Annotated in this window: 108 protein-coding genes and 1 pseudogene (2 of these 109 running past the window's edge); 78 read left to right on the forward strand and 31 right to left on the reverse strand. The window is 63.7% G+C overall.

The window, feature by feature from the left end; genetic code table 11:
• The 4 genes from BX604_RS23310 to BX604_RS23325 form a co-directional block, all read right to left on the reverse strand.
• Nucleotides 1-67, reverse strand: partial view of an efflux RND transporter permease subunit gene (locus BX604_RS23310; RefSeq protein WP_098553226.1) — the 5' end (the start) only. 3,068 nt of this gene lie to the left of the window's left edge; only the first 67 of its 3,135 coding nucleotides appear in the window; it begins with the start codon at nt 65-67; the stop codon falls past the left edge of the window.
• Nucleotides 68-88: 21 nt separating this feature from the next.
• A complete protein-coding gene (locus BX604_RS23315) occupies nt 89-1,348 on the reverse strand; it encodes an efflux RND transporter periplasmic adaptor subunit (protein WP_098553993.1) in 1,260 nt (419 codons plus the stop codon).
• A gap of 320 nt (nt 1,349-1,668) precedes the next feature.
• Nucleotides 1,669-1,968 carry a hypothetical protein gene (locus tag BX604_RS23320; RefSeq protein ID WP_098553227.1) on the reverse strand — a complete coding sequence of 100 codons (300 nt, stop codon included), beginning with the start codon at nt 1,966-1,968 and terminating at the stop codon, nt 1,669-1,671.
• Between the two features lie 418 nt (nt 1,969-2,386).
• Nucleotides 2,387-2,575, reverse strand: a complete 189-nt coding sequence (locus BX604_RS23325; RefSeq protein WP_098553994.1) for a hypothetical protein — start codon at nt 2,573-2,575, stop codon at nt 2,387-2,389.
• Nucleotides 2,576-2,698: 123 nt separating this feature from the next.
• On the opposite strand from BX604_RS23325, the gene BX604_RS23330 reads away from it, so the two are divergent.
• The 9 genes from BX604_RS23330 (at nt 2,699) to BX604_RS23370 (ending at nt 12,589) form a co-directional block, all read left to right on the forward strand.
• Nucleotides 2,699-2,914 carry a DUF3820 family protein gene (locus BX604_RS23330; protein ID WP_098553995.1) on the forward strand — a complete coding sequence of 72 codons (216 nt, stop codon included), beginning with the start codon at nt 2,699-2,701 and terminating at the stop codon, nt 2,912-2,914.
• 125 nt (nt 2,915-3,039) lie between these two features.
• The gene (locus BX604_RS23335; protein ID WP_098553228.1) at nt 3,040-3,549 is read left to right on the forward strand and encodes a DUF1269 domain-containing protein; all 510 of its coding nucleotides are present in this window, start codon (nt 3,040-3,042) and stop codon (nt 3,547-3,549) included.
• Nucleotides 3,550-3,957: 408 nt separating this feature from the next.
• Nucleotides 3,958-4,920, forward strand: coding sequence for an ABC transporter substrate-binding protein (locus tag BX604_RS23340; protein ID WP_098553229.1), 963 nt, complete (start codon nt 3,958-3,960; stop codon nt 4,918-4,920).
• 79 nt (nt 4,921-4,999) lie between these two features.
• Nucleotides 5,000-6,514, forward strand: a complete 1,515-nt coding sequence (locus BX604_RS23345) for a sugar ABC transporter ATP-binding protein (protein WP_098553230.1) — start codon at nt 5,000-5,002, stop codon at nt 6,512-6,514.
• Nucleotides 6,511-7,551, forward strand: coding sequence for an ABC transporter permease (locus BX604_RS23350; RefSeq protein ID WP_098553231.1), 1,041 nt, complete (start codon nt 6,511-6,513; stop codon nt 7,549-7,551). The genes BX604_RS23345 and BX604_RS23350 overlap by 4 nt, the downstream gene beginning before the upstream one ends.
• Complete coding sequence (yjfF, locus tag BX604_RS23355; protein ID WP_098553232.1) at nt 7,548-8,636, forward strand: galactofuranose ABC transporter, permease protein YjfF; 1,089 nt, start codon at nt 7,548-7,550, stop codon at nt 8,634-8,636. Before BX604_RS23350 ends, yjfF begins: the two co-directional genes overlap by 4 nt.
• 131 nt (nt 8,637-8,767) lie before the next feature.
• Nucleotides 8,768-9,679 (forward strand): LysR substrate-binding domain-containing protein, encoded by a 912-nt coding sequence (locus BX604_RS23360; protein WP_098553996.1) that lies wholly within the window; start codon nt 8,768-8,770, stop codon nt 9,677-9,679.
• A 178-nt stretch (nt 9,680-9,857) separates the two neighbouring features.
• Nucleotides 9,858-11,132, forward strand: coding sequence for a dicarboxylate/amino acid:cation symporter (locus tag BX604_RS23365; protein ID WP_098553997.1), 1,275 nt, complete (start codon nt 9,858-9,860; stop codon nt 11,130-11,132).
• Nucleotides 11,129-12,589 carry an amino acid racemase gene (locus BX604_RS23370; RefSeq protein ID WP_179894860.1) on the forward strand — a complete coding sequence of 487 codons (1,461 nt, stop codon included), beginning with the start codon at nt 11,129-11,131 and terminating at the stop codon, nt 12,587-12,589. The genes BX604_RS23365 and BX604_RS23370 overlap by 4 nt, the downstream gene beginning before the upstream one ends.
• Nucleotides 12,590-12,673: 84 nt before the next feature.
• Here the strand turns inward: BX604_RS23370 and BX604_RS23375 are convergent, their stop codons facing one another.
• The 3 genes from BX604_RS23375 to BX604_RS23385 form a co-directional block, all read right to left on the reverse strand.
• Nucleotides 12,674-13,639 (reverse strand): D-alanyl-D-alanine carboxypeptidase family protein, encoded by a 966-nt coding sequence (locus tag BX604_RS23375; RefSeq protein ID WP_143748084.1) that lies wholly within the window; start codon nt 13,637-13,639, stop codon nt 12,674-12,676.
• 222 nt (nt 13,640-13,861) lie between these two features.
• Nucleotides 13,862-14,620: an SDR family NAD(P)-dependent oxidoreductase gene (locus BX604_RS23380; RefSeq protein ID WP_257146402.1), complete on the reverse strand. Its 759-nt coding sequence runs from the start codon at nt 14,618-14,620 to the stop codon at nt 13,862-13,864.
• Nucleotides 14,617-15,054, reverse strand: coding sequence for a DoxX family protein (locus BX604_RS23385; RefSeq protein ID WP_257146403.1), 438 nt, complete (start codon nt 15,052-15,054; stop codon nt 14,617-14,619). Before BX604_RS23385 ends, BX604_RS23380 begins: the two co-directional genes overlap by 4 nt.
• A gap of 66 nt (nt 15,055-15,120) precedes the next feature.
• On the opposite strand from BX604_RS23385, the gene BX604_RS23390 reads away from it, so the two are divergent.
• Nucleotides 15,121-15,504 carry a winged helix-turn-helix transcriptional regulator gene (locus tag BX604_RS23390; RefSeq protein ID WP_098553235.1) on the forward strand — a complete coding sequence of 128 codons (384 nt, stop codon included), beginning with the start codon at nt 15,121-15,123 and terminating at the stop codon, nt 15,502-15,504.
• 194 nt (nt 15,505-15,698) lie between these two features.
• A complete protein-coding gene (gene uvrA, locus BX604_RS23395) occupies nt 15,699-21,593 on the forward strand; it encodes an excinuclease ABC subunit UvrA (RefSeq protein WP_098553236.1) in 5,895 nt (1,964 codons plus the stop codon).
• A 76-nt stretch (nt 21,594-21,669) separates the two neighbouring features.
• Here the strand turns inward: uvrA and BX604_RS23400 are convergent, their stop codons facing one another.
• A complete protein-coding gene (locus tag BX604_RS23400) occupies nt 21,670-22,587 on the reverse strand; it encodes a LysR family transcriptional regulator (protein ID WP_098553237.1) in 918 nt (305 codons plus the stop codon).
• A gap of 174 nt (nt 22,588-22,761) precedes the next feature.
• Here BX604_RS23400 and gltP point away from each other — a divergent pair, with 174 nt between their 5' ends.
• The 6 genes from gltP (at nt 22,762) to BX604_RS23430 (ending at nt 29,659) form a co-directional block, all read left to right on the forward strand.
• On the forward strand, nt 22,762-24,090 hold the full coding sequence (gene gltP / locus BX604_RS23405) for a glutamate/aspartate:proton symporter GltP (protein ID WP_098553238.1): 1,329 nt from the start codon (nt 22,762-22,764) through the stop codon (nt 24,088-24,090).
• Between the two features lie 53 nt (nt 24,091-24,143).
• The gene (locus BX604_RS23410) at nt 24,144-25,421 is read left to right on the forward strand and encodes an aminotransferase class V-fold PLP-dependent enzyme (RefSeq protein ID WP_098554000.1); all 1,278 of its coding nucleotides are present in this window, start codon (nt 24,144-24,146) and stop codon (nt 25,419-25,421) included.
• Nucleotides 25,422-25,597: 176 nt separating this feature from the next.
• The gene (locus BX604_RS23415) at nt 25,598-26,347 is read left to right on the forward strand and encodes an electron transfer flavoprotein subunit beta/FixA family protein (RefSeq protein WP_098554001.1); all 750 of its coding nucleotides are present in this window, start codon (nt 25,598-25,600) and stop codon (nt 26,345-26,347) included.
• 16 nt (nt 26,348-26,363) lie between these two features.
• Entirely contained in the window at nt 26,364-27,296 is a 933-nt protein-coding gene (locus BX604_RS23420) for an electron transfer flavoprotein subunit alpha/FixB family protein (protein ID WP_098553239.1), read from the forward strand.
• Nucleotides 27,286-28,164, forward strand: coding sequence for an HpcH/HpaI aldolase/citrate lyase family protein (locus tag BX604_RS23425; RefSeq protein ID WP_098553240.1), 879 nt, complete (start codon nt 27,286-27,288; stop codon nt 28,162-28,164). The genes BX604_RS23420 and BX604_RS23425 overlap by 11 nt, the downstream gene beginning before the upstream one ends.
• Nucleotides 28,165-28,459: 295 nt before the next feature.
• Entirely contained in the window at nt 28,460-29,659 is a 1,200-nt protein-coding gene (locus BX604_RS23430) for a GGDEF domain-containing protein (protein ID WP_098553241.1), read from the forward strand.
• A 145-nt stretch (nt 29,660-29,804) separates the two neighbouring features.
• Here BX604_RS23430 and BX604_RS23435 read toward each other — a convergent pair whose 3' ends face one another.
• Nucleotides 29,805-30,224, reverse strand: coding sequence for a hypothetical protein (locus BX604_RS23435; RefSeq protein ID WP_098553242.1), 420 nt, complete (start codon nt 30,222-30,224; stop codon nt 29,805-29,807).
• Between the two features lie 325 nt (nt 30,225-30,549).
• Here BX604_RS23435 and BX604_RS23440 point away from each other — a divergent pair, with 325 nt between their 5' ends.
• Complete coding sequence (locus BX604_RS23440; protein WP_098553243.1) at nt 30,550-31,353, forward strand: hypothetical protein; 804 nt, start codon at nt 30,550-30,552, stop codon at nt 31,351-31,353.
• 232 nt (nt 31,354-31,585) lie between these two features.
• Here the strand turns inward: BX604_RS23440 and aroQ (BX604_RS23445) are convergent, their stop codons facing one another.
• The 3 genes from aroQ (BX604_RS23445) to BX604_RS23455 all read right to left on the reverse strand — a co-directional run bounded on the left by aroQ (BX604_RS23445) (nt 31,586) and on the right by BX604_RS23455 (nt 34,617).
• Nucleotides 31,586-32,038 carry a type II 3-dehydroquinate dehydratase gene (gene aroQ / locus BX604_RS23445; protein ID WP_098553244.1) on the reverse strand — a complete coding sequence of 151 codons (453 nt, stop codon included), beginning with the start codon at nt 32,036-32,038 and terminating at the stop codon, nt 31,586-31,588.
• A gap of 25 nt (nt 32,039-32,063) precedes the next feature.
• On the reverse strand, nt 32,064-33,407 hold the full coding sequence (locus BX604_RS23450) for an MFS transporter (RefSeq protein ID WP_098553245.1): 1,344 nt from the start codon (nt 33,405-33,407) through the stop codon (nt 32,064-32,066).
• A 145-nt stretch (nt 33,408-33,552) separates the two neighbouring features.
• Nucleotides 33,553-34,617 carry a Gfo/Idh/MocA family protein gene (locus BX604_RS23455; RefSeq protein ID WP_098554002.1) on the reverse strand — a complete coding sequence of 355 codons (1,065 nt, stop codon included), beginning with the start codon at nt 34,615-34,617 and terminating at the stop codon, nt 33,553-33,555.
• A 91-nt stretch (nt 34,618-34,708) separates the two neighbouring features.
• On the opposite strand from BX604_RS23455, the gene BX604_RS23460 reads away from it, so the two are divergent.
• From BX604_RS23460 to BX604_RS23550, 18 genes are all read left to right on the forward strand, one after another.
• Complete coding sequence (locus tag BX604_RS23460; protein ID WP_098553246.1) at nt 34,709-35,671, forward strand: LysR family transcriptional regulator; 963 nt, start codon at nt 34,709-34,711, stop codon at nt 35,669-35,671.
• A 198-nt stretch (nt 35,672-35,869) separates the two neighbouring features.
• Complete coding sequence (locus BX604_RS23465; protein ID WP_179894861.1) at nt 35,870-37,303, forward strand: DEAD/DEAH box helicase; 1,434 nt, start codon at nt 35,870-35,872, stop codon at nt 37,301-37,303.
• 43 nt (nt 37,304-37,346) lie between these two features.
• Complete coding sequence (locus BX604_RS23470; protein WP_098553247.1) at nt 37,347-38,252, forward strand: alpha/beta hydrolase; 906 nt, start codon at nt 37,347-37,349, stop codon at nt 38,250-38,252.
• Nucleotides 38,253-38,458: 206 nt separating this feature from the next.
• A complete protein-coding gene (locus BX604_RS23475) occupies nt 38,459-38,968 on the forward strand; it encodes a hypothetical protein (RefSeq protein WP_143748085.1) in 510 nt (169 codons plus the stop codon).
• 648 nt (nt 38,969-39,616) lie between these two features.
• The gene (locus tag BX604_RS23480; RefSeq protein WP_179894903.1) at nt 39,617-40,360 is read left to right on the forward strand and encodes an amino acid ABC transporter ATP-binding protein; all 744 of its coding nucleotides are present in this window, start codon (nt 39,617-39,619) and stop codon (nt 40,358-40,360) included.
• Nucleotides 40,357-40,998, forward strand: a complete 642-nt coding sequence (locus BX604_RS23485; RefSeq protein ID WP_098553250.1) for an amino acid ABC transporter permease — start codon at nt 40,357-40,359, stop codon at nt 40,996-40,998. Before BX604_RS23480 ends, BX604_RS23485 begins: the two co-directional genes overlap by 4 nt.
• Complete coding sequence (locus tag BX604_RS23490; RefSeq protein ID WP_098553251.1) at nt 40,995-41,657, forward strand: amino acid ABC transporter permease; 663 nt, start codon at nt 40,995-40,997, stop codon at nt 41,655-41,657. The genes BX604_RS23485 and BX604_RS23490 overlap by 4 nt, the downstream gene beginning before the upstream one ends.
• 56 nt (nt 41,658-41,713) lie before the next feature.
• Nucleotides 41,714-42,547, forward strand: a complete 834-nt coding sequence (locus BX604_RS23495; RefSeq protein ID WP_208450339.1) for a substrate-binding periplasmic protein — start codon at nt 41,714-41,716, stop codon at nt 42,545-42,547.
• 77 nt (nt 42,548-42,624) lie between these two features.
• On the forward strand, nt 42,625-43,659 hold the full coding sequence (locus tag BX604_RS23500) for a proline racemase family protein (protein WP_098553252.1): 1,035 nt from the start codon (nt 42,625-42,627) through the stop codon (nt 43,657-43,659).
• 131 nt (nt 43,660-43,790) lie between these two features.
• Nucleotides 43,791-44,579 (forward strand): NAD(P)-binding domain-containing protein, encoded by a 789-nt coding sequence (locus BX604_RS23505; RefSeq protein WP_179894862.1) that lies wholly within the window; start codon nt 43,791-43,793, stop codon nt 44,577-44,579.
• 76 nt (nt 44,580-44,655) lie between these two features.
• Entirely contained in the window at nt 44,656-45,684 is a 1,029-nt protein-coding gene (locus BX604_RS23510) for a GlxA family transcriptional regulator (protein ID WP_098554005.1), read from the forward strand.
• 340 nt (nt 45,685-46,024) lie between these two features.
• Entirely contained in the window at nt 46,025-47,125 is a 1,101-nt protein-coding gene (locus tag BX604_RS23515) for a type II asparaginase (protein ID WP_257146404.1), read from the forward strand.
• 271 nt (nt 47,126-47,396) lie between these two features.
• Nucleotides 47,397-48,809 (forward strand): MFS transporter, encoded by a 1,413-nt coding sequence (locus BX604_RS39715; protein WP_098553254.1) that lies wholly within the window; start codon nt 47,397-47,399, stop codon nt 48,807-48,809.
• A gap of 83 nt (nt 48,810-48,892) precedes the next feature.
• On the forward strand, nt 48,893-49,852 hold the full coding sequence (locus BX604_RS23525) for a LysR family transcriptional regulator (protein WP_257146450.1): 960 nt from the start codon (nt 48,893-48,895) through the stop codon (nt 49,850-49,852).
• Complete coding sequence (locus BX604_RS23530) at nt 49,845-51,257, forward strand: aspartate ammonia-lyase (protein ID WP_098553256.1); 1,413 nt, start codon at nt 49,845-49,847, stop codon at nt 51,255-51,257. The genes BX604_RS23525 and BX604_RS23530 overlap by 8 nt, the downstream gene beginning before the upstream one ends.
• 76 nt (nt 51,258-51,333) lie before the next feature.
• Entirely contained in the window at nt 51,334-51,849 is a 516-nt protein-coding gene (locus BX604_RS23535) for a prolyl-tRNA synthetase associated domain-containing protein (protein ID WP_143748086.1), read from the forward strand.
• Nucleotides 51,850-52,345: 496 nt separating this feature from the next.
• On the forward strand, nt 52,346-53,749 hold the full coding sequence (locus tag BX604_RS23545) for an L-lactate MFS transporter (RefSeq protein WP_098553258.1): 1,404 nt from the start codon (nt 52,346-52,348) through the stop codon (nt 53,747-53,749).
• A 17-nt stretch (nt 53,750-53,766) separates the two neighbouring features.
• Nucleotides 53,767-53,898: an MFS transporter small subunit gene (locus BX604_RS23550; RefSeq protein ID WP_098553259.1), complete on the forward strand. Its 132-nt coding sequence runs from the start codon at nt 53,767-53,769 to the stop codon at nt 53,896-53,898.
• Between the two features lie 124 nt (nt 53,899-54,022).
• On the opposite strand, the gene BX604_RS23555 is transcribed toward BX604_RS23550, so the two are convergent.
• Nucleotides 54,023-54,880 carry an alpha/beta hydrolase gene (locus tag BX604_RS23555; RefSeq protein WP_098553260.1) on the reverse strand — a complete coding sequence of 286 codons (858 nt, stop codon included), beginning with the start codon at nt 54,878-54,880 and terminating at the stop codon, nt 54,023-54,025.
• A 126-nt stretch (nt 54,881-55,006) separates the two neighbouring features.
• On the opposite strand from BX604_RS23555, the gene BX604_RS23560 reads away from it, so the two are divergent.
• The 7 genes from BX604_RS23560 (at nt 55,007) to BX604_RS23590 (ending at nt 61,526) form a co-directional block, all read left to right on the forward strand.
• Complete coding sequence (locus BX604_RS23560; protein ID WP_098553261.1) at nt 55,007-55,795, forward strand: AraC family transcriptional regulator; 789 nt, start codon at nt 55,007-55,009, stop codon at nt 55,793-55,795.
• 135 nt (nt 55,796-55,930) lie between these two features.
• On the forward strand, nt 55,931-56,395 hold the full coding sequence (locus BX604_RS23565) for a RidA family protein (protein WP_098554007.1): 465 nt from the start codon (nt 55,931-55,933) through the stop codon (nt 56,393-56,395).
• A gap of 109 nt (nt 56,396-56,504) precedes the next feature.
• Nucleotides 56,505-57,116 carry a pyridoxamine 5'-phosphate oxidase family protein gene (locus BX604_RS23570; protein WP_218926880.1) on the forward strand — a complete coding sequence of 204 codons (612 nt, stop codon included), beginning with the start codon at nt 56,505-56,507 and terminating at the stop codon, nt 57,114-57,116.
• Nucleotides 57,117-57,267: 151 nt separating this feature from the next.
• Complete coding sequence (locus BX604_RS23575) at nt 57,268-58,638, forward strand: MFS transporter (protein WP_098553263.1); 1,371 nt, start codon at nt 57,268-57,270, stop codon at nt 58,636-58,638.
• A 276-nt stretch (nt 58,639-58,914) separates the two neighbouring features.
• Complete coding sequence (locus BX604_RS23580; RefSeq protein WP_143748087.1) at nt 58,915-60,180, forward strand: styrene monooxygenase/indole monooxygenase family protein; 1,266 nt, start codon at nt 58,915-58,917, stop codon at nt 60,178-60,180.
• Nucleotides 60,170-60,712 carry a flavin reductase family protein gene (locus BX604_RS23585; protein WP_098553265.1) on the forward strand — a complete coding sequence of 181 codons (543 nt, stop codon included), beginning with the start codon at nt 60,170-60,172 and terminating at the stop codon, nt 60,710-60,712. The genes BX604_RS23580 and BX604_RS23585 overlap by 11 nt, the downstream gene beginning before the upstream one ends.
• Nucleotide 60,713: 1 nt before the next feature.
• Nucleotides 60,714-61,526, forward strand: a complete 813-nt coding sequence (locus BX604_RS23590) for an SDR family oxidoreductase (RefSeq protein WP_098553266.1) — start codon at nt 60,714-60,716, stop codon at nt 61,524-61,526.
• Nucleotides 61,527-61,584: 58 nt separating this feature from the next.
• Here BX604_RS23590 and BX604_RS23595 read toward each other — a convergent pair whose 3' ends face one another.
• The 4 genes from BX604_RS23595 to BX604_RS23610 form a co-directional block, all read right to left on the reverse strand.
• A complete protein-coding gene (locus BX604_RS23595; protein ID WP_098553267.1) occupies nt 61,585-61,869 on the reverse strand; it encodes a SemiSWEET transporter in 285 nt (94 codons plus the stop codon).
• Between the two features lie 31 nt (nt 61,870-61,900).
• The gene (locus tag BX604_RS23600; RefSeq protein WP_098553268.1) at nt 61,901-62,911 is read right to left on the reverse strand and encodes a 2Fe-2S iron-sulfur cluster-binding protein; all 1,011 of its coding nucleotides are present in this window, start codon (nt 62,909-62,911) and stop codon (nt 61,901-61,903) included.
• A gap of 13 nt (nt 62,912-62,924) precedes the next feature.
• The gene (locus BX604_RS23605; protein WP_096504748.1) at nt 62,925-63,254 is read right to left on the reverse strand and encodes a non-heme iron oxygenase ferredoxin subunit; all 330 of its coding nucleotides are present in this window, start codon (nt 63,252-63,254) and stop codon (nt 62,925-62,927) included.
• A 146-nt stretch (nt 63,255-63,400) separates the two neighbouring features.
• Entirely contained in the window at nt 63,401-64,870 is a 1,470-nt protein-coding gene (locus BX604_RS23610; protein WP_098553269.1) for a PAS domain S-box protein, read from the reverse strand.
• Between the two features lie 215 nt (nt 64,871-65,085).
• On the opposite strand from BX604_RS23610, the gene BX604_RS23615 reads away from it, so the two are divergent.
• From BX604_RS23615 to BX604_RS23640, 6 genes are all read left to right on the forward strand, one after another.
• On the forward strand, nt 65,086-66,426 hold the full coding sequence (locus BX604_RS23615) for an acetamidase/formamidase family protein (protein ID WP_098553270.1): 1,341 nt from the start codon (nt 65,086-65,088) through the stop codon (nt 66,424-66,426).
• Nucleotides 66,427-66,484: 58 nt separating this feature from the next.
• Nucleotides 66,485-67,684 (forward strand): aromatic ring-hydroxylating oxygenase subunit alpha, encoded by a 1,200-nt coding sequence (locus BX604_RS23620; protein WP_098553271.1) that lies wholly within the window; start codon nt 66,485-66,487, stop codon nt 67,682-67,684.
• 14 nt (nt 67,685-67,698) lie between these two features.
• Nucleotides 67,699-68,040 (forward strand): hypothetical protein, encoded by a 342-nt coding sequence (locus BX604_RS23625; RefSeq protein ID WP_098553272.1) that lies wholly within the window; start codon nt 67,699-67,701, stop codon nt 68,038-68,040.
• Between the two features lie 74 nt (nt 68,041-68,114).
• The gene (locus tag BX604_RS23630; RefSeq protein WP_179894863.1) at nt 68,115-68,606 is read left to right on the forward strand and encodes a nuclear transport factor 2 family protein; all 492 of its coding nucleotides are present in this window, start codon (nt 68,115-68,117) and stop codon (nt 68,604-68,606) included.
• Nucleotides 68,607-68,909: 303 nt separating this feature from the next.
• Complete coding sequence (locus BX604_RS23635) at nt 68,910-69,983, forward strand: porin (RefSeq protein ID WP_257146405.1); 1,074 nt, start codon at nt 68,910-68,912, stop codon at nt 69,981-69,983.
• Between the two features lie 17 nt (nt 69,984-70,000).
• Nucleotides 70,001-71,431: a purine-cytosine permease family protein gene (locus BX604_RS23640; protein WP_098553275.1), complete on the forward strand. Its 1,431-nt coding sequence runs from the start codon at nt 70,001-70,003 to the stop codon at nt 71,429-71,431.
• Between the two features lie 62 nt (nt 71,432-71,493).
• On the opposite strand, the gene BX604_RS23645 is transcribed toward BX604_RS23640, so the two are convergent.
• Entirely contained in the window at nt 71,494-72,144 is a 651-nt protein-coding gene (locus tag BX604_RS23645) for a response regulator transcription factor (RefSeq protein WP_098553276.1), read from the reverse strand.
• A 401-nt stretch (nt 72,145-72,545) separates the two neighbouring features.
• On the opposite strand from BX604_RS23645, the gene BX604_RS23650 reads away from it, so the two are divergent.
• The 8 genes from BX604_RS23650 to aroQ (BX604_RS23685) are packed head-to-tail and all read left to right on the forward strand — an operon-like array spanning nt 72,546 to nt 78,232.
• Nucleotides 72,546-73,496, forward strand: coding sequence for a ketopantoate reductase family protein (locus BX604_RS23650; protein ID WP_098553277.1), 951 nt, complete (start codon nt 72,546-72,548; stop codon nt 73,494-73,496).
• Nucleotides 73,493-73,885 (forward strand): VOC family protein, encoded by a 393-nt coding sequence (locus BX604_RS23655; protein ID WP_098553278.1) that lies wholly within the window; start codon nt 73,493-73,495, stop codon nt 73,883-73,885. Before BX604_RS23650 ends, BX604_RS23655 begins: the two co-directional genes overlap by 4 nt.
• Before the next feature lie 11 nt (nt 73,886-73,896).
• The gene (locus BX604_RS23660) at nt 73,897-74,355 is read left to right on the forward strand and encodes a MaoC family dehydratase (RefSeq protein WP_098554008.1); all 459 of its coding nucleotides are present in this window, start codon (nt 73,897-73,899) and stop codon (nt 74,353-74,355) included.
• On the forward strand, nt 74,355-75,578 hold the full coding sequence (locus BX604_RS23665; protein WP_098553279.1) for a CaiB/BaiF CoA transferase family protein: 1,224 nt from the start codon (nt 74,355-74,357) through the stop codon (nt 75,576-75,578). Before BX604_RS23660 ends, BX604_RS23665 begins: the two co-directional genes overlap by 1 nt.
• The gene (gene aroE, locus BX604_RS23670) at nt 75,575-76,408 is read left to right on the forward strand and encodes a shikimate dehydrogenase (RefSeq protein ID WP_098553280.1); all 834 of its coding nucleotides are present in this window, start codon (nt 75,575-75,577) and stop codon (nt 76,406-76,408) included. Before BX604_RS23665 ends, aroE begins: the two co-directional genes overlap by 4 nt.
• A 52-nt stretch (nt 76,409-76,460) precedes the next feature.
• A complete protein-coding gene (locus BX604_RS23675) occupies nt 76,461-76,721 on the forward strand; it encodes an MHS family MFS transporter (RefSeq protein ID WP_143748088.1) in 261 nt (86 codons plus the stop codon).
• Between the two features lies 1 nt (nt 76,722).
• Entirely contained in the window at nt 76,723-77,775 is a 1,053-nt protein-coding gene (locus BX604_RS23680; protein WP_098553282.1) for a Gfo/Idh/MocA family protein, read from the forward strand.
• A gap of 19 nt (nt 77,776-77,794) precedes the next feature.
• The gene (gene aroQ / locus BX604_RS23685) at nt 77,795-78,232 is read left to right on the forward strand and encodes a type II 3-dehydroquinate dehydratase (RefSeq protein WP_098554009.1); all 438 of its coding nucleotides are present in this window, start codon (nt 77,795-77,797) and stop codon (nt 78,230-78,232) included.
• A 168-nt stretch (nt 78,233-78,400) separates the two neighbouring features.
• On the opposite strand, the gene BX604_RS23690 is transcribed toward aroQ (BX604_RS23685), so the two are convergent.
• Together BX604_RS23690 and BX604_RS23695 are read right to left on the reverse strand one after the other, a co-directional pair.
• Nucleotides 78,401-79,234, reverse strand: coding sequence for a shikimate dehydrogenase family protein (locus tag BX604_RS23690; RefSeq protein WP_098553283.1), 834 nt, complete (start codon nt 79,232-79,234; stop codon nt 78,401-78,403).
• A 72-nt stretch (nt 79,235-79,306) separates the two neighbouring features.
• On the reverse strand, nt 79,307-80,707 hold the full coding sequence (locus BX604_RS23695) for an MFS transporter (protein WP_098554010.1): 1,401 nt from the start codon (nt 80,705-80,707) through the stop codon (nt 79,307-79,309).
• A 222-nt stretch (nt 80,708-80,929) separates the two neighbouring features.
• On the opposite strand from BX604_RS23695, the gene BX604_RS23700 reads away from it, so the two are divergent.
• From BX604_RS23700 to BX604_RS23750, 13 genes and pseudogenes are all read left to right on the forward strand, one after another.
• Nucleotides 80,930-81,835: a LysR family transcriptional regulator gene (locus BX604_RS23700; RefSeq protein ID WP_098553284.1), complete on the forward strand. Its 906-nt coding sequence runs from the start codon at nt 80,930-80,932 to the stop codon at nt 81,833-81,835.
• A 337-nt stretch (nt 81,836-82,172) separates the two neighbouring features.
• Nucleotides 82,173-84,053 carry a type VI secretion system baseplate subunit TssF gene (tssF, locus tag BX604_RS23705; RefSeq protein WP_098553285.1) on the forward strand — a complete coding sequence of 627 codons (1,881 nt, stop codon included), beginning with the start codon at nt 82,173-82,175 and terminating at the stop codon, nt 84,051-84,053.
• A 154-nt stretch (nt 84,054-84,207) separates the two neighbouring features.
• Nucleotides 84,208-87,207 (forward strand): type VI secretion system Vgr family protein, encoded by a 3,000-nt coding sequence (locus tag BX604_RS23710; protein ID WP_098553286.1) that lies wholly within the window; start codon nt 84,208-84,210, stop codon nt 87,205-87,207.
• Nucleotides 87,207-88,076 (forward strand): ankyrin repeat domain-containing protein, encoded by an 870-nt coding sequence (locus tag BX604_RS23715; protein ID WP_098553287.1) that lies wholly within the window; start codon nt 87,207-87,209, stop codon nt 88,074-88,076. Before BX604_RS23710 ends, BX604_RS23715 begins: the two co-directional genes overlap by 1 nt.
• Nucleotides 88,077-88,091: 15 nt before the next feature.
• Nucleotides 88,092-88,535: a hypothetical protein gene (locus BX604_RS23720; RefSeq protein ID WP_098553288.1), complete on the forward strand. Its 444-nt coding sequence runs from the start codon at nt 88,092-88,094 to the stop codon at nt 88,533-88,535.
• Between the two features lie 64 nt (nt 88,536-88,599).
• Nucleotides 88,600-89,058, forward strand: coding sequence for a DUF1795 domain-containing protein (locus BX604_RS23725; RefSeq protein WP_098553289.1), 459 nt, complete (start codon nt 88,600-88,602; stop codon nt 89,056-89,058).
• 21 nt (nt 89,059-89,079) lie between these two features.
• Nucleotides 89,080-93,285, forward strand: coding sequence for an RHS repeat-associated core domain-containing protein (locus BX604_RS23730; RefSeq protein ID WP_098553290.1), 4,206 nt, complete (start codon nt 89,080-89,082; stop codon nt 93,283-93,285).
• A gap of 9 nt (nt 93,286-93,294) precedes the next feature.
• Nucleotides 93,295-93,678 (forward strand): hypothetical protein, encoded by a 384-nt coding sequence (locus BX604_RS38530; protein WP_143748089.1) that lies wholly within the window; start codon nt 93,295-93,297, stop codon nt 93,676-93,678.
• Between the two features lie 55 nt (nt 93,679-93,733).
• Nucleotides 93,734-94,123 (forward strand): AHH domain-containing protein, encoded by a 390-nt coding sequence (locus BX604_RS39720; RefSeq protein ID WP_257146406.1) that lies wholly within the window; start codon nt 93,734-93,736, stop codon nt 94,121-94,123.
• A 95-nt stretch (nt 94,124-94,218) separates the two neighbouring features.
• Nucleotides 94,219-94,845, forward strand: a complete 627-nt coding sequence (locus BX604_RS38535) for an Imm43 family immunity protein (protein ID WP_143748090.1) — start codon at nt 94,219-94,221, stop codon at nt 94,843-94,845.
• A 775-nt stretch (nt 94,846-95,620) separates the two neighbouring features.
• Nucleotides 95,621-96,220, forward strand: coding sequence for an imm11 family protein (locus tag BX604_RS23740; RefSeq protein ID WP_244108995.1), 600 nt, complete (start codon nt 95,621-95,623; stop codon nt 96,218-96,220).
• 40 nt (nt 96,221-96,260) lie between these two features.
• Nucleotides 96,261-96,541, forward strand: a pseudogene (locus BX604_RS40010) (RHS domain-containing protein); the annotation flags it as partial.
• Nucleotides 96,542-96,592: 51 nt separating this feature from the next.
• A complete protein-coding gene (locus BX604_RS23750) occupies nt 96,593-97,117 on the forward strand; it encodes an SMI1/KNR4 family protein (RefSeq protein WP_098553293.1) in 525 nt (174 codons plus the stop codon).
• A gap of 153 nt (nt 97,118-97,270) precedes the next feature.
• On the opposite strand, the gene BX604_RS39085 is transcribed toward BX604_RS23750, so the two are convergent.
• Nucleotides 97,271-97,693 carry a hypothetical protein gene (locus tag BX604_RS39085; protein ID WP_179894864.1) on the reverse strand — a complete coding sequence of 141 codons (423 nt, stop codon included), beginning with the start codon at nt 97,691-97,693 and terminating at the stop codon, nt 97,271-97,273.
• 118 nt (nt 97,694-97,811) lie between these two features.
• Here BX604_RS39085 and BX604_RS23755 point away from each other — a divergent pair, with 118 nt between their 5' ends.
• The gene (locus tag BX604_RS23755; RefSeq protein ID WP_143748092.1) at nt 97,812-98,387 is read left to right on the forward strand and encodes a hypothetical protein; all 576 of its coding nucleotides are present in this window, start codon (nt 97,812-97,814) and stop codon (nt 98,385-98,387) included.
• Nucleotides 98,388-98,509: 122 nt separating this feature from the next.
• Here the strand turns inward: BX604_RS23755 and BX604_RS23760 are convergent, their stop codons facing one another.
• From BX604_RS23760 to BX604_RS23775, 4 genes are all read right to left on the reverse strand, one after another.
• Nucleotides 98,510-99,898, reverse strand: a complete 1,389-nt coding sequence (locus BX604_RS23760; protein ID WP_098553295.1) for an MFS transporter — start codon at nt 99,896-99,898, stop codon at nt 98,510-98,512.
• 102 nt (nt 99,899-100,000) lie between these two features.
• Entirely contained in the window at nt 100,001-101,179 is a 1,179-nt protein-coding gene (locus BX604_RS23765) for a CaiB/BaiF CoA transferase family protein (protein WP_098553296.1), read from the reverse strand.
• Nucleotides 101,180-101,193: 14 nt separating this feature from the next.
• Nucleotides 101,194-102,351: an acyl-CoA dehydrogenase family protein gene (locus BX604_RS23770; RefSeq protein WP_098553297.1), complete on the reverse strand. Its 1,158-nt coding sequence runs from the start codon at nt 102,349-102,351 to the stop codon at nt 101,194-101,196.
• A gap of 30 nt (nt 102,352-102,381) precedes the next feature.
• Entirely contained in the window at nt 102,382-103,227 is an 846-nt protein-coding gene (locus BX604_RS23775; RefSeq protein ID WP_098553298.1) for an FAS1-like dehydratase domain-containing protein, read from the reverse strand.
• A gap of 140 nt (nt 103,228-103,367) precedes the next feature.
• On the opposite strand from BX604_RS23775, the gene BX604_RS23780 reads away from it, so the two are divergent.
• Nucleotides 103,368-104,318: a LysR substrate-binding domain-containing protein gene (locus BX604_RS23780; protein WP_098553299.1), complete on the forward strand. Its 951-nt coding sequence runs from the start codon at nt 103,368-103,370 to the stop codon at nt 104,316-104,318.
• Between the two features lie 18 nt (nt 104,319-104,336).
• Here BX604_RS23780 and BX604_RS23785 read toward each other — a convergent pair whose 3' ends face one another.
• On the reverse strand, nt 104,337-105,269 hold the full coding sequence (locus tag BX604_RS23785) for a LysR family transcriptional regulator (RefSeq protein ID WP_098553300.1): 933 nt from the start codon (nt 105,267-105,269) through the stop codon (nt 104,337-104,339).
• Nucleotides 105,270-105,365: 96 nt separating this feature from the next.
• Between BX604_RS23785 and BX604_RS23790 the strand changes: the two genes are divergently transcribed.
• The 4 genes from BX604_RS23790 to BX604_RS23805 all read left to right on the forward strand — a co-directional run bounded on the left by BX604_RS23790 (nt 105,366) and on the right by BX604_RS23805 (nt 109,515).
• Nucleotides 105,366-105,902: a thiamine pyrophosphate-binding protein gene (locus BX604_RS23790; protein ID WP_098553301.1), complete on the forward strand. Its 537-nt coding sequence runs from the start codon at nt 105,366-105,368 to the stop codon at nt 105,900-105,902.
• Nucleotides 105,902-106,495, forward strand: coding sequence for a thiamine pyrophosphate-dependent enzyme (locus tag BX604_RS23795; RefSeq protein ID WP_098553302.1), 594 nt, complete (start codon nt 105,902-105,904; stop codon nt 106,493-106,495). The genes BX604_RS23790 and BX604_RS23795 overlap by 1 nt, the downstream gene beginning before the upstream one ends.
• 129 nt (nt 106,496-106,624) lie before the next feature.
• Nucleotides 106,625-108,103, forward strand: coding sequence for an aldehyde dehydrogenase (locus BX604_RS23800; protein WP_098553303.1), 1,479 nt, complete (start codon nt 106,625-106,627; stop codon nt 108,101-108,103).
• A gap of 107 nt (nt 108,104-108,210) precedes the next feature.
• Nucleotides 108,211-109,515, forward strand: a complete 1,305-nt coding sequence (locus tag BX604_RS23805; protein ID WP_098553304.1) for an MFS family transporter — start codon at nt 108,211-108,213, stop codon at nt 109,513-109,515.
• Between the two features lie 47 nt (nt 109,516-109,562).
• Here BX604_RS23805 and BX604_RS23810 read toward each other — a convergent pair whose 3' ends face one another.
• Together BX604_RS23810 and BX604_RS23815 are read right to left on the reverse strand one after the other, a co-directional pair.
• On the reverse strand, nt 109,563-110,297 hold the full coding sequence (locus BX604_RS23810) for an ABC transporter substrate-binding protein (RefSeq protein ID WP_098553305.1): 735 nt from the start codon (nt 110,295-110,297) through the stop codon (nt 109,563-109,565).
• Nucleotides 110,298-110,320: 23 nt separating this feature from the next.
• A complete protein-coding gene (locus BX604_RS23815) occupies nt 110,321-110,614 on the reverse strand; it encodes an antibiotic biosynthesis monooxygenase family protein (protein WP_098554011.1) in 294 nt (97 codons plus the stop codon).
• A 241-nt stretch (nt 110,615-110,855) separates the two neighbouring features.
• Between BX604_RS23815 and BX604_RS23820 the strand changes: the two genes are divergently transcribed.
• Together BX604_RS23820 and BX604_RS23825 are read left to right on the forward strand one after the other, a co-directional pair.
• A complete protein-coding gene (locus tag BX604_RS23820) occupies nt 110,856-111,143 on the forward strand; it encodes a hypothetical protein (protein WP_179894865.1) in 288 nt (95 codons plus the stop codon).
• 69 nt (nt 111,144-111,212) lie between these two features.
• Complete coding sequence (locus tag BX604_RS23825) at nt 111,213-111,650, forward strand: tetratricopeptide repeat protein (protein WP_098553306.1); 438 nt, start codon at nt 111,213-111,215, stop codon at nt 111,648-111,650.
• A gap of 73 nt (nt 111,651-111,723) precedes the next feature.
• Here the strand turns inward: BX604_RS23825 and BX604_RS23830 are convergent, their stop codons facing one another.
• The 3 genes from BX604_RS23830 to BX604_RS23840 form a co-directional block, all read right to left on the reverse strand.
• Complete coding sequence (locus BX604_RS23830; RefSeq protein ID WP_098553307.1) at nt 111,724-113,172, reverse strand: aldehyde dehydrogenase family protein; 1,449 nt, start codon at nt 113,170-113,172, stop codon at nt 111,724-111,726.
• 3 nt (nt 113,173-113,175) lie between these two features.
• Nucleotides 113,176-114,279 (reverse strand): tartrate dehydrogenase, encoded by a 1,104-nt coding sequence (locus tag BX604_RS23835; protein WP_098553308.1) that lies wholly within the window; start codon nt 114,277-114,279, stop codon nt 113,176-113,178.
• A 293-nt stretch (nt 114,280-114,572) separates the two neighbouring features.
• Nucleotides 114,573-115,343: the 3' portion of a LysR family transcriptional regulator gene (locus BX604_RS23840; RefSeq protein ID WP_098554012.1), read on the reverse strand. The gene runs 150 nt beyond the window's last position; only the last 771 of its 921 coding nucleotides appear in the window; the start codon falls outside the window, past its right edge; the stop codon is at nt 114,573-114,575.

A 115,343-nucleotide genomic window follows, 5' to 3' on the forward strand; every position in this document is an offset into this window, starting at 1 on the left:
GCACGAGCGCGATCGTCAGCAGCAGCGTCGCGACGGGCCGCAGGATGAAGAGGCGGGAGATATTCATCGGATCGGTTGCCGCGTCGCGTCACGCTGCGCCGGATGCCGCGCCGGCCGCGGCCGGCCGGTGGGCATGGGATGCCGCCGGCGCTGCCGCCGCGCCGGACGCCGGTTGGGTGCCACTCGCGCCGCCCGCGCTGCCCGCGCGGGGCGCCGCGATGCGGATCGCCGCGCCGTCGCTGAGCCGGTCGACGCCGTCGGTCACGACCTGCTGGCCTGCCGCCAGCCCCGCGACGATCGCCGTGGTGCGGCCGTCGCTGGGGCCGAGCGTGACCTTGTGCACCGACACCGTCCGGTTCGCATTGACCAGGTACACGTAGTCGCCCGGCGCGCCGCTCTGCACCGCGGCGGTCGGCACGAGCACCGCGCCGTGCAGCGTGTCGACGCCGAGCCGCACGTTGACGAATTCGTTCGGGAACAGCGCTTCGTCGTCGTTCGCGAAGGTCGCGCGCAGCGTGACGGTGCCGGTCGCGGTCGCCATCTGGTTGCCGATCGCGTACAGCGTGCCGGTGGCGACCTGCTTGTCGTCGTCGCTCGAATAGACGGTGACCGGCAGCTTCGCGCCCGCGCCGACGCGCCGGATCACGGACGACAGCGCGTTCTGCGGCACCGTGAACTGCACGGTCATCGGTTTCATCTGCGTGATCACGACGATGCCGGTCGTGCTCGACGACGTCACGTAGTTGCCCGGATCGACGAGCCGCAGGCCGACACGGCCGGCCACCGGTGCGGTGATGTGGCAATACGCGAGGTCGAGATCGTATTGCGCGATGTTCGCGCGGTCCGCCTGGGTCGCCGCTTCGTCCTGCTGTACGGTGAACTGCGCGTCCTGGTAGGTCTGCGCGGCGATCGACTTGTTCTGCGCAAGCTGTGCGTAGCGGGCGAGATCGGCGCGCGCTTGCGCGAGACTCGCCTGGTCCTTTGCGAGCTGCGCCTGCGCCTGCTGCTTGCTGATCTGGTACTGGCGCGGGTCGATCTGCGCGAGGAACTGGCCTTTGGCGACTTCCTCGCCTTCGTGATAGCCGACTTCGGTCAGATAGCCGCTCAGTTGCGGCAGGACCGTCACGGTCGCGACCGGCGTGACCGTGCCGAGCTCGTTCAGCACGACCGGCATGTCGCCCGTCGACGCGGTCGCGACGCCGACGACCTGCGCCGGGTTCGCGCGCACCGGCTTCGTGCGGTGCAGCAGATGAAAGACGATCAACGCGATCGGCACGGCGAGCACGCCGATGACGATCCAGCGGCGCGCGCGATGCTGCGTCGGCGGGGCCGGGTTCGGTTCGCTCATGTCGGCCTCCTGGACGGGCATCGCATCGCGCTACGGGCTGGCATGAAAGGACTCCTGATAGAGGGATGGGCGGATGCGATGAAGGACGGTGTCGCTCCGCTCACGCGTGTGCCGGCCGCGCTACCTACGGGCGGCCGGTTACGCGGATTGACAGTCGTTGCGCGATCGCTGCGAGCGCGATGGCGTCGTCGGCGGTGACGGGCCGACGCCGCGTGCGAGCGCATGCGGCGTAACGGCCGTCATCGACGCCGGACCCGCACCGACGGCACGGGAGACGCAACCGGCGCGCCGAAGCGACTGCCGCGTCGGCGCGGACCGGCTTACCAGCGGCGGCGCGCGCCCCACTCGCGCCGTCCCCACCAGCGACGGCCGTCCCAGTAGCGGTCGCCGTGCCAGCCGAGCGCGATGCCGATGGTCGGCACCATCACGGGCGCGGCCACGACGGGCGGCGCATACATGACCGGAGGCGGCGGCGCGACGTACACGGGCGCCGGCGCGACATAGACGGGGGCGGGCGCCGCGATGCCGAAGCCGATCGACACGCCGGCCATGGCCGGTTGCACCGAAAGGCCTGCGAGCAGCACGCCCGAGCCGATGACGGCCCATGATTTCGCATTCATGTTTTCACCTCGTTGCGCTGGGGACGCCTTCAATTTAGTGGAAGGTCCGGGCAATGAGAATTACAAGGGGGTAACCCTCGATTTCGAAAAATAGCGGGATCGGACAGGGCGGTGCGGGGGACGCTGCGGCGCAGCGTTTGCCGTCTTGCGGGCGCGGCGCGGGCGATGTCGCCGCGGTCGGCCCGGTGCGTGCAAATACTTGATGGAAAAGGGTTTCGTGGCGACGGGGCCGAGTGCCGCGTCGAGGCAGGAACGATGCCGGGCGCGCACGCCATCCGGCTGTCAGCCTGCTGTCGGTAATATCCCGAGATCATTTTGTGCGGGTCTGATGCCCGAGACCGTGCTTCCGACCGGGTTGCGGGTGCCGATGGCGTGGGTCCATCGGCGCCCGCGGTCGGCCGGAAGCCGCCATGCCGCGTCAGTGTCTGATCATGCAGACGGCGACGATTTCGTATCCGGGGTCGGCATGCGTGTGCGCCGCTTCTTCTGCTTCCTCATACGACCGGAAGGACGTGGCATCTTCCACCGCCGGTGCCATGCCGATGTCGCCGTCCTCGGCGGTGCAGAGGAATTGCTCGCCGGTCTTCACGACGTAGATGGACATCATGATTCCCTCCATGGAGAGCTTGGGGGAAATTTCAGTCTAGCAGGCCGGAAGACGGCCGGGAAATCCGCTGTGCCCGTTCGATGAGATGCCCGCCGGAGGCAGAAAGCCGTGCACAATAGCCGCATGCGATCCCCAGACCTCGAGTGCCTCGTCACTGTCACCATGCCCTTCGGAAAATACAAGGGCCGACTCATTGCCGACCTGCCCGGAAACTACCTCAACTGGCTGGCCCGCGAAGGGTTCCCGCACGGTGAAATCGGCCGGCAACTCGCCCTGATGCACGAAATCGACCACAACGGCTTGCGCGACTTGCTGGCGCCGCTTCGCAAGCGCGGATAGCGGCTGCCGCGGATGCAACGCATCGGGTATGCGACGCGTGCGATAACCGCATCGCCGATGCTGGCATAGAATGAAAAGCAGTCCCCGCTCGGGGACGCGTTTCTGGCAAAAGAAGGGGTGCCGACATGAGACGCCTTTATTTCCTCGTACCTGATACGCAGATGGCGAAGGCGATCGTCGATGATTTGCTGCGCATGCGCATCACCTGGCGCCATATCCACGTTCTCGCCGATCACAGCGTCACACTCGATCAGTTGCCCGAAGCGTCGTTGCTGCAAAGCAGCGATGTCGTGCACGCGCTCGAGCGCGGCGCCGCACTCGGCGGTGCGACGGGCGCACTGGTCGGCCTCGTCGCGCTCGTGTTCCCGCCCGCGGAGCTCGTGATCGCGGGCGGCGCCGTCGTCGCGTTGACGTTGGCGGGAGCGGGCTTCGGGGCGTGGACGGCCGCGATGATCGGCATCGCCGAGCCGAACGCGCGACTCCAGCGCTTTCGCGACGCGATACGGGATGGCCAGATCCTGATCATGGCCGACGTGCCGGCATTGCGCGAACAGGAAATCGAGCAGATGGTCGCCCAGCATTTTCCGATGGCGGATATGGAAGGCGGCGAGCCGACGACGCCGATCTTCCCCTGACACCCGAACGCCGGCACGCACGACGCCCGGGCCCGGCGACGCGTCTCGCCGAGTTCGCCGTGGCCAGCGCCGGTGTTTGCGGTCGCCGCGGGGCAGCCATGCGCCCGGCACGTTCCGGTACTGCAAGCACCGGGATTTCAATATGGTCAGCGCGATCGACGCGCGCGGCACCGGCATGCGCTTAGGTGTTTATACGTATGCCGATACCGATATCGCTTCAATCCAATATTTCATTGGAAGGTTATCGGGCTTGTACCTAGACTGATCCGGGGCGCATCGACCGGCCGGCCGCACGCGCCGGCCGCTGCCCCGACCCGCATCCGCGCCACGCAGAAACAGAACAGCGCAGCACAGCACACCGCGCAACGCCGGCGCCGCGGCATACAACGACATCATCGGAGACGGACCATGACATTCATCAGGAAGCTGGCGGCCGGCGCGCTCGTCGCCGCGGCGACGCTGCTGGCAAGCGGCGCGTACGCGCAGCAAAAGCCGATCACGCTCGGGTTCTCGCAGGTCGGCGCGGAAAGCGCGTGGCGCACCGCGAACACCGTGTCGGTGAAGAGCGCCGCGAAGGACGCCGGCATCAACCTGAAATTCTCGGATGCGCAGCAAAAGCAGGAGAACCAGATTCGCGCGATCCGCTCGTTCATCGCGCAGAAGGTCGACGTGATCGCGTTCTCGCCGGTCGTCGAATCGGGCTGGGAGCCGGTGCTGACCGAAGCGAAGGCCGCGCACATTCCGGTGATCCTGACCGATCGCGGCGTCGACGTGAAGGATCCGTCACTGTACGTGACGATGATCGGCTCCGACTTCCTCGAAGAGGGGCGGCGCGCGGGCCACTGGATGGAAGAGCGCTACAAGAACGACCCGGGCCCGATCAACATCGTCGAGCTGCAGGGCACGGTCGGCTCGGCGCCGGCCAACGATCGCCGCGCGGGCCTGCTCGAGGTGATCAAGAGCAATCCGAAGTTCAAGGTGATCGCATCGCAAAGCGGCGACTTCACGCTCGCGGGCGGCAAGCAGGTGATGGAAGCGTTCGCGAAGACCTACGGCAAGCAGATCAACGTCGTCTACGCGCACAACGACGACATGGCGCTCGGCGCGATCCAGGCGATGGAAGAGGCCGGCATCAAGCCCGGCAAGGACGTGAGCGTCGTGTCGTTCGACGCGACCAAGGGCGGCTTCCAGGCGATGGTCGCGGGCAAGATCAACGTCGACGTCGAATGCAGCCCGCTGCTCGGCCCGCAACTGATGACGGCCGTGAAGGACGTGGTCGCCGGCAAGTCGTTGCCGAAACGCATCGTGACGAACGAGACCGTGTTCCCGATGAACGTCGCGGCGCAGGTGCTGCCGACCCGCAAGTACTGAGCGGGCGGATAGCGATGTCCGCGCGGGCGTCGGCATGGCTGCCGCCGCCCGGCCACCTCTTCGAATCGAGGGCGCATCCATGACGAATCCGCCGGTGGTCGAGATGATCGACATCGACAAGGCGTTTCCGGGTGTCAGCGCGCTGCAGCGCGTGAGCTTCCGGCTGTTTCCGGGCGAGATCCACGCGCTGATGGGCCAGAACGGCGCGGGCAAATCGACGTTGATCAACGTGCTCACCGGCGTGCATGCGCACGATGCGGGCGAGATTCGCGTCGGCGGCACGCCGGTGCGCTTCGCCGCGCCGCGCGAGGCCGAGGCGGCCGGGATCCAGACGCTGTACCAGGAAGTGAACCTGTGCGCGAACCTGTCGGTCGCCGAGAACATCTTCGCGGGCCGCCAGCCGATGCGGCGCGGCGCGATCGACTGGAAGACGATCCACGCGCGTGCGCGCGACGCGCTCGCCGAACTGGACCTGTCGCTCGACGTCACGCGCTCGCTCGATGCGTATCCGATCGCGGTGCAGCAGATGGTCGCGATCGCGCGGGCCGTGTCGGTCGACGCGCGCGTGCTGATTCTCGACGAACCGACGTCGAGCCTCGACGACGGCGAGGTCGCGCGGCTCTTCGACGTGCTGCGCCGGCTGAAGGCGTCGGGCATCGCGATCCTGTTCGTCACGCACTTTCTCGAACAGACCTATGCGGTGTCCGACCGGATCACGGTGATGCGCAACGGCGAGCGCGAAGGCGAGTATCTCGCGCGCGACCTGCCGGTCGACGTGCTGGTCGCGAAGATGACCGGCCGCGAACCGATGTCCGGCACGCTGCAGGCCGGTGCGGCGGCGGTGTCGACTGACGCGGGCGCGGCCGCGCCGTTCCTGTCGATGCAGCAGGTCGGCCGGCGCGGGATGATGAGCCCGCTCGATCTCGACGTGCGGCCCGGCGAAATCGTCGGGCTGGCCGGGCTGCTCGGCTCGGGCCGCACCGAAACCGCGCGGCTCGCGTTTGCCGCCGAGCGCACGGATACCGGCGCGATCGAGATCGACGGCGCGCGCAAGCGGCTCGCGTCGCCGCACGACGCGGTGCGCAACGGCATCGCGTATTGCCCGGAGGATCGCAAGAAGGAGGGCATCGTCGCCGCGCTGTCGATCCGCGAGAACATCATCCTCGCGCTGCAGGCGCGGCGCGGCTGGTGGCGCTTGATCGGCCGCGCGCGGCAGCGCGAGCTGGCCGACACGTACATCGCGCGGCTCGGCATCAAGGCGCGCGACGCGGAGCAGCCGATCGGGCTGCTGTCGGGCGGCAACCAGCAGAAGGTGCTGCTCGCGCGCTGGCTCGCGACGGAACCGAAGCTGCTGATCCTCGACGAGCCGACGCGCGGGATCGACGTCGCCGCGAAATTCGACATCATGGAGCGCGTGCTCGCGCTGTGCGCACAGGGCCTCGCGATCCTGTTCATCTCGTCGGAAATCAGCGAAGTCGTGCGCGTGAGCCACCGGATCGCGGTGTTGCGCGACCGCCGCAAGGTGGCCGAACTGAGCGGCGGCGACGCGTCCGAGGAACAGGTCTATCAACTGATTGCGGGAGGCCGGTCATGATGCGGCTTCGTACGTTGCTTCGTCATCCGCTCGTGTGGCCGGTGCTGACGCTGGTGCTGCTGTTCGCGCTCGACGTCGCGCACCGGCCGGGCTTCCTGTCGATCACGCTGCTCGACGGCCACCTGTTCGGCGCGCCGATCGACATCCTGAACCGCGCGGCGCCGCTGGTGATCGTGTCGCTCGGGATGACGCTCGTGATCGCGACGCGCGGAATCGACATCTCGGTCGGCGCCATCGTCGCGATCGCCGGCGCGGCCGCGGCGATCGTGCTCGACGGCGATCCGACGCGGCTCGGCGCGGCGCTGGCCGCCGCACTCGGCGTCGGGTTGCTCGCGGGTGCGTGGAACGGCGTGCTCGTCGCGTTCGTCGGGATGCAGCCGATCATCGCGACGCTGATCCTGATGGTCGCCGGGCGCGGCGTCGCGCAGTTGCTCACGGGCGGGCAAATCATTCCGATCGGCGCGCCCGGCTACCTCGAGCTCGGCGGCGGCTATCTCGCGGCCGTGCCGTGCTCGGTGTGGATCGCGATCGCGACGATCGCGGCGACCGCGCTGCTGGTGAACCGCACGGCGCTCGGCCTCTTCATCCGCGCGATCGGCGTGAACCCGGTCGCGACGCGGCTCGTGGGGCTGCGCGCGGGCGCCATCGTGTTCGGCGTGTATCTGTGCTCGGGCGTGATGTCGGCGCTCGCGGGGATCATCGCCAGCTCGAACGTGCGCAGCGCCGACGGCAATAACGCGGGGCTGCTGCTCGAACTCGACGCGATCCTCGCGGTGACGCTCGGCGGCACGTCGCTGCTCGGCGGCCGCTTCAGCCTGGCGGGTTCCGTGCTCGGCGCGCTGATCATCCAGACGCTCACCTACACGACCTATTCGATCGGCGTGCCGCCCGAGGCGACGCTCGTCGTGAAGGCCATCGTCGTGATCGTCGTGACGCTGATCCAGTCGGACGCGGCGCGCGCACTCGTGGTCCGCCACGCGACGCGGCTGCTGCCTTCCGCGCGGGCACGCGCCACTACCGGAGCCACGCCGCGATGAACCGATTCCTCGCACGGCTGGCCGACCCGCGCACGCTGCCGATCGTCGTCACGATCGTGCTGTTCATCGCGCTGTTCGGCTTCGGATCCGTGATGTACACGGGCTTCTTCTCGATGCAGGTGCTCACCGGGCTGCTGGTCGACAACGCGTTTCTGCTGATCGTCGCGATCGGGATGACGTTCGTGATCGTGTCGGGCGGCATCGACCTGTCGGTCGGCGCCGTCGTTGCGCTGACAACGATCCTCTGCGCGGTCGGCGCCGAGCGGCTGCACTGGCCGGTGTGGGTGATCGTGCCGCTCGTGCTCGCGTTCGGTGCGCTGTACGGCGCCGCGATGGGCGCACTGATTCACATCTTCCGGCTGCAGCCGTTCATCGTCACGCTGGCCGGGATGTTTCTCGCGCGCGGCGCGTGCTTCCTGATCACGACGCAGTCGATCACGATCAACGAGCCGACGTTTCATGCGCTCGCGGCCGTCAGCGTGCCGGTCGGCGGCGGGATGCTGAGCGCCGGCGCGCTGATCGCGCTCGCGACGCTCGCCGCGGCGCTCTACGTCGCGCATTTCACGCGCTTCGGCCGCAACGTGTATGCAATCGGCGGCAACGAGCGCTCGGCACTGCTGATGGGGTTGCCGGTCGCGCGCACGAAGATCGGCGTCTATGCGCTGAGCGGCTTCTGTTCGGCGCTCGGCGGCGTGGTGTTCACGCTGTACGTGCTGTCCGGCTACGGGTTGCAGGCGCAGGGGATGGAACTCGACGCGATCGCCGCGACCGTGATCGGCGGTACGCTGCTCACGGGCGGCGTGGGGTACGTGATCGGATCGGTGTTCGGTGTCGGCATCCTCGGCACGATCCAGGTGCTGATCACGTTCGACGGCACACTGAGTTCGTGGTGGACGCGGATCGTGATCGGTGCGCTGCTGTGCGTGTTCTGCCTGCTGCAGCGGGTCATCGAGCGGCATGCGACGCGGCGGAGCTCGGGCGGGAACGGGCTCGGGCCGCAACGCCGGAAGCGCGAGGCCGCGCAGGTCGGGCCGGCGGCGGCCGGGGATGACGCGGCGCTGGTGTCGACGATGCAGCGGTTGTAGGGCTTCGTGCGTTCGGGCGGCTCGCGTCGCCTGCTTCGCCGGATCATACAATGGAGGCGTCCGTCGGCACGTGCATCGCCATGACTCGGGTGATGCGCGGGCCGGTCCACCCGCGCACCTCCAAGGCCAACATGGAAATCAAATGGATCGAGGATTTCCTCGCCCTCGCCCAATATCAAAGTTTTTCCCGGGCGGCTGAATTTCGCAATGTCACGCAATCGGGCTTCAGCCGTCGCATTCAGTCGCTCGAACAGTGGATCGGCGCGGAACTGATCGATCGCAGCAGCTTTCCGCCGGTGCTGACGCCGGCGGGCCGGCTGTTTCGCGAAACCGCGGAAGACGTGCTCAGCCGCTTGTTCGACACCCGCGCGATCATCCGCACCGAGCAGCGGATCGCGGGTAAGAGCCTACAGATTGCCGCCGGCCATACGATTGCGCTGAGCTTCCTGCCGACCTGGCTCAAGGCGCTGGCGCCGCATGTCGGCGAGGTGCGCGCGCGCGTCATTCCGACGAACGTCCATGACTCGATCCTGATGCTCGTCAACGGCAACTGCGAGCTCATGTTCGCCTATCACCATCCGGAGCTTCCGCTTCATCTCGACCCGGTCAGGTACGAGCACCTGACGGTCGGCATCGACACGCTGATGCCGGCGTGCCGCCCGAACCGCCGCTCGGCGCCCGCGTTCCGCCTTCCCGGAACGAAACAGAACCCGCTGCCGCTCATTTCGTACACGGAAACCAGCTACTTCGGCCGGTGTCTGGCGCTCCTACTCGACCGTGCATCGGATGCGCCGGCCTTGCGGTTGCACTACGAGTCGGATATGGCCGAAGTGCTGAAAAAGCTCGTGATGGAGGGCGAGGGCGTGGCGTGGCTGCCCCGCAGCGCGATCGCGGCCGAACTGGCGGCCGGCGAACTCGTCCCGGCCGGGCCGGCGGCGTGGAATCTCGACGTCGAGTTGCGCGTCTATCGGGACGCGTCCAATCGCAGCGAATTCCTGGAGAAGCTCTGGCAGCATCTGCGCGCGGCGCCTGCGCGGCTATAGGGTTTTCCCGCCTTATGCGAGACTCGCATACCGCCATGTAGTACCGGCATCACGGATTGATCGCCCCTCCCTACCATTCGTTCCAACGGCAAAAGTGACGCGCGACCGGCGTCGCGCGGCCCTCTTCGCAGCGCGTGCGCCGCTTTGGCGGCCGGGCGCCACCCAAGGACGAATGGACATGAAAAATCGCCTTACCTTAAACATCGCCATCGGCATGATCGTCGGCGTCATCGCCGGTTATGCCTGTCACGCGAACATCTCGGACCCCGGCACGCTCAAGGCGGTCGCCGGCTATTTCTCGATCGTCACCGATATCTTCCTGCGCCTGATCAAGATGATCATCGCGCCGCTGGTCTTCGTCACGCTCGTTTCCGGCCTGGCCGGGATGGACAGCGGCGAGGACGTCGGCCGCATCGGCCTTCGCTCGGTCGGCTGGTTCGTCTGTGCGTCGCTGATTTCGCTGAGCCTCGGCCTTCTCATGGCGAACGCGCTGCAGCCGGGCGCCGGGCTGAACCTCACGGAAACTGCCGGCGAGGTCAACACCGGGTTGAATACGGCCGCCCTGAACGCCAGGGACGTGATCACGCACGCGTTCCCGACCAGCCTGCTCGATGCGATGGCGCGCAACGACATCCTGCAGATCCTGGTGTTCTCGGTCTTTCTCGGCATCGCACTCAGCGCGCTGAAGCGCGACAAGCGGGTCGGCGTGGTCATCCAGTCGATCGACGGGATGGTGCCGGTGATGCTGCGTCTGACGAACTACGTGATGCGCGCGGCGCCGGTCGGCGTGTTCGGTGCGATCGCGTCGTCGGTCACGCTGCGCGGGCTCGACGTGATCTACACGTACGGCAAGCTGATCGGCTCGTTCTACCTCGGGCTGTTGGTCCTGTGGACGATCCTCGTCGGCGCGGGCTACGTGTTTCTGGGGCGACGCGTCGGCAGCCTGCTGAAAGCGGTGCGTGAACCCGCGCTGATCGCGTTCTCGACCGCGAGCAGCGAGGCGGCCTATCCGCGCCTGACCGAGCAGCTCGAGAAGTTCGGCGTCGACAAGAAGGTGGTGGGCTTCACGCTGCCGCTGGGCTACGCGTTCAACCTCGACGGTTCGATGATGTATCAGGCATTCGCGGCCATCTTCATCGCGCAGGCGTTCGGCGTGCACATGCCGCTGTCGGAGCAGATCTTCATGCTGCTGGTGCTGATGTTGAGCAGCAAGGGCATGGCAAGCGTGCCGCGCGGCTCGGTGGTCGTGGTGGCGGCCGTCGCGCCGATGTTCCATCTGCCGGTTGCGGGCGTCGCGATGGTGCTCGCGATCGACCAGATTCTCGACATGGGTCGCACGATGACGAACGTCATCGGCAACAGCGTCGCGACGGCCGTGATCGCGAAATGGGAAAGTGCGCGAGCCGCGAAGACGAAAGGCGCGGTGTTCGACCAGCCGGAGCTGAATGCATGATGCGCGCGGATCTCGTGAACGCTCGGCAAAAATTCGGCGTGGTCGGCGGGCTCGGGCCGCTCGGCAGCGCCGACGTGTTCTTCAAGATGGTGAAGGCGACGCCTGCATCGTCCGACGAGGAGCATGTCGATCTGATCTTCGAGCAGTATCCGTTCAAGGGTTCCGGCGCGGGCAGCGCCGCGACCACCGAACGCAAGCTGTACGTGTTCGACATGATCCGCGCGTTCGAGAAGCGCGGCGTGACGACCGTCGTGCTGCCGTGCTTCCTGAGTCACACGTTCGTCGACGAACTGAAGGCGAATACGCGCCTGCAGATCGTGGATATCGTCGAGGCCGTGCGCTGCCACGTGCAGCGCAAGTATCCTCGCGCGACGCGCATCGGCGTGCTGGCTTCCGACTACGTGCGCAACAGCGGGCTCTTCGACGCGTATTTCCCGGCGCCGCAATTCGAGATCGTGCATCCGCGCTTGCACGACGGGCTCGACCTCGTGACCGAAGCCATCTATGGCGCCGATGGCATCAAGCGCGGCAATCTGCGGGGCCGGCCGGTCGAGCTGTTGCGTCGCGCGTGCGAGGATCTGGCCGATCAGGGCGTACAGGTGATCGTTCCCGGGCTGACCGAGATCGCGCTCGTCGCCGACGAAATCGGCGCGCAGCGCGTGCCGCTCGTGGATTCGAATCTCGCGTATGCGCAATACGCGGTGACGGGGCCGTCCGGTTCGCGCGCCGCGACGTTCAAGATCGGTGTGGTCGGCGGTGTCGGGCCGGCCGCGACGGTCGACTTTCTGAACAAGATCGTTCGCAATACCCCGGCGTCGCGTGATCAGGAACACGTCAAGCTGCTGGTCGAACAGAATCCGCAGATTCCGGATCGCACCGAGAACCTGGTGGGCACCGGCGCGGACCCGACGATCTCGCTGTACGCGACATGCAAGAAGCTCGAAGACGGCGACGCCGACGTCATCGCGATTCCGTGCAACACCGCGCATGCGTTCGTCGAGCGGATCCAGCCGTACCTCGGGATCCCGATCGTGAACATGCTGACCGTCACGGTCGCGTATTTGCGCGACACCTGTCCGTCGCTGCGACGGGTCGGCGTGCTGGCGACGTCCGGCACGATCGCCAGCGGCGTCTACCAGAAGGCGCTGGCGTCGCAAGGGCTCGAGCAGGTGGCGCCGGTGCCGGCGCTGCAGGCGCGCGTGATGGAAGCGATCTATGGGCAGTACGGTGTGAAGGCCGGTTTTACGACCGGACAGTGCGAGGAAGATATCGGTGCTGCTATCGACGCCCTGATTGCCGATGGCGTGAGCGTGATCGTGCTCGGATGTACGGAGCTGCCGCTTCTGCTTCCTGGCGGCGAATACGTGACGCCGAACGGCAGTCGGGCGACGTTGATCGATCCGACCGACGTGCTCGCGCGGACCTGCATTGCTCATGCGACGGCGGCTGGCGGTTGAGCCGGTTTCCGGATGGGCCGGCGTCGATGGCGCGGCTCATCCCTCGTGCCTGCCGATGCGCTATTCACGCGCCTCGCTATGCGATCAGGTTCCCCCCGTATCACCAGTGCGCGGCCCGGATGCGCGCGTGACGTAATGGTGTCCGGACGCGGGTGTCGCAGGGTAATCCTTGTACGACGAAAACGCGTCGTTCAGCAGCCGGGCGGCGCCCGCGATTCTTGCCGCCGCGGTAGGCGCGCCCAGGACCACCGCGAACACGCGGCGCTTCATCACGGGGGCTTGCTGCGGCCGGCTCGCGGTCGCGACGATGCAATAGCCGGCGGCCGCGGTATGCCCCGTCTTCAGGCCGTCCACGGACGGATCCATGCCCAGCAGCCAGTTCTTGTTGCGCTTCGCGAAGCGTCCGTACGAGAAGTGTTGCTCGGACGAGTATCCGTAGTATTCCGGGAAGTCCCGCGTGAGACGCAGCGCCAGCGTCGACAGATCGCGGGCGGTCGAGTGATTGCCCCGCGTGGTGATGCCCGACGGGGTCGTGAAACGCGTGTGCTGCATGCCGATCTGCCGAGCGGTGTCGTTCATCATTTGCTCGAAGCCGGGCAGCGAACCGCCGACCCGTTCGGCCAGCACAAGCGCCGCATCGTTCGCCGACGCGACGATCAGGCCCTGGATCAGGTCCTTCACCGCGACGTGCTGCCCGGGGACCAGATACATCCGCGCTTCGTCGCTGCCGACTTCCGCCACGTCGGGAGCGCCAACTGTCACCTTCTCGTCGCGGCTCAGCGTTCCGTCGCGCAACGCGCGGAGCACGATGTACGCGGTCATGAGCTTGGTGAGCGACGCGGGCTGACGTTGCGCGTCCGCGTTGTGCTCGGCGAGTATTTGCTCCGATTCGCCGTCGACGACCAGCCATGACACGGCTTGAATGGTTGGCGGTTCGGGAATGGGGGTGGGTGCGGCCACGGCCGTCAAACAGGCGGTCATGGCAGCCAGCAAGAGGGGCACGCGGAGGCGTGAGTGGAATCGTCGTGTCGTATGCGGAGTAACCTGCATGGGAATATGAATCGTGACGGGTAGGGCTGATTGGGTGTCGAGCAGATGCGTCGACGGGGAGCGTCTGGTGTGACGTAGCGCGACAGGATTCGCGGACGCCGATCATAAGCGACGACGCGGTTCGTGCGATGCCGTATCGGCATCGCGTGATGCGTGTGCGGCATACGGCTTCGAATGCAGGGTCGCGCGCCGTAGCGACGCGCGACTGCTGTCGAGCGTCGTTCAGCGTGCGCTGTCGATGATCGAGCCGCCATCCGGCGTGAGGCTGTAGCCGGTCAAGAACTGTGCGTCCTTGCTGGCGAGGAACAGGACGACTGGCGCGATGTCTTCGTCGGGCGTGCCGAAGCGGCCCAGCGGGTTGGTCGGCGGTGGCACATTGGCGCTCTCGCCCCACGTCTGCGCCAACGGCAACACGTTATTGACCGTGATCTTGTCGGCGGCCCATTCTCGCGCGGCGGTTCTCGTCAATGCGCGTATCGCTTCTTTCGCCATGTTGTATGGACCGTACCCCGCGAGACCCATGACGCCGGCCATCGAGCCGAAGTTGATCACGCGGCCTTCGCCGCTTGCTTTCAAGTGCGGATAGGCTGCCTGCATCATCCTCAGGTACGCGATGGGTCCGAGGTCGAAGTTTCTTTGCAGTTTCTCCACCGATAGCTCGGCGATCGACGAGAACGGCGCGGACGGATCGAACGCGTTGTTGACGAGTATGTCGATACCGCCGCAGGTTGCGGCGATCTTGTCGACGGCAGCGTCGATCTGGTCGGCGCTGCCGAGATCGCAAGGGACGCCGAGCGCATTGCCGCCGGCGGCTTCGATGTCGGCGACGACCGCCTCGACGTTGGCCGGTGTGAGCGACACGACCGCTACCGTTGCGCCTTCGGCTGCGAACCGTTTTGCGGTGGCGCGTCCGATGCCGCGGCCGGCGCCCGTGACGATGGCAATTTTCCCGCTGAGTCGGGCCATGAGGTTCTCCTTCAACTAACGATTGCGTGACGCAGCGTCGCGACGACACCATAAGGCGACGGGATCTCGCGCGCTGCGTTTTGCGTGGTGAATGAAACGACGAGACAGACGAGGCCGATTGCGGCCGGCAACGCGCCGCGCGGCTTGCGAACGCCGATGTGGGCGAGTGCCGAGAGCAGCAGGTGATAGAAGATGCCCGCGTAGGCGAGATCGCTGAGCGGCACGCCGACGCGCGTGAGGATGGCCGCTACCGCGAGAATCTTCGCGACGGTCAGCAGCGGCACGAGATACGCGGGATAACCGAATCCGGCGAGGGTGTCGCGGACCTGGCTGCGCTTGACGACGTACAGCGCCGCGGACGCCAGATAGAGCAGCGACAGCAGGGCAGTGCTGAGCCAGTATGCGTAGTTTTCGAACATTTGGTGCGGGATCTTGAAGTTCGTCGACATCGACGTGGTGCAAGAATGTCGTCTAAGATGAACTCCCGCAAGTAGGATGATTTTCTGTCTGTTGGTATGGAAAAGATGACTAATGACGCCGACGAAGTGAACATGCATGAAGAGATGCGGCGAGCGTTCGCCCTGCTTTCAGGCAAGTGGAAGCTGGAGATCATGTGGCTGCTCAACCAGCGCGTCTATCGGTTTGGAGAACTACGAAAAGCGATTCCGGGGATCACGCAGCACATGCTGACGGCCCAGTTGCGCGAGCTGGAAGCGGACGGCCTGGTGACACGCACGGTGTTCGCGGAAGTGCCGCCACGCGTCGAATACGCGATCACCGAGAAGGCGCGCGGCCTCGGGCCGACCATGAAGGCGTTGACCGCATGGTGGAACGAGTACGGGCGAACCGTTCCGGCCAGGCCGGCGGGGCGAGGGCGCAAGGCCAATCCGACGACGTGAGGCCGGCCTGATCCGACCCGCTTTTCGGACTTTGCCCCGTTCATGGAAAACTGTATGAATATACAGTATAGTATCCGTCGAACTCCGAGCCGCACAGGCATGACCCGTGCGGCACGTGCGCCGCGCCTGCGGGCATCCACCGCAGCATTCCGGCACCGTGAACTCTGGCTAACTCATTCAGACGGGCAGGCAAATTGTCATCCAGCAATCTGATCCGCATTCGCGGAGCACGTCAGCACAACCTCAAGAATCTCGATCTCGACCTGCGCACCGGCGAAATGACGGTCGTCACCGGCCCGTCGGGCTCCGGCAAGTCGAGCCTCGTGTTCGACACGCTGTACGCGGAAGGGCAGCGGCGCTACGTCGAGACGTTCAGCGCGTATGCGCGGCAGTTCCTCGACCGGATGGACCGACCGCAGGTCGAGCGCGTCGACGGCGTGCCGCCGGCGATCGCGATCGACCAGACCAACCCGGTCCGCAGTTCGCGTTCGACCGTCGGCACGATGACCGAGCTGAACGACCACCTGAAGCTGCTGTACGCGCGTGCGGCCGAGCTGTTCGACCGCCAGACCGCGCGGCAGGTGCGGCATGACACGCCCGAGACGATCTACGCGGAACTCGTCGAGCGCACGCGCGCCGACGATCCGCGCGTCGTCGTCACGTTCCCGGTCGAGCTGCCGGACAGCGCGTCCGAGGACGAAGTCGCGCAGTGGCTGTCCGCGAGCGGCTACACGCGCGTGCAGGCGCAGCGCGAAGTGGCGTCGCCCACGGGGCCGCGCAAGGTGCTCGACGTGGTGGCCGACCGCTTCCGCGTGCAGCCGACCGACAAGGTGCGCGTGGTCGAGGCGATCGAGGCGTCGCTGAAGCGCGGCGGCGGCCGCGTGAACGTCTACGTGCTCGCGCCGGAAGCGGAAAACGCGCTCGCCGAGCCGCAGATCTGGCGTTTCTCCACCGGGCTGCACGACCCCGACAGCGACCTGCGCTACGCGGAGCCGCAGGCGGCGCTGTTCTCGTTCAACTCGGCCTATGGCGCGTGCGAAACCTGCCGCGGCTTCGGCCGCGTGATCGGCGTCGATCTCGGCCTCGTGATTCCGGACGCGCGCAAGACGCTGCGCGGCGGCGCGATCAAGCCGATGCAGACGCCCGCGTGGAAGGAATGCCAGGACGACCTGATGCGCTACGCGGCGAAGGCCGACATCCGGCGCGACACGCCGTGGTCCGACCTGACGGACGCCGAGCGCGACTGGGTGGTCAACGGTTCGCCGGACTGGAACGGCAAGTGGCAGAGCCAGTGGTATGGCGTGAAGCGCTTCTTCGGCTATCTCGAATCGAAAGCGTACAAGATGCATATCCGCGTGCTGCTGTCGAAGTACCGCAGCTACACGCCGTGCGACGTCTGCGGCGGCGCGCGCCTGAAGACCGAATCGCTGCAGTGGCGGCTCGGCTCGAAGGCGAACGCCGACGCGGTGCTCGCGCCGGCCAATCGCTTCATGCCGCGCGGCGTCGACTGGACGCGCGCGCAGCTCGAAGCGCTGCCGGGCCTGACGGTGCACGATCTGATGTTGCTGCCGATCGAGCGCATTCGCCGCTTCTTCGACGCAGTGAGCCTGCCGAGCGCGCTGCTCGACGATGCGCTGAAGCTGCTGCTGGCCGAAGTGCGCACACGCCTGAAGTATCTATGCGACGTGGGGCTCGGCTATCTGACGCTTGACCGTCAGAGCCGTACGCTGTCGGGCGGCGAGGTGCAGCGGATCAACCTGACCACGGCGCTCGGCACGTCGCTGACCAAAACGCTGTTCGTGCTCGACGAGCCGAGCATCGGGCTGCATCCGCGCGACCTCACGCGGATCGTCGAGGCGATGCAGCGGCTGCGCGACGCGGGCAATACGCTGGTCGTCGTCGAACACGATCCGTCGGTGATGCTCGCGGCCGACAGGCTGATCGACATGGGCCCCGGCCCCGGCGAGCGCGGCGGCACGATCGTCTACGACGGCACGCCGGGCGACATCCGTTCCGCGCACACGCTGACGGGCGAGTATCTCGGCGGCCGCAAGCACGTCGCGCATGCGTCGAACTGGGCACGTCGCCTAGTCGATGCGAGCACGCCGCGCATCGTGCTGGAAGGTGCGACCGAACATAACCTGCGAGACGTGACGGTCGAGATTCCGTTGCAGCGGCTCGTCTGCGTGACGGGCGTGTCCGGGTCCGGCAAGTCGACCTTGCTGCAGGACGTGCTGTATCCGGCGATGGCGCGCCATCACGGCAAGGCGACGGAGTCGCCGGGCGCGTTCCGCAACCTCACCGGTGCCGATCAGGTCGGCGACGTCGTGTTCGTCGATCAATCGCCGATCGGCAAGACCACGCGCTCGAACCCGGCCAGCTACGTCGGCGCGTTCGACGAGATCCGCAAGCTGTTCGCGAAGGCGCCGCTTGCGCTGCAGCGCGGCTACGGCGCCGGCACGTTCAGCTTCAACTCGGGCGACGGCCGTTGCCCGACCTGCGGCGGCTCGGGCTTCGAGCACATCGAGATGCAGTTCCTGAGCGACGTCTATCTGCGTTGCCCCGATTGCGACGGCAGCCGTTACCGTGCCGAGGTTCTGGAAGTCCGCATCGAGCGCGACGGCCGCGCACTGAGCATCGCCGACGTGCTCGACCTGACCGTCAGCGAAGCGACCGCATTCTTCGCGGCCGACGCGGAGGTGCTGCGCGTGCTGCAGCCGATCGTCGACGTCGGCCTCGAATACGTGAAACTCGGCCAGCCGGTGCCGACGCTGTCGGGCGGCGAGGCGCAGCGGCTGAAGCTGGCCGGCTTCCTCGCCGAATCGGCGGCGGCCGCCGGCGGGCGCCGGGTCGCCAGCGAAGAAGCGCGCATTGCGCGCGCGAAGCTGTTCATGTTCGACGAGCCGACCACCGGCTTGCACTTCGACGACATCGCGAAGCTGATGCAGGCGTTCGGCAAGCTGCTCGCGGCCGGCCATTCGCTGATCGTGATCGAGCACAACCTCGACGTGATCCGCGCGGCCGACTGGCTGATCGATCTCGGCCCGGAAGGCGGCGACGGCGGCGGCCTCGTGCTGTGCGCCGGCACGCCCGACGACGTGAAGGCGTGCGCCGAATCGCATACCGGCGCGGCGCTGCTGCAGTACGACCGTGCGATGGACGCCGAAACGGCGCTCGCCGACGAAGGCGTGCCGTTGCAGACCGTGCTGAACGCCGCCCGCGAGCGGCGCGCGATCGAAGGCGAGGACGTCGTGCGGATCGTCAATGCGCGCGAGCACAACCTGAAGGCGCTCGACGTCGACATCCCGCACGGCAAGTTCAACGTGATCACCGGCGTGTCGGGTTCCGGCAAGTCGACGCTCGCGTTCGACATCCTGTTCCACGAAGGCCAGCGCCGCTATCTCGAATCGCTGAACGCGTATGCGCGTTCGATCGTGCAGCCGGCCGGGCGGCCGGAAGTCGACGCGGTGTACGGCATTCCGCCGACGGTCGCGATCGAGCAGCGGCTGTCGCGCGGTGGCCGCAAGAGCACGGTCGCGACCACGTCCGAGGTCTGGCACTTCCTGCGGCTGCTGTATGTGAAGCTCGGCCTGCAGCATTGCATCCACGACGGCACGCCGGTCACGTCGCAAACCGTCGAATCGATCGCCGCGCAACTGCTGCGTGACCATCGCGACGAACACGTCGGCTTTCTCGCGCCGCTCGTCGTCAACCGCAAGGGCGTGTACACCGACCTCGCGAAGTGGGCGAAGGCGCGCGGCAGCACGCATCTGCGCGTCGACGGCGAGTTCGTGCCGGTCGATCCGTGGCCGAAGCTCGACCGCTTCCGCGAGCACACGATCGAGTTGCCGGTGGCCGACATCGTCGTGTCGCCGGACAACGAAGCCGAATTGCGGCGTCTGCTCGACGAGACGCTCGAACTCGGCAAGGGCGTGATGCACCTGCTCGCGCCGCTCGACGGGCTGCATCACGCGATGCAGAACGATCGGTCGACCGCGCGCGTCGGCGAGGTCAAGGTGCTGTCGGTCAAGCGTGCGTGCCCGGTATGCGGCACGAGCTACCCGGAACTCGACCCGCGGATGTTCTCGTACAACAGCAAGCACGGCTGGTGCACGACCTGCGTCGGCACCGGGGTCACGCTCACGCGCGAACAGCGCGCCGCCTACGACGACACGGTGCTCGCCGGGGACGACCGCGGCCGCGAGCAAACTTTGCCGTCGGACGAGCAGGAACCGGAAGGCGTCGGCAACGAGCCGTGCCCGGATTGCCACGGCACGCGGCTGAATCCGTCCGCGCGCGCGGTCACGTTCGACGCGCATCCGATCGTCGAGGTCGCGCAGTGGACGGTGTCCGACACGCGCCGCTGGATCGACACGCTGGAACTGACCGGGCGCGACGCGCAGATCGCGCGCGACATCGTCAGCGAGATCGGCAGCCGCCTCGCGTTTCTCGAGGAAGTCGGCCTGGGCTACCTGAGCCTCGACCGCGCGGCGCCGAGCCTGTCGGGCGGCGAAGCGCAGCGCATCCGGCTCGCCGCGCAGCTCGGCAGCAACCTGCAGGGCGTCTGCTACGTGCTCGACGAGCCGACCATCGGCCTGCACCCGCGCGACAACCAGATCCTGCTCGACGCGCTGCGCAAGCTGGGCGACAAGGGCAACACGCTCGTCGTCGTCGAACACGACGAAGACACGATTCGCCGCGCCGATCACATCATCGACGTCGGCCCGGGCGCCGGCAAGCGCGGCGGCACGCTGGTTGCCGAGGGCGCGGTCGCCGATCTGGCCGCGCAGCCGGATTCGGTGACGGGGCGTCTGCTCGCGCATCCGATGACGCATCCGTTGCAACCGCGCCGCGCGGTGAGCGTGGCAGGCAAGAAGGGCGCGCCGGCGGTGCCGGAGGCGTGGCTGACCGTTCATGGCGCGACGCTGCACAACCTGCGCGACGTCACCGTCGGCATTCCGCTCGCGCGGCTCGTCGCGGTGACGGGCGTCAGCGGCTCGGGCAAGTCGACGCTCGCGCGCGACGTGCTGATGACGAACCTGCTCGACGCAGTCGGCCGCTCGGTGCTGTCGTCGCCGGCCACGCGGCGCGCGCGCAAGGCCGCGCAGCAGGATGCGCCAGCCACCAACCGCCGTTCGAGCGTGCTCGCGCGCACGGCGCCGCGGCCGTCGCTGAACGTCACGCATGCGTGGCAGGGCTGCGCGTCGCTCAGCGGCTGGGAGCAGATCGACCGCGTGCTCGAAGTCGACCAGACGCCGATCGGCAAGACGCCGCGTTCGTGCCCGGCGACCTACATCGGCGTGTGGGACACGATCCGCAAGCTGTTCGCCGATACGCTGGAGGCGCGTGCGCGCGGCTACACGGCGTCGCGTTTCTCGTTCAACACCGGCGACGGGCGTTGCCCGGCCTGCGAAGGGCAGGGCGTGCGCACGATCGGGATGAGCTTCCTGCCCGACGTGAAGGTGCCGTGCGACGTGTGCCACGGGCAGCGCTTCAACCCGGAGACGCTGGCGGTCACGTGGCGCGGCCGGAACATCGGCGACGTGCTGACGATGGAGATCGACGAAGCGGTGGAATTTTTCGCGCCGATTTCGAACATCGCGCATCCGCTGCAGTTGATGAAGGACGTCGGCCTCGGCTACCTGACGCTCGGCCAGCCGTCGCCGACGCTGTCGGGCGGCGAGGCGCAGCGGATCAAGCTCGTCACCGAGCTCACGAAGGTGCGCGACGACATCACGCGGCGCGGCCAGAAGGCGCCGCACACGCTGTATGTGCTCGACGAGCCGACGGTTGGCCTGCACATGGCGGACGTCGCGAAGCTGATTCGCGTGCTGCACCGGCTCGTCGACGGCGGGCATAGCGTCGTTGTGATCGAGCACGACCTCGACGTGATCGCGGAAGCCGACTGGATCATCGACCTCGGCCCGGAAGGCGGCGTGGGCGGCGGCACGATCGTCGCAGCGGCGCCGCCCGAAGGGCTCGTGCAGGTGAGCGCGAGTCATACCGGCCAAGCGCTCAAGCCCGTGCTGGCGCGAACGGCGACGGAAGATGGTGAAGCCGAGCGGCAGGGAGAAGCGCGGGTCGGCTGAATGCTGCGCTTCTCCGGTGAAGCGGCTCCGGTGTCGAACGAGACACCGGGGCCGTTTTTACATCCACTCGTGCCGTTCACGCATGCGCGCCGGGATCCAGCAGGTTCGTGCTGAAATCGCACACCTGAGCGGCGAGTCGAACGATCTCGGCAGTCAGCGACTGGGCACGCTCGGCGCGGTGTAGCGCGACGTAGCGAACCGGCGGCAGCGCCGGCCGCGTGCGCACGATATCCAGCGCCTCGCACGCGACGAGGTGCGCGACGCATGCCTTCGGCAGATAGCTGACGCCCAGCCCCGACAGCGTCAGGCCGATCTGCGCGATCAGGCTGTTGCTCGACAGCACGCGCTGCATCGCGACGCCGTGTTCCTGCAGGAAACGCGTGTACAGATGCCCCGTGCCCGACAGACTGCCCTGCAGGATCAGCGGAAACCGGGCGATGTCCGTCAGTGACATGGCGGCCCTCGATTTCGGCATGAACCCGGCCGCGCACATCCACGCGTTGTCGACCTCGCCGACCACCGTCGCCATGAACGATTCCGTCGCATGAATCTGCGGGACGACGATCAGGTCGATCGTATCGGCCGCGAGCCGGTCGCGTAGCGTCGCGGTCAGGTCGACCTCGGCTTCCACGTGCACCCGTGGATACGCGGCCTGGATCGCCGCGATCAGGCGCGGCAGCCACGTCAGCGCGGTCAGCTCGGTCACGCCGATCCGCACGTGCCGCACCAGCGCTTCCTTCGAACTCATCCGCTCGACGACGCGATCGCGCTCCTCGAGCAATGCCTTCGCGTGGTCGAACAGTTCGGCGCCCTTGTCGGTGAGCCGGGCACTGCGGTGCGCGCGATCGAACACGGTCAGATCAAACGCGCGTTCGAGTTCCTGGATCCGTTTCGACACGGCCGACTGCGTCGTATTGAGGCGCGTCGCCGCCGCGTCGAACGAGCCGAGCTGGACGATCCAGTACAGCGCTTCCATCTGCTTGAACGTGAGCATCGCGTGTCACTCGATAGATGAAGAAAAACGATATGTTCTCATGTCAAAAAATCGCTTTTTTTACAGATTTCGGCTGTTTAAGGTTCTTCCGTTGCGCCGTTCGGCGAGCGCGTTCATCAGAAAACGTGCCGCATCGAAGCCGGCGCCGGATCGAATCCCTTATCTGGAGACAGCATGGACACCGTCATCGAATCCCCGCCCGTCCCCGACGCGGTGCGCAAGCCACGCGTTGGCCTCGCGTGGCAGATCGTCATCGGGCTCGTCATCGGCATCGCGATCGGGCTCGTGTTGAACCGGTTTCCGCAATGGCGCGACACGGCCGTGTCCGGATTGCTCCAGCCGGCCGGCGACATCTTCATCAAGCTGGTGCGGATGATCGTCGTGCCGATCGTGTTCACCAGCATGGTGATCGGCATCGCGGGCGTCGGCGACGGCAAGTCGCTCGGCCGAATCGGCATCAAGACGCTGTTCTATTTCGAGGTGGTCACGACGATCGCGATCGTCCTCGGGCTCGTGATCGGCAACGTGCTGCAGCCCGGCGTCGGCACCGACATGTCGCAGCTCGGGCACACCGACATTTCGCGCTTCCAGCAAGCCACGCAACAGGTGCAGCAGGCGCATCACGGGCTGATGGCGCTGGTGCTCGGCATCATTCCGGACAACATCGTCGCGTCGATGGCCAAGGGCGACCTGCTGCCGGTGATCTTCTTCTCGCTGCTGTTCGGGCTCGGTCTGCAGACCGTGCCGGAAGAACACCGCAAGCCCGTGCTCGCGATGCTCAAGGGCGTCGCCGATGCGATGTTCAAGGTGACGAACATGGTGATGCGCTATGCGCCCGTCGGCGTGTGCGCACTCATCGCGGTGACCGTCGCGAGCTTCGGTTTCGGATCGCTGCTGCCGCTGCTGAAACTCGTCGCCGTGACTTACTTCGCAATCCTGCTGTTCGCGATCGCGGTGCTCGGCCTGACCGCGCGACTGTTCGGCTTTCGCATCGTCACGCTGCTGCGCGTGATCAAGGACGAGCTGATCATCGCGTTCTCGACCTGCAGCTCGGCGACCGTGTTGCCGCAGCTGATGAAGAAGATGGAGGACTACGGCGTGCCGAAGAGCATCACGACGTTCGTCGTGCCGACCGGCTACACGTTCAACCTCGACGGCGCGTCGATCTATCTCGGCATCGGCACGCTGTTCGTCGCGCAGCTCTACGGCGTGCATCTCGACTGGCAGCAGCAGCTCCTGCTGACGCTCACCATGGTCGTCACGTCGAAGGGCGCCGCCGGCGTGCCGGGCTTCATGTTCGTGATCATGCTCGCCACGCTCGCGAGCGCCGGGCTGCCGCTCGAAGGGCTGGCCTTCATCGCTGGCGTCGACCGGATCATGGACATGGGCCGCACCGCGCTGAACGTCGTCGGCAACGCGCTCGCGCCGCTCGTCATCGCGAAATGGGAAGGCTGCTACGACGCGGAGAAAGGTCGCGCGTACCTCGAATCGCTGCGCGGATGAACGCCGCCATGCATGCCTCGCACAACATTCCGAAGCAAACAGGAGCATCGAAGATGAGCAGTACCCGTGGAGCACTTTTTCCCGACGCGTTGATGCAGCAGATCAAGTCGCGCTTTCATCATGTCGATCACGATCTCGACGGACGCGCGCGCCTGTTCTTCGACAATGCCGGCGGGTCGTTCCGGCTGAAGGAGGCGGTCGATGCGTACGCACGGATCGATGCGCTGCCCGATTGTCCGGAGCGCATTCACGAACGTGCGCTCGACCTGCAGGCGATCCAGGCGCGCGGCGAGGCCGACGTCCGGACCCTCCTGAACGCCGACGGCGGCACCGTGTTCGCGTCGCTGACGGCCTCGGGCGCGATGTTCGACATGGTGCGCGCGATCATGGAGAACGTGCCGGGCACCAATGCGGTGACGACCGTGCTCGAGCATCCGTCTTCCTACGACGCGATGACGGTCTACGCGGAACGTACCGGCAAGACGCTGCGCATCGCGCCGAGCGATCCGGCGACCGGCGGCGTGGATGTCGATGCGATCGTGTCGCTGGTCGACGCCGATACCGCGCTGCTCAGCGTGATGTATGCGTCGAACATCTCGGGCGCGAAGTTCGATATCGAGACGATCGTCGCGCGTGCGCGGCAGAAGAAGCCGGATCTCTTCATCGTCGTCGACGCGGTCCAGCATGCGCCGCACGGCATCATCGACCTGCAGCGCACGCCGGTCGACGGGATCAATTTCGCGCCGTACAAGTTCTTCGGGTGCCGCGGCTCGGGCATCTCGTGGCTGTCGCCGCGCGCGGCGGCGTTGCCGCATCACCGGCTCGCGGCGAAGGAGAGCGGCGTATGGGAACTCGGCAGCCCGGCGCCCGCGCAGTTCGCGGTCGTGACGTCGATCGTCGATTACGTCACGTGGATCGGCCGGTATTTCCGTGATTCGGACGATCGCCGCGCGCTGTTCGTCGAGGGCATGGCGCGGATCGAGCTGCATGAGCGTGCGCTGCTGGCCGCGTTGCTGGACGGTTGTGAGGGGCGTCGCGGGCTGCGGGCGATCGACGGCGTCGAGGTCTACTGGGATCACGACGACCTGACGAAGCGCGACCTGATCGTCGGGATCGGCTTCGCGCACCTCGAGCCGACGCAGGCCGTGCGCGAATACGAGAAGCACGGCGTGATCGTCTACGAGCGTGTTGCGTCGAGCCTGTATTCGGGGCGGATGCTGAAATCGTTCGGACTCGGCGGCGCGGTTCGCATCTCGCCGCTGCATTGTCATTCGCCGGACGATATCGCGCGATTCCTCGCGATGACAGAAATACTGGCAGCGCAGCGCTGATTGACGACACGGCCCGGATCATCCGGGCCGTGTCGCATCTGGCGCCCGAAAACGGGGCGCCCAATAGGTTTGGGCTATGACCGGCAGAGTCAAACGATAGTTGTCGCCACGTCGGATTGCGCGTGTAATGGCTCGCGATATTGGAAGATGCCAACGACCCTATGGAGGAGCAGCGCGTGAAGATCGTGGTCGCAGTGAAGAGAGTGGTCGATTACAACGTGAAGGTCCGCGTGAAGTCGGACAACACGGGCGTCGACATCGCGAACGTGAAGATGTCGATGAACCCGTTCGACGAAATCGCGGTGGAAGAAGCCGTGCGCCTGAAGGAAGCGGGCGTGGCGACTGAAGTGATCGCCGTGTCGGTGGGCGTTGCGCAAGCGCAGGAAACGCTGCGTACGGCGCTCGCGATCGGTGCGGATCGCGCGATCCTCGTCGAATCGAACGACAGCGTCGAGCCGCTGGCCGTCGCGAAGATCCTGAAGGCGCTGGTTGACAAGGAACAGCCGCAACTGGTGATCCTCGGCAAGCAGGCGATCGACGACGATTCGAACCAGACGGGGCAGATGCTGGCTGCGCTGGCTGGCCTGCCGCAAGCGACGTTTGCGTCGAAGGTGACGATCGCCGACGGTAAGGCAACCGTTGCGCGGGAAGTCGACGGGGGTGCGGAAACGCTGTCGCTTCAACTGCCCGCGGTCGTGACGACCGACCTGCGCCTGAACGAGCCGCGCTATGTGACGCTGCCGAACATCATGAAGGCGAAGAAGAAGCCGCTGGAAAACGTGAAGCCGGAAGACCTCGGTGTGGATGTGACGCCGCGTCTGAAGACGCTGAAGGTGGTCGAGCCGCCGAAGCGGGCGGCCGGCGTGAAGGTGCCGGACGTGAAGACGCTGGTCGAGAAGCTGAAGACCGAAGCCAAGGTGCTGTAAGAGGGAGCGGAAAGAAATGACGATTCTGGTGATTGCAGAACACGACAACGCGTCGATCAAGGCCGCGACGCTGAACACGGTGGCAGCGGCGGCGAAGATCGGCGGTGACATTCACGTGCTGGTGGCCGCCCACAACGCGCAAGCGGCTGCGGACGCAGCGGCAAAAATCGCAGGCGTGTCGAAGGTGCTGCTGGCCGACGCACCGCAACTGGCCGCAGGCCTGGCGGAAAACGTTGAAGCGACGGCGCTGAACATCGCGAAGGACTACTCGCACATCCTCGCGCCGGCGACGGCCTACGGCAAGAACATCGCGCCGCGTATTGCCGCGAAGCTGGACGTCGCGCAGATCTCGGACATCACGGCAGTGGACTCGGCCGACACGTTCGAGCGTCCGATCTACGCGGGTAACGCGATCGCGACGGTGCAGTCGAGCGACCCGATCAAGGTCATCACGGTGCGTGCAACGGGTTTCGATCCGGTTGCAGCAGAAGGCGGCAGCGCATCGGTCGAGAAGATCGAAGCGGCAGCGGACGCAGGCAAGTCGCAATTCGTGAGCCGTGAAGTGACGAAGCTGGACCGTCCGGAACTCACCAGCGCGAAGATCATCGTGTCGGGCGGCCGTGGTCTGGGCAGCGGCGAGAACTACACGAAGGTGCTGGAGCCGTTGGCGGACAAGCTTCAAGCCGCACTCGGTGCGTCACGCGCGGCAGTCGACGCGGGTTACGTGCCGAACGACTATCAGGTCGGCCAGACCGGCAAGATCGTCGCACCGCAGCTGTACATCGCGGTGGGCATCTCGGGTGCGATCCAGCACCTGGCCGGCATGAAGGATTCGAAGGTGATCGTCGCGATCAACAAGGATCCGGAAGCACCGATTTTCAGCGTGGCCGACTACGGCCTCGTCGGCGATCTGTTCGAGCTGGTTCCGGAGGTGGTCAATGCCGTCTGACGCCACGACGCAGGCTGGCGGCATCGGAGGCTCGACGCCGGCTCAGTCATACCTGTTCGTGCCGGGGAACAAGCCTGAGCGCTTCGACAAGGCGCTCGCGAGCGGCGCCGACGCGGTCATCCTCGATCTCGAGGACGCTGTCGAGCCCGACGCGAAAACGGCCGCGCGCGACGCGATCGTCCGGTGGGTTTCGCCCGAGCACCCCGTGCTCGTGCGGATCAACGCGCGACACACGCCGTGGTTCGAGGCCGATGCCGCGCTCGGCGCATTGAAGGGCGTGGCCGGTATCGTGCTGCCGAAGGCCGAGAGCGCCGAAGACGTATGCGCCGCCATCGCGCTCGCGCGCCGGCGCGTGCCGGTCTATCCGCTGATCGAAAGCGCGAACGGCGTGTGGAACGCGCTCGATATCGCGAAAGCGCCGTACGTCGAGCGGCTGATGTTCGGCACGCTCGATTTCATCGCGGACATGGGGATGCCGGACGATGGCGTGTCGCTCAATCACTTCCGGTCGCAACTCGCGTTGATTTCACGGGTGGCCGGCATCGAATCGCCGGTCGATGGCGTGACGCCGGACATTCACGACGGGGAGCGGATCGGGCGCGATGCGTTCAACGGCAAGCAACTCGGATTCGGCGCGAAGCTGTGCATTCATCCGAAACAGATCGCGTTCGTGCACACGTGTTTTCGACCGGGCGAGGACGAGGTCCGATGGGCGCAGCGGATTCTCGACGCGATGCGCGATTCCGGCGGCGGGGTGGTGAGCGTCGACGGGAAGATGGTCGATCGGCCGGTGCTGTTGCGTGCCACGCGGATCGCGGCGCTGGCTGCGTCCGTCCGTGTGGGGGCGAGCGGGGCGGCTGGCGCGTGATTCGGCGCGGACAGCGTTGTCCGCGCCCGGTCAATTTCGACGATTCGGTTCCCATACCGGAAAGTGGCGCACAATCACGGCTCCGTTGGCGGACTGTCGGAAACACGCGATGAATTTCGTGCCGGACGCTCTTTCCGGCGTGACTCGGTGCGGGACATCCGCCCGATACACGGGTTCTGCTTGAGGGCGAGAGCGATTCCGTTGCCCTTTCTCAAGGATTCGCGGAATGTGCCGTTATCTCAGTTCGTCCTGAACCTTTTCCTCGTCGTGGCGAGGACGCGCTTTGATACCGGCGATGAGAGTCGATTTAGCAACCCTTTACTTTCTAGCAATCGGAACGCTGCTGTCCAGTTCCGCCATGATGTACTGGGAACACACGTCTCATCCCAAGCGCGGCAAGGAACTGCGCATGCTTGCGGCCGGGTATGCGACGCTTGGAATCGGCTGCGCGACGGCGGCATTCCGGAATCAACTGCTGGGCGCCGCTGGCGCCGCCGTCAGCAATCTCGTGATTCTGAGCGGTTATCTGCTCGTTCTGCATGCCGTGGCAATGTTCAACGGCCGGCGGTATGTCGCGGCTTCCATCGGGTTGCTGCTCTTGATGGGGATCACGTGGGGGGTGGCCGGTTCGCGCTGGCAGGCTGCCGTATGGCTTTATGCCAGCGCGTTCCCGATCGCGCTCGTTTCGGCGATGACGGCCTTCGAGCTGATGCGAAGCGATGGCATGCCGGCGGTTCAATCTCGACGGGTCGCGGTGGTGGTGACGGGCATCCACGCGATGTTCTACGCCGCCAGGGCTTTCGTCCTGCCGTGGCTGCCCCCGGTCTTCGGCGGGCACGTGCTGTCGGTTGCCAGCGAAATCACCATGTACGAAGGGGTGCTCTATTCGGTGGTGTTGCCGATGACGTTGCTTCGGCTCACCCGGGAAGAAGTGCATGGCGAGCTGCTGCAGGAGTCTCGTACGGATTACTTGACGCGCCTGGGTAATCGGAAGCTGTTTTTTGAAGAGGGTGAGCGGGCGATCAACGACTGTGCGCTGCATCGGCGCCCGGTTACGCTCCTTGCGTTTGATCTTGACCACTTCAAGAGAATCAACGATCGCTATGGGCACAAGACCGGCGACGAGGTGTTGAAGTCATTCGCGGAAACGGTTCGAGCCGCTACGGACGCGGATGCGATTCTCGCGCGCATCGGCGGGGAAGAATTTGCGGCGCTGCTGCCGGGGCATGATAGCCAGAGCGCGAAACGGGTCGGCGATAGTGTGGCAGAACGGTTTGCAACGCGATCGCATCACGCCAACGGTGATCGGATTTGTGCGACCGTCAGCATTGGTCTGGCTGAATGCGGGGGCGAGACGGCTTCGCTGACCGAGTTGCTTTCGGCGGCTGATCTGGCGCTATATCGAGCCAAGTCGCTGGGCGGTAATCGGCTCGTTCATTACGCTGACGGGCGAGCCTGGACACAAGAAGAACCTCCTCTTCGGGAGAGGTGCTGACGTAGTCGATCCAGACGGCCGGCGATAGCAGGATATTTCCTGCAGCGATAGTTGAAGATTCGGTTTCTCGTCGGCGCGTCGCAGGCCATCGCGTCACTCGGACTGGACCCGCATTGCGGGACCTTGTCTCGCTATTGGGGCGGCCTTACTGCCATTCGCCGGGATGACAGATCACCCAACCCGGAATGTAGCTGTCCATGTCCGTATGACCCCAGCACCAGCCGTGCTGGTGAATGGTCTTCATCAGCTGTTCGTGTTGTGCGCAGGCGCTTCCCGGAGCATATTGCCCGTTCGGCAATTGTTTCGGTGCCGGGCCGTTCCGGCATTGGTCGTTAGCCACTTCGTCCTGATGCATCAGTGCCTCGACGGCAGGAGGAATGGTGCGGGCCAACGTGGCCTTGTATTCGATGCAGGCTGGCGCCTTGGGATCGTTGGATTGTCGGGAGCATTGGGACTGGAGTTTGTCGATGCTTCTCGATACTTCCGGCGGGTACGTCTCGGCGTGTGCTGTAGCAATACATCCAGCCAGCAACAGGTAGGCGGCAAGTGATCTGATCAAAATCATTTCGCGTCGGACACGATGCGTTCGGTAGCTCAGGAACGGGCGAATTATGGCATGTGCGCGTTTTTGACGACCTGACCGGCAATGGCGTTGATTTGAACTTCGCATCATGTGACGCATTCCCGACGAGGCAACAAGTTGCCGCGCCGCTGCTCGATTGACCGCTTGGGAGAGGTCTGAGTGTCCGTTCCGGGTTGCGGATTCAACCCGTCGATGCACACCCTTGAGGCTGCGCAGGTTCCAACGGCGGTCGTGGATCGATTGATCGCCCGGTCCTCCACGAAACAATCGACAACTTGGAACTATACTGGGCAACCTGGAGGCTTCCATGACCGATCACGACAGACTGCATCCACTCCGTCCGCTCCTGAAAAATTGGGTTTGGGAGCATGGTCGAATCGGGACTCGCTATCTGGACTGCGTCGATGGCGAAATCAGGTTTGACGAGGGCAAGAAGTCGCATTTCGCGGCCGAGAAATATATCTATGTGCCCCTTGGCAAGGGCGCTGAAGACGATGCATCCGCGGAGGGGCCTGCGATCCAGGAGGCTGGACTTGCCCGGTTTTTGCGGGCTGCGCAGTTGGGTACGCCGGAGGAAGCCGGTTCTGTAGCGGATGTCCAGCGCGCCGTGCAGGACTGCGTGGAGATTGGCCTGTTCAGCGCCTATCAATGGGAAGCTCGAAAGGCGTTTGCCCGATATGCGCAGGAGCCCATGTTCGATGACGAGATCCGCGCGGCGGTTGTCGACGACATCCGGCGTATTTACGCCGGCATGCGAGAGCAACTGGCGCTGTACGATTTCAGTGTGCTCCACGGCTTGCCCACGCCGCTGCTTATCGGCGACACGCCCTTCATTGACTGGCGTGTGCGTGCCAGTCCGGCACTTCCGTTTGTATCGCTCCCGCTGGGACCTTACTGCCTGCTGGTAGGCGCGCCGTCAGGCAGGAAAAGCCGAATCGCCCCGGTGGTGTGGAAGGCCGCAGCCGCGATGGGCCCGCTGAAGGATCACAACCGCCAAATCGAGGCGCAGGCGCGTCTGTGGCTGGTAGCAACCACGGATGACCAACTCGTCGCCGTGCAAAGCCGCATTGCTGCGGCCGTCGGCTCCAGGCAAGGGGATGTGAAACCCTGACCATGCGGCCAGTTGCGGTCATTCGACACCATCGCGAAGATCGTCGCCACTCTTTCGGATGTGCACGACGTGCTTTGGCGTGCACCACGACCCGACGGACCGTGTTCAAGTAGCAGCGCCTGAGTCAGGTCCGGGCAAGCCCGGTGAACAGAAGACCAGGAAGACGACTTGGGTCGATGACACGACGCCGGCCCGGGGCCAGCGTCGTGGAATGGTCACGCATCGAGATGCCTCAACGCGCCGGAACGCCACCCGTCGCCGCCACTGCCGCCCGCAGCGCCAGGAGATAGCTGTCGACGCCCAATCCGCAGATCTGCCCTTTCACGACTTCAGCAAACACGGAGTGATGCCGGAATGTCTCGCGAGCGTGAATGTTGGACATGTGGACCTCGATCACCGGGACGGTCAGAATCGCCAGCGCGTCGCGAATGCCATAGCTGTAGTGCGTCCACGCTCCGGCGTTGATCAGCACCGCATCCACGCCATCGACGAACGCCTGATGAATGCGCTTGCACATCGCCCCCTCGTGGTTGGTCTGGTAGCTGTCGACGGACACGCCCAGCTCGCTGCCGAGCGTCTGCAACCGGCCGTCGATTTCGGCCAGCGTGATCGTGCCGTACTGCGCAGGATCGCGCTTGCCGAACATGTTGTGATTGATTCCGTGCAGCATCAGGATCTTTCTCATGCGTCTTCCTCTTTCGGTCGGCGTGTTAGACATGGGCCTTCTTGCCGACGGGAGAATCTTCCTTTCGGCCAAGGTCATCCATCTCGATGTCGTAGGTTTCTCGCGCCGTCAGCGTGGAAAGCGCGGCCAACGCACATGCGCCGGCAACGAACCAGGCAACGGGTACCCATGCGCCCGGGCCCGTCTTCATCAGGGCCGCGGCAATGGTGGGAGCGAAGCCCGCGAGCGCGAAGCCGATCTGCGTGCCGATCGCCATCCCCGACAGGCGGACACGCGTATCGAACATTTCCGCGAAAAACGCAGGCCAGATGCCGTTGGACGCGCTGTATGCGACGCCCGACATGAGTACGCCGAACAGGAAGATCAACGGCACGTTCTGCTGCTCGATGGACCACAGGTACGGGAACATCAGAATCGCTGGCCCGAGGATGCCGAACAGGTAGACGGGCTTGCGTCCGATCCTGTCGGCCAGCATCGCGAACAGCGGGATGGCGACCAGCGCGACGATGTTGGTCAGGATGGCCACCCACAACATCGTTCCGCGATCAATTTTGATGACGTTGACGGCATACGACAGTGCGAACACGCCGAAGATCGTACTGACGGTCGAGACGAGCGCGCAGAGCACGACGCGCAGCACGTCGCCGGAGTAGTGCTTGAACAGCACCGCGAGCGGCATCCGCGCGACGTGCCGGGTTCGCTGCTCTTCCTCGAATACGGGCGTCTCGTTCAGGTTGCGGCGAATCAAATAGCCGACGAGCACGACGACTGCGCTCAGCCAGAACGGGACGCGCCAGCCCCACGACAGCAACTGGTCTTCCGGCAGGCGAGAGATCGGCAAGAAGACAGCCGTCGCGAGGATCAGGCCAGCCTGGGTGCCGCTGAGCGTAAAGCTCGTGAAGAATGCGCGCCGGTTTGACGGCGCGTGCTCGAGCGACATCGAGTTCGCACCCGCCTGTTCACCTGATGCCGAGAAACCTTGACAGAGCCGCAGCAGGACAAGCAGCGCCGGTGCGAGCATTCCCACGTGGCCGTAGGTCGGCAGACATCCCACCAGGAAGGTGGACGCCCCCATCAGTACCAGCGTGAGGACAAGCACGCGCTTCCGGCCAAACTTGTCGCCGATGTGACCGAGAAAGAACGCGCCCACCGGACGCGCGACATAGCCGACGCCGAATGTCGCCAGCGCCAGCAACAGCCCCATCGACGGACTCGATCCCGGAAAGAAGACCTTCCCGAAAACCAGCGCGGCCGCCGTGCCGTAAATGAAGAAGTCGTAGTACTCCATCGCACTGCCGATCCAGGCCGCGAGGGCCGCCATGGCCGGCGTTTTCTTTCCGGCGGACGTATTGGTGTTGCTCGTTGACATGTTGTCTCCTGTTCGCTTGCGCGAAGCTGTTTATCCGTCTCTCCGTGAGGGAGACATCCTGCGCGATTCGGATTCGCGTCTTCCTTCTGCTGATCAAGATGAAACAACCTGCGGCACCCGGAGGACACCGTTGCCGTGGGCGGTTTCAGACCGTCGTGCTTGCGCGATTCGTATCGACGATCGCGCCGCTGCGCGCGGCTTCTGCAATCGCTTCGGTAATTCGCAGGTTTTGCACGCCATCGAATACCGTCACGAGCGGCTGCGCGTTGCCTTCGATCACATCGCAGAAGTGCGCGAGCTGGCGTTCAAGCGGGTCTGCGCGATCGATTTCCTCGACTCCGGTCTCGAACGGCTTCCACCAGGAGCGGTCCTCCTTGCGGGCGTATGACTTGACGCGCATCGTCGGCACGGACAAAGAACCCTGATCGCCCGCAATCACGTAGCAGTCTTCGTCACCGTAGGTCGGGTAGCTCTTGTTTTCCTGCGACGTTTGTTCCCAACTGCGCGCGGACGCCGCGGTATCGGACAGCAGAAACGTGCCGAGTGCCCCGTTCTCGAAACGCAGATTGATCGCAACCGTATCCTCGACCGGAAAGCCACGCGTGGCATTGGACGACAACGCCTGAACCGCGACAATCTCGCCGCACAGCGAGCGCAGGTTTCCGATTTCATGAATCATGTTGATCAGAATCGGGCCACCGCCCGCCTGACGACGCCAGGGTGCAACGTCGAAGTAATCGTCGGGCTTGTAGAACACCGCACTTCCCACCACGCTGACGATCTTGCCGAGCCGGCCTTGGCGGATCACCTCACGCGCTTTCGCGAGAATCGGGCTGTGCGCCCGGTGATGACCGACGAGCAACGGCACGCTGCCACGGTCGGCCGCGTCAAGCAGCCGCTCGCCTTCTTCGAGGGTATGGGCAACCGGCTTTTCGACCAGCGCGGGAACGCCGGCCACGATGCATTCGAGCGCCTGCTCGACATGCAGATGGTTAGGCGTCGCGAGGACCACGCCGTCGGGACGGCACGCGCTGAAAAGCGCATCGAGGGTGCGATATAGCGGGACGCCGGCAGCCTCCGCAATTTCCTGTGCAGCGGGGCCGGGATCAACGATGGCCGATAAATGGCAGCGTTCGCCGGCCTGGATCAGTTCGATGTGGCGGCGGCCGATGAGTCCTGCGCCGGCGACGGCTAGCTTGATTTGTCTCATGATCTGGAAGCGTTTCGGCCGCACCGGAAATGGACGGCGTTGTGATTTGAGGCTAGATTACTCGTGACTATCACGATCACAATGCGTCCAAATGGAAACTCATAATGCGCTATTAGCCAACAATGACGGCTTCCTCCGCGACCTCCACCTGTTCTGCACGGTCGCGCGCCGGTCGAGCTTCGTCACGGCATCGACGGAGATGGGGATCTCGCCATCGCACGTCAGCAAGCGCATCGCGCTGCTGGAGCGCGCACTCGGCGTGAAGCTGTTCGTGCGAACGACACGACGCGTAACCATCACCAGCGACGGGGAAGCCGCGTTCCAATGGGCGCAAAAGATCCTCGATGACGTTCAGGGCATGGCCGATACGTTCTCAGGACTGGCAGGCGAGCCGCGAGGCCTGATCCGGATCAGCACGAGCCTGCGCCTGGGGCGCGAACACGTATCGCCGATCCTCTCGTTACTGAGGCAACGGTACGGCGGACTGGAGATATGGCTGGAACTGCTCGACCGGCGTGCGGACCTGGTCGGCGAAAATTTCGATATCGACGTTCGTGTCGGCGAGATTCAGGAGCCGCACCTGATTGCACACAAGATCGCCGACAGTGCGCGCGTTCTCTGCGCGGCACCGTCCTATCTCGCGCGCGCGGGGACGCCGCGATGTCTTGTCGACCTTGCCCAGCATGATTGCCTGCTGTTTCGCGGGCGCGACCAGCGGTTCGGCGTCTGGCGCCTGACAGGCCCGAGCGGCGAAGAAACCGTGAAGGTCACCGGGCCGGTCGCATCGAATCACAGCGACATCGTTCGCCAGTGGGCGCTCGATGGTTATGGCGTGATCATGGCGTCGGTATGGGACGTGGCGTCGAGCCTCAAGTCGGGCGCACTCGTGCGCATATTGCCTGGCTACTCGCAACGCGCCGACGTGTGGGCCGTCACATCAGCCCGTTCGTCATCATCGGCCAAGATCAGGGTGTGTGTGGAATTCCTCAAGGAAAATCTGGCGAGCGGGCCTCACGCGTTGATCACGCGTGGCTTCGACGACGATCGCGGCTGAACGATGGATGCGCCCGAGAACACACTTCGTGGAGGTACTGTTTCGGCGCAACGCACGCACTTCAGCCGACGGCGTAGGCGATACCCCTTTCCGCCACCGCCACCTTTTTCATCGACGATCTCCGCCGACCCTTCCGCCCCCCACGGCCCAACCCCTCCGCTACCCGCTAGAATTGCGGTTTTAGCCCGGAACACGTCCATGTCTTTTGCCTCGCTTGGCCTGATCGAGCCGTTGCTGCGTAACCTGCAGAACCTCAATTACCAGACACCTACGCCGGTGCAGGCCAAGGCGATCCCTGCTGTCCTGAGCGGCAACGACGTCATGGCCGCCGCCCAGACCGGCACCGGCAAAACCGCCGGCTTTGCACTGCCGCTGCTGCAACGGCTGGTGCAACACGGCCCGGCCGTCTCCAGCAACCGCGCGCGCGTGCTCGTGCTGGTGCCCACGCGTGAGCTGGCCGAACAAGTGCTGCAGAGCTTCGTCGAATACGGCCAGGGCCTCGACCTGCGCTTTCTGGCCGCCTACGGCGGCGTGAGCATCAACCCGCAGATGATGAAGCTGCGCAAAGGCGTGGACGTGCTCGTTGCCACGCCGGGCCGCTTGCTCGACCTCAATCGCCAGAACGCCGTGCAGTTCGATCAAGTCGAGACGCTGGTGCTGGACGAAGCCGACCGCATGCTCGATCTGGGCTTCGCGCGCGAACTCAACGCGGTCTTTGCCGCGTTGCCCGCTCAGCGCCAGACGCTGCTGTTCTCCGCGACGTTCACCGACGATATCCGCGCGATGGCGGCGAGCATTCTGCGCAGCCCGGTCAATATCAGCGTCAGCCCGCCCAATGCCACGGCCAGCAAGATCAAGCAGTGGGTGGTGCCGGTGGACAAAAGGAACAAGCCCGAGCTGTTCATGCACCTGGTGGCGGAGAACAACTGGGAGCACGCGCTGGTGTTCGTCAAAACCCGCAACGGCGTCGATTACCTGGCGGCCATGCTGGATGAAGCGGGCTACGCGGTCGACACCATCCACGGCGACAAACCGCAACCGGCGCGTTTGCGTGCGCTCGAGCGCTTCAAGGCGCGCGAAGTACAGATGCTGGTCGCGACCGACGTGGCGGCGCGCGGGCTGGATATCGACGATCTGCCGCTGGTGATCAACGTCGATCTGCCGATCGTCGCGCAAGACTATGTGCACCGCATCGGCCGTACCGGCCGCGCGGGCGCGAGCGGTGTGGCGGTGTCCCTCGTGTGTGCCGATGAAGCCCCGCAACTGGCGGCGATCGAAGCGCTGATCCGGCAGACGCTGCGCCGGGAAGAAGAGCCGGGTTTCGAAGCGGAGCACCGCGTGCCGGAAACCAGCGCGACGGGCCAGATCATCAAGAAACCCAAAAAGCCGAAGAAGCCCAAAGTGCCGCAAGCCGCGCCGAGCGCCGTGCCGGCGTCCGGCAAAAAGCCGCGGCCGCAAGGTGGTGAAGGCAAACGCAAGCCTGCGACCACCGCAGGAAAAGGCAAGAGCGTGATCAGTGGTAGCCCGTTCAGTGTGCAGAAGCCGCGCGCCAAACCCGCCGGCAAGCCGGCTGCGGGTGGGCGCAAGCCGGCCGCCAAACCTGCCGGCGGCGCCGGCAAACGCCGACCGTGATCCCCGGAGACGCATCCCCCTTCATTCAGGGGGCCCGTTGCAAATGCTGCACGCAGAGATCGACGCACCGGGGCCGGCTGGCCCGTTGAGAGGCACGCTGTTGTCTCCGGCCGGGAGCGATGCCCCGGTCGTGCTGATCGTGCCGGGATCGGGCCCGACCGACAGGAATGGCAACGGACCCATCGGCCTTCAGGCATCGACCTACAGGATGCTTGCCGAAGGACTGCTGAGCAAAGGCATCGCGTCGGTTCGAATCGACAAGCGCGGCATGTACGGCAGCGCGTCGGCGATACCGGATGCGAATGACGTCACGCTCGGCGACTACGCGGCCGACGTCCGCGCGTGGGTGACGGCGATCCGGACGCAGACCGGCGCTTCCTGCGTCTGGGTGTTGGGACATAGCGAAGGCGGGCTGGTGGCGTTGTCGGCTGCACGGCAAGCCGACGGCATGTGCGGTTTGATCCTGGTATCCACGGCAGGGCGGCCGCTCGGGCAGGTATTGCGGCAACAACTGCGCTCGAACCCGGCGAATGCGCCCATCCTGGCCAATGCCATGGCGATACTCGAATCCCTCGAGGCCGGAAAGACGGTGGACGCGAGCGGGATCGACCCGGCACTGATGCCGTTGTTCCGGCCGCACGTTCAGCGTTTTCTGATAAGCGAATTGACCGTTGATCCGGCGACGCTCCTGGCGGGTTGCAGGAAGCCGGTGCTGATCGTGCAGGGCACACGGGATATCCAGGTTGCGGTCGAGGACGCGCAACTTTTGCAGCGGGCGAACCCACGCGCCGAACTTGCGCTTGTTGCCGATGCCAATCACGTCCTCAAAACGGTCCGCACGCAGGCGCTGGAGGACAATCTGGCAGCGTATTCCGATCCGGAACGCCCACTGGCGGATGGCGTGGTGGAGGCGATTGCGGCATTCGTACGGAAGTCGACGATCGGTTAACGCTAACCTTGGCGGCGCTGAATCGCTGAATCGCTGGCTCGTAACGCAGCGTTGAGCGTCTGCGCCTGAGGACGAAGCGTGACTGTTCCGGGGCGGACGTCGTCGCTCCAGTACGATGAAACGGACAAGCAGCGGTCGATCGCACTGGCGAGCGCGAATTGCCAGCGGTCTCGCCGCCCGCATACGCAAGCGACGGGGGAATCATCGTGATCGAACTGCTCGAGCCTGTCTCACGCCAGATGGCGGAAGACCTTCTCTCGGTCTTTCCGCACTGGGACAGCCATTTTTCTGTTGTCCCCTACGCTGGAAAGAACTACTTCAATGTCCGGGTGCCGTCGCTTGCGACATCGAAGGGTGGCCCGCTGGAGGTTTCCTCGTTGTACAACGACGAGGTGACGGTTTACTACGCGACAGCCCATCGGCATTTTTTCTCCGTGCTGGGCAATACTATCGAGCCCGGTGGGGCAATCGAGTTCATCCAGAAGATTCTCGACGAACGACTCGTGGTGGTCTCTTACATTTGCACCGGCGACTCGATCATACGAGACGGTGTCTTTTCAAGCGCCGCCGTTCCGGCAGACAAAATCCCGCGTGCGAATTATGAGTATTACTATGCAACGTCGATGCGCGTGTGCTCGTGGCGAGGCACTTTCGATGCCGAGTTTGCCGCCCCTTACGTCAAAGACAAGCCGCAGGCAGACAACGATCGAAAGTAACCGAGGCTCGCATAGGAGTGGGCCGATATAACGGCTCTTTTACTCGATGATTCCCGTGCCGACATCTCCACCGAAGACGACGGAGCCGGCACGTGTGCAGTCGCGTCATTTCCTTTGAAAGCCAGGCCGTACCGGCCACGGCCCATGCAGTATAAAACGGCGAACGGATTCGGCTGTCCGTCCGCTGGAAACTGATACCGCATCGTCAGCCGGCGATGAGAACCGACGGTCGCCGTGAACCGGCCCTTTCTCTTCCGATACAAGTCAGCCTGCATCGTCCCATCCCTGTCGTACCGCCACACGGCGCGCATCCGCATGTGTCCGGCTGTTCGGACTGAACGCCCGACGAGCGTCGTGCCGAGCCGAGTTGAGGGCGAGCGAATGCCCGCTGCGGGGTATACCCGCGATTTACTCGAATCCGCCTTTTCATGGCAAAAAATGTCCGAAACATACAACCGGGTTCGTTTTTGACGCCATTAATCTAATTTCAACCTTGTGCCGCAATGGGCAAGCGTGGCGGAGCGAGTGATTCAACTTGTTCGATCGCGTGATCGATCCCGGAGACACCTATACATGAATAGCCCCAACTCGTCGGTTGCTGAAGTCAGCGCGGACCGCGCCACGACGGCAGCGCGGCAAGGAGAACCGATTCTGTGCGTCGAGCACGTCGGCAAGAACTTCGGACCGCACCGGGTTCTGACCGATGTCAGCTTCAAGATGTATGCGGGCGAGGTGATTGCGATCATCGGGCCCAGCGGCTCGGGAAAGAGCACGCTGCTTCGCTGTATCAATCAACTCGAGCCGCCGACCGAAGGGCGCGTCACCATCGGCGACGTGACGATCGAAGCGGGCAGGCCGCCGGCCCGGCGCGCGCTCGTCGCGTTGCGGCGCCGGATCGGGATGGTCTTCCAGTCGTTCAATTTGTTCCCGCACATGACCGTCCTCGACAACGTCAGTCTCGCTCAGGTTCGCACGATGGGTCGGAGCCGGGCGGACGCGGACAGGCGCTCCATCGAACTGCTCGGCCGGGTGGGGCTTGCCGACAAGGCATCGCAGTTTCCGGTGCGTTGTTCGGGCGGCCAGCAGCAGCGCATCGCCATTGCGCGAGCGCTCGCACTGGAGCCGGAGATCATGCTGTTCGACGAGCCGACATCGGCGCTGGATCCGGAACTGGGGCTCGAAGTCCTCGCGGTGATGAAAGAGCTGGCCTCGTCCGGCATGACGATGGTGGTCGTGACGCACGAGATGCACTTCGCCGAGGAAGTATCGGACCGCGTACTGCTGATGACGGACGGCAAAGTCGTCGAAGAAGGGCCAAGCGCGCAGGTCATGCGCGCCCCGCGGCATGAGCGCGCGATCCGCTTTCTTTCCGCGGCGCGGGGGCGGTCATGACAATCACGCCCCTTCTGCTGGTTCAGGGTATTCCGTGGACGCTGGCGATTACGGCGTCCTCCTTCCTGCTAGGCGCGCTGATTGGCTTGCCGCTGTGCGCGATGAAGCGATCCCGCATATCGGCGGTCAGATTCCTGGCGACCGCGATTGTGCTGACCTGTCGATCCGTGCCGCCGATCGTCTGGTTGTTCTTCGTCTTCTTCGGCATCGGGAGCGGCTTCATTACGATGAGCCCGTTTACTGCCGCGACGATCGGACTCGGCGTGGTCACCGGCGCGAATATGGCGGAGATCTACCGCGGCGCACTGACCGCGATTCATCCCGGTCAATTCGAGGCGTGTCGCGTATTGAACCTGAACCGGATGCAGCAATTCGTCGACGTGATATTTCCGCAACTCACGCGCATTGCGCTTCCGTCCCTGGCGACGTATCTCATTGGTCTGCTCAAGGATTCGGCTATCGCGTCAACTATCGGCGTGAAAGACCTCACTTACAGTGCGTACCATATTTCGCAGCAGACATTCCAGGGCTTGAGCGTCTATGCATCGGCGGCGCTCCTCTACATCCTGATAAGCATACCCATTGCATGGGCATCGCGATGGATTGATTTGAACATGCGATCGAAGGTGTCGAGATGAACGAATTGCTCGAACTATGGAAAAGCTGGCTTCCTGATCTGCTCGGCGGTTACGGCATTTCATTGCAAGTGACCGGGCTGAGCCTGCTTATCGGCATCCCGCTCGGCGCGGTACTGGCGGTCACGGTTCCGTCGCCGAACAGGATCGTCAGGGCGGTCGCGATTGGCTTCGTCGAGATCGGTCGAGGTGCCCCCGCATTGATACTGCTTCAATTCATGTACTTCGGCTTGCCGAAAACAGGGATGGCATTGACCTCGTTTTTCGCTTCCGTCGTAGCGCTTGCGTGGTGCACCGGGGCATACACGAGCGAAATCATCCGGGCGGGTTTCGAAGCCGTTCCGTACGGACAGAAAGAAGCCGCAGCGGTGATCGGCCTGAGCAGCTTCGACGCGTTGCGTTTCGTCGTCGCGCCACAGGGGCTTCGCGTGGCATTGCCGGCGTTACTTGGGTTTTCGGTGATGATGCTTCAGGCGACTTCGTTGTGCTACACCATCGCTCTCCCGGAATTATTTGGCAGAGCATCGAATATCGGCTCGGATACGTTTCAGTACATGCCGGTACTTGTCCTGGCTGCCTTGTTGTTTGCGGCGATTTGCATACCCGCCACCCTTTGCGTTTCCATCCTGGAACGTCGTCTGGGGCGTCATGCTTCGAATTGATCCTGTCGTTTTTCAACGTCTGCTTTTTCTCGCGGTAAATACACATCGGAGGCAATATGGCTTTTATGAAACGCTGTGTCAGCGTGCTGTCGACGGGTATCGCGCTGTCGGCAATGTCGAGTGTGGCGTTCGCGCAGCAGTGCACGCCCGCGCACAAGTTCTCAACGATCGTGCCGGGGGTCCTTTCCGTCGCAACCTTCCCGTATCCGCCGTTCTCGGTGCCGGCCGGAGAGGACGTCGGCGGGATTGACGCCGAGATCCTGAAGAAGATCGCCGCCAAGGAATGTCTCAAGCTGTCCTTTAGCGTGGTCGATCCTTCTGCGGTCATTCAGTCCGTCGTCTCAGGCAAGGCGGACGTTGCAATGGGTGACTGGCAACGAACCGCAGCCCGGGCGAAAGTGCTGGGTCTGAGCGCCCCGATCTATGTGGAACAGGTGGGCTTCATCTCCAAGGACGGGATCGATAGCGTGGCCGGACTTCAGGGCAAGCGAGTCGGATCGGTTCAGGGTTACTTCTGGACCGGCGATTTGCAGAAGCTGCTCGGCGGTTCGCTGACCGTCTATCCGAATCCGGTTGCGATGGCGCAGGACCTCGAAGCGGGGCGCCTGGACGTCGGCACCGACGCCTATTCCGTCGTCGAATACGACAAGAAGAAAGGCGGCTACAAGGGGCTTCAGGTCAAGGTGGTCAAGCCCGATCCGAAGCTCTCGGCTTCGCGCATGCCGAGTCAGGCCGGCTTTCCCTATACCAAGGGAAATGACGCGTTAGGGAAAGCGCTGTCGGCGGACATCGACGAGCTGCACAAGTCGGGCGAAATGGTGAAGATCCTGAAAACGAACGGCGTGCCGCCTTCCGCGGGCGACGTCGGCGAACCGCGACTGATGGAATAAACCCTTCGCCGGGTGCGGCTCTTCCGTTGATTCATGTCGTCTAATTTATTCGGATGTCTAATTGATAAGGTGCGTATATGCGTTGGAAAAAAACCCTTCAGTTGCTCGACGTGCACTGCGAAGGCGAGGTCGGGAAGGTCATCACGTCGGGTGTGTACGATATCCCGGGCGATACGATGATGGCCAAGATGGACTACATCAACAAGGAGAACGACAGTCTGCGGCGCTTCGTCTGTCTCGAGCCGCGAGGGGCAGTCAATCAAACCGTCAACCTCATGGTGCCGCCGTGCGATCCCACGGCCGACGCCGGGTTCATCGTCCTGCAAGCCGACGAAGCGCATCCGATGTCGGGCGCGAACACCATGTGTGTCGCAACGGCGCTTCTCGAAACCGGCATGATCGAAATGCAGGAGCCTGTCACGACGTTGCGGCTCGAAGCGCCGGCCGGCATCGTGACGGCGACGGCCGAATGCAGGGACGGAAAGTGCGAACGTGTGTCGCTCGACATGATCCCGGCATTCGTCGAGGCGCTGGACCAGGTCGTTCACACCGAGGAATACGGCGAGGTAAAGCTCGACATCGCGTTCGGCGGTGTCTTCTACGCGGTCGTCTTCGTCGAGCAGCTCGGCATCGAGATCACGCCGCAATATACCGAGCAACTGGTCAAGGCGGGCATGGTGATCAAGCGCGCCGCGAACGCGCGTTTCAAGGTTCGGCATCCGTTGGTGCCGTCGATCGACCACATCGCCTACGCGATCTTCGCTGAACGACAGCGCGACGGGTCGGTTCGCACGTGTTGCACGCTTTGGCCGGGGCGCGTCGATCGTTCGCCGTGCGGCACCGGAAGCTCTGCCATCACGTCGGTGCTGCATGCGCGCGGCGAGTTGGCCGTAGGCGAAAAATTCATCACGCGGTCGATCATCGGTTCGGAATTTTCCGTCGAACTGAAAGGAGAGACGGTCGTGTCGGGCAAGCCTGCCGTCCTGCCGAACGTCAGTGGACGATGCTGGACCTACGGCATCAGCCAGTTGGCGCTGGACCCGGACGATCCTTTCGCTCGCGGTTTCGCGTTGCAGGATGCGTGGGGCGCGGAAGCCATTCACATCAAGTGAGCGCGGCGGGGAAGGCGCCGACTACAGGGAGGTGCTTTCCCCACATTCACGGATGTCCGTGCGATGTCGTATGCAAGGTTCATAAGCCGCCGCATTTGGAAGCCGGATTTTTCCACATCGAGAGGGGCAGCATGACGGTGAAACTGGGTGTGCTGGGTGTCGGAGACCTGACCGAAAAAATGGTCCGCGGGTTACGTCGCGGGGCGAGCGATATCGACATTCTCCTGTCGCCAAGGAGTCGAGCCCGGGCAGAGCGCCTTGCACGCGACCTCGGTTGCCGGCTGATGGCCGACAATCAGGCGGTAGCGGACGCTGCCGACGTCGTTCTCGTCGGGGTGCGTCCGGCACAATTGAGCGATCTCGCGACAAGCGTCAGATTGAAGGACGATCAGCCTTTGATCTCGGTGGCCGGCGGCGTCCCGGTCGAGACGCTCGCGGATCTGTTTGGTCCAAGAGCGTATTGCAGAGCGATGTTGTCGGCTGCGTCCGAGATCAATCGTTCGACCGTCGCGATATACCCTGCCGATTCAGCGGCCGGAGAACTGCTGGGCGCGTTAGGCAACATGGTGCGCCTCCCGACCGAGCGAGACTTCGAACTCGCCATGGTCTCGGCCTGCATGAACGGCTGGTTCTACTTTTTGATCGGCGAGCTGCAGGGCTGGTTCGAAAAAAAAGGGCTGCCGCCGGAGAGCGCAAGACAGCTCGTGTTCAGCAGCATCGAGGACTGTGTTGCATACTCGCAGCATCAAGCGACGCTTACCGCTACCCGGATCGGCGAGTCGATCGCGGTGCCCGGTACCTACACGGAACTGGGGTTGAAAGTGCTGGAAGGCCTGGGCGCCAATACCGGATGGAGCATCGCTGCCGACAAGGTTTTTGAGCAACTGATGGGGCGGATCCAGCCACCGTGCGACCCGTAGCCGACCGATCGGGTGAATGCCGGTGTACTTTCTGTCGTGGAGTACCCGGTAGCCCCTACCTTCAATGGACATATCGATGCGCGGCGACTACTCGCAATTGCGACCCAGCAAGCCTGCTCCCGAAATTGCCGTACCCCTGAGGGTCGGAATCGTGGCGACGCCCGATTTCACGCTCATGCCGTTCTCGTGCTTCGTTGAATTCTTGCGATTGTCCGCCGACGAATCAGACTTCAGCAGACCGCTTTATTGCACGTGGGAGTTCCTCTCTCACGACGATTCCCCGATCAAGGCGAGCTGCGGCTTCACGATAACGCCAACGAAGCTGTTTGCCGACCCGCGAGAATTTGACTACATCGTTGTGCACGGCGGTACGTTGCACGGTGAAACGCCCATACCGGACGCGCTTTACAAATATGTTGCGACTGCCGTCGAAATGGGGGTGCCCGTGGTCGGGCTGTGTACCGGGGTGTTTGTTCTGGCCGAGCTGGGACTGTTGTCCGGAAGACGGTGCGCCGTCCATTTCTCGCTCGCTCAAACGATGGAGAGCAATTTTCCGAGCGTGACGCCGGTGACGGACGCGCCTGTCGTCGTGGACGGCGGCTTCATCACCTGTCCGGGCGGTTTGGCCGGAATCAACCTGGCGATGCTCTTGGTCGACCAGCATTGCGGAAAGACCCGATCGCATAAGGCGCTTCACTATCTGATGGCCGACTGCGGCTTCGAAGAAGCCCGTGCGGTGACGCAAGAGTCGGAGATCGGTCTGCATTGCGCCGATCGGCGCGTCGCGAATGCGGTTGGACTGATGTATCAGAGGCTGCTGGAACCCGGCCGCATCAGCGATGTGGCGGAGGCAGTGGGCACGACGGAGCGCGAACTGACGCGCCTGTTCAGGAAGCACCTGCGTACCTCGCCGGGCGACTACTGGCGCAAGATCCGGCTGAAATCCGCCCGCTGGATGGTGCTGAACAGCAACCGGTCCGTCAGCCAGATCGCCTATGAGTGCGGCTTCACCGACAGCTCGCATCTCATTCAATGGTTCAAGCGGGTCTATGGTGCGACGCCAACCAAGCTCAGACAGCTACGGAATGACCTCGGGGTTCATTGAGGTTCCGCATGGTTTCGTGTCAGTAAGGCCATTCACGGCAGGCGATCGCCAGGCGCCGTGACGACCGACCGGATTACCCAGACTTCGGTTCGAAATCCACGCAGCCCTGCCACCTTCAGAAAATCTCCAACGCAGTATCAGAATCGGTAATCGTCGCGTCCGGTTTATTTGTCGCGCTCCGCGGGTCAATAAACTGCCCGCTATCGGACGTGAGCCATCCTCGTAGCGCTACTGTCTCGCACCTCCGCGTGCCGGCAGGATAAAACACGTCCGATCAGCGCGACTGATCTCCATCTCCCAACGGAGCATCGATCATGGAACTTCAAATTCGGAGTGCAAAGTGAAAGACGGACATGCCAAAACGAGCCCATGCAGAAGCCTTGTCTGCGGCTTGCTGATTTTCGGTTCTATCCTTGGCGGCTCGGCCATCGCCCAGACGCAAACCCAGGCTTCAACACCGGTATCTCTTCCGCATGTCGTTGTGCTGGCGACAGGCGGCACGATTGCCGGGACCGCTGCCAATGAGACGCAGAGCACCGGCTACAAACCCGGTGTGCTCACGGCGGATGCGCTGTTGAAGTCGGTGCCGTCGCTGGGGAAAGTCGCACAGGTATCGAGCGAACAGGTGGCGAACGTCGGTAGCGAGAACGTCACCAACGCGATTCTTCTCAAGCTCGCGAAGCGCGTGAACCAGCTGCTCGCGCAACCCGACATCGCCGGCGTCGTCATTACGCACGGCACCGATACGCTCGAGGAAACCGCCTATTTCCTGAACCTCGTGGTGAAGAGCGACAAGCCGGTGGTATTGACCGGCTCGATGCGTCCGTCGACCGCCATCAGCGCGGATGGCCCGAGCAATCTTTTGCAGGCGGTCACCGTTGCCGCATCTCCGACTGCGCGCGGACGCGGCGTCATGATCGTCCTGAACGACCGCATCGGCTCTGCCCGCTATACCACCAAGACCAACGCGAACACGCTCGACACATTCCAGAGTCCGGACGACGGATATCTCGGCACCTTGATCGACAACGTGCCGCATTTCGAAACCGCCGTCACGAAACTGCAGACCACCCAAACGCCTTTCGACGTTTCGAGGCTCGATTCGCTTCCCGAGGTCGACATCGTGTACGGCCATCAAAACGACGGCGGATACATGTATGACGCCGCGGTGGCGCACGGCGCACGCGGGATCGTTGTGGCCGGGGTAGGGGCCGGCAGCGAATCATTGCTCACGCTGCCGTCGATCAAAAAGGCCATCGACAAGGGTGTCATCGTTGTGCGGTCATCGAGAGCCGCGAGCGGCTATATCCCGGAGGATCCCGCGTATCTCGGACTGCTCGGCGATAACCTCGATCCGCAGAAGGCCCGCATCCTTTTGATGCTCGCACTGACGGTGACGAATGAACCGAACCGTGTGCAGGAGATGTTTCATCAGTTTTAATCGACGCCGCAGCATGTGGCGAAAGCGGTCGTGAACGGATCGTTGCCGCTCAGGATCCGTGCACGCCGAGCGAAAGGCCAGACAGTTTCCGGTCGGGTCTTTCGCCGTTTTCGCGCTCATGGACTCCCGGGAAATTGGCGTATCTTCAGCAGGGCTGAGCAACAGTATTAGAAAAAATGATACTGTCGCCCTACCTGCTGTTTTAATGAAATTGCAGCCCTACACTTGAATCCAAGGTGCATCGACACGAGCACCACCTTGGAGACAGGAGATGATTGTGGGCAAACAGGTACTACTCGAAGACTTGCCGCTTCGACCGTTCCACGTAGGTGTCGCGTTCAGCGGCACGGGTGGTCAATTCAGCGACGGCTTCGTTCTCGGCATCATCGGCATCGCGGTCAGCATGGCCGCGGGGCCGTTGCATCTCGACGCACTGTGGATGGGCCTGCTCGGCGCGGCGTCGCTTGCCGGCCTGTTCTTCGGCAGCATGCTCGCCGGGCCGATCGCGGATAAATACGGCCGCCGGACGATCTTCGCGTACGACATGCTGCTCTTCGCGATCGTTTCGGCAGCGCAGTATTTTGTGACGACACCCTCGCAATTGCTGGTGTTGCGTCTGGTTCTCGGGCTGATTCTGGGCGCCGACTACGTCGTGAGCAAATCGCTCGTCACCGAATATTCGCCGCGCCGCTACCGTGGCCGTCTGCTGAGTCTTCTCGCCGCGGCATGGGCGGCCGGTTACGTCGGTGCGTACCTGGTCGGCTTCGGCATGCGCGACATCGGACCGGACGCGTGGCGGCTGATGCTCGTCGCGAGCGGTGTGCCGGCATTGCTGATCCTCCCGTTCCGGATGATCGTCCCCGAGTCGCCGATGTGGCTGATGAAGCGCGGCCGCGGCGACGACGCACTCGCCATCGTTCGCCGCAAATTCGGACCCGAAGTGACGCTTGCCACGTCCGCCTACGCGCCGCAGCAGCAAAAGGGTGCGTGGTCGCAGCTGTTCTCGCCGCGCTGGCGCAAGAACACGCTGGTCGGCTGTATCTTTTACACGTGTCAGGTGATTCCTTATTTCGCGCTCGGCACGTTTGCACCGAAAGTGCTTGAAGCGCTGCACGTCAAGGACAAGTTCACGGGCGGCCTCGTCTACAACGTGCTGCTGCTCGCCGGCGCGGTGATCGGTCTGCTGCTGATCGACCGGATCTCTCGTCGCACGTTCCTCCTCGCGACGTTCTATCTCGCGGCGCTCGGCCTGGCCGTGCTGACCTACGGCAACTTCGGGCCGCTCGGCACGATCGTCATCTTCGGGGTGTTTGCGTGCATTCTCTCGGCCGCGGCGAACCTCGAGTTCGTCTATCCGCCCGAACTGTTCCCGACGCATCTTCGCGCGTCCGGCGTAGGGTTGGCCGTTGCATCGAGCCGTTTCGGTTCGGCCATCAGCACGTTCCTGCTGCCGATCACGGTGCAGCAGGTCGGCATTCACGCTGCGCTGGGCACCTGCGTCGCGATCCTGTTGTTCGGTGGGGTCTTTTGCCACTTGATGGCGCCCGAAACGGGCAACGAGAATCTTTCCGACGTGAAGTCCGATGGTGTCGCAGAAGACGAGCCGGGCGTCGCGGGCCACCACGATTCGACGTTTGCGACCTCGGCATCCGGCGGCACGAACACGCAGTCCAGAAGAATCTGAAGGACAGCGACGCGCCGGATACGGGAACACTGGCAAGAACGCTTACATCAGGACACGACATGCCATCGAACAAACCCATCGACATGCACGCCGTACAGGTTTTCGTTGCTGTCGCGGAAGAGGGCAGCATGTCCGCCGCGGCCGCGCGAATGGGCATCTCCCAGTCGGGCGTATCGCAAATCATCCGGCAGCTCGAAGACGAGCTGGGCGTCGTGCTCGTGAACCGCACGACGCGTCCGATGGCATTGACACCGTTCGGCATCGCGCTGAAAAACCGCGGCGCGGTGCTGAGCGAAGAGATCGCCAACCTCAAGGCGCAAGTCATCGACGCCGGTCGCGGCATCAAGCCGGACTTGCGCATCGGGCTGGTCGACTCGTTCGCTTCGACGTGCGGTTCGGTTTTCACGAAAAAGCTGCTGGGCAAGGTATCGCAACTGTCGATCCGGACCGGGTTGAGCCCGCAACAGGGTGAAGCGTTGCTCCGGCGCGATCTCGACCTGATCGTCACGAGCGATCCGCTGATGGATGCCAATGATGTCGTCCGGTATCGGCTGTTCTCCGAGCGCTACTGCGTGATCACGCCGAAGGGCCTTGGATTGCCGGTGAAAAGCATCGACGACCTGCGCGCGTTGATCAACAGCTTGCCGATCGTGCGCTTTAACCGCACATCGCAGGTCGGCATGCAGATCGAACGCTATCTGCGTCGCATCGAGATTCGCGCACCTGCCAGGCTCGAACTGGACAACGCGGATGCATTGACGTCGATGGTCGCCGAAGGGATCGGCTGGGCCATTACGTCACCGATGTGCTTGCTGCAGGGTGTCACGCATGCCGGCAACGTCACGGCGCACGTGGTCGAGGCATTGGGCCTCGAGCGTTCGCTGTATCTCGTCGCCCGCCGCGACGAATACAACGTGTTCTTCGAAGACGCGTGCGATACCGCGCGCGACGTGATCGAAACCTCGTTCCTGCCGAGATTGATGGCACTCGGCGGGGGCATTGAAAAACTCATTACCGTTGGTGGAAGGAATTCCTATGAATAAGCTGGCTCACGACGCGATGCGCGTCGAACGCGACTACGTTGGCGAAGTCGCCATTCCCGGTGACGAGCTGTATGGCGTGAATACGGTGCGCGGCGTCGAAAATCTCACGGTTTCTCCGTTGAACGTCGCGTATTACGCGGCGTTTCGCAACGCCTTCGCGCAGGTCAAATGGGCCGCGGCATTGGCGAATCGCGACAACGAAGTCATCTCGCACGAGCAGTGCGACGCCATCGTTGCGGCTTGCCAGGACGTCATCGAAGGACGGTGCGACGACTCGCTGGTGGTCGACCTGATGGAAGGTTCCGGCGGCACGTCGACCAACATGAATTTCAACGAGGTCATCGCGAATCGCGCGCAGCAGATTCTCGGACATGTGGCAGGCAGTTATGAGGTCGTTCATCCGAACGATCACGTCAACCGGTCGCAATCGACGAACGATGCGTATCCCGCCGCGCTGAAAATCGCCACGCACACGATGCTCGGCCAGCTCGTCGACGAAGTCTCGCAGCTTGCGGTCCTGTTCAATGCCAAAGCCTTGGAATTCGCGGATATCCTGCATCTGGGCAGGACCTGTCTTCAGGATGCCCAACCGATGCGTCTCGGTCAGCTCTTTGGCGGCTACGCGTCGCTGACCGAACGTCTGGCAGCGGAACTGGCCGCGGTGCGCGGCAAGTTGCTCACGCTGCCGCTGGGCGGCACCGCGATCGGCACCGGCTTCGGTGCGCCGGCGGGCTACCGGGCGGCCGTGTACGCGCATCTCCAGCGCGTCACAGGTGTTGCCTATCAGGCGCCGTCGAACCCGTTCGACGCGATGCAGAACATGGACGTGTTCTCGCGCGTGTCCGCCGAACTGCGTACCTGCGCGGTGTCGCTGGCAAAGATCGCTTCCGATCTGACCGTGCTGTCGTCGGGGCCGGTCGGCGGGCTCGGCGAGCTGAAGCTGCCGGAGGCACAGGCGGGCTCGTCCATCATGCCGGGCAAGATCAACCCGGTCCTGCCGATGGCGATGATCCAGTTGAGCTTCGCCGTGGTCGGCAATGACGTTGCCGTTGCTCAGGCGGTGCAGTACGGCGAACTGGAAATCAATCATTTCGAACCGGTCGTCGCGTCGCGCGTGTTCGACAGCATCGCGCTGCTCACCAACGGAATCCAGCGCTTCGGCGAAAAATGCGTGAAGGGCATCGAGGCCGACGCAGCGCGCAACGAAAAGCATCTGCTGGAGTCGATGGCCGTCGCCACGGCGCTCGTTCCCAGAATTGGCTATGCTCGCGTGAGCAAGCTCGCGCGGCAATCCGTGGCCGAAGGGCGGTCGCTCGTCGCCATTCTGGACGAGTCAGGATTGCTGTCTTCTGACGACACGCTCGAGGCGATCCGCCAGGCGTCGTATCCCGTGTTCGACGCCTGATCCGTTTTACGGCCGTCACGCGCGGGCCGGCCCCGGATGGCTTCCGGGGCCATTCTGTTTTCGGATCAAGAGGGAGGTGGACGCATCCATGTCAGGAAAGAATCGCGTACTGAGTTTCCTTGAAGCACGAAAGATACCGTTCGAGTGCGAAGAACACGACGCGGTGCTCAACATGGCGGAGTCCGGGCTGTTGAGCCTTTCCGTGGTGGGTGCGCGCTGCAAAAACCTGCTTCTGCAGGACAAGAAGGGGCACGACTTCCTCGTCGTGACGACCGCGGCCAAGCCGCTCGATCTGGTTGCGCTCGCGGAAACGCTCGGTAGCAAACGGTTGTCGTTCGCGTCCGCGGACCGGCTCTTCGCGTTGCTGGGTATCCGGACGGGCTCGTTGAGTCCGCTCGCGCTGATCAATGACGAAGCCCGACACGTGCGACTCGTCATCGACGATGAGCTGGCCAGCGAAGACGCGTTCCTGTTTCATCCGCTCGAGAATAGCGCGAGCGTGTCGCTGTCCCGAAGCGCGCTGGATACCTTTCTCGCGAGTATCGACCACCCGGCAGACTGGTTGCCGCTCACGGCAAGAGCGTCGGATTGAGGGCGCGCGAATTCGCGTGGGCAAGCACCGAATCGTTCCGTGTTTTGCCCGGACTCGGGAATACACGGATGGTGCAGCTGCGTCGGGGTGTGCGGTGCATCGCTGAAGTCGGTCGGGCGTGGGCGCCGGCAAGTGTCGTGCGTAATTTAGAGGAACGAATCGGTAGCGATTACGCGACGGTTGCTTTTTCTGTCCGGTACGCTCGGACGGTGCTCTGATCGGCACCGGGCGGGTTTCCGGGCGGATCCGGACCGGTGTCTCCGCGTGCCTCGCCCTGTATAGGATAAAAAATAGCATATTGAACATGCGCTTCTCATGCACTAATTTCTCCAAAGCCGATACCAAAGCGGCCAGCGGATCGACCTGACGCGCGATTGAATATGATTGAACGTTGCATATAAGGCGGTGCTCCCGCCAGACAAGCGACGACAGCGTCCGGATCGACACGCCGACATAGAAAACGGATCGCCCACGATCCCCAACGGAGACAGCACTGATGAGCAGCGTTATCGATCCAGGCGCCCGCGCTGGCGCCGCGCCGTTTTTCTCGAAGGAAGCCACCATCGCGCCACCCGGCTTTTCGCGATGGATGGTGCCGCCCGCCGCGCTGGCCGTGCATCTGTGTATCGGCCAGGCCTATGCATTCTCGGTATTCAACGCGCCGCTCACGAAGGTGATCGGCATCACCGCGTCCGCGCCTGACGACTGGTCGCTGACGACGCTCGGCTGGATCTTCTCGCTCGCAATCTTCTTCCTCGGCCTGTCCGCCGCGTTCGCCGGCAAGTGGCTCGAACGCGTCGGCCCGCGCCGCACGATGTTTACCGCTGCGTGCTGTTTCGGCGGCGGCTTCCTGATTTCCGCGCTCGGCGTGAAGACCCACCAGATCATGCTGCTGTACATCGGCTATGGCGTGGTCGGCGGCATCGGGCTCGGGCTCGGCTATGTGTCGCCGGTGTCGACGCTGATCCGGTGGTTCCCCGATCGCCGCGGGATGGCGACCGGGATGGCGATCATGGGCTTCGGCGGCGGCGCGATGATCGCCGCGCCGCTGTCGGTCGCGCTGATGAATCACTTCAAGAGCGCGACGAGTGTCGGCGTCGCGGAGACGTTCATCGTGCTCGGCATCGCGTACTTCATCTCGATGTCGATCGGCGCGCTCGCGATTCGCGTGCCGCCCGCCGACTGGAAACCGGCGGGCTGGACGCCGCCCGCGGTGACGAAGCACAAGATGATCACGTCGAATCACGTGCACATCGACGAAGCGCTGAAGACGCCGCAGTTCTATCTGATCTGGCTCGTGCTGTTCCTCAACGTGACCGCCGGGATCGGCATCATCGGGCAGGCGTCGGTGATGATCCAGGAGAGCTTCAAGGGCGCCGTGAGCGCCGCGGCCGCGGCCGGGTTCGTCGGGCTGCTGTCGCTGTTCAACATGGGCGGGCGCTTCGTGTGGGCTTCGGCGTCGGACTGGGTCGGGCGCAAGAACACGTACTTCATCTTCTTCGTGCTCGGTGCGGTGCTGTATTTCTGTGCGCCGATTTTTGCGTCGTCCGGGCAGATCGCGTTGTTTGTGCTGACGTTCTGTCTGATTCTGTCGATGTATGGCGGCGGCTTTTCGACGGTGCCGGCGTATCTTGCGGACATGTTCGGGACTGCTTATGTCGGCGGTATTCACGGGCGGTTGCTGACGGCGTGGGCTGCGGCCGGGATCGCGGGGCCGGTGCTCGTGAACTACATCCGTGCGTATGAAGTCGCGCATGGTGTCGTGAAGGCCGATGCCTATACGATGACGGTGCACATCATGGCATCGCTGCTCGTGGTTGGTTTCATCTGCAACCTGTTCGTCACTCGCGTGAGCGAGCGCCATCACATGACCGACGCGCAGCTCGGCGCCGGCAAGTAATCAAGGAGACGCGAAACATGAACGAGATGGTTGCTTCCGGTCGGCAGACCAACAAGGCGGTGCTTGCGGTGTTCTGGCTCTATGTGCTGATTCCGCTTGCGTGGGGTGTCGTGAATACGCTGACGACGGCGATGAAGTTGTTTGGGTGATGGGAGGGGCGCGCGCCTGAGTGAGGTGCGCGCATGACGAGGTTGCTGCGGGCGTGCGCCAGAGGTGCGACCGGATACGGACCACGCAAGTACCGTCTCGTGACCGCATCGCGATCCATGGCGATCACCGTTCGAGGATCATGGCGATGACGGCCTGCGACAGCGCACCATCCACCGCCCCGAGGCGATCAACGGCATCGAAGTGATGCCCGTCACGTTGGCGCACGATGTGTACGTCGAGACCATGGTTGTTGAGGAGCGTCTGGTACTCGGCCTGCAACCGATGAAACTCATCGGATTCGTCTCCGCCGACGGTGAGGATGAACGGCAGAGTGGGCGAGGGCAGATGGAACTTCGGGCTGAAATCGACCACCTCTTGCTCATCGAGCCTTACCGCCTCGTTGAGATAGCACAGTCGAATGGGCTCCAGATCGTAAAGGCCGCTGAGTGCACAGGCACCCTTCACGACGCCCTCGGGAAGATCATGGCTCGCCCAGTCGGTACCAGCCAGGATCGCGGTCAAATGGCCGCCCGCCGAGCTACCCGAAACATAAATGGAATCCCGGTCGAACCCGAGATCATGCGCGTTCCGGTAAAGATATGCGAGCGCCTGGATGTTGTCCTGCACGATATCGCCCATGCGCACTGACGGCGCGAGTCGATAATTCACGATGGCCACGTTGATGTTCGCAAGCAGGTACGGCAACGCCACCGTGCTGAAGTCGGACTTGTCGAGGGATTGCCAGTAGCCGCCGTGGATGAAGATGAGGACCGGGCGTCCTTTGTCTTTCGCGGGAAAAAAATCCAGCGTTTGCTTTTCGTCGGAACCATAGCGAACATTTTCGTTGACCGCATACTGACTGCGGAACGCTGCGCTCGTTCTCGACCAGCGATCGAAAATGTCCAGATGGTCCGGAATTCCCGCACGAACGTTGTACTGCAGATCCAATTCCTGTTGATCAAACGAACGGTAAACCGGCATTCTGTACCTCATCGAAGTGCGTTGAAGGAGTGAGCGAACATTCGGGCGTCCGCGTCACTCCGTAAATTACAGGCGCAGGTTTTGGCATGCCCGCGCGCAAGTGACAACACCGATCGAGGACCCGCCATGTTCGGCAAGAGCGAAGACCGGGACGACTATCAACTCATCGCGCGGGCGGTAGGCGGGATGGCCCGGGATCTACCAGACAGATTCTTCATCGACTATCACGAACACCGTCGCGGCCAGTTGATCTATGCGTATGCGGGGTCCATCCTCGTCACCGCAGAGGGGGGATCGTGGATCGTCCCGCCGCAGCGCGCGGTTTGGGTGCCGCCTCAGGTGCGCCATTGCATGCAGGCAGTCGGACGCATCGAAATGCGCACGCTTTACTTCGCTCCGGAGCGCACACCGCTCGCCTCGAACGCATGCTGCGTCGTCTCGGTCTCGCCGTTGCTGCGCGAGTTGATTGCGGCCGTCGTCAAGATGCCGGTCGACTACGACGAAAACGGGCGTGATGGGCGCGTGGTCGAATTGCTGTTTGATGAAATCAAGCCGCTGCAAATCGAATCGCTTCATCTCCCGATGCCAACCGACCCTCGTATCGCACGCATCTGTCGCTGGATCGTCGCAAATCCGGCTGAGGAGACGTCGGTCGCGTCGTGGAGCAAGGTAGCCGGCGCGAGCGAACGGACGATCATCAGGCTGTTCCCCGAGGAAACCGGCATGACTTTCACGCGCTGGAGGCAGCAGGCCCGCTTGCTTGCTGCCGTGCAAATGCTCGCCAACGGCCGCCCCGTTACCGAGATCGCCGCGGAGCTCGGCTACGACAGCCCAAGCGCATTCAGCGCAATGTTCCGCAAGGCGCTGGGCAGCAGCCCTACGGAATACTTCCGCGCTACGGACGGCGACCAATAGGGACGCGATGACCTGCCGTCCGTCGCCGGATTGGCGTGAACGCGACGAATCTCGGCACCGGCGCGAGCGCCAGCCATACACGAGTTGTTCATAGTGACCGTGAATGCCGCATGCGCGGCCAACACAGGAGCTGTGATGTCTATCTACGATCGTGTTCGCGAGGCCGGAATAACCCTTCCGGCACTCGCCATTCCCGCCGCCGCCTTTCGTCCTTATGTCCTCCACGGCAATCAACTGATCGTCTCGGGACAGTTGCCCGTACGTGACGGAAAGGCCGCGTTCGTCGGCAGCGTACCCGACTCGGTGTCGGTTTCGGATGCTCAAGATGCGGCGCGGCTTTGCGTGATCAACATCCTGGCCTGGGCGCATCACGCGACGGGCGGGGATTTGAACCGGATAAGGAAGGTATTGCGACTCGGCGGGTTTGTCTCGACATCCAGCGGTTTCGCCGACGCTCCGGCCGTGATCAATGCCGCATCCGAGCTGGTTACGCAGATCTTCGGCGAGCGTGGTTCGCACGCGAGAATTGCAATTGGCGTGGCGAGTCTTCCCTTGAATGCACCGGTCGAAGTCGAGGCGGCGTTCGCGCTGGAGGAATGAACATGGAGGCGCCAAGGCCGGACATGCGATCGATATGCACCGCGGATTCACTCGGCTTATCCGGGTGCCTTCGGACGCATTTCATTCACTTTTTCGCTCATACACCGACATGATTCCCACCTACTTGCGTGCAGAAATGCGACGCACCGATCTCGCCTGGACCGACTGGCCCGCCATCGAAAATTTTCTGAAGGACGAACTGATCTGCCGCGTCGCCGTACACGACGAGCCCTATCCGTATATCACGGCGCAGAGCTTTACCTTCGTCGGCGACGCGCTGCTGATTCATTGTTCGCGGTTCGGGAAATTTGCCAGGGCGATTGAAGCCAATCCGCACCTGACGATCGAAATCGATCGCCCGGTGGCGCTCCTTAAAGCACCCAAAGGGCAAAACACCAGCCTGGAGTATTACAGCGTCATCGCACGCTGCCGTGCGCATACCACCTATCTGACGGAGGGCGTGATCAAGCACCAGAACCAGGCACTCGACAAATTTCGGCCGGAGAAGGACTACACCCAGATCGAGGACGGTGCGGCCAACCAGATCGTCGCGATCCGATGCGTGATCGACGAGATGACAGCCAAGAAGCGCATTCTTGCCGATGGCCAATATTCTCCGCCTGGCCAACCCCGGGCACCCTATCTCCGTTATCCGTTTGCAGCGGGCGCGGCTGTTTCCGGTTTGCCATCCGAAGCATTCGACAAGGACCGCTTCAAGTAGCCGGACAACCGGTTTCAAGTTGGCGTCGACGCGATACTCGGCGACATCTTCACGTGAGTCGTGGGTCTTTTGGAGTTCGATAGTGAGTGCGTCGACACCGTCGATGCGGTGTCGGCACTTTCTAATCGAACCAAGGAAACTGGAGACACGTATGAAGATGACCGGATTGGAAGTGGGCGTCGCAAATGCGGCAGGCCGGCTGGAGCGGCTGCCCATTTGTGGCTACCACCGCATGCTGTTCTTAGTCATCGCGCTGGCGTTCTTCTTCGACAACGTCGACCTTGCCACCATGACGTTTGTGCTCGGTTCCATCAAGAACGAGTTCGGTCTGAGCAGCGCGGAGGCCGGCATGCTGGGCAGCGCGAGCTTTGCGGGGATGGCGGTAGGCGCATTGTGCTCGGGAGCGGCCGCAGACAGGTTCGGACGCAAACCGGTGTTTCAAGTCAGCATGATCGTGTGGGGCATCGGCAGCATGCTCTGCGCCAGCGCCACGAATGCGACGTCCTTGGGCATCTTCCGGCTGGTACTCGGCATCGGAATGGGGATGGAGCTTCCGCTCGCCCAGACGCTGCTGTCCGAGTTCATTCCGGCCAGATCGCGAGGCCGCTACCTCGCGATGATGGACGGAAACTGGCCGCTTGCGTTCATCTCCGCCGGCTTGCTGTCGTACTTCGTATTGGATGCATACGGCTGGAGAACCCTGTTTCTGATCGAAGCGATCCCGGCGGTATTTCTGTTTGTGGTCCGGCGGTACGTTCCCGAATCGCCCCGCTGGCTTGAATCGCGGGGGCGCTATCTGGAAGCAGGGGAAATCGTCGCCCGGATCGAGCGGTCGGTGATGTCGCGTCTGGGTTTGCATACCCTGCCCGAGGCATTGCCGATAGCGGCTGAAGCGCGTAACGAACAGGGGATCCGGGTACTGTGGTCGCAGGGATATCGTCAAAGGACCCTGACGATCGGCTCGCTCTGGTTCTTCGCACTCCTCGGTTTCTATGGATTGAACACATGGCTTGGCGCACTGCTGCAGCAATCCGGGCTCGCGGTGACAAGGTCCGTTCTTTTCACGATTTACATCTCGCTTGGCGGGGTACCGGGATTTCTCTGGGCGGCCTGGGCGGTTGAACGATGGGGTCGCAAGACAACCTGCGTCATCACGCTGGTGGGGGCCGCTGTCATGATCTTCGCATTCGGTCGTATTTCGCACGTCGGTCTCCAACAGTCCGTCCTGGTTGCGGTTGGCGCACTGATGCAGTTCTTCGCCTTCGGCATGTGGGCCGTCCTGTATACCTATACGCCCGAGTTGTATCCTTCGAGAGCAAGGGCTTCCGGCTGCGGCTTCGCCTCGTTCGCTGGACGAATCGGCGCGCTGGCCGGACCGACGACAGTCGGTCTGATTCTTCCCGCCTGGAAGTACGATGGCGTGTTCGTCTTCGGTGCGACCTGCTTTGTCGTGGCAGCGCTGGTCGTGATGCTCTTCGGGATCGAAACCCGCGGCAGCACGCTGGAAGAAGTGTCCAGTTAGCGGCGGCGTTCATTCAAACCGATGAACCGAATGCAGGCGGGCAGTCGCAGCAAAGTGATGGCCGAGAGATGAGAAGGGTGATCAAGTCGGCATCGGTTCACGACGGGAGACACGCGCAGGGCTCGACCTGCCAGCCCGGGCAACGGGACGGATACTGTCCCCCCCGCGCCGGCGCATAAGTGCTTCCATCTAGGGTCGTAAGTAGCCGAGCGAATTTACCGACCCTGTTCAGCCTCCTACGCTACGCATAACCCAAACAAACAGGAGGCGTGAAACGTGAGAAAGATCGGAATCGTAGGAGGCGGGCAGGCCGGGTTTCATCTGGCATTCGGTTTGCTCGACCGGGGGCATGAGGTCACCGTGTATACGGACCGCACGCCGGATCAGCTGCTGGCGGGCAAGATCCCGAGCACCGCGTTTCTGTTCAATGAAACGCTGGACTGGGAACGCCGGCTTGGCCTGAATTTCTGGGAGGACGTCGCACCCGCCGGCGAGGGGATGCTCGTCGATTTCCGGGAACCGTCCGGCGCAAGCGTGATGACGGTCAAGGGGCGGTTGCACGACAGATCGGGGCAGGCGATCGACCAGCGCACGAAATTCGCGCGCTGGACCCAGGAATTCGAACGGCGCGGCGGCACCCTCGTGTTTCGGGCAGTCGATATCGACGAACTGGACGATATCGCCGGCGCCAACGACCTGACATTGATCGCGTCCGGAAAGGGCGCGATCAATGCATTGTTCGCGCGCGACGCCGCGCGCAGCGTGCACGACAAGCCGCCGCGCAATCTTGCGGCAATGCTGCTCAAGGGACCGCAGATCGTCGGCGATCGTCCGTGGCCGAAGGCCGACTTCCGGCCGCTGCGGTTCAATTTCATCTTCGGTGTCGGCGAATTCTTCTCGCTGCCGTTCTATTCGCATGCTGTCGGTGAATGCCGGAGCTTTCTGTTCGAAGCGCGTCCGGATGGCGAGATGGATCGTTTCCAGGCCGCGACGGACGGCAACGAACTGCTAGAGATCGCACGCGGCGTGCTGCGCGACTTCGCGCCGGAGGATGCCAGCCTGCTCGACGATGCGCAGTTGACCGATCCGAACGCGTGGCTCAAGGGTGCGTTCACGCCGACCGTGCGCCATCCGGTCGGCCGCCTGGCATCCGGGCGCATCGTGATGGGCGTCGGCGACACGGTGTGCCTGAACGATCCGATTGCCGGTCAGGGGGCGAACAATGCGTCGCGGATGGCGGATCATCTGATGAAAGCGATCGACGTGCACGGTCGCGAACCGTTCGATGCCGACTGGATGCAGCAGACCTTCGACACGTTCTGGGACGAGTCGGCCCGCTATACGACGGCATTCACGAATGCGTTGCTCGAACCGCCGGGCGACGCGGTGATGCACGTGTTGCGCGCGGCGTCGAGTCAGCGGGCGGTGGCGGACGATTTCGTGCGCTGTTTTCAGCGTCCGCGCGAGTTCTGGCCGTGGATCGCCGATTTGCCGGAGGCACAGCGCTTCGTCGCGGAGCGGGTGGCATGCGATGCGGCATGACCACGACATCGTCGAGCACGCATGGCACCATCATCACGAGATTCCGCAGGCGCCAGGCGACTTCCGGCGCGCACTCGGCTGCTTCGCGACCGGCGTGACCGTCGTCACGACGGTGGACGGCGACGGCCGCCGGATCGGCCTGACCGCGAACTCGTTTTCGTCGGTCTCGATCGATCCGCCGCTGATCCTGTGGAGTCTGGCGCGCCGTTCGCCGAACCTGCGCGCGTTCGAGCATTGCCGCTTCTTTGCGGTCAACGTGCTGGCCGCCTCGCAGCAGGCGATCTGCACACGCTTTGCAACGCCGATCGACGACCGCTTTTCCGGCGTCGATACGGTCGACGGGCAGGGCGGCGTGCCGCTGATCTCGGGCGCGCTCGCGCAGTTCGAATGCGAGAACGAGATCGTGCACGCGGGCGGCGACCACGCGATCTTCATCGGGCGCGTCAATCGCTTCCGCTGGCGCGAACAGGTGCCGCTGGTGTTCTGCATGGGCGCGTTGCGCGAGCTGGACACGAACCGACAGGAAAGCTGACATGAATCCATCGACAGTCTGGGGCATCGAAGGAAAAACCGCGATCGTCACGGGCGGCGCGACATTGATCGGCGCGGCGGTCGCGCGCGCACTCGGCGACGCCGGCGCGAACGTCGCGGTGGCCGACATCGACGTCGCGCGCGGTCGCGCGCTGGCCGATTCGCTCGGCGCGCGCGCGGCGTTCATCGAGACCGATCTCGCCGACGATGCGGCCGTTCGCGGATGCGTGCACGCGACGCATGCGCGGTTCGGACGGATCGACATGCTGGTCAACGTCGCGTGCGCGTATGTCGACGATGCGCTGTCGTCGACGCGCGCACAGTGGCATGCGGCGTTCGACGTCAACGTGATCGGCGCATGCCTGCTGTTGCAGGCCGCGCATCCGTTCATGTGCGAGGCGGGCGGCGGCGCGGTCGTGAACTTCGGGTCGACGAGCGCGTCCGCCGCACAGGCGGGCCGCTGGCTGTATCCGGCCAGCAAGGCGGCGATCCTGCAACTGACGCGCAGCCAGGCGCTGGATCTGGCGCGCGACAATATCCGTGTGAATGCGGTGTCGCCGGGATGGACGTGGTCCGGTGTGCTCGACTCGATATCGGGTGGTGACAAGCACCGGACCAACGCGGTCGCGCGGAAATTTCACATGCTTGGCCGTATTGGAGAACCGGAGGAGGTGGCCAACGCGGTGTTGTTCCTCGTCTCCGACAAGGCGTCGTTCATCACCGGCGCGAATCTGGCCGTCGACGGCGGCTATTCGGCGATGGGCCCCGAGCAGGGCCTGTCGCCGATCGGCGAATTGATGACGCCGGCCATCTGAACGGCACGGGCGTCGGTCGGCAGTATCGCGACCGACGCCTGTTCTTCCTTTCCTGACATCAATTTCCCGACTTGCGGGCTGCGGACCGCGCTTCGGCGCGGTATTTCAGCACGATGATCGTGACGGCGAGCAGCAGCACGACGGCATTGTTCAGTGCGACCGGCAATGCGCCGATCGCGATGCCGTAGTACAGCCACAGGCTGACGCCGGCGATGAAGCACGCGTACATCGTGTAGGAGATGTCGCGTGCGGAGCCCGAACGCCGGATCTTGACGACTTGAGGTACGAACGAAACGGTCGTCAGTATTCCGGCGACCAGGCCGACGGCATCGGTGAGGGTCATGGTGCGCCACCTGTAACGTGAAGGGAGCGGGTCAAAAGAACCGGTCGAAGTGCACTTGCGACACGGGTACGCCGTGCCGCGCGTGCAGCACGGCCTGCATCGCCTGGATCATCGGCGGCGGGCCGGCCATGTAGTACTCGTGGTCGGCAAGACGCGCACCGAGAACGTCCTCGACGTATTCGTGCACGAAGCCGGTACGTCCCGACCAGCCATCGGCGCCGTCGGGCGACGAGACTGCCGGATGGAACACGAGATGCTCGCCGTAGCCGGGCAGCGCGCGCAGTTGCGCGTCGCCGCATACGTCGCGCGGCGTGCGTGCGCCATAGAAGAAATGCAGACGGCGCGGGCCGAGCATGCCGGCGTGGGCCATGCCGCGTGCGATCGACAGCATCGGCGCGAGCCCCGATCCGCCTGCGACGCACACGACGTCGCGCGCCGGTTCCGGACGCAGGAAGGCCATCCCGTACGGGCCGTCGAGCATCACGCGCTCGCCCGGCTTCACGCGGTCGAACAGCATCGCGGACCCGGCGCCACGTTCGACACGGCGCACCTGGAAATGCCAGTCGCCGTCGTCGTTCGGCAGGTTCGCCATCGAGTAGGCGCGCGTGCCGGCGATGCCGGGCAACTGCAGCACCGCGAATTGTCCGGGACGAAAGACGGCGGGCGCATCGGTGCGGAAGCGGAGCTCGCGGATGTCGTGCGTGACGTCGTCAGTCGCCATCAAGGTCGCGATCTGCCTGCGCGGCGGCTGGGCGGCGCGACAGGCGTCGTCGAGCCGGACCTTGATGCGGCAGTCGTTCGTCGGGCGGCACTGGCATGCAAGCTGGCGGCCTTTCGCACGATCGCGTGCCGACAGCCCGGGCGCAGCGTCCCACAGCACGTCGACGCTGCCTTCGAGCAATTCGAACTTGCAGGTCCCGCAGGCGCCCGCGGTGCATTCGTACGGCATGCCCAGGCCGGCCCGCAGGCCGGCGCCAAGCACAGTATCGTTAGGATCGCACATAAAGCTGTGTGCCGATCCGTCGAGAAGGATCTCCGGCATGGGGCGTCCTCCGTCAATCGGCGATGCGAATGCCGACCGCGTCGTCTTCGACGACGACTGCATACGTCTTCAGGTCGACGATGCAGGGCGCACCGACGGCCTTGCCGGTGCGAATGTCGAAGGCGCCCTGATGGAACGGGCACTCGACGACTTCGCCATCGATTTCGCCGTCGCACAGCGACGCTTCGCCGTGCGTGCAGGTGTCGTCGGTGACATGAAACCGGCCGTCGAGATTGAAGACCGCGACAGGCGCGCGGCCGGCGAGTTCGACGCGCTTCGCGCATCCGTGCGGCACGTCGGACGTGCGGCAAAGAAAATGGATCGTATGTTCGGCTACCGTCATGATCGTGTTCCCTGGTTGTCGACGTTCATGAACCGGCGCGCGATGTCGCGCCGGCTCCGCTGCCTGCGGAACGTCATGGCTTCAGGGTACTGACGGCGGCGGGACGGATAAATTGGATCGACTGCTTAGCGAATACAGGTTTTCGCTTATTGCCGCCGCGTGCCGGGCGCGCCTTCCGCACTCGTGACCCACAGATGTCCGCCATGCGTATCGACGATCGAGTGGCAAAGCGACAGCCCGAGCCCGAGGCCCGCGTGCTTGGTCGAGAAGAACGACGCGAAGATGCGGTCCGGACTCACGCGCGGCAGGCCGGGGCCGGTATCGGATACGGTGATCTGCACATTGCCGTTGGTGCGCCTCGCGACCGAGATGCGCAGTTCGCGGCGTTCGAGCGGGATGCCCGACATCGCCTCGATCCCGTTGACCGCCAGGTTGATCACGACCTGCTGGATCAGCACGTCGTCGCATTCGATTTCGCATGGCGCGTCGTCGAGTTCGTACGCGACCGTCACGTCGCTTTGCCGCGCGCGCAGCGCGATCAGGTCGGCGATATCCTGCACCAGCGTGCGTATGTCGATCACCTGGCGTTGATAGGTCCGGTTGCACGTGAATTCGCGCACCTTGTTGATGATGCGGCCGGCTCGCTCTGCTTCGTGCTGCGCGAGCTCCAGTGCGTGCAGCAGATCGTCGGCCGAAAAATTGCCGGACTGGATGCGCCGGCGGCACCCCGCAACGAAGTTGACGATGGCGAAGAACGGCTGGTTCAGCTCGTGCGCGAGCGCGGTGGCCATCTCGCCGGTCGTCGAGATGCGCGAGATCCGGCTGAGTTCGAGCGCGCGGGCGCGGGCGGTTTCCTCGGCCCGGACGCGTTCGGTGACGTCGCGGAAATTGACCAGGATTCCGTTGACGGCCGGATCGTCGAGCAGGTTCCGGCAGCGCGCCTCGTGGATCCGCCACGTGCCGTTGCGGTGCTGGATCCGGTAGCCGAGGTTGGCGCTCGCGCCCGGTGCCAGCGCGCGCAACGTGTCGCGCACCGGTTCGACGTTTTCCGGTGCGATGAAGGCATAGACGGACCGACCGATCAGCACCCGCGCGGAGACACCGAGCAGCGAATGGATCGACGGCCCGAGGAAGCGGACGATGCCGTCGGCGGACAGGATCGCGATGCCGTCCGACGAACGCTCGATCAGCTTGCGATAGTACCGTTCGCGTTCCTTGAGCGCGGCGTGGGCTTCCTTGCGCTCGGTGATGTCGCGCGCCATCGCGATCACGCGGTCGATCCCGTTCAGCGTGATGCGCTTCAGACTCACCTCGACCGGCGTTTCGCGGCCCTGCGCATTGCGGATCACCCATTCGAAGATCACGGTATCGCCGGAATCGCGCGCCTCCCACACGCGCCTCAGCCCGCCTTCGGTGTCGTAGGGAGAGTGGTTCCGGGTCAGCTCGCCGATCGACATCCCGCGCAATTCGTCGATCGAGTGCCCGTACATCTCGCATGCCTTGCGATTGGCGTCGAGGATTTCCCCGCTGTCCATGTCGTGGATCACCATGATGTCGTTCGCGTGGACGAAGACTTCCTGGTAGTTGGTCCGGCTCAATTGACTGACGGAATGCATGACGGGGCGCCCCGGGGTAATCCGGCTGTCAGCATAGCACCGCGACAGCGCGCGGCTCGCGTGCCGACCGGCCGTTAAGTGTTATCACTTAATACGCTAATTGACCGACCGGATAACGGCCGGCAGGCGATTTCCTTACGCTTGAGTGCACTGATCAACAAGAAGCGGAAGACGTGACGCGCAGTCCCGTTCCGCATTCGAGCGAGGAGACATTCATGAGCCATCCCCCTTCGGCCGAACCGCAGGACGTCGTCGAGGTCGGCACGTATACGCGCGGCGTCATCGGGCCGCGTCTGACCATGCTCGGCCCGGTCAGCGACGGCGGGCGCATCGTGACGGGTACGCCGCCCGGCTGCTGGGGGCCGATGATCACGCCGATCTTCCAGGGCGGGCACGAGGTCACGCAACCGGTGGCCGTCGACGGCGCTGAAATCGGCGACGCCGTGGCATTGAAGATCCTGCGTTGCGACGTGACGTCGCTCGCGACGTCGTCGGGCGTGATGGCGTTCGTCGAAGGCCGCTATGTCGGCGACCCGTTCGTCGCGAAGCGATGCACGACCTGCGGCACCGACAGTCCGCCGAGTCACGTCGAGGGTACCGGCGACGACGCGATCCACTGCAGCGTCTGCGGCGCCGAGGTCAATGCGTTCCGCTTCAGCCACGGCTACGTGATCGCGCTCGACCGCGAGCACCGCGTGTCGCTGACCGTCGACAAAGCGGCCGCGCAGCGTATCGCCGGGATGCCGGGCAAGATGGCGCGCCTGCCGGCGTCGTCCGAACAGCATTCGATCCTGTCGCTTGCACGCGCCGACATGAGCGGGCTGGCGGCGCACATGCAGCCGTTTCTCGGCAACATCGGCACGATCCCGTCGGTCGACATGCCGGACTCGCACAACGCGGGCGATTTCGGCGCGTTCCTGATCGATGCGCCGCATGCGTTCGGCATGTCGCGCGAAACGCTCGATGCGAACAAGACCGACGGTCACATGGATACCAACAGCGTGCGCGAGGGCGCGATCTTGATCTGCCCCGTCAAGGTGCCGGGCGCCGGCGTGTACATGGGCGACATGCATGCCCAGCAGGGCAATGGCGAGATTGCCGGCCACGCGACCGACGTCGCGGGCGAGGTCGAGCTGCAGGTCGAGGTGATCAAGGGCCTGACGCTCGACGGGCCGATCCTGCTGCAGCGACCGGACGACCTGCCGCCGATGGCGCGGCCGATGACTGCGGCACAGCGCGCGCATGTCGTGGCGCTCGCGGAACGCTACGGGCAGCGCGAGATCGAGGAGAACGCGCCGATCACCTTCATCGGCTCGGGCACCACGCTCAACGACGCGACGAAGAACGGTCTGCAGCGCGCGGCGAATGTCACGGGGCTGCCGTACGACGAGATCCTCAACCGCGCGACGATCGCGGGCTCGATCGAGATCAGCCGCCTGCCGGGCGTCGTGCGGGTCACGTTCCTGTGCCCGATGCCGATTCTCGAGCGGATCGGCATCGCGCACCTGGCGCGGGCGCAATACGGACTCGACGATGGCGCGCATCACCGGATCTGAACCGCGTGCCGGTCGACACGATAGAGGAAGGCGAATCAATTCATTGAGAGGAGCAACGATGGACACCACCAATACCCTGAGATGGGCGGCCAAGTATCCGGAACTCGGCACGGAGCCGATTCCTGTCGAACCTTGCGTATCGCCGGAATTCTACGAACGCGAAAAAGAGCGCGTGTTTTCGAAGACCTGGCTGAAGGTCGGGCGCATCGAGGACATTCCGAAGGTCGGCGACTACAAGGTCAAGAAGATCCATTTCGCGAAGACGTCGGTGATCCTGATGCACGGCAAGGACGGCAGGATCCGCGGCTTTCACAACACCTGCTCGCACCGCGGCAACAAGGTCGTCGTCGAGCATGGCGAGGAGACCTTCGGCCGCAACAAGGCGGCGGTCGTCACGTGCCGGTTCCATGGCTGGGTCTACGACGGCCAGGGCAAGCTCGTGCAGGTGCCCGAGGAAGAGCGCTTTCCGTCGTGCTTCGACAAGGCGTCGAGCGGGCTGACGCCGATCCATACGGAGGTGTGGGAGGGCTTCATCTTCATCAACCTGGCCGCGCAACCGGAGCGCTCGCTGCCCGACTATCTCGGCGGCCTCGGGCATCATCTCGCGGGCTATCCGTTTCACGAGATGAGCCAGTGCTTCAGCTACAACACGGTGCTCGACTGCAACTGGAAGATCGCGCTCGACGCGTTCTCCGAGGCCTATCACGTGTCGACCATCCATGCCGGCTCGTTCCCGAACGTGTTTTCGAGCGGGCTGACCGACGTCGCGCTGTTCGACGAGCATCGCACGACCGGCATTTGCCTGACGCTCAATGCCACGCCGACGCCGGTCGCCGGCATCGCGAACGACCTGACGGGCGCGTCGCTGGTCGCGCAACGCGGCTCGTCGATGCTGCCGCCGGGCGTGAACCCCGACCGCCGTGGCGACTTCTCGTTCGAACTGAGCGTCGTGTTCCCGAACATCCTGATCCACATCTCGGAAGGCATCTGGTTCACGCATCAGTTCTGGCCGCTGTCGCATGACAAGACGCTGTGGGAGGGCAAGTACTACGTGAAGCCGCCGAAGACCAACAGCGAACGCTGGGCCGTCGAATTCGCGCAGGTGCTGCAACGCAACGCGTGGCTCGAGGATACGGCGACGATGGAGGACACGCATGCGGCGCTCGCATCCGGCGCGAAGCAGCACATGTTCCTTCAGGACGAGGAAATCCTGCTGCGACATGGGTACAAGGTCCTCGAGCACTACATGGAACAATGACGGAGACGCACGCAATGGACAATCTGCTTCCGAAGGAATTCGACATGCTCGAGCCGCTCGTCGCGGCGTGGGCCCTCCCGACCCAGAACGAACGGCAGCGGCGCCGCATCGGATCGTCGCGCGGCGAGCTGCGCTACTTCTACGACAACATGCTGCCCCGGTTGCCGTCGATCCTGACGTACCTCGACCGCTATCCGATCGGCGAATTGCCCGCGGACGCCGCACGATTGCTGGCGCTGGCACTGTCGCTCGCCGAGGTCGCCCCGCACATCGAACTGTATGGCGGCGATCCGAAGGTGCCGTACAGCTTCGATGAAGCGCGCTTCGTCGCCGAGCACGGCGACGCGCGGCACTGAACCGCCGAAGCATGCCCGGCGCATGCCCGGTGTCCGGCCGGACATCGGGCGCATTCCTGCAAGGAGACCGGCCGATGACCGCATCGACACTCGCTCGACGCATTGCACGGCTCGAGGCAATCGCCGAGATCGGCCAGCTCGTCGGCCGCTACGCCTATGGGGCCGACCGCCGCAACGATGCGGCGTTGATGGCCCCGCTCTTCAGTCGTGACGCGGTGTGGGAGGCCAATGGCTTCGGGCGTCATGAGGGGCGCGACGTCATTACCGAGCAACTCGCGCGGATCGGCAGCGAGCAGATCGTCTGGAGCCTGCATTACATGAGCGCGCCGGTGATCGAGATCGACGAGACGCTGCTGAGCGGGCGATGCCGATGGCATCTGTGGGAGCTGGCGCAGATCCGCCAGGGCCGTGACGATGCCGAGCCGCCGGCCGCCCACTGGATCGGCGGCGAGTATGACAGCCGTGTCGCGATCGACGAAGGGCAGTGGCGCTTCCAGCGTGTGTTTCTCGATCTTCGCCTCATTCATCGACACGACGCTGCGTGGTTGCCTCGCTCGTCTTCCTGACCCGTTCGGCTGTGCCGCGACGACAGGGCGCTTCATCCGGCCGCGTGCAGACGCGGCCTTTTTTTCGTGCAGTGCGGCACGGTTCGAGCGTCACATCGAATCAGAAGACAAATAAGTATTCCCATCTAGTTTCTTACGTGCGCGACCGAATGTCGGCAGCAATTTCGGCTTCTTAACTTGGAGTCGATGCGAATCCGCCGAATTCGTGATCGGGATGGCCCGTGCGTCGATGCATCGGGCCGGCCGTTTCCGGCAAGCGTCTGCAGGCATGACTCGAACTACCGAAACCACGGGAGACACACAGTGAAGAAAACCGGATGGATGGCGATGGCCGTCATGGGCGTACCGCTGGCGGCCGCCGCACAAAGCAGCGTCACGTTGTACGGCGTGCTGGATGCCGGCGTGACCTTCATCAGCAATCAGGGCGGGAGCCGCAACACGGTGATGTCGACCGGGATGCAGGTTCCCAATTTGTTCGGCCTGCAAGGCAGCGAGGATCTGGGCGGCGGGCTCAAGGCGATCTTCAAGCTGGAAGGGCAATTCGGCCTCGAGAACGGCCAGTCGATCGGCGGCGGCGCGTTCGGTCGGCAGACGTATGTCGGACTGGCAAGCCCGTGGGGCACGCTGACGTTCGGCAACCAGTACGAGTTCATGTTCGAGTCGCTGTCCGCGAAGCGTCTCGGTCAGTCGCTCGGCTACGTCAGCCTGTATAACCTGCAGCAGGGGCCGTTCCAGGGGCTCGGCACGCCGTACGGCGGCCTCGATTTCAACCGCGTCGCCGGTGCGTTCCGGGTCGCCAACGCGGTGAAGTACGAGACGCCGGACTACCGCGGGCTCGATGCGGGCGTGATGTACGGCTTCGGCGGCGTCGCGGGCTCGTTCGGGACCGACAGTACGATCAGCGCGGGCATCAACTATGCGAACGGCCCGCTCGGGCTGAATGCGGCCTACACCTATGCGAAGGATCCGTCGATCAACAACGGGCGCGACGGCATCCGCAACTGGGGGCTCGGCGGCCGATACACGATCGGCAAGCTGCAGCTCGACGCGATGTATACCAACACGCGCAACACGTTCAGCAACGCGCACGTCGACGTGTATCAGGCCGGCATCGACTACATGTTTTCACCGTTCACGATCGTGCATGGCGACTACCAGTACATGAAGGGCAACGCGACACTCGGCAACAACAAGGCGCATCAGTTCGGCGTGACGCTCGACTACTGGCTGTCCAAGCGCACCGATATCTATACGAATCTGGTCTATCAGCGCGCGAGCGGAAATGCCGACGCGAACGCGTGGATATCCGGGTTGTCGGCGCCTGCCGCCGGCGGCAACCAGACGGCCGTGCGCATCGGCATGCGCCACCTTTTCTGAGCCTCGAGGACGTCATCATGCATAGCGAATCCAATCTCACTTCGCGTACCGACGATCATGCGCTGGAGGCCGTGCCCGACAACGAGCGCCAGAACTGGCTGCAGTTGTCGTGGAGTACCGCGGGCATCGTCACGACGCTGATCCAGTTGTTCGTCGGCGCGCTCGTCACGTTCGTCGCAGGCATCCGGATCGGGCTGCTCGCCGGCGTATTCGTGGCCGTCGCCGGCGCGCTGCTCGGCTGGGGCGCGGGCCATATCGCGTACCGCACCGGGCTGTCGAGCACAGTGCTGTCGCGCCGGCACGGTCTCGGGCCGCGCGGCTCGGCGCTGCTCGCGCTCGTGTTCGGCTTCATGATTACCGGATTCATCGCCCTCGAAAACGCACTGCTCTACAAGGGCTTCCTGTTCTACCTCGACCGGCCCGACACACTCGACATGCGCATCGTCGTGTATGGTGCGTTGTCGGTCGCGTGGATCCTGCTGACGGCCTTCGGCTTCAGGCTGGTCGCGCGCGTGTCGTCACTGGCGCTGCTCGCGTTCGTCGCCGTGCTCGTCTTCATGATGGTGGAGGTCATCACCGCGTCCGGACAATCGTGGGCGTCGGTCACGCAGTTCGGCGCGCAGATGCCGATGGACGCGCTGCGCGCGCTCGGCGCGGACACCGACGCCGGCAAGTTCAGTTTCTGCGTGAACGTGATGATCGGATCGGCCGGCGCGCTGGCGCTGATCGATGCCGATCTCGGACGTTATGCGAAATCGTCGCGCGACATCGCGATTGCCGCGGTGATCGGCAATCTGTTCATGGATGTCGTGATGGTCGCCGTCGGCGGGATCGTGATGTACGCGGGCATGGACCAGATCGTCGCCCATCACATGAAGGCCGGCGGCATGACAGAGGCGGCCGCGCGGACGCTCGCGCTGCAGAGCCCCGACAGCGTCGCCGTCGCGTTCATCGTGTTCGGCGGCTTGCTCGGCACGTTGCTGATGGTGTTTGCCCAGTCGAAGGCGCAGGTGCTCAATACGTACAGCGCGTCGCTTTCGCTGACCAATCTCGCGGACGTGCTGTTCGACTGGCGGCCGGGCCGGCTGACGTTCGTCGTGCTGGCCAACGTGCTGGCCTGCCTGATGCTCGTCGGTTCGATCCTCGCGTGGTTCAACTCGTTCATCACGGTGCTGGGCGTGCTGACCACCGGCTTCGCCGGGATCATCATCGCCGACTATCTGCTCGTCGGCCGCCTGTCGGGTTTCTCGGCGCCGCCGGCCGAGGAGATCAACTGGGCCGGCGTCGTGACGGTCGGGGCGGGTTTCGTGCTGGCGCACTACGTGCTGGAACGGGTCGTGCCGATCGAGTTCTTTACGTCGCTGATCACGTCGTTCGTGCTGTATCCGGTGCTGCGCGTCGGCATGCTCAAGCGCATGAAGCCGGTGCGCGGGCAGATCGAGGGCTGACCGGCACGGCATCCGGCGTGCGCCCGTGCCGATGCACGGGCGCACGCCGGTTCGGCCGCAGGTCACTCTTCGTGCTGCGTCGTGCCGCGCATGCCGAGCCGCACGAGTTCGGCAAGCGACGTTGCGCCGAGTTTCTCGCGGATGTGCGCGCGATGCACTTCGACCGTCTTGTAGCTGATGTTCAGTTCGGCGGCGATCACCTTGGATGCCTTGCCCTCGATCAGCAAGTCGAACACTTCGCGTTCGCGCGCCGACAACTGCTTGAGCAGGTCCTGCGTCTGGCTGTCTGCCCGGGCCTGCCGGTATTCGCGCAGGCCGACCTTCAGCGCATCGGCGACCTTGTCGATCAGATCCTGGTCGTTATAAGGCTTCTCAAGAAAATCGTAGGCGCCGCCCTTCATCGCGCGAACGGTCATCGGGATGTCGCCATGCGCGCTCAGGAAGATGATCGGAAGCCGGAATCCGGCGGCGCGCATGCTTTCCTGCAATTCGAATCCACCCATGTACGGCATGCGAATGTCGAGCAGCAAGCAGCCGGGGATCTCCGGATCGGCGCCGGACAGAAACTCGCGCCCGTTCGAGAATACATCCACCCGGTGTCCGACCGATTCGAGCAACCAGCGCAGCGACACGCGTACCGCTTCGTCGTCGTCCACGACGTAGATTCTGGGTTCGGGGTCGCGGGAGGGCGAACTCGATCGACGGCTGTCCATATGCGTTTCCTGTTTCGTTGCTGCTTTTTCGGTAAGGTGGGGCGGGTAGTTGGATATCCTGATTCAGGATCGAAATCGCGTCCGAACCTGTCGCGGTCCGCTGGAGGCAGTGGGATTTCGGTGTAGGCACCGTGGAAATTCTATCGTCTCAATATTGACCGGGACAGCCGGGAAAGTCCTCACCGGTCGTGTGTATGCGGCAGGGGAGTCGGGGCGCGGGCCATGATTCGAAGCAACCCTGTTTTCCGACCCGTTCCTGACCACAAGGCTCAACGCCCTCCCCGGTAGTATTTCGGCCAGATCCCTACCAGTATTGCAGTACGCAATGGCGCCATTAAAGCCATTGCATTGCCAGCATGCAGGCGGGAACCGTATCTTCGTCTCCATTCAAGGAGACAGATATGAAGATCGCATTTCTGGGCGCCGGCGCGCTGGGTTGCGCCATCGGTTCCGCGCTGACGGAAGGCGGCCACGAGACATGGCTCGTGGACCGGTTTGCCGCTCACGTCGATGCCATGTCCCGCGACGGCCTCCAGGTCGACGACGAGCGCGGCACGCGCCGCGTCGCGGTGCGCGCGACGACGCATCCGGCCGAAGTCGGTCCGGTCGATCTCGTCGTCGTGCTGGTCAAGTCGTTCCACACGGATTCGGCGATGCGCGGTGCGCGCGATCTCGTTGGTCCTGAAACGGTCGTGCTGTCGCTGCAGAACGGGCTCGGCCACGAAGACGTGCTGAGCGAGATCGTCGGACGCGAGCGCGTGCTCGCCGGCAAGACCTACGTTGGCGGCGTCCTGCGTGCGCCAGGCCATATTCAATCCGGCATGACGGGCAAGCTCACGATCATCGGCGAACTCGACGGCCGCATCACGCGCCGCGCGCAAGCGATTGCGGATGCGTTCAACAGCGCCGGCCTGACGACCACGGTCAGCGACAACATCGTCGGCACGATGTGGGACAAGTTGCTCATCAACGTCGCGACGGGCGCGATCACGGGCATTACACGCCTTACCTACGGCCAGCTCTACGACGAGCCCGTTCTGAAAGCCGCGTCGCTTGCGGCCATCGACGAAGCGATGACGGTCGCGCAAGCCGCCGGTATCGCGCTTTCGATCAGGAACGCCGAAGAAGCCTGGAATATGGCGGCCGAGGGCCTTTCACCCGCGTTCAAAACCTCGATGCTGCAAAGCCTCGAGAAGTCGTCGGTCACCGAAATCGACTTCATCAACGGCGCGGTGGTGCGCTGGGGCGAACGGGTGGGCGTGCCGACACCGGTGAACGCGACGCTCGTCGCATGCATCAAGGGCATCGAACGCGCGATGACGGACCGCCTGCGAGACGGAGTCCCGGCATGAGCGCACCGAAAGCCTATCTCGAACACGTCGCCATCTGGGTGAAGGACATCCACTGGCATATCCGCTTCTTCGAACAGGTGCTCGGCATGACGATGCGGGAAGTCGACGGCACGCGCGAGGCGCCGCGTCAGTACTGGACGCTGGGCGGCCTGCAGTTCATCAGCGCGCCGCAGCACGAGGGAGCCGAAGGCCGGCTCGCGCATCTCGGCGTGATGTGCGAAGACCTCGAAGCGGCGATCGCCGCCGCGCAAGCGTTCGGTGTCACCGAGCTGCCGCAGGGACGCAACTGGCTGCGTCTGCCCGACGGGCTCGTCGTCGAACTCATTCAGGCCCGGCCTGCCACCTGCGTCGCGCAGGCGCTGGCGATCAACCCACGCGCGGAGGCGTGAGCATGAGCACCATCACCATCACCGAAAAATACTGGGACGATGCGCGGGAAGGCGACGCATGCGTCAGCCCGACCTACACCGTCACGAAAGAACGCATCCTCGCGTATGCCGATCTCACCGGCGATCACACGCCTGTTCATGTCGACGAGGCATACGCGAACGCGAGCCACTTCGGCTGCATCGTCGCGCACGGCCTGTTCGGCTTGTCCATCGCGGACGGCCTCAAGACGCGAAGCGACTATCGCTTCCTGCCGGGCATGTCGCTCGGATGGACATGGGACTTCCTGTTGCCGATCAAGGTCAACGACGTGCTGCATGTGACGTTCCGGGTGGGTGCCCTGCGTGCGAGCAAGAGCCGTCCGGGTTGGGGCATCGTCGTGTTGCCGTCGGAGCTGATCAATCAGAACGGCGAAGTCGTTCAACGTGGCGAGCATCGTCTGATGATCCCGCGCCGCCCGGGAGCGAACTGATGCAGCCCCGTCCCCTCGAAGGCATCCGCGTCGTCGATTACAGCCACTTTCTCGCCGGCCCGTATGTCGGACGATGCCTGGCGGCACTCGGCGCGGAAGTGATCAAGGTCGAGCGTCCCGGCAGCGGCGATGCGGGTCGCCAGCATGCGACGATTCTCGACGACCAGCAAAGCGCGTATTTCCTGCAACTCAACATGGGCAAGCGCGGCGTCAGCGTCAACATGAAGGATCCGCGCGGCAAGGCGTTCATGCAGCGCCTGTGCGATTCGGCGGATGTGTTCATCGAGAACTACCGGCCCGGCGCGCTCGACAAGCTCGGCCTCGGTTATGCCGCGTTGTCGGAACGCAATCCGGGCCTCGTCTACTGCTCGATTTCGGCGTATGGGCACACCGGTCCCGACGCGCACCGCGCGGGCTTCGGGCTCATCGCGGAAGCCAGGAGCGGCATCATGCAAATGATCGGCAACGCGGGCGAGCCGCCGCCGCTCATGCGCATTTCGCTCGGCGACATGTACACCGGCATTCACGCGGTCGCGGCCATCAACGCCGCACTGTTCGGCCGCGTGAAGAGCGGACGCGGTCAGCATATCGACATGGCGCTGTACGACACGCTCTTCTCGATGCATGAATACGCGGTCCAGTGCTACACGATGCAGGGCGTGGTGCCCGAGCAAACGGGGCACGACATGCCGACATCGACGTTGTACGGCGTGTTTCGCGCGGCGGACGGCGATCTCGTCATCGCCGCGCAGGTCGATGATTCCTGGAAGCGATTCGCGACGGTCGTCGAACAGCACGGCGGTCCGGCCGGGTTCAGCGCCGACGCGCGGTTTCACGACCTGAACGGGCGCAATGCACATCGCGAGGAGATTCTCGCGGTCGTGAAGCCGTGGGTGGCCGCGCGCGCCGTCGCGGACGTGCTGGCGCTGCTCGATGGCGTCGATGTGCCGAGCGCGAAGGTTCAGCGCATCGACGAGGTTGTCGCCGATCCGCAGATCGTCGCGCGCGGCATGGTGATCGAGCAGACGCACCCGCGCTTCGGAACATTGCGGCTGCCGAACCTGCCGTTCCGCTTCTCCGACTGCGACACGTCCATCCGCGACGTCGGCCCCGATCTCGGTCAGCACAACGAGGAAGTCGCGCGATCGCTGGGTTTCAGCGCAGCCGAGATCGACGCGATGCAGACCGATGGCGTGCTCTTTTCGAAGCCGGGGGCGCGATGAGCGATCGCTACGCGGTCATCGGCAATCCGATCGGCCATACGAAATCGCCGCTGATTCACGGTCTTTTCGCACAGGAGACCGGGCAGGACATCGCGTATGCCGCCATCGAAGGTCCGCTGGCGCCGACCAGCGCCTTCAGCGATACGGTGCGGGCCTTCGTCGCGGCGGGCGGCAAGGGCATGAACGTCACCGCGCCCTTCAAGCTGCAGGCGTTCGCCATGGCTGACGAACGTAGCGAAAGGGCCGTGCTCGCGGGCGCCGTCAACGCGATGAAGTTCGAGAACGGGCGCATCGTGGCGGAGAACTTCGACGGCGTCGGCCTCGTGCGCGACATCGAGATCAACCTGCATCGGCCGATGGCGGGCAAGCGCGTGCTGGTGCTCGGCGCGGGCGGCGCGGTGCGCGGCGCGTTGCTGCCGTTCATCGCGGCGGGGCCTGCGCAACTCGTGATAGCCAACCGTTGCGTGGACAAGGCGGAGGCGCTCGTCGGACAGGTCGCGGCAGGCGCAATGCTCGCCGCGTGCGGTTATGCCGCGCTTGAATCGATGGGGCAGTTCGATCTCGTCGTCAACGCAACCTCCGCGAGCCTGACCGGGCAATTGCCCCCCGTTCCGCCGGGCGTCTTCAGCGCGGCCGGCACCGCCTATGAGCTGGCGTACGGAAAGGGCCTCACGCCGTTCCTGCAGCTCGCGCGCCGGGCGGGCGTGCAGCACATCGCCGATGGCGTCGGCATGCTGGTCGAGCAGGCTGCGGAAGCGTTCGCATGGTGGCGCGGGGTTCGTCCGCGCACGCAGGCCGTTATCGACCAGCTGACCGTCCCGCTCGATTGACGAAGGGCGCATCGGCGGTGCGTTGTGCGACCGGATCGGACACCGCCGCGCGATGCTGCTGTGCTCGGTGCAGTTTCATGCAGGCGTTCGGCCGGCCTGTTTCGCCGAGGCATTTCCGACGGAATTCCGTTATCGCGGCTCGGCCGTCGCCTATAACCTCGCGGTCGTCATCGGCAGCAGTGCACCGTTCACCGCGACACTGATTCAGACACATTCCGGCGGCGCGATCTGGCCGATCGTCGCGTTCGGCATCGTGTTCAACCTTGTTTCGATGTGGGCGATTCACGTCGGCCACGAAAGCCACGGAGAGTGACATGGAAAAAACGCGTATCGCGGTAGCCGGTGCCGGTTACATCGGGCTCGAACATATACGTGTGGTTCGCGAAAGCGCGACATGCGTGCTCTCGGCGGTGATCGATCCGTCCGATGAGGCGGCGGACGTCGCCGCCAAAGCGGGCGTGCCGCACTACCGCTGCCTCGACGAACTCTTCGAGAAGGATCGCCCCGACGGCGTGGTGCTCGCGACACCCAACACGCTTCACGCGGAACACGCACGCTTGAGCATGCAGGCCGGCGTGCCGATGCTGCTCGAGAAGCCCGTCGCCGCCACGGTGGAGCAGGCGGAAGCGCTCGTCGCCGAGGTCGAGCGCTACGGCGCGTGCGTCCTGATCGGTCATCATCGCGCGCATAGTCCGATCATGGCGCGGGCGAAGGAGATCGTCGACGAGGGAAGGCTTGGCCCGCTGGTCGCGGTGATGGGCAGCGCGTTGTTTTTCAAGCCCGATCACTATTTCGCGGATGCGCCGTGGCGCAAGGAACCGGGTGCGGGCCCGATCCTGCTCAACATGATTCACGAGATTCACAATCTGCGGATGCTGTGCGGCGACATCGTGGCGGTGCAGGCGTTTTCGTCGCATGCGACACGCGGCTTCGCCGTCGAGGATACCGTCGCCATCAATCTGCGTTTCGCGCGCGGCGCGCTCGGCACGTTCCTGCTGTCGGATACGGCCGCCAGCGCGCGTAGCTGGGAACAGACGTCGCAAGAGAACAAGGCCTACGCGTCCTATTCCGACGAGGATTGCTATGTGATCGCCGGCGCCTCCGGATCCTTGTCGATCCCGACGATGCGTCTCAAGACCTACGGAAAGGATGAAGACCGGTCCTGGTGGAAGCCGTTCGATGTCAGCGTGGCCGACACGACGCGCGACGATCCGCTCAAGTATCAGATGGAACACTTCGGGCAAGTCGTGCGTGGCGAAGCCAAACCGATCGTCACCGCGCGCGACGGCCTGCAAAATCTGCGCATCACCGAGGCGATCGTGAAAGCCGCGGAAACCGGCGCAGTCGTCGAAACGACGTCACTCTGAAACTCGATACAGGTCAATGATGAAAACTTTCCTCATGCTGCACGGCATCAACCACAACATGTTCGGCAAGCGCGATCCGGTTCAATACGGAACGGCCACGCTCGCCGATATCGACGCTCAACTTCAGGCGCTCGCCACGGAGCTTGGCGTCGCGGTCGAGAGCTATCAGACGAACAGCGAAGGCGACATGTGCCTGCGAATCCATCAGGCGTTCGTCGACAAGGTCGATGGCGTACTCATCAATGCCGGCGCATGGACGCATTACAGCTACGGGATCCGGGACGCGCTCGCCATCCTGACGGTGCCCGTCGTCGAGATTCACATGTCCAACATCCACGCGCGCGAGACCTTCCGCCATCATTCCGTGTTCGCCGAGATCGTGAAGGGGCAGATTTGCGGCTTTGGTCTCGACAGCTATTCGCTCGGGCTACGGGCGGCGGTATCGGCCGCCGCCTGACGTTTCAAGCATCGGCCCACGCGCGGCGCAGGAGCGCCGCGCTTCGGCGCATCCGTCGAGCGTGGATGCGAAGTTTTCTTCCGCATCGCACGGCGACCAATCTTCGGGAATGTTGCGGGTTCAGCCGCTGGCCGGCACGACTTGTGGCTCGTTGCGGGACAGGGTGAATCAGTATTCGAGCGTGGCGACGGAGCGCAGAACGTCGGCCGTCGTGCTCGGAAATCCGAAGAATTCGAGGTAGGCGGGAATCTGTTCGAATAGCATGTCCGCGCCGACCTGAAAGCGGCAACCGCGCGCCTGCGCGGCCTTCAGGAATGCCGTCATTTCCGCCTTCATCACGACTTCGCCGATGAACGTGTCGGGCGAAATCCGCGTGACGTCGACGGGAAGCGGGTCGTCATCGTTCATGCCCATCGGCGTGGCGTTGACGACGAGGTCGTAGCCGGCCGGATCGTTGCTGCCGGTGAGCAATTCGAGCTGCGGATAATGAGCCGCCAACCGGTCTCGAAGACCCTGCGCGGATTCGTGCCGCACATCGTAAAGCGACAGCGACGCAATGCCTGCCGCCGCGAGCGATGCCGCGATGGCTGAACCGACACCACCTGCACCGACCACGAGCACGCGCGCGCCTTCGAGTTTGCAGCCCTTGCGCCGCACGCCGCGCACGAAGCCTTCGCCGTCGAACATGTCGCCGATGAGACGGCCGTCTTCCGCACGGCGCACCGCGTTGCACGAGCCGGCAATTTTCACGGCGGGCGTGACTTCGTCCAGCAGCCCGACGGTCGTGACCTTGTGGGGCATCGTGATCAGCGCGCCACGGATATTTTCGAGCGTGAAAACCGACCGCAGAAACGCGGGGAACGCCTCCGCCTTGCATCCCGCCGGGACGACGATCGCATCGATCCCGGCATGATCGAAGTAAGGGTTGTAGATCATCGGCGACTTGAACGAATGTGTCGGGAAACCGATGTGCGCGATGATGGCAGTGTTGCCCGAGATCATGCATACCTCCAGGTATTGCTATTACAGAATAGACAGGACGGGCACATCGACGGATGTGCCCGTTCACGGGAATCAATGCGTTTGCATGGACGTTTTCGCGAGTCTCGTTTCGCTCAATGATTCTTCGCGGAGTCGGTCGTACTGCTCTTTCGGGATCGGCACGGCATCCTGCTTGCCGAGGTCGTCGAGACGCACGCGATACGTCTCCCGCGCACTCCATGCGGCCAGCGCCGAGACAATCGTGGCGGCCAGCGTGATCGAGCCGATCATCAAAGGCACGTTGTGCGATCCGGGGGGCGCGACAGCGGCGAAGAGCGCGGGAAGCAGCGCGGTGATGGTCGTGCCGATGTTCTGCGCGATCGCCATCGCGGAGACGCGAAAGCGCGTCGGGAACAGTTCCGGATAGTAGCCGGGGAAGACCGCGTTATAGCCCTGGTACACCACGCCCCACATCAGTATCGACATCGCGAAGGCGACGGGCAGGTTATGCACGCTGATCGCGTACAGATACGCATACGAAAGGAGGCCCGACGAGAGCGCGCCGAAGATCATCAGCGGCCGCCGCCCGATGCGGTCGGAGAGATTGCCGACATACGGAATGACGAGCACCGCCACGATGTTGCCGACCACCGGAATCCACAAATACACGCTCGGATGGAAGTTGATGCCGTACGAGGGCTGCACCGCATACGCAGCGCCGAAGATGGTGGTGACGACCGGGATCACGTTCATGAACGCCATGAACAGGACGCGCAGCATGTCGGGCCAACTGAACTTGAACGCTTCGAGGATCGGCGCGCGTGCGACCTGACCGCTCGCGTCTTCCCTGGCGAATGCGGCGGTTTCGTCGACTTCGCGGCGAATGATGAAGCCCGCGATCAGGACGACCGCGCTCAACAGGAACGGAATGCGCCAGCCCCATGCAGCGAACGCGTCTTCCGGCATGTAGTACGCCAGCGGCAGGAAGACGGCGGCAGCCAGAATCTGACCGGCCTGCACGCCTTGCAACGTGAAACTCGCGAAGTAGCCGCGTCGGCCGAATGGCGCCTGTTCCAGGATCATCGAACTGGCGCCCGAGATTTCGCCCGCGACGGCAAAACCCTGAACCAGGCGCAGGATGACGAGCAGCGCGGGCGCGAGCATGCCGACCGAGTGATACGTGGGCAACACGCCGACGGCCATCGTGGAGAAGCCCATCAGGAACATGCAGATCAGGAGTACGGTCTTGCGGCCGTGCGTGTCGCCCCAGTGTCCGAGCACGAACGCGCCGATGGGCCGCGCGACGTAACCCACGCCGTACGTCGCCAGCGACGCCACGATCGCGATCTTCGGATCGCCTTTGGGAAAAAAGATCTGCGGAAAGACCAGCGCCGCGGCTTGCGCGTAGATGAAGAAGTCGTAGTACTCGAGCGCGGAACCGATCCAGCCGCTCGCTCTCGCTTTCCGTGCCTGTTTGCGGGCTCTTTCATCCATGAGTCCGTCGTTCCCGCCGCCTTGCCGCGGCATTCCTTTGTCCATGAACGTCTCCTGATTTTGAATTGACCGGAGCAGCATCGTCGGCTGCATCTCTGGCGACTCGAACGTGGCCGTTTTCACGCGACGGCGGGCCGTCGAGCCCAAAATGAAGATACGAGGATGCTCCCCTGCAGGCAATGCAATGAATACAATGAGGGCATTGCGTTGGACAATACCGCCATGAACACGTCCGAGTTACCCGATCTCAAGCTGCTGCAGCTCTTCGACCTGCTGTATGACGTGCGCAGCGTCACGCGCGCTGCCGAGCAGCTCGGACAGAGCCAGCCCACGGTCAGCATCTGGCTGGGGCGGTTGCGCGAACATCTGCAGGATCCGCTGTTCGTCCGCACGCCGGCCGGGATGACGCCGACGCCTCAGGCGGACGCGCTGATCGGGCCGTGCAGGGAGATCCTGGAGTCGCTTCGCCGGTTTTCGGCATGGGAGATTTCGTTCGATCCGACCACGGCGAAGCGCCGCTTTCGCATCTGCATGACCGACGCGAGTCACATCACGCTGCTGCCTAGCATGCTGGCCCACGTGCGTGCGCATGCGCCGGGTATCCGGCTGGAGGCCGCGAGAATCGACGGAAATACGGAGCGCGCGCTCGAATCCGGCGAGGCCGATCTGGCGATCGGGCATGTGCCGTGGCTCGGCAGCGGGATGTATCAGCAACAGCTTTATATGCAGGACTGGGTGTGTCTCGCCAATCCGGACCACCCGCGCGTGCGCACGAGACTGAGCATGAAGCAGTACTGCAACGAGGGGCACGTGATCATCGCCGCCGGCACGGGCGCGCAATTGCTGGAGCAGGCGCTGTTGCGCGAGAACATCGAGCGCAATGTCGTCCTCGAGCTTCCGGGCATGCTCGGGCTCGGGTCGATCATCAAGTCGACCGATCTTATCGCCACGTTGCCGCGAAACATCGGGGAGACCCTGGCGAAGGTCAACGACATCGCGGTCCATTCCTGCCCGTTCCCGGTCGATCAATTCGCGGTGCGGCAGCATTGGCACGCGAAGTATCATCACGAAGCAGGCAATCGGTGGTTGCGATCCGTCGTGGCCGATTTGTTCTCGGGTAGGGGTTAGATCGCGCGGCCTCCTGGAGGCTTGATCGGGCGAGCGGCGGCCTCGAGGTGACAGCGGCTAATGGATTGGGGCTCCCGGTCGAGGCTGTGTATGCGGCCGGTCGAAAAAAGAATCTAACTCGCGAGGCCCGAGGGGCTGTCATGAGGGAGAGAGTGGCGGCCCTCGCTTCATCACATCGCCAATCTTCATGGGCTTGCGCATTTCGAGCGCAATGATTGATCTGCGCCTGCCTCGACGAATTCGGGATAAGGGGGGGCCTGACGTACGGTTAAAATCGCGGCGTTTACCCATGAGCACGGTACCGATAACCCGATCGGCGTGACCGTCTGAAAAGTGTATGGCCATCGAACCCGAGGATCTTCTACCGCATTTTGAGCGTGAGTTAGGTTTGCTGCGCCGCTCAACGCGCGCATTCGCCGACCTTTACCCAAAAATCGCAGCTCGCCTTGCGATGTCCGGCGAGCACTCGGATGACCCGCACGTTGAACGGCTGCTGCAATCGTTCGCGTTGATGTCCGCCCGGCACGACATCCGACTCGAGGATGAGGTGCCGGAGTTTACGTACGCATTGATTGACACGATCCACGGAGCTTTCCTGCGGTCGTTTCCGTCGTGTGCGATAGCCCAGTTTCGCGGGAACCGCGACGGCAAGCTGACTGAGCCGCGGCTGGTTCCACGCGGTACGCAATTGGTCGCGCCGAATTCCCGACTGGTGTTCTGCACCGCCGCCGACGTTACGTTGGTGCCATTGACCGTCTCCGCTGTACGTTACGCGACGTCGACCATCGCGCCGATGCAAGCGCCACTGCCGCCTGACACCACTGGCATTTTGTCTTTCACCCTCGAACTCACTTCACCGTCAGTCCAGTTCGCCATCGCGCCGGACATGCTGCGGCTGCATTTGGCGGGGGAGAGGGAGGTCGCGGCCGCGCTCGCCGACGGCGTGCTGATGCACTCGGCGCGCGCCTTCATTGAGCTGGACGACAACGGGCGATGGAACCGAGTGGACATGCCTCTGGCGGCCGCAGGATTCGATGATGCGGATACGCTGCTCCCGCCGCCTCGCGACAACACGATTGCGCCGTTTCACCTGCTGATGGAGTATGGCGCCTTTCCTGCCCGATTCGACGGCCTCGATCTGAACCTGGCGCGGTTGAAACGGTTGGCGGCTGGCGCGCGTCGGATCACGGTGCATTTGGCGCTCGCCGGCATCCATCCCGATTCACGTCGTGTTCAACGATTGGCCGTAGCGTCGGCCGACAATCTCAGGTTGTTTTGCACGCCCGTCGTCAACCTGTTCTCGAGCAACGCCGAACCGATCGAAACGAAGGCTGGGTTGGCGTACTACGGTTTGAAACCGTTTTCGCTCAAGTCTGCCGGTACAACCGAGGTCTGGTCGGTCGATCAGGTTCGCGTAACGACCGCTGAGGGTGGCGCAATTCTGCCGCCCCTCGAATCTATGCAGCACGCGCTTGGCGCAGTGCCAGGCCTGTATTGGGTCGTCTTGCGAGACGAAGCCCGGCGCGCGCCGAAACCGCCCGCCGAACCACCCAAACCCGGGCAGGAAGCAACGCACGAACGGGCAACTGGAGTCAACCGCAGCGCGTTTCGTGGCTTGGAACTCGCGCTTGTGAACGCTCGCGGCGAGCCTGTCGATCCTGCCCCTCAGCGCCGGCTCGACATCGTGCTGTCTTGCACGAATGGCAATTTGGCCGCCATGCACGAGCGGCAACTGGCCGTGCGCGATGGGGACACCGTTGACGAGATCGAGTTGTTGGATCAACCAAGCGCTAGTCCCGCGCCGGTTTTTCGTCGCGGTGAACTGTGGGAATTGCTGTCATGGCTGGTTCCGCAGGCAGTTCGGTTGAACGCCGATGGCCTCACGAAGCTCAAGCAGCTGTGCACCCGTTTCGGAATGTTTGCCCCTGACGGCGGGCGCCGATTCGATGCGCTGCTATCTCTCTCAGCGGAGCGGGTTCGGCGCTGGATGCCGGGAAAACCTGCTTCAGCGTTCGTGCAGGGACTGGAGATCCGGCTCGTGATTGACGAGCAGCGTTTCGTCCAATTTAGTCTCGACGGTTTGGGACGCGTGATGGATCGACTTTTTTCTCCGTACGTGCCAGTTACCAGTTTCGTACAGATCGTGTTGGTCTCCGGCGAGACGGGGGCGGTATTGCGACGCGGCGAACCTTGCACGGGTAGCCAGCCACTTACGTGACAGTTGATTGGCGGACAGGTCAGACGACGGAAAGTAAATTGTAAAGAAATTGCAGGTATCTTTCGCTCGCAAACGTTTTGTCCTACAGTAGCGGGGCCTCGCGCTGGTGTGCCAGTTGGGGACTGAACCTGAGACGAGAATAAAGGGAATTCAAATGAGTTTCGCCCCGAATGGCGGTATTCCGGCCGGTTCCGGCGGGAATCTGTTGGGCTCGCTGAGCGCGCTCGGTGGCCTTGCCGGGCCGGTTGCGTCCACGGTTGCAGGCCAGATCGGCCCGCTCGCCGGCATCGCCAGTCATATCGACACCGTGCAACGCGCCGTCCAACTTGCGCAGACCGGCTTCTCGCTGATGAACAAAACGCCGGCCGCGATTGCGGAGGCGCTTAACAATGCAGCCGGCGGCGTTGCTCGACTGACTCAGCTAAATCGCTACGTTACCATCGACACGCCACTCGGTTCGGACGTGCTGCTGGTCAGCACCGCGGTCATCGACGAGCACGTAAATCGGTTGCCGGAAATCCATCTCGATTTGCTGTCGCACCGGCATGATCTGGCGCCTGATGATCTGATCGGCCAACCGATCAAGATTCGCTTCGACCAGAGCGCACGGCAGTCGACGCTGGAACGCATCGTCTCGTCAGGCGGCGCCGACGGCATCCGCTACTTCGACGGCTACGTCACGTCGTTCGACCGGGCCGGCAACCCGGGCAAAGTGACTCAATATCAAATGACGGTGGCGCCGTGGTTCTGGTTTCTGACGCGCTCGACCGACTGCCGGATTTTCCAGAACAAGACTGCTCAGGACATTCTCACCGAGATTTTCCAGGATCACGGGTTCACCGATTTCGAGTTCGACATCCGGACCGCGCAGAAGCCGCTCGAATACATCGTGATGTACCAGGAGTCGTATTACAACTTCTGTGCGCGGCTGATGGAGCAGGAAGGCCTGATCTGGACGCACCGCTACGAGAAGGAAAAGCACTTCCTCGTCATCGGCGATACGAATTTCGTGTTCCGCCCGATCGCCGGGTTGGCCAATTTGCCGTATGCAGCCACCGCAGCGAGCGAAGACAACGGTATCGACCAGTTGCACGAAGGGCGACGCTTTGGCGTCGGCAAGATCGCCTTTCGCGACTTCAATCACCAGAACCCGTCGTCGCCGCTGATGCTGGCACAGGCCGAGCCGGAGAATCTCCGGCATGCGGGGCTCGAGACAACGGAGCGTTTCGAACACCAGTCGTTGTTCGACCACGGCGATGATGGCGATCGCTACGCACGCATTGCGATGCAGGCGGAAGAAGCGAGCGCGCATCGCTATACGGGAAGCGGCTATGCGTGGCGGATGACGTCTGCAGGCAGCGTGACGGTGACGAACCATCCTGTCATGGCCAACAATCAGGAATACGCAATTCTGCACGTTCGTCACGAGGCGGTGAACGACTACACGGAACACAGCGCAAAACTGCCGTACCGCAATACATTTGGGCTGCTCCCGAAGAAGTTTCCGTATCGTTCGCCCAGAAATACCCCGAAGCCCGTCATTCATGGCACGCAGTCAGCGATTGTAGTCGGGCCAAAGGGTGAAGAAATTCACACCAACGGGAGTGCCGTGAAGGTGCACTTCCTGTGGGATCGCCGCGGCAAGCTGGACGGCTCGGATTCGATGTGGATCCGGGTATCCCAACCGTGGGCGGGCGACGGGTGGGGCGCGGCCGCGATTCCACGGATCAACCAGGAGGTCTTGGTCGCGTTTAATCAGGGGGACCCTGACAATCCGGTCATTGTGGGCCGGGTCTACAACGGAGAGCAGGGCAATCCTTACCACGGCGCCGCCGGGCAGACGATGGGGATCAAGAGCCAGACGCACAAGGGCGCGGGCTCGAACGAACTGAGGTTCTCCGACGTGAACGGTGCCCAGGAAGTTTTTCTGCATGCGCAGAAAGACATGAACACGCTCATCAAGGATGCGGAAACGCACACGGTCGAAGCCGGCGCGCGCACGGTGTCGCTGCTCAAGGGCAGCGAGACGAAGCAGATCGCGCAGGGCGGGTTGAAGGAAACCATCGCGCTGACTCGCGACACCACGGCGAACGTGATCAACACAAAGGCCATCGCGAGCAAGGCCGGGCCCGGCATGCAAAGCCATCAGGCGAGCGACGGCATCGAGCATCGTGTGGGGGACGGCGTCGTGACGATGACGCCGGACAGCATCAAGCTGACATTCGGTCCGTCAACGATCGTCATCAACGCGAACGGCATCTACCTCGACGGACCGGTCATCCATCTGAATCGCGGCAGTGCGCAGTCCGCCGAACAGGCGCTCGCGCTCGAGTGGGCGGCCGAGCAGGCGACGATCGCGAAGGGGCTGGCGAGCCCCGATCCCGCGACGCGTGCAGCGGCGGCCAAGCTGGCGAGCTCGCTGAAGGCGCAGCAACTGGCGAAACTCGCGGATCACGTGTATCACCCGAACGATCCGCCGCCGACCGGGTGGAAGATGGCGTCCAACGATCCGGAAGCGTTGAAGGCGTTCGGCCTCAAGCCGAGCGATTTCGAGAAAAGCGGCAGCAACTTCGGGTCGCAGATGTACGTCCCGGATCCGAATGTCTTCGGCGACAGCATGAAGCCGACGGTTGCGTTCAAGGGGACGCAGCAGCTCTTCGGCGAAGACATGAGCAACAACATGGCACAAGGGCTTGGCGCGGACGCGCCGTATTATCGCAATGCGGTCACGATCGGGAAGAACATCGAGACCACCGGCGCGTCGTCCGGCGTCGACTTCACCGGGCATTCGCTCGGCGGCGGCCTGGCGTCCGCTGCCGCCGAGGCCAGCGGCGGTTCCGCCGTGACCTTCAATGCCGCCGGCCTCAATCCGGAGACCGTCGCGCAATATGGCGGGACCGCCCAGGCGGCCAGCATCACGGCCTATCGCGTCGACGGGGATATCCTGACCGGTCTGCAGGAAGGCCGGCTCGGGCCGATCAGCGACGGTACGGCGGCGCTGATGCCGAAGGCGGTTGGCAGCCCCGTCACGCTCGATGGCGAGAGCGTGACCACGGTCGGCCGTCACCTGATGGGTGACGTGACGAACGGGATCAACCAGCAGGTCGCGAAGGATCAACTCGACCTCGTCTCCCAACTGAATTCATCTCACTGATGCGATACAAAAAAGCATTTGCCGCCGGCGCGCTTGCCGCACTCGTTGGAGTGACCTCGCCGCTTTGGTGGCCCACTCAAGCCCAAGGGACGAACATGACCGGCTTCAAACGTTACGCACCGGAAGATTTCTTTTCGGGGCAGCAACTCACGTTGGCTCAGGCCATTCATGACGGCGATCTTGCCCGTGTGCAACAACTCGCACCGAGGACGGACCTGAATGCGCCGGGCGCGAAGAATACGACGCTGCTGTCGTATGCCGTGCAGGAAATCGTTCCGGTCAAGAACGATGCGTCGAATCCGCGCTATCAGATCATTTCCGTACTCCTGAAGAATGGTGCTGATCCCAAGGCGCCGGTCGGCGCCAACGGCGGATCGGTCGCCGATGTCGCGCTGCGCGCCGACACGCCGAACCTGCTGCGCGTGCTGCTGAACAGCGGGCTCGATCCCAACTGGCTGTACAACGGCGACACGCCGATGATTTTCGCGGTGTCCGAGAACAGGCTGCTGCCGCAGTTGAGGTTGCTGATCGAGCACAAGGCGAACGTGAATGCCCGCGACTCGCTGGGCAAGACGGCGCTCTTCGAGGCGACGATGATCCAGCAATGGGACGTTGTCGACTATCTGCTCGCGCACGGCGCGGATCCGAAGATCGCCAGCCAGCTCGGCATATCGTACGGGTGGGTGTTGCAGAACGAGTTGAAGAACCACACCACCGCGGATTCCCCTGCACGCACGCGCATCGAGGAGATCCGCCGCAAGATCGTTTCGGCCGGCGCGCCGTGGCCGCCGCTGGACCCGAAGGCGCAACGCGCGGCGATGCGGGCGCGCGGCGAAAAGGTCGTGACGCCGGCCGGCCAGACCGATTGATCGCGCGGTCCGACAATGACGCGCGTCTTTGACTCGACGCCGCGTGTCAGGCGAGAGACGGTTCTCGGCGTGTCCGGAGTCCTGTACGTCCTTTCGCTGATGACGCCGGCGATGTATTTCGAAAAGGAAGCGCCGCTGAGCGGGATGTCGGTGCTCGTCCAGGGATGGTGGGGGCTGTTCATGTTGAATCCTGCATGGCTCGCCAATCCGCTCTATGTGGTCGCCGCCGTTCAGCTCGTGCGAAACCGATACGCCCGCGCAAGCATGTTCTCGGCTGCGGCGCTCGCATGCGCACTGTGTTCGCTGTTCACGACGAAGTGGTACTTCAACGAAGCGGACGCGACGCCGATTTCCAGCTTCGGGATTGCGTTTTACGCGTGGTTCATCGCGCAGCTCGTGTTGCTGTTGGGCAGTTTGCGTTTGCGCCGGGAAACCACTGCCGCGCTGCCGGGCAAATGATCATCGGCGAACGTGGCGCCGATTTCGACAATTTCCAATTTCAACGAACGACGAGAGAACCAGCATGACGGATTCCGAAAACCGTATCCGGATTCACGAAGGCAGCATCGTTCTGCCGGACGGTTTCGAGGATCGCACGACCAACCTCTTCGTGCCGGCTGATACAGCCGCGCAGCCCAACCTCAGTGTTGCACGCGATTGGCTCAAGGACGGAGAGACCCTGGCGGCGTATGTCGATTGCCAGATCGCATTGCTCAAATCGCGGTTGCAGGGCCATCGGGTGCTTTCCCGTCAGGCTGAGCGTCTTGGACCTGAAATCGATGGTATGCCGGGTGAGCGCATCGATGCCGCATATCGGAACGGCCCGAAGACGGTGTTTCAACGGCAAGGTGCGTTCATCGTCACCCCGGGGCGCGTGCTGATCTTTACCGCATCGAGCGCGAAAAGCTTCGGTGCAACGCTCGATGCACTGTGGCGCAACTGGCTCGACGGCTATCGCCCGGCCGAACAAGAGTCGGCATAACAACAGAAAAGGACAATCATCGTGTTCGAAGCCGCACGAGTCACTGATCCGATTGATCACACCAGCGCGCTTGCAGGTTTCCTGGTTGGCGCCGTGCTGGGCATCGCCCTGATTGCCGCGGTGGCGTTTGCCACGTTCACGTGCGGATTCGGCGTCGCGTTGCTGGCAGGCATGATGGCCGGTATCGGAGCGCAGGCTCTCCTATCAATAGGGGAGTCGATCGGCAAGATGTTCAGTTCGCAATCCGGCAACATCATGACCGGTTCACCGGACGTCTACGTCAATTCCATGTCGGCAGCCTACGCGACGCTGAGCGGCGTGGCATGCAGCAAGCACAATCCCGTCCCACTCGTTGCGCAAGGCTCGACGAACATCTTCATCAACGGTCGGCCTGCAGCGCGCAAGGATGACAAGGTTACCTGCGGCGCGACGATCGCCGACGGCTCGCACGATACGTTCTTTCATGGCGGCACGCAGACGTATCTACCCGTCGACGACGAAGTGCCACCGTGGCTGCGGACAGCGACGGAATGGGCGTTTGTGCTGGCGGGGCTGGTCGGCGGGTTGGGCGGCCTGTTGAAGCAGGCGGGCGGGCTGTCACGTGCGGTCCTGCCGTGCGCTGCGAAGTTCATCGGCGGGTACGTGCTCGGCGAGGCGTTCGGGCGCTACGTTGCCGGGCCCGCCATCAACAAGGCGATAGGCGGGATGTTCGGCAACCCGGTCGACATCACGACTGGAAGAAAGATCCTGTTGGCCGAATCGGAAACCGACTTCGTCATCCCGAGCCCGATGCCGGTCGCGATCAAGCGGTTTTATTCGAGCAGCATCGACTATGCAGGGACGCTCGGTCGCGGCTGGGTGGCGCCGTGGGAGCTTCGTTTGCATGCCCGCGACGGACGCCTCTGGTACACCGACGCGCAAGGGCGCGAGAGCGGATTTCCGCTGCTGCGTGCCGGGCAAGCCGCATTCAGCGAGGCCGATCAACGGTATCTGACCTGTACGCCCGACGGCCGCTACATCCTGCATGACATTGGCGAGACGTATTACGACTTCGGTCGGTACGATCCGGATTCAGGCCGCATCGCCTGGGTTCGCCGCATCGAGGATCAGGCAGGCCAGTGGTGTCAGTTCGAGCGCGATAGCCGCGGCCGCGTTACAGAGATTCTGACGTGCGGCGGGTTGAATGCCGTCCTCGATTACGAGCAGGAACACGGGCGCCTTGGCACGGTCATGCTCGTTCATGGCGATGAGCGTCGGCTGGCCGTCGCTTACGCATACGATGAGAACGGCCAGTTGGCGTCGGTGACGGATGCAAATGGGGCGGTCGTGCGCCAGTTCACATATACCAACGGCCTGATGGCGAGTCATGTGAACGCACTGGGTTTCACGTCGAGTTACGTGTGGTCGACGATCGAAGGGCAGCCGCGGGTTGTCGCGACGCGCACCAGCGAGGGCGAGCACGCGATGCTCGAATACGACATCGAGGGCCGTCAGACCCGCGTACGGCATGCCGATGGCCGCACCGCGCACTGGCGCTTCGACGCACAGTTTCAGATTGTCGAGTACACCGACTTCGACGGCGGACTCTACCGGATCAAGTACAACGACGTCGGCATGCCGGTGATGCTGATGCTGCCGGGGGAGCGCACGGCCGAATTCGAGTACGACGACGCAGGCAGGATCGTCGCCGAGACCGATCCGCTTGGCCGCACGACTCGCACTCGCTATGACGGCAACAGCATGCGGCCCGTGGAAGTTGTCGGGGCGGACGGTGGGGCTTGGCGCGCAGAATACGATCCGCAAGGCCGGTTGCTGTCGAGCCAGGATCCGCTTGGCCGCGAGAATCGCTACGAGTATCCGAAGGGGTTGACCGCATTGCCGACTGCGCATATCGACGCGCGTGGTGGACGCAAGACGCTTGAGTGGAATCGTCTCGGAGAATTGGTTGCCTATACGGACTGTTCCGGTAAAACCACGCGTAGCAGTTTCGATGCATTTGGACTGCCGCTTGCACGCGAGAACGCGCTGGGGCAGCGCGTGGTGTATGACGTACGTCCGACCGGCGAGCCACGTCGCATCACGTATCCCGACGGCAGCACGGAGACCTTCGATTACGACGCGGCCGGGCTCGTCGTGCGGCACGTCGGCCTCGGAGGACGGATACAGCAGTCGCTGCGCAATGCACGCGGTCAACTTGTCGAAGCGATCGATCCTGCCGGACGACGGACCCGCTATCACTATGACGCAGCGGGGCGCCTGCGCGAACTTCGGCAGGGCCACGCGGACTACACGTTCACGTATAGCGCGGGCGGGCGGCTGTTGACCGAGAAGCGTCCGGACGGTGTCCAGCGGCGATTCGAGTATGGCGAAGGCGGTGAATTGCTGGGTCTGGACATCGTGGGCTCGCCGGACCGCCATGCGACGGCGGATCGTCCGATCCGTACGATCCGATTCGAACGTGACCGGATGGGTAACCTGAAGGTCCAGCATACGCCGACCGATGTTACACGTTACGAGCGTAACAAGAATGACCAGTTGGTGAAGGTCGAGCGTACGCCGACGTCGGCGGGTATCGCACTCGGCATCACGCCGAACGTGGTGCGTTTCGACTACGACAAGGTTGGGCGTCTTGTTGCCGAGCACGGTGCGAATGGCGACGTCGAATACGAGCTTGATGAACTCGGTAACGTGATATCGCTCGCGCTGCCGAACGATCAGACGCTACAGATGCTGCGTTACGGCTCCGGTCACGTTCATCAGATCCGCTGCGGTGATCAGGTGGTGAGCGACTTCGAGCGTGACGATTTGCATCGCGAGATCGCACGAACACAGGGGCGGCTGACTCAGCGTTTTGCCTACGATCCGCTTGGCCGAAAAGTCTGGCAGTCCGCTGGCTTCCAACCGGACGCACTCGGTCGAGGACGAGGCGAGTTGTGGCGTAACTACGGTTACGACGCGGCGGGCGAACTGATCGAGACCAGCGACAGTCTGCGGGGCAACACGCAGTACAGCTACGATCCGGCGGGACAGTTGACACGTCGCGTGAACACCATGGATCGGCAGCTCGAGGAATTTGCGTGGGATGCAGCAGGCAACATGCTCGACGACGCACAGCGCAAGAGTCGCGGATACGTGGAAGGCAATCGCCTGCGGATGTGGCAGAACCTGCGCTTCGAGTACGATCCGTTCGGCAATCTGGCGACGAAGCTGCGCGGAGCCAACCAGCAGCAGCGCTTCACTTACGACGGGCAGGATCGGCTGATCGTGGTGCGTACGCAGGACGCGCGTGGTGTGGTCGAAACGCGCTTCGAGTACGATTCGCTGGGTCGGCGTATTGCGAAGACCGATACCACCTTCGATGTACGCGGCGTGAAACTGCGCAGCGAGACGAAACGGTTCGTATGGGAAGGGTTGCGCCTCGCGCAGGAAGTGCGCGAGACGGGGGTGAGCAGTTATGTGTACAGTCCGGATGATTCGTACTCGCCAGCGGCCCGCGTCGATGCGGTGATCGCGGAGGCGTTGGCAGCGGCCGCGATCGATACGGCGAAGCGAGCGTCGCGGATCTACCACTTTCATACGGATCTGGCGGGGGCGCCGCTAGAGGTCACCGACGAGGCAGGCGAACTGGCGTGGGCGGGGCAATACACTGCGTGGGGCAAGGTCGAGCCGAGCAGGCGGCAACTGACTGCGGCGCGTACGGATCAGCCACTGCGCTATGCAGGACAGTATGCCGATGACAGCACGGGCCTTCACTACAATACCTTCCGGTTCTATGATCCGGACGTGGGGCGGTTTATCAATCAGGATCCGATTGGGTTGTTGGGCGGCGACAATTTGTATCAGTATGCGCCAAGCTCAACTGGTTGGATTGATCCATTGGGATTGTCGTTTGGCTCAGGGAAAGGTACTCATACAGCAAATGCAAGTCTTTTTGATAGTGACGGAAATCTAAAGGCAACGGGGACTTGGCAAAGCGGAAATATGACGCCAAGTGAAGCGGAATTGGGTTTCCCAAAAAATACACTTGCAACTCATACTGAAGCAAGAATCACGAAGGATTTAAGTGACATAGCTTCTCCTGGGGATCATTTGGTCATTGATGGTGAGTATCCGCCCTGCAATTCATGTAAGGGAAAGATGAACGCTTTCTCAAAAAACACTGGAGCGAAGGTGACGTACAACTGGGAAGGGAATGGTGAGCCTAAAGCTTGGAAGGCTGGTTGCTAAGGAGGGCGTATGACGGAAAATGTTTTGAAATTTTCAGCATCTGTTGTCAGTTGTTATATGGAGGGGGAGGCTAGTGTAATAGGGATTGGTGATGATAAAAATTTTCCTGAAAATTATATAATAATAACTAGGTTTGATGATGGTGGGGTTGATGAGTCAATTGGGGTTTCGACAAATAGGTCTGACGGTGAGGTTTCGGGTTCTGTAATGGCGGTTAGTTTAAATAAATATTTTTTTGATGTTTTTATAAGGCCGGATAGGGAGGCTGATATTGGTGCCTCCCATATTTTGGTTGATTTGAGTTCTGCGGAGTTTGATTTTCATATTTTTTCAGATTACCTTTGTAATATTTTTTTGGGAAGTTCGGCTAAATTGGTGATTGCTGATTCGTAATTTTAATGAATTAAAATTTTGATTCCGTTTTTAATAATGGCTTGCTGAGCAAACGGTGATTCCGATTGGGTTGCTGGGCGGCGGCAATCTTTACGCCTACGCATCAAACCCATTGACCCGAATCGATCCGATGGGGTGGTGTTCGACGAAGCTCGGGGAAAATATGGGGGCTCGCCCGCATGACGGTATGGCGAACCACCACTTGATTCCTGAAGAGCTCATGAAGCATCCCGACTTCGCTGCTATGTTCAATCGGCTGCGCGGGATGGGATTCGACGGTGATGGTGCGTCTAATGGCATATTCCTGCCCGGTAGCTCCAAGCTTGCCCAAACGCTAGAGCTTCCTGGGCACTGGTCGAATCACGGGCAATACACTGCAGCAATTGAAACTGAGCTAACGAAACTTAACCAACAATTCCTGGCTGGCCGTCTTAGCGATACGTAACTTGCGCTCGGTATCGGGCGCATTCAAAATATGGCTAGAGAAGGTTTGGAATCCGGTAAATATGTGGTTGACGCAATAACGGGAAGACTACTCTGGTGGATGCACGTTTCTACGTTGTTAAATATCGTGCCGGCGATGCGGGCTGCCCTCCATATCTGTCGGGGGAATTGAACCGTGATGAATGGGAGTGGCCGATGTATGTGGCTGATCCGTTCGGTGTCGATGTGAAGCATGAATATGTTTTCGCGCTATCTGATCCATCTATTTCGATTGATTTTGATTTTTATGGGGCACAAACTAATTACGTGTCACGAGAGTTTTTGACTGTATGTGAAAAGACGGAAGTTCGATATCGAGCAATCCCCATAAATATCGTTGGAAACAAAAAGTCCGCTGGTAAAAAAATATATTCTATATTTTTGCCTGCCGATCATGAATCTCTGCTCGACCGCCAAAAATCAGAATATTCCGAGGACAGGGATCTGGAAACAAAAGAAGTTTCCGAGAATAAGTTGTTTTCAGGAATTCCGATGTATAGTTGGATCAAAAAATTCATCCCGCGCGACGATTGCTCTAGCAATCTTTTCATATGCGAAGAGACAATGGGGCTAGTCTGTAGCCAGACTTTTAAAGCTGAGGTTGAGCGATGCGCATTGAAAGGCATTGATTTTTTGCCGATCGATGAAAATTATTCCTATGACCCTTGGGGTGAGGCGCCTTAGGCCGCTGTTTATCGTAGCTCCATGATTTGGATGTGGGGCGGTGCGTGAGTAACGTTTACGGCTTGAGACAGGATGACGCGTATCAGGCGCTGGTTCAGGTCGACGATAACGGTGAAATCGCAGATGACGTGAGCATTGCGATCCGAGCAGCCGCGCAATGCGGACAGAGGCTTGGGGGTGAATATTCTCCTCCAAGCCTTTCGTGGGATACGCCGCGTAGGAAAAAAGATAGTGATATTCCAGCGATGCTGCCTCCATTTATCGTATTTAGCTCAAAGCGCTGGACGGTCAGAGTATGGTGATCCGTACTCGCCAGCGGCCCGCGTCGATGCGGTGACCTCGGATGCCCTGGCGGCGGCCGCGATTGATACGGCGAAGCGAGCGTCGTGGATCTACTACTTCCATACGGATCTGGCGGGGGCGCCGCTAGAAGGCCACCGACGAGGCAGATGAGCGGGCAATACGCGGCGTGAGGCAAGGTTGAACCGAGCGGGCGGCAACTGACTGTGGCGCGTACGGATCAGGCACTGCGACATGCAAGACAGTATGCTGATGAAGGCGCGGGCCTTCATACAATACCTTCCGGTTCTACGATCCTGATGTTGGTCAATCCATGGGGTTGGTGCTCGGTCAAGTTGAGCAATAATATAGAGAAATCGGGTATGAGCCGTTCCGCCAGTTCCTGCAAAAGGCTGATCTGGGTGGCGAGCAAGCTGTTCTTGACCAATTGCAAGCGATAAGAGAGGCACTGCAGAATGCATCCGGAGATACGCCTTTGAAGACTGTCATTTCTGGATTGCGAGGCGATATGGATAATATTTATGGCATGAGGCAGGATGAAGCTTTTCAGCCGCTCGTTCAAGTCGATGGTGATGGTGAAATAGAAATGGCATATGACAAGAGCGTAGCTATACGAGCAACCGCTCTGTGCGGACGAGAGTTTGGTCAAGACTATGACCCTGTTAAGCTTGTGTGGAGCGCTTCGCGCAGAAAAAAGACTAGCGACGTCCATACGATGCTATCTCCGTTTCTCGTGTTTAGTGGGAAGGCATTTGATGCATTGGCGCCGCTACTTCATGATAGTGGGGAGATATTACAGGTCGAGGCCCCGATAAAAAGCATGCTCGGATTTCATGTGACCCGAGTGGTAGAGGGTGCTGTCGATATGGAAGCATCGAAATTCAAAATCTATCCTCGGGCGACGGTTTTTAATAAGATATATCTTCTGGGAAGCCGTATCGAGGGGGTTGATATATTTCGCCTAAAAGAAAGTCCTGCGACTGTATTTGTTTCCGAGCGTTTTAGAGCGCTGGTGGAGCGAAACAAGTTAAAAGGGTTCGATTTTGGGGAGGTTATTTCTCAATCTCATAAGTAGTATTCCGATCACGCTCGGTGACTGGTCAGAATATGGCGATCCGTACTCGCCACCAGCCCGCGTCGATGCGGTGATCGCGGAGGCGCTGGCGGCGGCCGCGATTGATACGGCGAAGCGAGCGTCGCGGATATCCCACTTCCATACGGATCTGGCGGGCGCACCGCTGGAAGTGACTGACGAGGCTGGAGATCTAACGTGGGCAGGGCAATATACGGGGTGGGGCAGGTCGAGCCGAACAGGTGAGAACTGACTGCGGCACGCACGGATCAGCCGCTCCGCTATGCGGGACAATATGCCGACGAAAGTACGGGCCTTCACTATAGATGGGGTGTCTCTAAGTTGAAGAATCAACCGTCACGTTAAGGAGGCAAAGTGCCAGTTTTGTACGGAACAAAACCTGCGCAGCGGCTCCTCGCTAAATTTGAGGCGGAACTCGGATTCAACCTTTCGGCAGATTACGTGGATTTCTTGAGAAGGTGGGGCGGCATATTTATTGATGGCGCCGACTATCTTGATCTTGATTTTAATGGCGTTGATAATGGAGTGATTTCATTTGCATCGCTTTTTTGGGTCGGATCTAATAACGGGAATTTCGATTTGATCGAACAAAATGAATGTGTCAGAGATGAGATGGATTTCCTGAACGATTTTCTTGTGATTGGAGATGATCCGGGGGGCAATTACTACGCACTGGCGCGGTTCGATAACGTGCACAAAGTTCTGTATTGGGATAGAGCGCATCTGCATGTGGATGACACCGCGAAGCCTAGTATCGCAGAGGTAGCCGAATGTGGCAACCTCTACTATGTAGCCGATGGCTTCTCGGGATTTCTGGATATGATCGTCGCTGGAACAAAGCACATGCAGTTTATCGCGGTCGACGACTGGCCTGGCTAAAATCCGGATGTCACTGTTTCTTGGATCTGACGTTATGAGAGAGCCGTGGACCTCGGTTCCGCAGTTGTCATGCTCGACTATGTAGTTTTACTAAAGATTGATCTTGGCGTATCGTACCGCTGATTCGAACTTTCACGGATTGATTTGGCTGGGTCATGGTTTGAACAGGATGTATGAGAGCATCAAGCGGAGCAGCAACGTTGTCGGTCGATCAGCTGAAACGAATGCGCCAGGCGCTTCGCCCATATGGATTGAAGCTTCTGGAAACAGAATGGAAAGGTTGGCACGCGCAATATCGATTTCGATGTCATTTGTTCTCGAACAGAGGTTAGGATCGCGTAAGCCGGCCGGGCCGCTCGCCGCAGGCTGAAAGATATGTTGAACAGAAATACACCGGTTATGGCGATCAACAGGCACGAAAAGCGCGAAGCAGGCCCGTCGTCGGCGCGACGATACCCCCGTGACAGCAAAAGCGGGAGACGCCGCTGGTGCGTACAAACGGCGCTGGCGCTCACCCTGACGCTCGTTGCAAATCATACGTTTGCCGCGAGCGATACGAACGACCAGGACCAGCAAGCCGCATTACTTGCCCTGATGGGAAAAACCCCGGCTCCCGCTGACAGCATCAAAAGTTCCGCACTGGCGCAATGGACGCACGGGCCGTCGAATTCGGGCCCGTTATGGGTCGGCCGCATTGGTACAACGCCCGAATGAAGACGTCGAAGCGGCGCTATGGACCGGCATCCTGACCCGCGACGCTCACGGCTTTCACCTGCTTGCCAGCGACCGAAGCGAGCGCGTCGATACGTCACCGATGCTATGGAATGCCTCGCTGACTATGGATCTTGTCCCTTACCGGATCAGCGATCAGGAAACCGCGTTCGGCGTGCGCTTCGACAATAACTACACGTCAACCGCACATAGCGATACGACCGAGATGCTGAGCCTGTACCGCTATGCGGACGCTCGCGTGACGCCTGTCTTCACCGCGCTGACCGATTGGTCGACCTATGACAAGGACGGCGCCAGGGATTGCACCGAGAAGAAGGTGGGGAAGGGCAAGGACCCGAGCGATGCGCAGCAGGATGCGTGCGATGCAGACAACACGACGGCGGTTCACTACGCAGTGTCGTTCAGTCCGCGCAAGACGAACGGCCACTACGACCTCCTCGTGCGCCCCAAGGGCAACGCTGCGTTGGGCAAGTCCGCGCGCTTTACGTGGCGTGACGGAACTTATCAGCCGCGTCGATTCACGGGCGACTGGCACTGAAACCGGTGCAACGTCATGAACGCCCGCAGCACGTTCTCGGGCAACCGGCATCCGACCGCGAACATCGAACAGTGAAAGTTCATCGCGGCCGGTAAGCCGGCATACCGATACATCGTCGTCAATCAGCTTTGCGTAACCCCCGGGCTACCCACCGCCATCTCCGCGTCACTCGTCCCCGGCGCAACTTCCTCCAGCGCCTGCCGCCCCGTTTCAACCCGCAGCAACCCGATCGCGACACACAGCACGCCGAGCGTCGCGCTGACCATCGCGATCACGCCCGATACCCCGAACGCCTGATAAAGCGCCAAGGCCAGCGCAGGCGTTCCGATCGACGACATCCGCCCGGCCATCCCCGCCACGCCAGTGCCACGCAACCGCACCTCGGTCGGAAACAGCTCCGGAATGTAGCCGAACAACCCGAGCGTCGTGATCGTATAGATCGCGCTGACGAGGCAGAACCCGACCAGAATGATCGCCGTCGTATCGCGCAACGACACATACAGCCACCCGAGCGCGATACTGAGAATCGACGCAATCACAATTCCCCTCGCGCGCCCGACCCGGTCCGCGATCAGATACCCGATCAACCCGCCGACCGGCGACCCGATCGACATCAGGAACACGAACCCGAGCGACCTGACGACCGACAGCCCCTGCGTCACGAAAAACGTCGGCAGCCACGCGATAAAGCCGTAAAGCCCCACGTTGACGCCGATCGCGGTCAACGCGGCAACCGCCGTCCGTGCCCGCATCCCCTTCGAAAACAGTACCCCGAGCGGCACCTTCCCGACATGCAGATCGACGATGCGCCGCACCGGCGGCAGCGTCCCGACCTGCCGGCTGACTTCCTGCTCGATCGCGGCAAGCGTCGCTTCGGCTTCATCGAGCCGCCCGACCGATTCGAGCCAGCGCGGCGACTCCGGCATCCGCTTGCGCATGAACCAGACCACCAGCGCGCCGACACCCGCCAGCGCAAACATGTAGCGCCAGCCGAGGTAAGGAATGATCCAGTACCCGGCTGCCAGCGCGGCAAAGAGTCCGCTATTGGTGATGATCGCCAGCAACGACACCCACTTGCCGCGCGTCTCGGGCGGCACGAATTCGGCCAGCGTCCCGGCGGCGACCACGAGTTCCGCGCCGAGGCCAACGCCCATGACGAACCGCAACACGATCAACCACTCGATATCGGGCGCAAAGCACGCAGCGATCGACGCGAGCCCGAACACCGCGAGATTGAGCTGATACGAATACCGCCGCCCGAGCCGGTCGCCGACGTAACCGGCGACGAACGCCCCGATCATCATCCCGACGAACGTCGACGACACGAACATCGCGCCATGCCGCAGATCGGTGAACCCGTCCTTGACCATCGCGGCGACCGAGCCGTTGGCGAGATAGATGTCGAACGCATCGAGGAATGCGCCGCCGGCGATCAGTCCGAGTATCTTCCAGTGAAACCTTGAAATGGGCAGCCGGTCGAGCCGGCCGGCGGCATTGACGGTGTTCGCCATGTTGTCTCCAGTTGTGTGGCGCCCTCGCGTCCGTCAACCGGACGCGGAGCAGCTTCGATAGTGGGATGAGGGGAGCGCTGCGATCAGCGCGCAAAAGCCCGGTCAGACGGCGCCGGATGCGTGCAACGTGCGAATCTGTTCGTCGGCGTAGCCGAGCTCGTGCAGCACGGCATCGGTGTGCTGGCCGAGCGCCGGCACCGGATCCATGCGCGGTTCGTCGGCCGACGTGATGCCCGGCGGCAGCAGGGCAGGGATCTCGCCGGCAGGCGTGTCGACCTGCGTCCAGCGATGCCGCGCGGCGAGCTGCTCATGCGTCCAGACGCCATGCATGTCGTTCATCCGCGCATTGGCGATGCCGGCTTGCTCGAGCCGGTCGATCACGTCGGCAGCGGTCAGCGTCGAGAACGCGCGCAGGATGAGGGTCATGAGCGCGTCGCGATTCGCGACACGACGGCTGTTCGAGCCGAAACGCTCGTCCGCTGCCAGCTCCGGCATGCGGATCACGGTGTCGCAGAAATGCTTCCATTCGCGCTCGTTCTGCAGCCCGAGCATCACGGTGTTACCGTCGCCGGCCTTGAACGGGCCATACGGAAAGATCGTCGCGTGCGACGCGCCGGCCTGCCGCGGCGGCGTCTGGCCGTCGATCGCGTAGTAGAGCGGGTAGCTCATCCACTCGACCATGCTTTCGAGCATCGACACGTCGATATGCCGCCCGCGTCCGGTGCGTCCGCGCTCGATCAGCGCGGCGAGAATGTTGGTGTACCCGTACATGCCGGCCGCGATATCGGCGATCGAGCAGCCGGCCTTGGCGGGTTGTCCTTCCGAACCGGTAATGCTGAGGAATCCGGATTCACTCTGGATCAGCAGGTCGTATGCCTTCTTGTCGCGAAACGGCCCGTCGAGGCCATAGCCGGAGATGTCGCAGACGATCAGCCGCGGGTAGCGCTCGCGCAGCGTGTCGTAGTCGAGGCCGAGGCGCTGCGTCGCGCCGGGTGCGAGGTTCTGCACGAACACGTCGGCATCGGCGAGCAGCTTGTGCACGATCTCGAGCGCGGCGGCCTGCTTGACGTCGAGCGTGATGCTTTCCTTCGAGCGGTTGGTCCACACGAAGTGCGACGCGAGCCCCGACACGCGTTCGTCGTAGCCGCGCGCAAAATCGCCGACGCCCGGCCGCTCGACCTTGATCACGCGCGCGCCGAGATCCGCGAGCTGGCGCGTGCAGAACGGCGCGGCGATCGCATGCTCGAACGTGACGACCTTGATTCCTTCCAGTGGGCGCATGCTCGTCACTCCCGTCAGAACGAACGCGGCAGGCCGAGGATGTGCTCGGCGACATACGACAGGATCAGGTTCGTCGAGATCGGCGCGACCTGGTACAGGCGCGTTTCGCGGAACTTGCGCTCGACGTCGTATTCGCATGCGAAGCCGAAGCCGCCGTGGAACTGCAGGCACGCATTCGCGGCTTCCCACGACGCATCGGCGGCGAGCAGCTTCGCCATGTTCGCCTGCGCACCGCACGGCTCGTGCGCGTCGAACCGGCGCGCGGCCTCGAAGCGCATCAGGCTCGCGGCCTCGACGTTGATGAACGCGCGCGCGATCGGAAACTGCACGCCCTGGTTCTGGCCGATCGGGCGGCCGAACACGACGCGATCCTTCACGTACTGCGACACCTTGTCGACGAACCAGTAGCCGTCGCCGATGCATTCGGCGGCGATCAGCGTACGCTCGGCGTTCAGCCCGTCGAGGATGTACTTGAAGCCCTGGCCTTCTTCACCGATCAGGTTTTCCGCGGGAATTTCGAGGTTGTCGAAGAACAGCTCGTTGGTCTCGTGGTTGACCATGTTCGGGATCGGGCGAACGGTCATCCCGTGGCCGATCGCGTGATGCAGGTCGACGATGAAGATCGACATCCCTTCGGACTTCTTCTTCACGTCCGACAGCGGCGTCGTGCGCGCGAGCAGGATCATCAGGTCGGAGTGCTGCACGCGCGAGATCCACACCTTCTGGCCGTTGATCACGTAGCGGTCGCCCTTGCGGACGGCGGTGGTCTTGATCTTCGTCGTATCGGTGCCGGTGGTCGGCTCGGTCACGCCCATCGACTGCAGGCGCAGCTCGCCGCTCGCGATCTTCGGCAGATAGCGCTGCTTCTGTTCGGCCGAACCGTGACGCAGCAGCGTGCCCATGTTGTACATCTGGCCGTGACACGCGCCGGAGTTGCCGCCCGCGCGGTTGATTTCCTCCATGATCACCGACGCTTCGGTGAGGCCGAGGCCCGAGCCGCCGTATTCCTGCGGAATCAGCGCGGCGAGCCAGCCGGCTTGGGTCAGCGCGTCGACGAACGCTTCGGGATAGCCGCGCGCTTCGTCGATCTTGCGGAAATACTCCGCGGAAAACTGGCCGCACAGGTCGCGAACGGCTTCGCGAATGTCTTGATACGCGTCGGTAGGATTCATCTTTCGTGTCGGGGAAATCGTCGGAATGGGTCAGGCGAGGGTGGCGCGGGCGGTCATGGTCAGCCAGCCGTCGTGGTCCTTCGCCCAGAGATCGAGGGTCTTGCCGTCGTCGGCGAGGCGGCCGCACACGCTGAACGCGTTGCCGAGGAAGGTCGGCCGCACGGCGCGATACGCGTATTCGGCGACCGTCGCGCCAGGCAGCGAGCGCGTCACGAGATCGAGCAGCAGCGTCGAGATCAGCGGGCCGTGCACGACGAGATCCGGATAGCCTTCGACGTCGCGCACGTAGGTGCGGTCGTAGTGGATGCGATGGCCGTTGAAGGTCAGCGCGGAATAGCGGAACAGCAGCACTTCGTCCGGCGCGATGTCGCGCTGCCATTGCGCGTCGCCGGGCGCGGCCTTCGGCGCGGGTTCGGCGGCGCCGGGCGCGGGCGCGCCGCGATAGACGATGTCGTGTTCCTCGCGGATCGCGACTTCACCGGCGGATTCGATCACGTGCTCGACGGTGACGAAGCCGAGCGTACCTGTGCGTCCTTCCTTGCGTTCGATCGACAGCACGCTCGACGTGCGCGTCGCGTGCTCGCCGATGAGCAGCGGGCGCTCGAACGTGAGCCGTCCGCCGGCCCACATGCGCCGCGGCAGCCCGAGATCGGGCAGGAAACCGCCCTTGCGCGGATGGCCGTCGGGGCCGAGTTCGGACTGCTGCGCAATCGACCAGAAATACAGCCAGTGCCACGCGGGAAGCAGCGCGTCGCCGGCGGCGGGAACGATCGGATGATCGAGCGCGGCGGCGAATGCCACCGCACGTTCGGCACTGATCAGGTCGGTCTGGACCTGTTTGGCATCGTCGCTGGCATGCGACCCGGTTGCATTCATTGTCACCTCCATCGCCGGTCGGGACGGCTGATTCGATTTCGATTGAAGTGACTTTAGGTGATGCGCGAACGCAGCGGAAATACCGTTTGAATGTACCGGTCATAGGGGTATCCTATGACTTTCGCGTCGACCGACCCGCCATGGATATCCGCCAGCTCCGTTATTTCGTCAGCATCGTTGAATACGGGAGCCTCGGGAAAGCGGCCGAAAAACTGTTCGTCGCGCAGCCGTCGCTGAGCCAGCAGATCGCGAAGCTCGAAGACGACATCGGCGTCACGCTGCTGGTGCGCAGCCCGCAGGGCGTGAAGCCGACGGCCGCCGGGCAGGCGCTCTACCGGCATGCGCGGCTCGTGCTCCGGCAGATGGAGCAACTGCGCCAGGAAGTGCGCGAAGGCGCGGGCAGCGAGTCGGGCACGGTCGCGGTGGGCTTTCCGACGACGATGACGTCGATCCTCGCGGTGCCGCTGTTCGAACGCGTGCGGGCACGCTATCCGGGCATCCGCCTGCAGTACATCGAAAGCATGAGCGGTTTCATCAGCGAGCTGCTGGCGAACGGGCGGCTCGACCTCGCGATCCTGTTCCGCGAATCGAACACGACGGGCGTGACCGCGATGCCGCTGTTCGACGAAGTGCTGCATCTGCTCGGCGAGCCGGGCGGCACGGTGTCGTCGCGCGGCCGGACCTGCAGCCTCGCGTCGCTCGCCGGCGTACCGCTCGTCGCGCCGGGTGTGCAGAACGGGCTGCGCCTGCTGCTCGAGCGCACGTTCGCGCGCGAGGAGGTGCCGCTGAACATCATCGCGGATGTCGATTCGCTGCCGACGCTGATCTCGCTCGCGCAGTCGGGCCATGCCTGCACGATCCTGCCTGCGTCCGCGCTGGCGCTGCGCGAGCCGTCGAACCGGCCGAAAATGCGCCGGATCGTCGAACCCGAGATTCGCCGGCCCGCCAGCCTGTGCTGGTCGAATACGTCACCCGTCAATTCCGCGACGCTCGCCGTGCGGCAGACGATCGTCGAGCTGATCGGCGAACTGTCCGCGAACGGCACGTGGACCGGCATCACGCTGCGCGCGAACGATGCCGCGCCGTCGTGACGCCGCACGCTCGTGCGCTCAGTCCGCGAGCCAGTGCGCGGACGGCCAGTCGCCGCGTTCGACCGCGGCGCGCATCTCGTCGACGAGCAGCGCGGTGACCGCCCGCACGGCCGCCGCGATCCGGCGCGTATTCGGCAACGCGAGCACGATCGTGCGCTGAAGCTCCGGGTCGGACAGCGGCGCCGCGCGCAGTGCGTGGCGCGCGATGTCGTCGATCACCGCGATGCTCGGCAACACCGTGAAGCCATGCCCGCGCGCGACGAGACTTTTCTGCACGCTCATCGCATTCGTTTCGGCGACGACGTCGAGCGTCGTGCCGGCCCCGGGCCGCGCCTGCTCCAGCATGTTGCGGATGCCGTGCGGCGCGCTCGGCAGGATCATCGGCCACGCGGCGATGTCCGCGAGCGCGAGCGGCCGGTCGGGCGACAGGTCGGACGAACTCGGGCCGACCACGCACAGGCTCTCGCCGAGCAACGGCTGCACCTGGATGGCGGGCGTGGCTTTCGGGTTGTACAGCAGCGTCGCGTCGATCTCCGCGGATTCGAGCCAGTCGCGCAAATGGCCGGCATAGCCGACCGAGATCCGCAGGCTCACGCCCGGATGCCGAGCCTTCACGGCGCTCAGCAGCGGGCCGGCCAGCAGGTCCGCCGTGCTGGGCAGCAGGCCGATCGTCACGATCCCGGAAATGCGCGCGTCCGACGGCTGGATTTCGGCCCGCGCGCGGTCGAGCTCGAGCAGTGCGCGGCGCGCGTGCTCGGCGAGGATCTCGCCGGATTCCGTCAGTTCCATTCCGTACCGGCCGCGCTCGAACAGCGCCGTCCCGACGTCTTCCTCGAGCAGCTTCAGCTGGCGTGACACGGCCGGCTGAACGATGTGCAGCACGTCGGCCGCCCGTGTGACGCTACCCGTTTCCGCGACCGCCAGCAGCGCGCGCAATTGCTTGATGTCCATGCCGAATCGTGATCCACGTATCAGGAAACTCTATTTCTGAATGAGAGTAATCGCATTTTATGATTCCTGAAACCCTTTCATGAAGGAGCGCAAGCGATGAGTACAGCAACGGGACACGAGCCGGCGTGGCAGGCGTCCATCTTTTCCGTCCTGAAGGCCGGCGGCGTGACGCAAGTCGCGTACGTGCCGGACGCCGGACATACGCAGGTGATCCGCAGCGCGATCGCGGACGACACGATCGACGCGATCGCGCTGACCACCGAGGAGGAAGGCGTCGCGCTCACGAGCGGCGCGTGGCTCGGCGGCCAGCGCGCGGTGCTGCTGATGCAGAGCAGCGGCGTCGGCAACTGCGTGAACATGTTCTCGCTGCTGCGCAGCGGCAATTTCCCGTTCTTCACGCTGGTCACGATGCGCGGCGAATACGCGGAATTCAATCCGTGGCAGGGCCCGATGGGCAAGACGACGCAGGCCGCGCTCGAACTGATGGGCATCACGGTGATGCGCGCGGATCGCCCGGAAGACGTCGAGGAAATCGTCAGCGCGGGATTCGACGCCGCATTCGAAGCCGGCGAACAGGTCGCCGTGCTGTTGTCGCAGAGCCTGATCGGCCGCAAGAAGTGGGAGAGAAAGTAATGAGCGTGCAGAACGACAAGACCATCGAGCGCCGCGCGTTCGTCCGCAACCTGCTGGCCGGCACGCCGGACGCGCTCGTCGTCAGCGGCCTCGGCTCGGCATCGTACGACGTGTTCGCGGCCGGCGACCGCGCCGGCAATTTCTATCTGTGGGGCGCGATGGGCGGCGCGGCGGCGCTCGGTCTCGGCCTCGCGCTCGCGCAGCCGGACAAGCCGGTCGTCGTCGTGACGGGCGACGGCGAGCAGCTGATGGGCATCGGCGTGCTCGGGACGATCGGCGCGAAGCAGCCGAAGAACCTGACGATCGTCGTGCTCGACAATGGCCACTACGGCGAAACCGGCATGCAGCAGAGCCATTCGAGTCTCGGCACCGATCTCGTCGCGGTTGCGAAGGGGTTCGGTCTCGCCGATGCGTTCGCGGTGCGCGACGAGCGCGACTACGCGCAGATCGTCGAGCGCGCGAATGCGCGCAGCGGGCCGGTGTTCGCGCAGGTCCACATCCGCGCGGACGAGCCGCCGCGCGCGCTGCCGCCGCGCGACGGCGTGTACGTGAAGAACCGCTTCCGCGCGGCGCTCGGCTACGCGCCGTTCTGAGCGAGATCCACGCGCCGTCGTCCGACGCACGTGGGTCGGAGGGCGGCGAACTCCGCGCCGGGACCGCTGCCGGATGCCTGCATCCGGCGTCGGCCCCGGGCGACTCACCCCCGATTTCAGCGAGCCGGCATGCAACGCTACTTTCACTTTATCGACGGCGAACGGCGCGAGCCCGACGGCCGTCAATGGTTCAACACCGAGAATCCGTTTACCGGCCAGCCGTGGGCCGAACTCGCGCGCGGCAACGAAGCCGATGCCGATCTCGCGGTGCGCGCCGCGCATCGTGCGTTCACCGGCGGCGCATGGCGCGAGCTGTCCGCGACCGCGCGCGGGCAACTGCTGTGCCGGCTCGCGGACCGCATTGCCGAGCAGGCCGAACGCCTCGCCGCGATCGAGGTGCGCGACAACGGCAAGCTGTATGCGGAGATGCGCGGCCAGCTCGCGTATCTGCCGCAGTGGTATCGCTACTACGGCGGCCTCGCGGACAAGATCCAGGGCGACGTGATCCCGCTCGACAAGCCCGGCTACTTCAACTTCACGCGACGCGAGCCGCTCGGCGTGGTCGCGATCATCACGCCGTGGAATTCGCCGCTGATGCTGCTCGCGTGGAAGCTCGCGCCCGCACTTGCCGCCGGCTGCACGGCGGTGATCAAGCCGTCGGAGTTCACGTCGGCGTCGACGCTCGAATTCGTCGAGTTGCTGGAGGAGGTCGGCTTTCCGCGCGGTGTCGTAAACGTCGTGACCGGGTTCGGCAACGAAGTCGGCAGCGCGCTGGTCGCGCATCCGCTGGTGCGCAAGGTGACGTTCACCGGCGCGGATGCCACGGGGCGCCGCATCAACGAGCAGGCGGCGCGCGACTTCAAGCACGTGAGCCTCGAACTCGGCGGCAAGTCGCCGAACATCGTGTTCGCCGATGCGGACCTCGACGATGCGGTCAACGGCGCGGTGTCGGGCATCTTCGCGGCGACCGGCCAGACCTGCATCGCCGGCTCGCGGCTGCTCGTGCAGTCGAAGGTCCACGACGAGGTCGTCGAGCGCGTGGTGGCGCTGGCGCGTACCGCGCGCATGGGCGACCCGATGGACGCGGGCACGCAGGTCGGCCCGGTCACGACGCGCGCGCAGTACGACAAGGTGCTGCACTACATCGACGTCGCCCGCGACGAAGGCGCGCAGCTCGCACTCGGCGGCCGCGCGGCGACGCGCGCCGAATGCGGCGACGGCTGGTTCGTCGAGCCGACCATCTTCACCGGCGTGCGCAACGACATGCGCATCGCGCAGGAGGAGGTGTTCGGCCCGGTGCTGTCCGTGATCCGCTTCGATACGGAAGAAGAGGCCGTCGCGCTCGCCAACGACGTGCGCTTCGGGCTCGGCGCCGGCGTGTGGACGCGCGATATCGGCCGGGCGTTCCGGATGTCGGAGCGCATCGAGTCGGGCACCGTATGGGTCAACACGTATCGCGCGGTGAGCTTCATGTCGCCGTTCGGCGGCTACAAGGATTCGGGGCTCGGGCGCGAGAACGGCATCGCCGCGATCGACGAATACCTGCAGACGAAAAGCGTGTGGATCAACACGGGCGCGCCGACGGGCAATCCGTTCGTGATGCGTTGACCGAGCGGCGAGCGCGACCGCCAAGGGTCGCGTTCGCCCTGCCAGCAAAGGAGATCCCGGCGATACGGCGTCAGACCGGCAGCGGGACTTCATGGAAGGAGACAGCAATGAAAGCCAACACCGTGCCGTCCGATGTGACGGCCACGTCTGCCGACACGCGCCGCCGCATTCGTGCGATCGTCGGTGCATCGTCCGGCAACCTGGTCGAGTGGTTCGACTTCTTCGTATATTCGTTTTGCTCGCTGTATTTCGCGCATGCGTTCTTCCCGTCCGGTGACCGGACCACGCAGTTGCTCAACGCGGCCGGCGTGTTCGCGGCCGGCTTCCTGATGCGCCCGATCGGCGGCTGGCTGTTCGGCCGCATCGCGGACCGGCATGGCCGCAAGCAGTCGATGGTGCTGTCGGTGCTGATGATGTGCGGCGGATCGCTCGCGATCGCGGTGTTGCCGACCCATGCGCAGATCGGTGCCGCCGCGCCGGCGCTGCTGGTCGTTGCGCGCTGTCTTCAGGGGCTGTCGGTGGGGGGCGAATACGGCACGAGCGCGACCTACATGAGCGAGATCGCCCAACCGGGCCGACGCGGCTTCTTCTCGTCGTTCCAGTATGTGACGGTGATTGGCGGGCAGGTTGCCGCGCTTGCGGTGGTGGTCGTGCTGCAGCAATGGCTGACCCACGACCAGCTGATCGCATGGGGCTGGCGCATTCCGTTCGCGCTGGGCGCGGTGGGTGCCGTCGTGTCGGTGTTCCTGCGCCGCGCGCTCGACGAAACGACGACGGCCCGCACGCGCGGCCGCGACGATGCGGGTTCGTTGAAGGGGCTCGGCACGCATCGCCGTGCGCTGTGGACCGTGATCGGCTTTACGGCCGGCGGGTCGCTGATCTTCTATACGTTCACCGCGTACATGCAGAAGTACCTGGTGAATACGGTCGGCATGCACGCGAAGACCGCCAGTGCGCTGATGACGGGCGCGCTCGTCGTGTTCATGCTGATGCAGCCGACGTTCGGCGCGTTGTCCGACCGGATCGGCCGGCGCCGCTCGCTGATGCTGTTCGGCGTGTTCGCCACGTTCGGCACGGTGCCGTTCTTCACGCTGCTGAAAACGTCGCACGATCCGCTGGTGGCGTTCCTGCTGATCGTCGGCGCGCTGGCGGCCGTCAGTTTCTATACGTCGATCAGCGGCATCGCGAAGGCCGAACTGTTTCCGCCCGAAGTGCGCGCGCTCGGCGTCGGCCTGCCGTATGCGATCGCGAACGCGGTATTCGGCGGGTCGGCGGAATACGTGGCGCTGTCGCTGAAATCGGCCGGCATCGAGTCGACGTTCTTCTGGTATGTGGCCGCGCTCGGCGCGGTGGTGTTCGTGGTGTCGTTCGCGATGCCGGACCCGGGGAAGGGCGGTTACCTGCGCGATTGAGTGCGCGCCGGCGTGCCGGCGTGCTGTCGGGCAGGGTGATGCGTTGGTCAGCGCAGCGGCGCGACCGACGCACCCGTGATGCGATGCCGACGCAGCGCATCCGTGACGAAGCCCGACGCCTTCATCTCCTCGACGAACGCGCCGAGGAAAGCGGCGGCCGCTTCGCCGCGGCTCTTCGGTACGCCCATCGCCTGGCGGATCACCATGAAACGCTCGTCGAGCAGGCGCAGGCCCGGGGCTTTCGCCGCGTCGGCTTCGAGCTGCTGCTTCACGCCCGCCGCGACTTCGAGCTGCTGTTCGACGAAGGTCGGCACGACGGCCGGTGACGTCGGCGCGCGCACGATCTGCGCGGCCTTCAGTTCGCGCGTGAGGAACAGGTCGTACGCGCTGCCTTTGCCGACCGCCACGCGGTTGTGCGGCTGATCGACGTCGGCGTTGCCGCGGATCGGCGAATCGTCGCGCACGAGGTAGAAGCCTTCGATCAGCACGTACGGCTCGGTGAACGCCACCGTTTCGCCGCGCAACGGATCGACCGCGAAGAAGCCGAAGTCGGCGCGCTCCTCGGTCAGCGCCTGCACCGATTTGCCGGCGGCGTCGAACACCACGAGTTCCAGGTTGGCCGACAGGCGCTCGGCGAACGCACGCGCGAGGTCGATCGACACGCCGAACGGCTCGCCCGTCGCCGGGTCGCGGTTCGCGAGGATCGGGTTGCCGAGATTGATCGACGCGCGCAGTTTGCCGGTCGGGGTGAATGCGGCGAGGACGGAAGGGTCGACGGTCATGAGGATCCTGTGGCGATTGCCGGTTATTTCACCGCGACTTCCGTATGCACGACTTGCGGCGGGCTCTTGAAGAACGGCCCGGCCAGTTGCCGCCACGCCTGGAAGTCGTCCGACTCCCGGAAATGCACCATGTGATCGTCGACGGTGTCCCACTTGACGACGAGCAGATACCCGCCGCTGCGCTCGATCACGCGGTGCAGCTCGGCGCCGCCGCAGCCGCGCGCACGGGCGAACAACGGGAGTGCCTGGCGAACCGCGGCTTCGAACGGCTCGGCCTGCGACGGATCGATTTCGAGCGATGCCATTTCCAGAATCATGAATGCTCCTGCGAGTTGAGAGTTGAATGCTGCGAACGGATCGTGATGCGATGCGTGCCGGAACTGGCGCATCCGTCAACGATACCGGAAGTCGGCCTCGCGGTGGCCGGAGGCCGTTCGCGCGACGCCGGTCAGGAAGCGCGTCGGAATCGTCCGGAAGATCGCGCGTGCGGAGCTGAACGCGATCCTGCGACGGATGGTGCAGGAGGGCTGGATCGAAAGACGGCCCGGGCATGGCTGGATGCTCCAGTCCGTGCTGACGTCCGCGCAGACGTATCGGCAGGGCTACCGGTATCGGCTGCCGATCGAGGCGGCGGGGATACTCGAGCCGACCTTCCGCGTCGATCGCGACGCATTGATGCGCCGTCTCGACCGGTTGCGTCGGCTGATGGCGAACCGCAAGGCCGTCGATCGCGCTCAGGCGGCGCGCCGTTGTCGCGAACACCTGACGCTGATCAATCTGCTGGCGGCGGCTGACTTCATGAAGCTGCACTTGCACAATGCGGTGCGGGAGAAGACGAGCGATTGACGGGCGCGGTCAGGGCGCGGTACGGTTCGATCGCCAAGCGGCATTCATTTTCGGAGAAAGGGGTTCGACATGGCAGAACTGGACGACGTGCTTTACGAACGCATCGGCACGCTGAGCGAGGCGGGCGATGACTTGACGGAAGCCGGCGACTTCGCCGGCGCGCTGGCGAAATACCGGGAAGCATTCGACCTGCTGCCCGAGCCGAAGACCAACTGGGAAGCCGGAACCTGGTTGATGGCCGCCATCGGCGACACGCATTTCCTGCAGGCCGATTACGCGACCGGGCGTGACACGCTCAAGCACGCGATGCATTTCCCCGATGCGGTCGGCAATCCGTTTCTGCACCTGCGGCTCGGTCAGTGTCAGTTCGAACTCGATGAGCTCGACCGCGCCGCGGACGAATTGATGCGCGCGTACATGGGCGGCGGGCCGGAGCTGTTCGAGGACGAGGACGACAAGTACCTGCGATTCCTGGCGACGCGGGCGGAAGGGATCGAGGCGCCCTGACACGGCGCCGCCGGTCGTTGCCGGCGTTGCGGTCAGCGCGCCTCGTCGCGTATCGGGTCGCGTCCCGCCGCCGTCACTCGTGCCGGATCGCGATGGTTTTCAGCGCGGTAAACCCCAGCAACGCTTCAAACCCTTTCTCGCGTCCATACCCGCTGGCCTTCACGCCGCCGAACGGCAGTTCCACGCCGCCGCCGGCCCCATAGTTGTTGATGAACACCTGCCCGGCCTGCAGCTTGCGCGCGAGCCGCAGCCCGCGTGCGCCGTCCCGGGTCCAGACGCCCGCGACGAGGCCATACTGCGTGCCGTTCGCGAGCGCGACCGCGTCGGCCTCGTCGTCGAACGGCATGACGGCGAGCACCGGGCCGAACACTTCTTCCTGCGCGAGTTCGCTCTCGGGCGGAACGTCGCGGAACAGCACCGCTTCCTGGTAATAACCGGCGCGCGACGCGCCGGCCGCGATCGTGCCGCGGGCCGCCACGCGAATGCCGTCGGCTTCCGCGCGCGCGACGATGGCCCGCACCCGCGCCTGCTGCTTCGCGTTGACGAGCGGCCCCATCTCCAGATTCATCGACGGCGGCCCTGACCGCAGCAACGCAAATCGCTCACCCAGACGATCCAGCACGTGCTCGTAGATGCTGCGCTGAACGAGCAGGCGGCTACCCGCCGAACAGGTCTGGCCGGCGTTCTGCACGATCGCGTTGACGATCACGGGCAGCGCCTGTTCGAGGTCGGCGTCGTCGAACAGCAGTTGCGGCGACTTGCCGCCCAGTTCGAGCACCGCCGGGCAGTGCCGCTCGGCGGCCGCGCGCCCGACCATCGCCCCCGTTCCGGTCGACCCGGTAAACGAGATGTGACGAATGCCCGCATTGGCCGACAGTGCCGCACCGGCTTCGGCGCCCAGTCCCGTGACGACGTTGACGGTGCCGGCCGGAAACCCGATGTCGGCCGCGATCTCGGCCAGCCGCAGGATCGACAGGCTCGCGTCCTCCGCCGGTTTGACCACGCACGCGTTGCCGGCGGCGAGCGACGCGCCGACACTGCGCCCGTAGATCTGCATCGGGTAATTCCACGGAATGATGTGCCCCGTCACGCCGATCGGCTCGCGCACCGTCAGGACGGTGAACCCGGCGGTGTACGGCAGGGTGTCGCCATGCAGCTTGTCCACGCATCCCGCGTAGTACTGGAGGTAGCGGGCGAGCACGGCGGCATCGGTGCGCGCGGTATTCAACGCCTTGCCGGTGTCGCGCGCCTCGAGCTGCGCGAGTTCGTCGGCGTGCTTCAGGACGGCCGCGGCGTACGCGAACAGCAGATTGCTGCGATCGACCGGCGACAGCCTGGCCCACGGACCGTCGAGGGTCTCGCCCATCGCGCGCTGCGCGGCGGAAACGGCCCGCTGGATGTCCGTTGCGTCGCCGCGCGCAATCGTCGCGAACGGTTCGCCGGTGCTGGGATCGATGACTTCAAGATGCGCGCCCGAACCGGGCAGGACGCGGGCGTTGTCGATGTAGTGGCCGAATTGCATGTGTCATTCCTCGATCGATGCGGGATTGGCGATGGTGTCGGCTATCGCCGCGCCGAGTTCCACGGTGGTCGCCGTGCCGCCCATGTCGGGCGTACGCGGGCCGGCAACGAGGACGGACTCGATAGCGGTGACGATTTCGGCGGCCGCCGCTTCGTAGCGCGCGTCGCCCTGGCCGAGATGCTGCAGCAGCAACGCGGCCGACCAGATCTGGCCGATCGGATTGGCGATGCCGCGGCCGGCGATGTCCGGCGCCGAGCCGTGCACCGGTTCGAACAGCGACGGAAACCGGCGCTCCGGATTCAGGTTGGCCGACGGTGCGATGCCGATCGTGCCGGTGCAGGCGGGCCCGAGGTCGGAGAGGATGTCGCCGAACAGGTTCGACGCGACGACGACGTCGAAGCGATCCGGATTCTGGACGAAGTGCGCGCAGAGAATGTCGATGTGATATTTGCGCGCTTCGATGTCGGGGAAGCGCGCCGACATCTCGGCGAGGCGCTCGTCCCAGAACGGCATGGTGATCGAGATGCCGTTGGATTTCGTCGCGGCCGTCAGCTGTTTGCGCGGGCGCGAGCGCGCGAGTTCGAACGCGAACTTCAGCACCCGGTCGACGCCGACGCGCGAGAACACCGACTCCTGCACGGCGATCTCGCGCTCGGTGCCGGCGAACATCCGGCCGCCCACCGACGAATACTCGCCTTCGGTGTTCTCGCGCACGACGATGAAGTCGATGTCGCCGGGCTGGCGTCCGGCGAGCGGGGCGGGCACGCCCGGCATCAGGCGCACCGGGCGCAGGTTCACGTACTGATCGAACGCGCGGCGGATCTTGATCAGCGATTCCCACACGGCGACGTGGTCCTGCACGATGTCCGGCGCGCCGACCGCACCGAAGAAGATCGCATCGTGGCCGCCGATCTGGCGCGCCCAGTCAGCCGGCATCATCGTGCCGTGGCGAACGTAGTGCTCGGTGCACCAGTCGCCGAATTCGTCGAATGCCAGCGGAATGTCGAAGCGGCCGGCGGCGGCGCGCAATACGCGCATGCCTTCGGGCATCACCTCCTTGCCGATGCCGTCGCCGGCGATGACCGCGATGCGATGTGGGTTCTTCATGTTGCGGGAAACCTCCAGGATGAAGATGGCGTGCCGCAGGGAAGGGGCATGCAGGAGGCGGGCGCGAGTCGGGCAGCGCGCACGGCGCAAGGCGTCGTACGCGACGTCACCCCCGATCGCATCGAATGGCGCCGGCGTGTCTCCTGCGTCTCTTCCGCTGCGGTAACGGGCGGACGACTGAATCCGTCAGTCGAATCTACCGTGTCGCCGACGCGCGAAGGAAGTGCGGATTCGTAAACGGGACCTTCGAGAATCTGCAAGGCGCAGGCGAACCCGTGCGCGTGGCGGCGGTATCAGTCGTTCGACGGCCCGGCGTCGCCCGCGGCGAGCGACGCCGGCGCGAACGACGCCAGGAACTCGAACAGCTTGCGGGTGGGCTGCGGCACGGCCCCGGTGCGGATGCCGACCGACATGATCCGGTTGGCCCACGGCGCGTTGAGGCGGATGAAGCGCAGGTGCATGGGTTCGCGAAACAGCGCGACGGCGCGCTCCGGCAGGATGCCGATGCCCTGGCCCGCGGCGATCAGCCGGCACATCGCTTCGAAGCTCTGCACTTGCACGCGAAAGCGCACCGATTTCCCGAGCAGCGCGGCTTCGCTGACGATCGAACGCGTGAGCTCCGAGCGGTCGTCCAGTGCGACCAGATCGTGCTCGAGCAAGGCGTTGAAGTCGATCGAATCGCCGGCGAGGCCGTAGTCCTCGGGGACGACCACGCTCGCCCGGTCCATGCAGTACGGCGCGAGATGGATCCCTTCGGTCGCGGTCCGGGACGTGACGATCCCCACGTCGGCCCGGCCTTCGCGCAGCGCCTGCAGGATGTCGGAACTTCTCAGCTCGCTGATCTGCAGCTTGATGTCGCGGTAGCGCTGCGAGAACGCGCGCAACTGATCGGGCAGATCCTGGCTGATCGCCGAGATGTTCGCAAAGACGCGGACCCGGCCGATGGAGCCTTTCGTATAGTCGGACAGCTCGCTGTAGATCGCGTCCGTGCGCAGCAACAGGTCGGTCGCATGGCGCAGCAGCGCTTCGCCGGCGGGCGTGAGTTCGACGCCGGCCACCGTGCG

This window comes from Burkholderia sp. JKS000303 (genome assembly GCF_002563755.1).
GTDB classification, from domain to species: domain Bacteria; phylum Pseudomonadota; class Gammaproteobacteria; order Burkholderiales; family Burkholderiaceae; genus Burkholderia; species Burkholderia anthina_B.

Excerpts from the sequence above, each read along its gene's own strand:
- BX604_RS23315 (WP_098553993.1), bottom strand. The coding sequence starts at position 1,348 with ATGAGCGAACCGAACCCGGCCCCGCCGACGCAGCATCGCGCGCGCCGC.
- BX604_RS23320 (WP_098553227.1), bottom strand. The coding sequence starts at position 1,968 with ATGAATGCGAAATCATGGGCCGTCATCGGCTCGGGCGTGCTGCTCGCA.
- BX604_RS23325 (WP_098553994.1), bottom strand. The coding sequence starts at position 2,575 with ATGATGTCCATCTACGTCGTGAAGACCGGCGAGCAATTCCTCTGCACC.
- BX604_RS23330 (WP_098553995.1), top strand. The coding sequence starts at position 2,699 with ATGCGATCCCCAGACCTCGAGTGCCTCGTCACTGTCACCATGCCCTTC.
- BX604_RS23335 (WP_098553228.1), top strand. The coding sequence starts at position 3,040 with ATGAGACGCCTTTATTTCCTCGTACCTGATACGCAGATGGCGAAGGCG.
- BX604_RS23340 (WP_098553229.1), top strand. The coding sequence starts at position 3,958 with ATGACATTCATCAGGAAGCTGGCGGCCGGCGCGCTCGTCGCCGCGGCG.
- BX604_RS23345 (WP_098553230.1), top strand. The coding sequence starts at position 5,000 with ATGACGAATCCGCCGGTGGTCGAGATGATCGACATCGACAAGGCGTTT.
- BX604_RS23350 (WP_098553231.1), top strand. The coding sequence starts at position 6,511 with ATGATGCGGCTTCGTACGTTGCTTCGTCATCCGCTCGTGTGGCCGGTG.
- yjfF (WP_098553232.1), top strand. The coding sequence starts at position 7,548 with ATGAACCGATTCCTCGCACGGCTGGCCGACCCGCGCACGCTGCCGATC.
- BX604_RS23360 (WP_098553996.1), top strand. The coding sequence starts at position 8,768 with ATGGAAATCAAATGGATCGAGGATTTCCTCGCCCTCGCCCAATATCAA.
- BX604_RS23365 (WP_098553997.1), top strand. The coding sequence starts at position 9,858 with ATGAAAAATCGCCTTACCTTAAACATCGCCATCGGCATGATCGTCGGC.
- BX604_RS23370 (WP_179894860.1), top strand. The coding sequence starts at position 11,129 with ATGATGCGCGCGGATCTCGTGAACGCTCGGCAAAAATTCGGCGTGGTC.
- BX604_RS23375 (WP_143748084.1), bottom strand. The coding sequence starts at position 13,639 with ATGCAGGTTACTCCGCATACGACACGACGATTCCACTCACGCCTCCGC.
- BX604_RS23385 (WP_257146403.1), bottom strand. The coding sequence starts at position 15,054 with ATGTCGACGAACTTCAAGATCCCGCACCAAATGTTCGAAAACTACGCA.
- BX604_RS23390 (WP_098553235.1), top strand. The coding sequence starts at position 15,121 with ATGGAAAAGATGACTAATGACGCCGACGAAGTGAACATGCATGAAGAG.
- BX604_RS23400 (WP_098553237.1), bottom strand. The coding sequence starts at position 22,587 with ATGCTCACGTTCAAGCAGATGGAAGCGCTGTACTGGATCGTCCAGCTC.
- gltP (WP_098553238.1), top strand. The coding sequence starts at position 22,762 with ATGGACACCGTCATCGAATCCCCGCCCGTCCCCGACGCGGTGCGCAAG.
- BX604_RS23410 (WP_098554000.1), top strand. The coding sequence starts at position 24,144 with ATGAGCAGTACCCGTGGAGCACTTTTTCCCGACGCGTTGATGCAGCAG.
- BX604_RS23420 (WP_098553239.1), top strand. The coding sequence starts at position 26,364 with ATGACGATTCTGGTGATTGCAGAACACGACAACGCGTCGATCAAGGCC.
- BX604_RS23425 (WP_098553240.1), top strand. The coding sequence starts at position 27,286 with ATGCCGTCTGACGCCACGACGCAGGCTGGCGGCATCGGAGGCTCGACG.
- BX604_RS23430 (WP_098553241.1), top strand. The coding sequence starts at position 28,460 with ATGAGAGTCGATTTAGCAACCCTTTACTTTCTAGCAATCGGAACGCTG.
- BX604_RS23435 (WP_098553242.1), bottom strand. The coding sequence starts at position 30,224 with ATGATTTTGATCAGATCACTTGCCGCCTACCTGTTGCTGGCTGGATGT.
- BX604_RS23440 (WP_098553243.1), top strand. The coding sequence starts at position 30,550 with ATGACCGATCACGACAGACTGCATCCACTCCGTCCGCTCCTGAAAAAT.
- aroQ (WP_098553244.1), bottom strand. The coding sequence starts at position 32,038 with ATGAGAAAGATCCTGATGCTGCACGGAATCAATCACAACATGTTCGGC.
- BX604_RS23450 (WP_098553245.1), bottom strand. The coding sequence starts at position 33,407 with ATGTCAACGAGCAACACCAATACGTCCGCCGGAAAGAAAACGCCGGCC.
- BX604_RS23455 (WP_098554002.1), bottom strand. The coding sequence starts at position 34,617 with ATGAGACAAATCAAGCTAGCCGTCGCCGGCGCAGGACTCATCGGCCGC.
- BX604_RS23460 (WP_098553246.1), top strand. The coding sequence starts at position 34,709 with ATGGAAACTCATAATGCGCTATTAGCCAACAATGACGGCTTCCTCCGC.
- BX604_RS23465 (WP_179894861.1), top strand. The coding sequence starts at position 35,870 with ATGTCTTTTGCCTCGCTTGGCCTGATCGAGCCGTTGCTGCGTAACCTG.
- BX604_RS23470 (WP_098553247.1), top strand. The coding sequence starts at position 37,347 with ATGCTGCACGCAGAGATCGACGCACCGGGGCCGGCTGGCCCGTTGAGA.
- BX604_RS23485 (WP_098553250.1), top strand. The coding sequence starts at position 40,357 with ATGACAATCACGCCCCTTCTGCTGGTTCAGGGTATTCCGTGGACGCTG.
- BX604_RS23490 (WP_098553251.1), top strand. The coding sequence starts at position 40,995 with ATGAACGAATTGCTCGAACTATGGAAAAGCTGGCTTCCTGATCTGCTC.
- BX604_RS23495 (WP_208450339.1), top strand. The coding sequence starts at position 41,714 with ATGGCTTTTATGAAACGCTGTGTCAGCGTGCTGTCGACGGGTATCGCG.
- BX604_RS23500 (WP_098553252.1), top strand. The coding sequence starts at position 42,625 with ATGCGTTGGAAAAAAACCCTTCAGTTGCTCGACGTGCACTGCGAAGGC.
- BX604_RS23505 (WP_179894862.1), top strand. The coding sequence starts at position 43,791 with ATGACGGTGAAACTGGGTGTGCTGGGTGTCGGAGACCTGACCGAAAAA.
- BX604_RS23510 (WP_098554005.1), top strand. The coding sequence starts at position 44,656 with ATGCGCGGCGACTACTCGCAATTGCGACCCAGCAAGCCTGCTCCCGAA.
- BX604_RS39715 (WP_098553254.1), top strand. The coding sequence starts at position 47,397 with ATGATTGTGGGCAAACAGGTACTACTCGAAGACTTGCCGCTTCGACCG.
- BX604_RS23525 (WP_257146450.1), top strand. The coding sequence starts at position 48,893 with ATGCACGCCGTACAGGTTTTCGTTGCTGTCGCGGAAGAGGGCAGCATG.
- BX604_RS23530 (WP_098553256.1), top strand. The coding sequence starts at position 49,845 with ATGAATAAGCTGGCTCACGACGCGATGCGCGTCGAACGCGACTACGTT.
- BX604_RS23545 (WP_098553258.1), top strand. The coding sequence starts at position 52,346 with ATGAGCAGCGTTATCGATCCAGGCGCCCGCGCTGGCGCCGCGCCGTTT.
- BX604_RS23550 (WP_098553259.1), top strand. The coding sequence starts at position 53,767 with ATGAACGAGATGGTTGCTTCCGGTCGGCAGACCAACAAGGCGGTGCTT.
- BX604_RS23555 (WP_098553260.1), bottom strand. The coding sequence starts at position 54,880 with ATGCCGGTTTACCGTTCGTTTGATCAACAGGAATTGGATCTGCAGTAC.
- BX604_RS23560 (WP_098553261.1), top strand. The coding sequence starts at position 55,007 with ATGTTCGGCAAGAGCGAAGACCGGGACGACTATCAACTCATCGCGCGG.
- BX604_RS23565 (WP_098554007.1), top strand. The coding sequence starts at position 55,931 with ATGTCTATCTACGATCGTGTTCGCGAGGCCGGAATAACCCTTCCGGCA.
- BX604_RS23570 (WP_218926880.1), top strand. The coding sequence starts at position 56,505 with ATGATTCCCACCTACTTGCGTGCAGAAATGCGACGCACCGATCTCGCC.
- BX604_RS23575 (WP_098553263.1), top strand. The coding sequence starts at position 57,268 with ATGAAGATGACCGGATTGGAAGTGGGCGTCGCAAATGCGGCAGGCCGG.
- BX604_RS23585 (WP_098553265.1), top strand. The coding sequence starts at position 60,170 with ATGCGGCATGACCACGACATCGTCGAGCACGCATGGCACCATCATCAC.
- BX604_RS23590 (WP_098553266.1), top strand. The coding sequence starts at position 60,714 with ATGAATCCATCGACAGTCTGGGGCATCGAAGGAAAAACCGCGATCGTC.
- BX604_RS23595 (WP_098553267.1), bottom strand. The coding sequence starts at position 61,869 with ATGACCCTCACCGATGCCGTCGGCCTGGTCGCCGGAATACTGACGACC.
- BX604_RS23600 (WP_098553268.1), bottom strand. The coding sequence starts at position 62,911 with ATGCCGGAGATCCTTCTCGACGGATCGGCACACAGCTTTATGTGCGAT.
- BX604_RS23605 (WP_096504748.1), bottom strand. The coding sequence starts at position 63,254 with ATGACGGTAGCCGAACATACGATCCATTTTCTTTGCCGCACGTCCGAC.
- BX604_RS23610 (WP_098553269.1), bottom strand. The coding sequence starts at position 64,870 with ATGCATTCCGTCAGTCAATTGAGCCGGACCAACTACCAGGAAGTCTTC.
- BX604_RS23615 (WP_098553270.1), top strand. The coding sequence starts at position 65,086 with ATGAGCCATCCCCCTTCGGCCGAACCGCAGGACGTCGTCGAGGTCGGC.
- BX604_RS23620 (WP_098553271.1), top strand. The coding sequence starts at position 66,485 with ATGGACACCACCAATACCCTGAGATGGGCGGCCAAGTATCCGGAACTC.
- BX604_RS23625 (WP_098553272.1), top strand. The coding sequence starts at position 67,699 with ATGGACAATCTGCTTCCGAAGGAATTCGACATGCTCGAGCCGCTCGTC.
- BX604_RS23630 (WP_179894863.1), top strand. The coding sequence starts at position 68,115 with ATGACCGCATCGACACTCGCTCGACGCATTGCACGGCTCGAGGCAATC.
- BX604_RS23640 (WP_098553275.1), top strand. The coding sequence starts at position 70,001 with ATGCATAGCGAATCCAATCTCACTTCGCGTACCGACGATCATGCGCTG.
- BX604_RS23645 (WP_098553276.1), bottom strand. The coding sequence starts at position 72,144 with ATGGACAGCCGTCGATCGAGTTCGCCCTCCCGCGACCCCGAACCCAGA.
- BX604_RS23650 (WP_098553277.1), top strand. The coding sequence starts at position 72,546 with ATGAAGATCGCATTTCTGGGCGCCGGCGCGCTGGGTTGCGCCATCGGT.
- BX604_RS23655 (WP_098553278.1), top strand. The coding sequence starts at position 73,493 with ATGAGCGCACCGAAAGCCTATCTCGAACACGTCGCCATCTGGGTGAAG.
- BX604_RS23665 (WP_098553279.1), top strand. The coding sequence starts at position 74,355 with ATGCAGCCCCGTCCCCTCGAAGGCATCCGCGTCGTCGATTACAGCCAC.
- aroE (WP_098553280.1), top strand. The coding sequence starts at position 75,575 with ATGAGCGATCGCTACGCGGTCATCGGCAATCCGATCGGCCATACGAAA.
- BX604_RS23675 (WP_143748088.1), top strand. The coding sequence starts at position 76,461 with ATGCTGCTGTGCTCGGTGCAGTTTCATGCAGGCGTTCGGCCGGCCTGT.
- BX604_RS23680 (WP_098553282.1), top strand. The coding sequence starts at position 76,723 with ATGGAAAAAACGCGTATCGCGGTAGCCGGTGCCGGTTACATCGGGCTC.
- aroQ (WP_098554009.1), top strand. The coding sequence starts at position 77,795 with ATGAAAACTTTCCTCATGCTGCACGGCATCAACCACAACATGTTCGGC.
- BX604_RS23690 (WP_098553283.1), bottom strand. The coding sequence starts at position 79,234 with ATGATCTCGGGCAACACTGCCATCATCGCGCACATCGGTTTCCCGACA.
- BX604_RS23695 (WP_098554010.1), bottom strand. The coding sequence starts at position 80,707 with ATGGATGAAAGAGCCCGCAAACAGGCACGGAAAGCGAGAGCGAGCGGC.
- BX604_RS23700 (WP_098553284.1), top strand. The coding sequence starts at position 80,930 with ATGAACACGTCCGAGTTACCCGATCTCAAGCTGCTGCAGCTCTTCGAC.
- tssF (WP_098553285.1), top strand. The coding sequence starts at position 82,173 with ATGGCCATCGAACCCGAGGATCTTCTACCGCATTTTGAGCGTGAGTTA.
- BX604_RS23710 (WP_098553286.1), top strand. The coding sequence starts at position 84,208 with ATGAGTTTCGCCCCGAATGGCGGTATTCCGGCCGGTTCCGGCGGGAAT.
- BX604_RS23715 (WP_098553287.1), top strand. The coding sequence starts at position 87,207 with ATGCGATACAAAAAAGCATTTGCCGCCGGCGCGCTTGCCGCACTCGTT.
- BX604_RS23720 (WP_098553288.1), top strand. The coding sequence starts at position 88,092 with ATGACGCGCGTCTTTGACTCGACGCCGCGTGTCAGGCGAGAGACGGTT.
- BX604_RS23725 (WP_098553289.1), top strand. The coding sequence starts at position 88,600 with ATGACGGATTCCGAAAACCGTATCCGGATTCACGAAGGCAGCATCGTT.
- BX604_RS38530 (WP_143748089.1), top strand. The coding sequence starts at position 93,295 with ATGACGGAAAATGTTTTGAAATTTTCAGCATCTGTTGTCAGTTGTTAT.
- BX604_RS23760 (WP_098553295.1), bottom strand. The coding sequence starts at position 99,898 with ATGGCGAACACCGTCAATGCCGCCGGCCGGCTCGACCGGCTGCCCATT.
- BX604_RS23765 (WP_098553296.1), bottom strand. The coding sequence starts at position 101,179 with ATGCGCCCACTGGAAGGAATCAAGGTCGTCACGTTCGAGCATGCGATC.
- BX604_RS23770 (WP_098553297.1), bottom strand. The coding sequence starts at position 102,351 with ATGAATCCTACCGACGCGTATCAAGACATTCGCGAAGCCGTTCGCGAC.
- BX604_RS23775 (WP_098553298.1), bottom strand. The coding sequence starts at position 103,227 with ATGAATGCAACCGGGTCGCATGCCAGCGACGATGCCAAACAGGTCCAG.
- BX604_RS23780 (WP_098553299.1), top strand. The coding sequence starts at position 103,368 with ATGGATATCCGCCAGCTCCGTTATTTCGTCAGCATCGTTGAATACGGG.
- BX604_RS23785 (WP_098553300.1), bottom strand. The coding sequence starts at position 105,269 with ATGGACATCAAGCAATTGCGCGCGCTGCTGGCGGTCGCGGAAACGGGT.
- BX604_RS23790 (WP_098553301.1), top strand. The coding sequence starts at position 105,366 with ATGAGTACAGCAACGGGACACGAGCCGGCGTGGCAGGCGTCCATCTTT.
- BX604_RS23795 (WP_098553302.1), top strand. The coding sequence starts at position 105,902 with ATGAGCGTGCAGAACGACAAGACCATCGAGCGCCGCGCGTTCGTCCGC.
- BX604_RS23800 (WP_098553303.1), top strand. The coding sequence starts at position 106,625 with ATGCAACGCTACTTTCACTTTATCGACGGCGAACGGCGCGAGCCCGAC.
- BX604_RS23805 (WP_098553304.1), top strand. The coding sequence starts at position 108,211 with ATGAAAGCCAACACCGTGCCGTCCGATGTGACGGCCACGTCTGCCGAC.
- BX604_RS23810 (WP_098553305.1), bottom strand. The coding sequence starts at position 110,297 with ATGACCGTCGACCCTTCCGTCCTCGCCGCATTCACCCCGACCGGCAAA.
- BX604_RS23815 (WP_098554011.1), bottom strand. The coding sequence starts at position 110,614 with ATGATTCTGGAAATGGCATCGCTCGAAATCGATCCGTCGCAGGCCGAG.
- BX604_RS23820 (WP_179894865.1), top strand. The coding sequence starts at position 110,856 with ATGCTCCAGTCCGTGCTGACGTCCGCGCAGACGTATCGGCAGGGCTAC.
- BX604_RS23825 (WP_098553306.1), top strand. The coding sequence starts at position 111,213 with ATGGCAGAACTGGACGACGTGCTTTACGAACGCATCGGCACGCTGAGC.
- BX604_RS23830 (WP_098553307.1), bottom strand. The coding sequence starts at position 113,172 with ATGCAATTCGGCCACTACATCGACAACGCCCGCGTCCTGCCCGGTTCG.
- BX604_RS23835 (WP_098553308.1), bottom strand. The coding sequence starts at position 114,279 with ATGAAGAACCCACATCGCATCGCGGTCATCGCCGGCGACGGCATCGGC.